Origin of the sequence: Georgenia sunbinii (genome assembly GCF_036421875.1) — a bacterium.
In the GTDB taxonomy this organism is placed as follows: domain Bacteria; phylum Actinomycetota; class Actinomycetes; order Actinomycetales; family Actinomycetaceae; genus Georgenia_B; species Georgenia_B sunbinii.
This window is the reverse complement of record NZ_JAZGOL010000009.1, coordinates 1-85,370: the sequence shown is the minus strand read 5'-3', so window position 1 is coordinate 85,370 and position 85,370 is coordinate 1. Positions and strand designations below refer to the sequence as shown.

Below are 85,370 nucleotides of genomic sequence, written 5' to 3'. Positions count from 1 at the left end.
GGTTGGCGCCGGCCCGTGACACCGTGATGGCGGCGATCGTCGCGGCCCGGGCCAGTACCTCGCGGAGCTGGTCCGGGCTGACCCGCCGGAGCCGGTCGCGCTGAGCCGCGCCGACGAGCCCGGCGCGGGAGAGCCCGTCGATGATGCCGGCCATGAAGGAGTCGCCGGCGCCGACGGTGTCCGCGACGGTCACCCGGGGCGCCGCCACCGTGACCTCGTGGCCGGTCGCGGTCAGCGCCGTCGCGCCGTCGCCGCCACGCGTGACGACGACGACCGCGGGTCCGAGCGCGAGCCAGTCGCGCGCGACGTCGAGGACGCCGGTGTCAGGAGCGAGCCAGGCGATGTCCTCGTCGGAGACCTTGACGACGTCGGCCAGGGCGACGACGCCCTCGATGGTGCGGCGGGCCTCCGGCGCCGGGCCCATGATGGCGGGTCGGGCGTTGGGGTCGTAGCTGACTGTGGCGGTCGCGCGCAGCCGGCGGGCAAGGTCGGCGACCTTCGAGCCCCCTGGCTCGATCGTCGCGCTGATCGACCCGACGTGCACCAGCGCCGGTGCTCGCAGCGGGCTGGTAGCGGGCAGGTCGAAGTGCAGGTCGAAGGTGTAGCTCGCCGCCCCGGTGGCGTCCAGCCGGGCACGCGCGGTCGGCGTCCGCTCGGCCAGCTCGGAGCCGCTGGTGACGTCGACCGCGGCGGACACGAGGTGCTCGCGGATCCGGTGGCCGCGGGCGTCGCTGCCGAACCAGGTGGTCAGCTCCACCGGGTGGCCGAGCCGGGCAAGCCCGACCGCGACGTTCGCCGGGCTGCCGCCGACATGCTCGGCCGGCGGTGCATCCGCCCGCTCGACGATGTCGATGAGCGCCTCTCCGACGACGAGGACCGCTGACGTCGAGCCGGTGGACGACCCGGCGGTCATGCGTCGCCCTCGACCTCGGTACCGCGATCGGTGGCGGGGCCGGCGGTTGCCTCGTGGGCCTTCTCGAGGCGCTCGCGGGCGCCGTCGAGCCAGCTCTGGCAGCGGGCGGCGAGCGCCTCGCCGCGCTCCCACAGCGCCATCGACTCCTCGAGGGTGGCGCTGCCGGTCTCCAGGGTGCGGACGACCTCGACGAGCGCATCGCGGGCCTGCTCGTAGCTGAGCGTGTTGACGTCGGTGGTCATGGCGTCATTCTCGCAGAGCCGTCGCCGGCCGTGATCGCCAGCGTCCCCTCCGCCAACCGTGCCTCGAGGACGGCACCGACCTCGACCTCGCCGGGGGAGCGCACCACGTGCCCCGAGGGGGTGCGGACGACGGCGTAGCCGCGCTCCAGCGTGGCGAGCGGGGACAGCGCCCGCAGCTGGCCGCGCAGCGCCGTCAGTGATGCCTCGCCCCGGGCGAGGAGGCCACCGGCAGCCAGCCGGGCGGCACTGACCGCACGGGCGATCTCCTGCTCCCGGGTGGTGACGATGGTCATCGGGTCGGCGAGCACCGGGCGGGACCGGGTCGCGTCCAGCCCGGCCTGCTCGCTGCGCAGCCGGGCGGTCGTCGCGCTACGGATCCGCTGGCGTGCCGTGACGATGCCGCGGCGCTCCTCGGAGACGTCGGGGACGATCCGCTTAGCGGCGTCGGTAGGGGTGGAGGCCCGGTAGTCCGCGACGAGGTCGAGCAGCGGGGTGTCGGTCTCGTGGCCGATGGCCGAGACGATCGGCGTGCGCGAGGCCGCCACCGCGCGCACGAGGCGTTCGTTGGAGAACGGCAGCAGGTCCTCGACCGAGCCACCACCGCGGGCGACGACGATGACCTCGACGCGTGGGTCGGCGTCGAGCTCGGCGATCGCCTCGGTGACGGCGGCGACGGTGCCGACGCCCTGGACGGCGACCTCGCGGATCTCGAAGCGCACCCCGGGCCAGCGGGTCTGGGCATTGACGACGACGTCGTGCTCTGCCTTCGACGCGCGCCCGCAGACGAGGCCGACGACGCCGGGCAGGAACGGCAGCGGGATCTTGCGGTCGGCGGCGAACAGGCCCTCGGCGGCGAGGACGCCCTTGAGCTGCTCGATCCGGGCGAGCAGCTCGCCGATCCCGACGGCGCGGATCTCCCTGGCGTGCAGCGCGAGCGAGCCGTTCTTGGTCCAGAAGTCGGGCTTGGCGTGGACGACGGCGCGGGCGCCCTCGGTCACCTGCGTCTGCTCGAGGTCCCGGGCGAAGATCTTCACCGGCAGCGACATGTCGACGTCCGCGTCGCGCAGCGTGAGGAAGGCCATGCCGGCACCGGGGCGCCGGTTGAGCTGGACGATCTGGCCCTCGACCCACACCGGGGACATCTTGGCGATGTACTGGGCGATCTTCGTCGACAGCAGCCGCACCGGCCACGGGTGGTCGGGGCTGGTCTGCGCGGCCCGCTCAGGCAGCGAGTCGACCGGCCGAGCGGCGTCGTTCGGCTGCTCTCGTTCGGTGTTCGTCACCGCCACAGCCTCTCACCCGGGTGCGACGGGCAGTGCGGGGGGCCGCAGGCCCTCGCTCCAGGCTGTCAGGAGCTCGCTCCGGCGCCCGCGAGGCGGAGCAGCAGCTGCTCGCTCAGCTCGACGTCATGGGGCAAGCGGCTCAGCTCGGGGCCGCCGACGAGCACATCGCGCTGCCGGAGCGTGGCGGCGAGCACCGCCCAATGATCCGCCGCCATGTCCGCTCGGGTGTGGTCGTCGAACGGCTCGTCCGGCCCGACCACCACGCGAGCGGTTGTCGTGATCTCGTCGACGGACGTGTCGCGCCAGATGTCCGGCTGCCCGTGCATGCTCCAGCCGCGGTCGTCGAGGAGGAGCAGCCGGCGGCCGTCGTCGAGGACGGCCAGGTGCAACGCCGACACCGACATCACACGAGGGTTGCGAGCACCCGGAGCGGCTGCGCCGTCGAGATCAACCACGGTCACGAGCCTGGCCACAGCGGTCATAGCACCGCACGATGTCACAGGGCGACCGGGAAGTCGCGTCCCTCAGCAGGTGCCGCGCAGCAGCACCGCCAGGTAGGGGCCGGCGACGAGCAGCACGGTCCCGGCCACCGCGATCAGGTAGCTGCCGGCCACCGTCACGGCGACGACGTCGGTGGCCGCCGGCGGCGCCACGAGGCGCTGGACGCGTGAAGGCACCCGGTAGGCGCCCGCGTGGAGAGCGGTCGCCGGCGTCGCGCCGCCGGAGCCGCGCAGGGCGAGCAGCGCGCCGGCCAGGGCGCGGGTGCCGTGCGCCCGGTGAGCCGCGTCGTCGGCGGTCATCTCGGCGTAGCCGGCCACCGCACGGGGCGCGGCCGCGACCAGGGGCACCCAGGCCAGGACGCGGCTGGCGGCTCGCAGCAGGCCGAGCAGCAGGTGGTGGCGGCCGCGCAGGTGCGCCCGCTCGTGGGCGAGGACGGCGCCGAGCTGCGCCTCGTCCAACGCCCCCACCGCTCCCTGGGAGATGACGATCCCGGCCTCCCTGCCGGGCAGGCAGTAGGCGGTCGGCACCGGGGATGCCACCAGCCACACCGGGCTGCCGGCCACCAGCCGGATCTCCCCGGTCTCGTGAAGTGCGGCGACCTGCGCCGTCCTCTCCCGCTCGGCGCGGTGGAACGACAGCGCCACCGCCACGGCGACGGCGAGCAGGAGCAGCGCCGGCAGCGCCAGCAGCGCGAGCGGCGGCACCCCGGTCGGCACCGCGGCGATCCCGAACGGGTTGGCTGCTTCCAGGCAGCGCCGACAGATCGCCCCGACGTCGCCGGGCAGGCCCGGGCCGGTGACGACCCAGGCGAGCAGCGGCCCGAGCACCGAGAGCCCGAGCAGCCAGACGATCACGGCGCCGACCCAGGCGGAGATCCCGAGCCTGGGCCGCTGGGCCAGCCACGGTGCCAGCCGGTCCAGCATGCGCGGCCCGGCCAGCGCGCCGCCCAGGAGCAGCACGACCACCGCGCTCGCTGTCGTCATCGCGGCGGTCACGACGGCGGCTCGTCCTCGACCAGGCCGCGCAGCACCGCGACGTCGTCCTCGGAGATCGAGCCCACGAAGTGGAGCAGGGCGTCGCGGCGGTCACCCCCGGTGGCCAGCGCCTGGGACATGAGGGCGGCCGTGTACTCGCTGCGGCTCAGCAGCGGTCGGTAGCCCCACACGCGGCGGACCGAGACCTTGTCGACGAGGCCCTTGCGGACGAGGTTGGTCAGCACGGTCGCGATCGTCGTGTAGGCCAGCGTCTGGTCGGTGCGCTCGAGCACCTCGCGCGTGCACAGCTCGGCGGGACAGTCCCACAGGATGTCCATCACCCGGCGCTCGAGCGGCCCGAGGCTCGGCAGCTGCTCAGGCACGAGCAGCTCCGGCCGGCAGCGGGCAGGCCACCTCGCCGCGCAGCCGCACGACCAGTGCCCACGCGGTGAGCACGAGCGCGCCGACGGCGAGGAAGGGCTGCACGGGCGCGAACCAGGTCAGCGCCCCGGAGTAGCCGAGGGCCAGCAGGGCGAGCTTGTTGCATACCGGGCAGCCGACAGCGAACCAGGTGAGCACGCCGCCGGCCATGCCCATCCGGCTCGTCCGGCGCTCCGACGGGTCCAGCGGTGCGGTGTCCTCGCCGTGGCTGGCCGGGCCCTGCCGCACGTAGGTGGCCGCCAGCAGCCCGACGAGGACCGAGGTGAGGATCCAGACCGGGTAGTTCCACGCGACCACCGGGATGTCGCGGGCGAAGACCGGGTTGGGGATGAGCACGGTCGACAGCCCGATGACCAGTCCGAACCCCAGGGACACGCCTGCGGCGACGAGCCGGCGGCGCCGGCCCCAGGAGCGCAGTGCTGTCACCGGGCTGCGCGGGACGTCGAGGAGCGCAGGAGGTGGTCGGAACATGTGGTTACTATAGGTCATAGTAGACTTCTACGTCGCGTAGTAGCCGGCCTCGTCATCTGCTGGCCCCCAGGCGCGCGCCGCACCCGGCCAGCCACCCGCACCCACCGAACCTGAGGACTCATGACACAGCCCGCGAGCCGCGCCCGATCCCTCCTCGTGCCGGCGATCATCGTCGTCGTCGCGATCGCCCTCCTCGTTGTCTCGCTCGTGCTGTCGAACGACGACGACGGCGACATCGGCAGCGTCCCCGCCGATCAGGGCACGGTCGAGAGCGACGCGCCGGCGCGGGTCGTGACGCCGGAGGCGCAGCCCACGTTGGACCTGGCACGCCGCGACGCCGAGGACCCGCTCGCCGTCGGTCCGGCCGACGCGGAGGTGACGCTTATCGTCTACTCCGACTACCAGTGCCCCTTCTGCGCCAGCTGGGCCACCGACACCGGGCCGGTGATGGAGGAGTACGCCGCCGACGGCGAGCTGCGGATCGAGTTCCGCGACATCGCGATCTTCGGCAAGGAGTCCCGGGACGCGGCCCACGCGGCCTATGCCGCCGGCCTGCAGGGCCACTACCTCGACTACCAGCGGGCGCTGTTCCCGGGCGGCGACAAGCTCCCGCCGCGCGGACTTCGGGAGCCTGCGCTCATCGACATGGCCGAGCAGATCGGCCTGGACACCGAGCGCTTCGCCGCGGACCTCGCCTCTCCGGAGGTCGCGGCCGCCGTGCAGCGCAACGTCGACGAGGCTGCCGAGATCGGCGCCTTCTCGACCCCCGCCTTCCTGCTGGCGGGCCAGCCCATCCTCGGCGCCCAGCCGACCGACGTCTTCGTCCAGGCGCTCGACGCCGCGCTCGGGCAGGCAGCGGGCTGACGGTGGAGATCAGCCTCCTCGCGGCCTTCCTCGGCGGGGTCCTCGCCCTGCTCAGCCCCTGCGGTGCCCTGCTGCTGCCCGCCTTCTTCGCCGCCACCGCCGGCACTCGCGGCCGGCTCTTCGCGCACGGCGGGCTGTTCTTCCTCGGCCTGCTCGTCACGCTCGTGCCCCTCGGGCTCGGTGCCTCCTTCCTCGGCTCGCTGCTCACCACCCAGCGTGACCTCCTCATCACCGTCGCCGGGTGGCTGATCATCGGCTTCGGCGCGCTGCAGGTGGTCGGCCTGGGGTTCGACCTCTCCCGTGCGCTGCCCGGCGCGCGCAAGGTCCAGTCCTCCGCTCCGCGGCAGGGCGCGGTCGTGCGCTCGTTGCTGCTCGGCACCGTCTCCGGGGTGGCAGGCTTCTGCTCCGGGCCGATCCTCGGCGCCGTCCTGACGATGGCGGCCACCGAACCCTCTCCGGTCCTCGCCGGTGTCATGCTCGCCGTCTACGGTGCCGGGATGGTCGTCCCGCTCGTCCTGCTCGCCTCGGTCTGGACCACGCTCGGTCGCAGCGGCCGGTCCCGGCTCCGCGGCCGGGGCGTCACCCTCGGGCCGTTCCAGCTCCACACCACCTCGGTGATCACCGGCCTGCTGCTCATCGCCGTCGGCGTGCTCTTCCTGCTGACCAACGGGCTGGCCACGCTGCCCCAGCTCATCCCCGCCGGTGTTCTCACCGGCATGCAGTCGGCGCTGCTGACCGCCGGCGCGGCCGTCTCCGAACCGCTCCTCATCATCGGCCTCGCCCTCCTCGCGCTGGTGATCTGGTGGGTCTGGCAGCGACGGCGGGATGACGGGGCGCAGTCCCCGGCCACCGATGACGTCGCTGCCGTCATCGAGGACGCCGACCGGCCCGAGGCGCGGCGGTGAGGCCCCGCCTGGTCGCCGCTCTCGCGGTGCTCCTCGCGCTCGCCGCGTGCGGTACCGAGCCGGAGCCCGCCGTGCCGGTGGCGACCGAGCCGGTCCCGGTGGGGCAGATGGCGCCGGCCGCTGACGTCCCAGCTGCCGCCGTGCCGCTCGCCCTCTCCGACCTGCCGGTCCTCGACCCCGGGTGGGAGGAGGCGCCCCAGGAGCTCGACGGGCTCCTCCTCGCGATCGCCCACCCCGAGCAGTCCGGTGGCCCGATCCGGTTCATCGCCGCCCGCGAGGACGGCACCGTGCTGTGGCAGGCCGAGCGTCCGCCGTCGTGCACCGGGTTCACGCTCACCAGCGACGGAGAGCGGACCATCGCCGTCCTCACCGACGTGACCGCGGGGACCGAGACCCTCAGCGAGACCACCGCGAGCGGCTACGACCTCGCCACCGGCGAGCGGCTCTGGGGCCCGGAGCCCGTGCCCGGGCCGCACCAGGGCCCCGGCGCGGTGTTCGCGGCCCCGGCGCCCGGCGCGGCGATGGGCGAGACCGGCCCGCGCGTCGTCCTCGACCCGGCCACCGGGCAGGTGCTCGCCACCGAGGACGACGGCGTTGCTGTCGTCGGGGAGCTCGCCGGTGCGTTGCTGACCACGGCTGGCGGGGAGCTGACGGCGAGCGGGGTGCACGAGTGGTCCGTCGACCTTGCGTCGCTCGGCCTCGAGGACGAGCCTGTCGTGCTGCCAGGTGTCCTGCCCCCGGTCGGTACGGTGCTGCTGGCGGAGCGTGGCAGCAGCACGGGCGTCCTTGTCGACCTGCGGACCGGTGACCGCCTCGCCGCCGACGTCGCTGCCGCCGCCCGCGACCCGCTCTCCGGCACCCTGGTGACGGCTGCTGCGGGAACCGTTACCGGCCTCCCGGAGGGCGACGAGCCGTGGCAGCGTGAGGTGCCCGGCGCGCGCCTGCTCGCGGCCGCGAACGTCCTGGCCTACCTGCAGGTCGGCGACGGCGTGCAGGTGGTCAACGCGGTGACCGGTCAGGACGCCGTCGCCTACGACGACGACGTCGCGCAGCCGGCCGTGCCGCTGCTGGTCACCGCGGGCGGTGGCACCGTGCTCGACGCCGGTGGCCCGGTGCTGGTGCCCGCGCGGCCGTGAGTCGCGGGAGTCGCGCGTAGCGAACGCTCGGTCCGTGCCGGCCGTGCCGGCCGTGCCGGCCGTGCCGCTGCGCGGACGTCAGGCCGTCACGCGTTCAGCGGGCANGGTGCCCGCGCGGCCGTGAGTCGCGGGAGTCGCGCGTAGCGAACGCTCGGTCCGTGCCGGCCGTGCCGGCCGTGCCGGCCGTGCCGCTGCGCGGACGTCAGGCCGTCACGCGTTCAGCGGGCACGGTCCCCGCGCCGTGCACGGCGCGGACGCTCGCCTCGGGGGTGAGGTCCAGCCGGCGCAGCAGCTGGGCGTTCATCGCCACGACGACGGTCGACAGTGACATCAGCAGGGCGCCGACGGCCATCGGCATGACGAAGCCGACCGGTGCCAGCACCCCGGCTGCCAGTGGCACGGCGATGAGGTTGTAGCCGGCCGCCCACCACAGGTTCTGCTTCATCTTGCGGTAGGAGGCGCGCGAGAGCTGGATGACCGAGAGCACCGAACGCGGGTCGTCGGAGGCGAGGACGACGCCGGCGGAGGCGATCGCGACGTCGGTGCCGGCGCCGATGGCGATGCCGACATCGGCTTGGGCCAGCGCGGGGGCGTCGTTGACGCCGTCGCCGACCATGGCCACGACCCGCCCCTCGTCCTGGAGCTGCGCGACCTTCTCGCTCTTGTGCTCCGGACGGACCTGGGCGAAGACCTGGTCGATGCCCAGCTCCTCGGCCACCGCACGGGCCACCGGCTCGGCGTCTCCGGTGATCATGACGACGTGCATGCCTAGCTCGTGCAGGGCGTCGACGGCGTGGCGGGACTCCGGCCGGACCTCGTCGGCCAGGGCGAGCGCGCCGGCGATGTCGCCGTCGACGAGGACGTGCAGGGCCGTGGCACCGCGCGCGGACCACGCCTCGGTGGCCGGCAGCGGCTCCCGGCCGGACTCGGCGAGCAGGGCCGGCCCACCGACGGCCACGGTGCGACCGTCGACGGTCGCACGGACCCCGACCGCCGTAGCGGCCGAGAACTCGGTGGCCGGCGGGACATCGAGGTTCCGGTCAGCTGCGGCGTCGCGAACCGCACGCGCCAGCGGGTGCTCGCTGTCGGACTCGGCGGCGGCGGCCAGGGCGAGCAGTTCGTCCTCGCCCGTGGTCCCGGCGGTGGTGATGTCGGTGAGGGCGGGGCGGCCGGCGGTGAGGGTGCCGGTCTTGTCGAACAGGACGGCGTCGACGGTGCGCATCTGCTCCAGGGCCATGCGGTCCTTGACCAGCACCCCGCCCTTGGCGGCGCGCTCGGTGGCGATGGAGACCACCAGTGGGATCGCGAGGCCCAGGGCGTGGGGGCAGGCGATGACGAGCACGGTGATGACCCGGATCCAGGCCTGCTCGGGCGTGCCCACCACCAGCCAGGCGGCCAGCGTGACCGCGGCGGAGCCGAGCGCGAACCAGAACAGCCAGCCGGCCGCCTTGTCAGCCAGGCGCTGGGCGCGGGTGGCGGAGGACTGTGCCTGGGTGACCAGCCGCTGGATGCCCGCCAGGGCCGTGTCGTCCCCGACGGCGGAGATCCGCACCCGCAGCGCGTTGTCGGTGGCCACAGTGCCGGCGACGACGCGGTCGTCGAGCTCGCGGCGTACCGGCGCGGACTCACCGGTGATCATCGACTCGTCGACGTCGGCCGCCCCGTCGACAACCTCGCCGTCGGCCGGCACCCGGCCGCCGGGGCGCACGATGACGACGTCCCCCACCTGCAGGTCCGCGGGGGCCACCGTGGTGACCTGGTCGCCGTCGACCCGCTCGGCCTCGTCCGGCAGCAGCGCGGCCAGCGAGTCCAGCGCCGAGGACGTCTGGGCCAACGAGCGCATCTCGACCCAGTGCCCCAGCAGCATGATGACGACCAGCAGGGCCAGCTCCCACCAGAACTCCAGCTCGTGGGAGAGCAGCCCGAGCCGGGCGCCCCAGGAGGCGAGGAACGCCACCGTGATGGCCATGCCGATGAGCAGCATCATGCCCGGCTTGCGGGCCTGGAGCTCGCTGACGGCACCGGTGAGGAAGGGGCGCCCGCCCCAGACGTAGATGACCGTGCCGAGGACGGGGGAGACCCAGGTGAGCCAACCGGCGTCCGGCAGCTCGTAGCCCAGGATCCCTGCGAACATCGGGCTCGCCAGCACCGTCGGCACCGCGACGACGAGCATGATCCAGAAGAGGCGGCGGAACTGCCCGACGTGGTCCCCGTGGCCGTCATGTCCGCCGTGACCGCCGTGTCCGTCGTGTCCGTCGTGCTCGGCGTGCGCGTCATGGTCGTGCATGGCATCGGCGTCCGCCCCGCCGTGGCGATCGTGGGCGTCGGTCGGGTGGTCGGCGTGGCCGTCGTCCGGGATGCTCATGGAGCCGTGTCCTTCCGTGATGAGATACCCCCACCGGGTACCACGATGGAACGCTACCGCGGCTGGCGTTGTTCCGCACGTGCAGGCGTAGCGCACCTCGCGCCCTCCGCCCCGCCGCTTCGTTGACACTGGTACCCCCTATGGGTATACCGTGGGGGCAGGTGCCCGCCGTGGGTATCGTCGATCGGAAGGAACAGCCATGGAGCAGCGCGACTACCAGGTGACGGGCATGACCTGCGGGCACTGCGAGACGTCGGTGCGCGAAGAGGTCGGCGAGATTTCCGGCGTCGACACGATCGACGTCAGCTCGGCGACCGGCACGCTCGTGCTGACCGCGAACGCGTCGGTCGAGGACGTCGCCGTGCTGGCCGCCGTGCAGGAGGCCGGTTACCAGGCGGTGCGGGTCTGATGAAGGTTCCGGTTCGGCTCGGCCTGTACGGGGCCGGCCTGGTGCTGGTCTTCGGCGTATCGGCCGCCGTCGCCGGTGCCGTCGTCCCTGAGGAGACGGTGGAGTCCTGGACCCAGCAGGTCCAGGACATCGGCCAGGACGACACCGACCACTGATCGTCATCCGCACCTGACGCACGAGAAGGAAGTGCTGACCATGTCTGTATCCCCGGCCCGGCAGCCCGTGGCGACGCCCATCGAGCTCACGATCGGCGGGATGACCTGCGCCTCGTGCGCGATGCGCGTCGAGAAGAAGCTGAACAAGCTCGACGGCGTCACCGCCACGGTGAACTACGCGACCGAGAAGGCACAGGTCAGCGCCCCCGACGGGATCGATGTGGCAGCGCTGATCGCCGAGGTTGAGAAGACCGGGTACACCGCCGCCGTGCCCCGGACCGAGAAGGCCGCCACCGACGAGGACGACGCGGGCGAGAAGCCGGACGCCGAGCTGATCTCGCTGCGGCAGCGGCTGATCGGCTCGGTGGTGCTGTCGGTGCCGGTCATCGCGATGTCGATGATCCCGGCTCTGCAGTTCACCTACTGGCAGTGGGCCTCGCTGGCGCTGACCGCGCCGGTGATCGTGTGGGCCGCGTGGCCGTTCCACAAGGCGGCGTGGCTGAACCTGCGCCACGGTGCGGCCACGATGGACACCCTGATCTCGGTGGGTACCGGCGCAGCGTTCCTGTGGTCGCTGTACGCGTTGTTCTTCGGCACCGCCGGCGTGCCGGGGATGACCCACGCCTTCGAGCTGACCGTCGCCCCCAGCGACGGGGCCGCAAACATCTACCTCGAGGTCGCCGCCGGGGTGACGATGTTCATCCTGCTGGGCCGTTACTTCGAGAAGCGGTCCAAGCGGCAGGCCGGCGCAGCTCTTCGTGCCCTGCTGGAGATGGGTGCCAAGGACGTGGCCGTCATCCGCGATGGCGTCGAGACTCGCATCCCCACCGCCGAGCTCGCGGTGGGCGATGAGTTCGTCGTCCGCCCGGGGGAAAAGATCGCCACCGACGGTGTCATCGTGGCCGGCACCTCCGCGGTAGACGCCTCGATGCTCACCGGTGAGTCGGTGCCCGTCGAGGTCGCCGAGGGGGACCCGGTCACCGGCGCCACCGTCAACGCCGGCGGCCGTCTCGTGGTGCGAGCCACCCGGGTCGGCGAGGACACCCAGCTGGCACAGATGGCCACGATGGTCGAGGACGCCCAGTCCGGCAAGGCAGAGGTGCAGCGCCTCGCCGACAAGATCTCCGGCATCTTCGTGCCCGTCGCGATCGCCATCGCCGTCGCCGCCCTCGGGGCGTGGATCGGCGCCGGATTCCCCCTCGGCGCAGCCTTCACCGCCGCGGTGGCGGTGCTCATCATCGCCTGCCCGTGCGCGCTCGGGCTGGCGACGCCGACCGCGCTGCTCGTGGGCACCGGTCGCGGCGCCCAGCTGGGCATCCTCATCAAGGGGCCCGAGGTCCTGGAGTCCACCCGCAAGGTCGACACCGTGGTGCTGGACAAGACCGGCACCGTCACCACCGGCAAGATGACGCTCATCGACGTCATCACCGCCGACGGCGTCGACCGCGGCGAGCTGCTGCGGCTGGCCGGCGCGCTGGAGAACGCCTCCGAACACCCCATCGCCCAGGCCATCGCCAAGGGCGCCACGCAGGAGGTCGGCCCGCTGCCCGACCCTGCCGACTTCACCAACGTCGAGGGCAAGGGCGTCCACGGGGTCGTCGACGGCCACGCCGTCGTCGTGGGTCGCGACTCGTTGCTCGCCGACTGGTCCCAGGACCTCACCCCCGAGCTGGCCGCGGCCAAGGCCCGCGCCGAGGCGCAGGGCAAGACCGCCGTCGCGGTCGGCTGGGACGGCCAGGCCCGCGGCGTGCTCGTGGTGGCCGACACCGTCAAGCCCACCAGCGCCGAGGCGATCCGCCGGCTCAAGGCCCTGGGGCTCACCCCGGTGCTGCTCACCGGCGACAACCGCGCCGTGGCCGAGCAGATCGCCGCCGAGGTCGGTATCGACCAGGTCATCGCCGAGGTGCTGCCCAAGGAGAAGGTCGACGTCGTCGCCCGGCTGCAGGCAGAGGGCAAGGTCGTGGCGATGGTCGGCGACGGCGTCAACGACGCCCCGGCCCTCGCTCAGGCCGACCTCGGCCTGGCGATGGGTACCGGGACCGACGTCGCCATCGAGGCCGCCGACATCACGCTCGTGCGCGGCGACCTGCGCAGCGCCGCCGATGCCATCCGGCTCTCACGCCGGACCCTGGGCACCATCAAGACCAACCTGTTCTGGGCCTTCGCCTACAACACCGCCGCGATCCCGCTGGCCGCCTTCGGCCTGCTCAACCCGATGCTCGCCGGTGCGGCGATGGCCTTCTCCAGCGTCTTCGTCGTCGGCAACAGCCTGCGGCTGCGCTCCTTCAAGAGCCAGGCCGACCAGCCGGCACCCGCCACCACCCCTACCCCCACCCCGGCACTCTCGAGGAGCACGTCATGACCAGTACGACCGACGCCGCTGAGCACCACGTGCACGGCTACATCACCGACAAGGACCGCTACCTCGCCCGGCTCAAGCGGATCGAGGGCCAGGCCCGCGGTATCCACCGGATGGTCGACGAGGAGCAGTACTGCATCGACATCCTCACCCAGATCAGCGCGCTGACCAGCGCGCTGCAGAACGTGGGGCTCGGCCTGCTCGACGACCACCTCAAGCACTGCGTCGTCGACGCCGCCAGGGCCGGCGGCCAGGAGGCGGAGGACAAGATCAAGGAAGCCTCCGACGCCATCGCCCGGCTCGTCCGCTCCTGACTCGCGCCCGAGCCCGGGTCGTCAGCAGCACGTCCACCTCGATACCGCAGGAGCTGTCATGGGAAGCGGCCACAGCCACGCCCCGGCGGGGGCCGACCGAGGGCTGCGCAAGCGGCTGCTGATCGCCTTCGGCATCACGGCGGTCATCGTCGTCGCCCAGGCCGTCGGCAGCGTCATCACCGGCAGCCTGGCGTTGCTGACCGACACGGCGCACGCCCTGGCCGACGCCTCCGGCCTCCTCGTGGCAGTCATCGCCGCCACCATGATGCTGCGCCCGCCGAGCAGCGCACGGACGTGGGGGTTCGCCCGGATCGAGGTCGTCGCGGCCCTGGGGCAGGCCGTGCTGCTCCTCGTGGTGGGCACCTATGCCGCCGTCGAGGGGCTGCGCCGGCTCGTCGAGCCGACCGAGGTGCCCGCGACCGAGCTGCTGGTCTTCGGTGTCATCGGGCTGGTCGCCAACCTCGCGGCGCTCGCCCTCCTGTCCTCCAGCCGGACGGCGAACTTCAACATGCGCGCGGCATTCCTGGAGGTGCTCAACGACGCCTTGGGCTCCGTCGGGGTGATCGTCGCGGCCGTCGTCATCGCCACGACCGGCTTCCAGCGCGCCGACACCGTCGCAGGCCTGTTCATCGCGGCCCTCATCCTTCCCCGGGCCTTCCGGCTGCTGCGTGAGACGGTCCGGATCCTCATGGAGTTCACCCCCAAGGACGTCGACCTCGACCAGGTGCGCACGCACCTTCTCGAGCTGGACCACGTCCGCGAGGTCCACGACCTCCACGCCTCCATGATCGGCACCGGCCTGCCGGTGATCTCCGCGCACGTCGTCATCGACGACGAGTGCTTCGAGTCCGGCCACGCGCCGCAGATCCTCGAGCAGATCCGGTCCTGCGTGAAGGAGCACTTCCCGGTCTCCTTCGACCACGCCACCATCCAGCTGGAGACGGCCGCGCTGCGCGACCAGGCGTGCGCCGCCATGCAGCACGGCTAGCGTGGGCAGAGCGTGCGGTGCTGCCCACGCTCTGCCCTCCAGCTGTGGTGACCACCGTCATAGCCGTCCCGCGTCCGGCCACGTAGCCTGGAGCGATGACTGCCAGCACCGCTTCCGGAGCCGCTCGGGACACGACGCCCTCGTCGCTCGCCGGCGCCTCCGCGTTCCCTGACGCCGTCCCCGCGATGACGCCCGGGGCGGACGCCAAGCCGGGCCACAAGATCCTCCTCGCCGCTCCTCGGGGCTACTGCGCCGGAGTGGACCGCGCGGTCGACGCCGTCGAGAAGGCCATCGAGCACTACGGCACCCCGATCTACGTGCGCAAGGAGATCGTCCACAACAAGTTCGTCGTCGAGACCCTCACCAGGCGCGGCGCGATCTTCGTCGAGGAGACCGACGAGGTGCCCGAGGGGGCGCGTGTCGTCTTCTCCGCGCACGGCGTCTCCCCGGCGGTCCACGCGCAGGCCGCGGCCCGTAAACTCGACACCATCGACGCCACGTGCCCGCTGGTGACCAAGGTCCACAAGGAAGCCGTCCGGTTCGCCGACGAGGACCTCGACATCCTCCTCATCGGCCACACCGGCCACGAGGAGGTCGAGGGCACCCAGGGTGAGGCGCCCGACCACATCCAGGTGGTCAACTCGCCCGACGACGTCGACGACGTCGTCGTGCGCGACCCGTCGAAGGTGGTGTGGCTCTCGCAGACCACGCTGTCGGTCGACGAGGTGATGGAGACCGTGCGCCGGCTGCGCGAGCGGTTCCCGCTGCTGCAGGACCCGCCGAGCGACGACATCTGCTACGCCACGTCGAACCGGCAGGTGGCCGTGAAGGAGCTGGCGCCCCGCTCCGACGTCGTCATCGTCGTCGGCTCGCTCAACTCCTCGAACTCGGTGCGGCTCGCGGAGGTGGCGCTCGACGCCGGCGCCGGCGCGTCCTACCGGGTCGACACCGCCGACGAGCTCGACGAGGCCTGGTTCACCGGTGCCAGGACGATCGGCCTGACCTCGGGGGCCTCGGTGCCGGAGATCCTCGTGCGCGACGTCATCAGCTGGCTCGGCGAGCGTGGCTACGGAGAGGTGGAGGAGGTCCGGACCGCCACCGAGGACGTGCTGTTCTCGCTGCCGAAGAACCTGCGGGCCGACCTCAAGGCCGCCGGCACGCTGCCGGTCGCGCCGCGGCGGGGCCGGCGCACCGCGCTCCCGGTCGAGGCGCGCTGACCTCCTCGGCCGGTGCTGCGCGGCGGCGCCCGCCGTGCTGACCTGCGCGACCGAGAACTAGGGTTGGAGCGCCCTCTCGCTGCGGCCACGAAGGAGCTTCGATGCCCACGCCCGACGCCGCTCCGTTCGCGGTTCCCGACCTCACGGTGCCCGACCTCCTTGCCACCGCGGCCGCCCGGGTGGGCGACCACGCGGCCCTCGACTTCCTCGGCGCTACGACGACGTACCGCGAGCTGGCGGCGCAGGTGGACCGGGCTGCGGGGGCGCTCGCCGCCGCCGGTGTCCGCGCCGGGGACCGGGTCGCGCTGGTGCTGCCCAACTGCCCGCAGCACGTCGTCGCGTTCTACGCCGTACTGCGACTGGGCGCCGTCGTCGCCGAGCACAACCCGTTGGCCCCGGAGGTCGAGCTGCAGGCGCAGCTCGCCGCCCACGGCGCCACGGTCGTCGTGTGCTGGGAGAAGTCGCTGGCCGGGGTCTGCCCCGACGGCGACCTGCAGGGCCGCACCGTCATGGCGGTTGACCTCACTGCCGCGCTGCCGCTGCGCTCCCGGGTGCTGCTCCGGCTGCCGCTGCCCGCGGCCCGGGCGCAGCGCGAGGCGATGCGCGGGCCGGTGCCGGCGGGCGTGCTCAGCTGGGAGGCCGAGACCCGCCGTGCGGCACCGCTGCCACCGGGCCGTGCCGGGCCGCGGCCGGCGGACACCGCGGTGCTTCTGCACACCGGCGGCACCACCGGTACGCCGAAGGCGGTCGTGCTCACCCACCGGAACCTCGTCGCGAACGTCGCGCAGAGCGCCAGCTGGATCAGCGACCTGCGCTACGGAGAAGAGGTCTTCTCAGCGGTGCTGCCGTTCTTCCACGCCTTCGGCCTCACGCTCTCGCTGACCACCGCCGTCCACCTGGGCGCCACCCAGGTGGTGCTGCCGAAGTTCGACCCGGACATGGTGCTGGCCGCCACCCGCCGCCGCCCGATCACCTTCTTCGGCGGTGTCCCGCCGATGCTCGCGCGGATCGCCGAGGCGGCCGAGGAGAAGGGGGCCGACCTCGGCTCTGTCCGGTACGCGATCTCCGGCGCGATGTCGCTCGACGCGGACGTCGCCGCCCACTGGGAGCGGCTCACCGGTGGCCTGGTGATCGAGGGCTACGGGATGACCGAGACCTCACCGGTGGCGCTGGGCAACCCGCTCGGGCCAAGCCGCCGGCCCGGCGCGCTCGGGCTGCCGTTCCCGGGCACCGAGGTCCGGGTGGTGGACCCGGACTCGCCGTCGGCCGACGTCGCCGACGGGCAGGTGGGTGAGCTGCTCGTGCGCGGCCCGCAGGTGTTCGCCGGCTACTGGGCGAACCCGGCGGCGACCGCCGAGGTGATGCTCGACGGCGATTGGCTGCGCACCGGGGACCTCGTGCGTCGCGGCGACGACGGCTTCATCACGCTCGCCGACCGGCGCAAGGAGCTCATCGTCTTCAACGGGTTCAACGTCTACCCCTCCCAGGTGGAGGACGCGGTGCGGTCGATGCCGCAGGTCCGGGACGTCGCCGTCGTCGGGCTGCCCGACGGCGTGCGCGGCGAACGCGTCGTCGCGGCACTGGTGCTGGAGCCGGGCGCCGCGGTGGACCTGGCGGCGGTGCGGCAGTGGACCGCCCAGCACCTCTCGCAGTACGCCGTGCCGCGGGACATCGCGGTGCTCGACGAGCTGCCGCGCTCGCAGCTGGGCAAGGTGCTGCGGCGCGCGGTCCGGGAGCAGCTGCTCCCGAGGTCCGCCGCGGGCTGAGCCGGCTCAGCCCAGCGGGGGCGAGGTGGGCCGTGCGCGAGACGGGCCGCGCTGGTCGACGACGGCGACGACGAGCGTGACGAGCACCAGCACCGTTGTCAGGCCGAAGCCGACCGAGATCGCCGCCGTCCAGTCGTTACCGGCGAGCACCGAGAACGCCACCCCGGTGATGATCGCCAGTCCCATCGCGGTGCCGATCCGCTGACCGGTCTGCAGCACGCCGCCCGCGCTGCCGGAGTACTCCAGCGGCACGTCGGCGAGGGTGAGCGTCTGGTTCGGCGTGATGACCATGCCCTGGCCCACCCCGATGAACGCCAGCGTCAGAAGCAGCCACCACATGCTCGCCAGGTCGGCGGCCACGAGCTGGACGACGACGATGCTCAGCACCAGCCCGACGACGGCGCTGCAGATCCCGGCGATGACGATCCGGCGGCCGAGCTGCGTCACCCGGCGTCCCGACCAGTGCGAGCTCACCGCGGAGATGGCCGCGGCGGGCAGCCCCACGAGGCCGGCCTGGAGGGCGCTGCCGCCCTGCCCGTTCTGCACGTACATGGCGATGAGCACCCAGACGCTGGTGACGCCCATGAAGTACAGCGCGGCGATGAGCGTGCCGATGGAGAAGCTGCGGGTGCGGAACAGTGCAAGGTCGACCATCGGGGCACGGCCCCGGCGACGGTAGCGGTGCTCCCACGACACCCACAGCGCCACCAGCCCGACGCCGAGGGGCACCAGCAACCAGCCGGCGGCACCCATGCTCCGCTCGACGAACGGCAGCAGGAGGGCGAGCACGGCCAACCCGAGCAGCACCGCGCCGACCGGGTCGAGGTCACGGGCGCCGGCCGCGGCGTTGCGCGGGTTGCGCAGCGGCCGTGGGAACCAGCGCAGCGCGAGGATGATCGCCACGACGCCGACGGGGACGTTGACGAGGAACGTCCAGCGCCAGCCCTGCGCCTCGCCGGCCAGCTCGATGATCAGTCCGCCGAGCAACGGCCCGATCGCCACCGAGACCCCGACGACGCTGCCCAGCGCCCCGTAGGCACGGCCGCGCTCCGGGCCCCGGAAGTACTGCTGGATCATGCCGACGGCCTGCGGGTTGAGCAGGCCCGAGCCCAGGCCCTGGACGAACCGGGCGATGTTGAGCGTCGTCGGGTCCGGGGCCAGCCCGGCCGCCACCGACGAGAGCGAGAAGAGCGCGATGCCGATGATGAACAGCGGCCCGCGGCCGAGGATGTCACCGGCGCGGCCGGCCGCCACGAGGACCACCCCGAAGGTGAGCGCATAGCCCGACAGCACCCACTGCAGGTCCGACTCGGTGGCGTCCAGGCCGAGCTGGATGGAGGGCAGCACCACGTTGATGATGCTCACGCCGACGAGTGACATGAAGATCGAGACGAGCAGCACGGCAAGGATCCGCCACCGGGCGGGATCCGCCACGTGGCCGTCAGGCGCGGTCGTCGTCACGGCTCATTCGTACGCTCATCGACCGCACCGGCCAAATCGGGCGCCCCGCCGCCCTCACGGGTGCGGGTGGCCCGGCGCTCCCACGAGCGAGGTGGCGGCCTCGTCCGGCGGATCGACGAGCTCGGCCGCGGTGAAGCGTCGCAGCTGGCCGCGCTCGCCGGGGATCTCCCGGACCGCCAGGCCGTCGCCGTCGAGTGCGTCGAAGCTGCGCGCGGTCACCAGGAGGCGTGACTCCACCGAGCCCACCACCTTGTTGTAGTGCTGCACCGCGCTCTCCAAGGTGCGGCCGAGCTGGCCCACGTGGCCGGCGACGGTGCCCAGCCGCTCGTACAGCGTCCGGCCGAGCTCGAGCAGCTCGCGGGCGTCCTCGGTGACCGAGGCCGAGGACCAGATGGTCGCGGTGGTCCGCAGCAGCGCGAGCAGCGAGGACGGCGCGGTGGGTGCCACCCCCTGCCGCAGCGCGTGCTCGAGCAGCGAGGGGTCGTTCTCCAGCGCGGCCGAGAGGAGCCCCTCGGAGGGGACGAACATGACGACGAGGTCAGGGCTGCCGACGATCTGCTCGCCGTACCGGCGGGCGGCCAGCGCGTCGACGTGCCCGCGCAGTGCCTTCGCGTGCGCGGCCAGCAGCCGCTCGCGGCGCTCAGCCGCCGCCGGATCACCGACCTCGGTGATCGCCGTCGCCTCGAGGTAGGAGTCGAACGGCACCTTGGCGTCGATGACGAGGAAGCGCTCGTGCGGCAGCCGGACGACGACGTCGGGCCGGCCCCGCGGGGCGTCGGCCGACGCCCCGGGCAGCGACCCGAGCGACGCCTGCTCGAGGAAGTCGACGTGGCGGAGCATGCCTGCGGCCTCGAGGATGCTTCGCAGCTGGACCTCGCCCCACTGGCCACGGGTGGCGCCGGAGCGCAGCGCACCGGCGAGCGTGGCGGTGGTGGACCGCAGCTCCGCGTCGGTGCGGGCGGCCGCGTGCAGCTGTTCGGTGAGCTGGGTGAACTGCTCGGTCCGCTCCCGCTCGAGCGCGGAGACGTGCTCGCCGACCTGGCTGAGCGTCGACTGCACCGGGGCCAGCGCGCGCAGGACGTCGTGGTCGCGGGAGGCCCGCTCGGTGAGGTCGTGGTTCTGCGCGGCCAGCTGCTCGGCGCGCGCGCCGGCGGCGGCCGCCCGCTCCCGGGCATCGGCCACCGCCTGCTGCCCGCGGGACCGGGCCACGGCGCCGCCGGCGAGGAGACCGAGCGCGAGCGCGAGGATCATGAGCAGGACTGCCACGACGATGTTCATGGCCACACTCTGGCACCGGGGTCCGACATCGCCGCCGGACGCCGTGCCCGTCACTCGGACTGCGGCGGCTCCCCGGGCAGCCCGGTGACGGTGGTGAGCAGGAATACCGAGTCCTCGAGTGCGGTAACGGCGTGGCGCTGGTGGGTGAGGGTGTGCAGCTCGCCGGCGTCGAGCACCGGCGCGTCGACACCGGTGACGCGCACCCGGCCGACGAGCACCTGCAGGCTCGCGGCGTGCGGGGAGTTGTGCTCGGCCAGCTCGGTGCCCGCGCGCAGCGCGAGGATCGACTGGCGCAGCACGCCGTCGTGCACGAGGAGCTCGGCGCTGCGGCCGTGGTCGGAGTCCCGGGCGGCCTGCAGGTGGGACGAGGTGAGCGCGGCGAGATCGGGCATGGGTCCTCCTGGTGTCGACACTGGCCCCTACTGTCCCGCACGACGCGTCCGATGGCACGGGATGGCAACCGCTGCCCGATCGGGCCTTGTCGTCGCGGCGCGTCGCTGCCATGATCCTCGGACTGTCATTCAGGACCGGTCTGTCGGGGCGGGGAGGCCACCGTGGAGATCATCGAGGACCAGCTGGCGACCGTGGACGAGGCGCGTGCCTACCAGGTCGACGACGTGCTCGTGCTGCAGGTGACCGGCAGCCGACCGAGCGCGTGCCACACCGTCACGCTGGAGCGCACGCTCACTGACGTCGAGCCGCCCGGCTTCGTCGCCCGGATGTCCATCGACCCGCGCATGAAGTGTGCGCCGATGGAGCAGGACTTCCACGTGACGCAGGCCTTCCGCATCGGGACGCACCGCGAGGAGGTGACCGTCCACGACGCCGGCGGCGAGCGCACCGTCGAGGTGCGGTTGCTCGACACCGCCGCCCGGGTCTCCGGCGCGGCCGACGGCGGGCCCCGCGCCCAGCTGCCCCAGCACGAGGTCCGGGAGGCGGTCGGCTACTCCCGGGACTGGAACCTGGAGGAGGCGATGCGCGACGCGATCGCGCAGCTGCCCGACCTGGGTATCCCCGACTGGCTCTACCACTACACGGTGGTGGAGGTCGGGGCGGAGGTTGGTGGCATCGCGGGCTTCAACCGGCTCCGGGTGACGGTTCGCGGCTAGCCGGCTCGGCGGTGGGTACCGCGATCGGTGCGCCGTGAGCCCGACGACGTAGACTCTCGCCACGTGGCCCTCACCATCGGAATCGCGGGACTGCCCAACGTTGGCAAGTCGACCCTCTTCAACGCCCTCACGCGCGCCTCGGTGCTCGCCGCGAACTACCCGTTCGCGACCATCGAGCCGAACATCGGCATCGTGCCGCTGCCCGACCCGCGGCTGAATGACCTCGCGGGAGTTTTTGGGTCGGCGAAGATCCTGCCGGCGACGGTGTCCTTCGTCGACATCGCGGGGATCGTCCGCGGCGCGTCCGAGGGGGAGGGGCTGGGCAACCAGTTCCTCGCCAACATCCGTGAGGCGGAGGCGATCTGCCTGGTGACGCGGGCGTTCAGCGATCCCGACGTGGTCCACGTCGACGGCAAGGTCTCGCCCGCCGACGACATCGAGACCATCACCACCGAGCTCATCCTCGCCGACCTGCAGACCCTGGAGAAGGCGCTGCCGCGGCTGGAGAAGGAGGTCCGGCTCAAGAGGAGTGACGGCGAGGTCCTCAAGACCGCGCAGGGCGCGCTCGCGCTGCTCGAGGCGGGCACCCTTGTCTCCTCGGGTGCGGTCGCCGCCGGCCTGGACCCGGAGCACCTGGACACCTTCCAGCTGATGACCGCCAAGCCGTTCATCTACGTCTTCAACACCGACGACGACGGACTCGCCGACGAGGCGATGCAGGCCGAGCTGCGCGAGCTCGTGGCGCCGGCCGAGGCGATCTTCCTCGACGCGAAGTTCGAGTCCGACCTTGTCGAGCTGGAGCCCGACGAGGCTGCCGAGATGCTCGCCGACAGCGGCCAGGACGAGGCCGGTCTCGACCAGCTGGCCCGGGTCGGCTTCGAGACCCTCGGCCTGCAGACCTACCTCACCGCCGGGCCCAAGGAGGCCCGCGCGTGGACCATCCACCAGGGCTGGACCGCGCCGCAGGCCGCAGGGGTCATCCACACCGACTTCCAGCGCGGCTTCATCAAGGCCGAGATCGTGTCCTTCGAGGACCTCATCGAGGCCGGCTCGATGGCCGAGGCCAAGGCCCGCGGCAAGGTCCGCATCGAGGGCAAGGAGTACGTCATGGTCGACGGCGACGTCGTGGACTTCCGGTTTAACGTCTAGCGTTATTGACGCTGGGCGTTATGCGCTGGTCGCGTGATCAGATCGTTCGGGAGCAAGGGCAGCACAGCATCCGCGTAAACGCGCAGTGGCGTATCTGCTTCGTCTGGAGGGATGGAGGTGCGGAAGATGTCGAACTCGTCGACTACCACTGAGACCGACCTGATCGAGCCGATCCATCCGGGAGAGATCCTGATGGAGGACTTCATCGAGGGCTTCGGGATCACGCAGAACAAGCTGGCCGTGTCGATCCGAGTGTCGCCGCGGCGGATCAACGAGATCGTCCACGGCAAGCGGGGCATCACGGCTGACACGGCGATCCGTCTGGCGCGGTACTTCGGAACCTCGGAGGAGTTCTGGATGAACCTGCAGTCCAACTACGAGCTGCGGCTCGAGCGCCGGGCTCTGCGGGACAAGGTCGCCTTGATCACGCCGTTGCAGGTCGCGTGAGTGCTCTCCGGCCTGCCCGGTGTCGGGAAGACCAGCACTGCGGCGTCGGTCGCTGGTCGCGTCGACGCCGTCCACCTGTCGATCCTCGGCTGCGGTCTGCCGGCGGGCTGGCAGGTCGGGGTCGCCGCCTACGAGGCGGCGCGGTGCCGCGAAGGCTGCGAAGGCTGACCTCCTGTTCGTGCATCTCGTCGTGTCGGATCCACCCGAGCCGGGAACGAGTTCACGGTGTTGCCGGCACCATCGACGCTGCGACGATGCCCGAGATCACTCCGGGCGCGGCCAGCTGCGTCGCACAGGTGCTACGCTCGGGAGGTGCGCATCACTGAACCTCAGGTCGAGAGCCTGTCGCAGCGCGAGTTGCGCAACGAGTCCGGCCGCGTGCTCCGCGCGGTGAGCGAGGGTCACTCCTTCGTCCTGACCAACAGCGGGGTGCCCGTGGGTCGGATCGTGCCGCTGGATGCGCCCGCCCCCGGGTTGACGATCGCTCGCCCGGTGCGGCGCGAGGGCGGCTGGGCGGCGCTGGCCATCGAGCGCAAGACCACGGCGCAGAGTCTCGCCGCGACCCTCGACGACCTGCGTGAGGACCGGCTGTGACCTCTCGTCCGGTCGTCTACGTTGACACCTCTGCTCTCGGCGCGCTGCTGATCGACCAGCCCGAAAGTACGGCTCTCGTGGAATGGCTCGACCACACCGCGGCCACGCTCGTCTCCAGCGATCTGCTCGAGACCGAGCTGCGCCGCGTCGCGGTCCGGGAGGGGCTCGATCAAGCCGACGTGACGAGCGTCCTCGACGGCGTCGCGCTCGCGGCCCTGGACCGGGCGGTCTACCGCAGCGCCGGGTTCCTGCCTATGCCGTACCTGCGCACGCTGGACGCGCTGCATCTGGAGGCGGCGATACGACTCGACGCCTCTGCCGTCCTCACCTACGATCGCAGGCTCGGCGAGGCCGCCCGGTCCGCGGGGCTCGACGTGATCGCGCCCCGGCGTGACCTCCCGAAGCCGGCCCGATGAGTACCCCCAGCGGCTCGCCACGCAGGCGAAGGGGCTGCCAGATGGTTCTATGTGTGGCGTCGTCGTGGACGTCCGCTTCAACGTCCTACGCTGTCGACTGATGACCGCAACCCTCGTGACCCAAGGCCTGGCTGGCGGGTACGGCCATCGCACCCTCTTCGACTCGCTCGACCTGACCGTCGCCCCTGGCGATGTCCTCGGGGTCGTCGGCGCCAACGGCGCCGGAAAGTCCACGCTGCTCAAGCTGCTCGCCGCCATCGACGAACCTCAGGCCGGCAGCATCACGCTGTCACCAGCGGACGCCTTCATCGGCTGGCTACCCCAAGAGCACGAACGCGTCGTCGGTGAGACCGTCGCCGAGCACATCGCCCGCCGCACGGGATGCTCCGAGGCGACCAGGCAGATGGATGCTGCGGCAGCCGCGCTCGGCGACCCCTCACTCGTCGAAGGCAGCGGGATCGACCCGGCTGACGCCTACTCCGCGGCGCTGGACCGCTGGTTGGCCAGCGGTGCCGCCGACCTCGATGAGCGTCTCCCGGTCGTGCTCGCCGAGCTGGGCCTCGAGCTCGGCGGCGCACGAGCCGAAGAGGCGCTGATGACATCGCTCTCCGGGGGACAGGCCGCACGTGTCGGGCTGGCTGCGCTGCTCCTCTCGCGGTTCGACATCGTGCTGCTCGACGAGCCGACCAACGACCTCGACCTTGACGGTCTTGAACGACTCGAGTCCATCGTTCAGGGACTGCGTGGCGGAGTGGTGCTCATCAGTCACGACCGCGAGTTTCTCGCCCGCTGCGTGACGAGAGTGCTGGAGCTCGATCTGGCTCAGGGCACCAACCAGGTGTTCGGCGGCGGCTACGACTCGTACCTCGACGAGCGCGCAACGGCCCGTCGCCACCAGCGCGAGAGGTACGACGAGTTCGCTGACAAGAAGGCCGACCTTGTCGCACGGGCCAGGACCCAGCGGGAATGGTCGAGCCAAGGCGTGCGCAACGCGATGAAGAAGGCGCCGGACAACGACAAGATCAGACGCAAGGCGTCGACCGAGTCCAGTGAGAAGCAGGCACAGAAGGTGCGCCAGATGGAGAGCCGGATCGCCCGGCTCGACGAGGTCGAGGAACCTCGCAAGGAATGGCAGCTGGAGCTCACCATCGGGTCCGCGCCGCGCTCCGGCTCAGTCGTCTCGACACTCAGCTCGGCGGTGTTCCGGCAGGGGACGTTCACTCTCGGCCCGGTGTCGTTGCAGGTGAACGCGGGGGAGCGGATCGGTATCACCGGACCGAACGGTGCCGGGAAGTCGACCCTGCTCCGGGCCTTGCTCGGTCAGCAGCTCCCGGACGAGGGCGCGGCGAGCCTCGGAGCGGGCGTGCGGATCGGTGAGATCGACCAGGCGCGCTCCGTGCTGGCCGGGTCCCACCTGCTCGCGGCAGCCGTCGAGGAGGTCGTCCCGGAGCTGGCGTTGGGGGAGGTGCGCACGCTGCTGGCAAAGTTCGGGCTCAAGGCCGATCACGTCAACCGCCCGGTCGACGAGCTCTCGCCGGGTGAGCGCACGCGTGCCGGCCTCGCGTTGCTGCAGGTGCGTGGCGTCAACCTGTTGGTGCTCGACGAGCCGACGAACCACCTCGATCTGCCGGCCATCGAGCAGCTCGAGCAGGCGCTGGAGTCCTACGACGGAACCCTGCTGCTGGTGACCCACGACCGGCGGATGCTCGACACGGTGCGGATCGACCGGCGGTGGCGGGTCGAGGCCGGCCAGGTGGCGGAGCTGTAGGTCTTCGGCGTGGGCGCCTGACGCCTGCGCTTCCCGCGAAGGCGTGACTGGCGGCACAATCGTCGGTGACGCGCCCTACTGCCGAAGGAAGCACATGCCTGTCGCACTGCATCATGCCATCAGCTACATCGAGCTCGGCGTCACGGATCTGGCCACCACCCGCGCCTTCTACGAATCGGCTTTCGGGTGGGAGTTCAACGACTACGGCCCGGCGTACAGCGGTATCAAGTCGCCCGAAGGTGAGGGGGAGCTCGGCGGGCTGAACCCTGGCGCCGCCCCGAGCGGCACCGGCCCGCTCGTGCTGATCTTCTCCGCCGACCTGGACGCGACGGTCACGGCGGTCGAGGACGCGGGCGGTGTCGTGGTGGAGCGGCCGTACGCGTTCCCGGGCGGACGACGGTTCGAGTTCGCCGATCCGAGCGGGAACCGGCTGGGCGTCTACGCCGAGTCCTGATCCGGCAAGGTTCCGGACGACCTCGCCGTGCCATGATCGGCGCGCTTGTCGAGGTGCAGCATCTCCGGGCGTCGTGCCCCGCCCAGCGGCGTACTCGGTTGTCGTGCTGCGGCTTGTGGACGAGTCGGATCCGTCCACAGCTCACATCGCTGGCCCGGCCGGCTCTCATCGCCGTAGCCTCGCCCGGTGCCCGACGCCGCCTTCGACGACCCGCGCCTTGCGGCGACCTACGACCAGTTCGAGGGGGACCGGGACGACCTCGACGCCTACATGGGAATCGTCGAGGAGCTCGGCGCCCGCAGCGTCCTCGACATCGGCTGCGGCACCGGGACATGGTTGTCGAAACAGTAAACCGTGTTGTCCAAAATGGCAATGGCTGAAGGTGAGCCGCGGGCGGGTTCCGCACCCGAGGCCGCCGCTGCACCCGGCTTCGAGCTCGCGCTGCTGCTCGTCGGCGGCTTCCGTTCGCTCGTCGACGAGCTGCATCGGAGGCTCGCGGCCGAGGAGCATCCGGACCTGCGCCCTGCCCACGGCTTCGCGATGCAGGCGGTCGGCGTTGCCGGCGCCACCGCGACGGAGGTCGGGGCGCGCCTGGGGGTGAGCAAGCAGGCGGCTGGCAAGACCATCGACGGCCTCGTGCGGATGGGATATGTCGAGCGACGCGGCGACCCGCACGACGGTCGGCGCAAGCTCGTGGTGCTCACTGAGCGCGGTGAGGACTGCTTGCGCCGATCTGCCCGGATCTTCGACGAGCTCCGTGACGAGTGGGCCGCAGTCCTCGGACGTTCGAGGCTCGAGGCGCTGCACCGTGACCTTCGCAAGATGGCGTCAACGACGTCCTCGATCGATGTCCCAGGCTGGTTGTCCGACTGACCGCCCTGCTCACCTCTGACTCCACGCTGCGGTTCCGCAGCTGTGACGAGGTGACGAAGCCGCTGCACGAGGCCGGCTTCCGGGGCGAGGACGTCCGTGGCGCGCCCGACTAAGGTTCGGTCATGCACAACGGCGGGCAGGGACGGCTCCAGGTGGTCTGCGGACCGATGTTCGCCGGCAAGTCCGAGGAGCTGCAGCGACGGGTGCGGCGGGCCCGGCTCGCCGGCCTCGCCGTCGAGGTCGTCAACCACGCGTGGGACGCGCGGCACGGCACCGGCGAGGTGTCCTCGCACTCCGGGCTGAGCATCCGGTCGCACTCGGTGGCTGACGTGCCCGGCCTGCTCGACGTCGTCGCCGGCCGCCGGCTGGACCTGCTGGCGATCGACGAGGCGCAGTTCTTCGGTGCCGACCTCACCGCCGTGGTCGGGGACCTCGTGCTCGCCGGCACCACCGTCGTCGTCGCCGGGCTCTGCGTGACCTTCGCCGGCCGCCCCTTCGAGCCGCTCCCGTCTCTCATGGCGCTCGCCGAGGACGTCACCAAGCTGACCGCGGTCTGCGCGGTCTGCGGCCGGGACGCCGTGTTCCACCAGCGCGTGCTGGCCGACGACGTCGGGGACGCCCAGGTCCCGACCACCGCGCACGTCGGCGGCGCCGAGTCCTACCAGGCCCGCTGCCGGCGCCACCTCGAGCTGGCGCGCTGACCGTCGGGCCCGCCGGCACGGGGAGCGCCGCGAGCGACCGGGCGTACGGGCTGCAGGGCGGGGTGGCTCAGGCGTTCGTGATCGCCACGACGTCGCTGATCGCGCCGCGGATGTCGTCGAGGTCGAGGACGTCCCAGAGGTGGTGCACGCCGGCGGGCAGGCCGGGAGCGAGCAAGGCGACGGCCACCGCCACTGCGGCCGTCGCCGGGTAGTCGCCGGCCGCGGTCGCCACGAGCTGGGAACCCGCGCGGGTGCCCTGCTCGCCGTCGGCGCGGACCACGAGCCGGATCGTCTCCGGGCGTGCCGGGTCATGGCGGGCGAGGCGGCGCAGCAGCGCGTCGGGCAGGGCCGCGACGATGCCGAGGACCTGCGCGCTCGCCAGGCCACGGACGACGTTCGTCCGGCCGGCGGTCTCCCACCGGGTGGCGTAGCAGGCATCGACCCCCGCGGTGGCGAGCGCCGCGCGCTCCGGGTGCGAGAGGCGCAGCAGCCCGCGTCCCGCGGGCGCACCCTCCTCGCGGTGGCCGGCTGCGATGTACCTGAACATCTCGCGCATCCCCGCGACACCCACCCGCGCGTTGTCGCTCTGGCCGAGCGTCACCTCGACCGTCGTGCCGGGGACGACCCGCCGGACCCCGTGCGCCAAGAGCCCGGAGAGCCCAGGGACCAGGCCGACCCCGACGACGTGGGCACTGCCCGACGGCGTGGCAGCGGTGTTCGCACCGGCCGCCGGAGCGCCGGCGGCCGGCGGCCCGGCATCGCCCATGACCGTGCCGAGGTCGACGGCGACGCTCGGGACACCGACGGCGGCGCACGCGTGCTGGACGACGCCGGTCGGTGCCGGGGCCGCGCACACGACGACGTCGTGCCCGGCCGCGTGGCGGGCGACCGCCCCGGCATCGGTGACGTCGACCTCCCGGCCGACCGGTGTCGCGGTGTGGCCGAGGTTCCGAAGGCGTTCGACGATCAGCGAACCGAGCACGCCGGTGCCGCCGAAGATCAACACGTCCACTCGGCGAGCGTAGTGCCGGCAGAACAATCTGCTGGGCAAGTCGATCCGGTCCCAGTAGCGTCGCCGACGTCATCGACACGTCGCGCGAACCGCCCGGGAGACACGATGAGTAACCCGAAAGACATGCTGCACGGCTACCTGCGCAGCTCGCGGGAGGCGCTGCTGTGGAAGCTCGACGGCCTTGGTGAGCGCGAGCTCCGCTGGCCGCACACCCGACCGGGACGAACCTGCTCGGCCTCGTCAAGCACGTCGCGTCGATCGAGCTCGGGTACTTCGGCGAGGTCTTCGACCGGCCGTCCCCGGTCGCGCTGCCCTGGATGGCAGAGGACACCGAGGACAACTCCGACATGTGGGCGACCGCCGACGAGTCGGTCGACTGGGTGGTGCAGCTCTACCACCGGGCCTGGGAGCACGCGGACGCCACCATCGCCGCGCTCGACCTCGAGTCGCCCGGCGAGGTGCCGTGGTGGCGACCGGGGGAGCAGGTGACCCTCCACCGGATCCTCGTCCACGTCATCGCCGAGACCGCCCGGCACGCCGGCCACGCCGACATCGTCCGCGAGCTCATCGATGGCGAGGCTGGCCTGCGCGACGGCATGACGAACATCCCCGCCCAGGACGCGCGGTGGTGGGCCGGCTACGTCGACCGGCTGCGGCAGGTGGCCGACGACGCCGGCTGAGCCCCGCCGGGACGCCCCTTCCCAGGCCGTGGCGGGGCGGTTCCCCGGTACGGTGAGCGGAGTTCCAGCGGAGCAACGGATCGGGGAGTATCAGTCATGGGCGAAGTCCGGGGCCGCGCCACAGAGCTCACCGACATCGACGAGGACGATCTCGAGGTCCGCGAGCCCACCGGAGCGGCCGGCGGCCTCAAGGCCGTCGGGGTCGCCTTCGAGCGCGGGCTGAAGCAGGGTGGCGTGAGCCGGACGCTGCGGTCGATGTACCGGGTCAACCAGCCCAACGGTGTGGACTGCCCGGGGTGCGCCTGGCCGGAGTCGATCACCGGCGACCGCAAGCGGATCGAGTTCTGCGAGAACGGTGCCAAGGCGCTGGCCGAGGAGAACACCACCCGCGTGGCCACGCCCGGGTGGTGGGCGAAGCACTCGATCTCGGAGCTCGCCGGCAAGAGCGAGTACTGGCTGGGCCAGTCCGGGCGCATCACCCACCCGATGATCATCCGCGAGGGAGACACCCACTACCGCCCCGTCGCCTGGGCGGAGGCGTTCGAGACCATCGCCGAGCACATCCGGGCCACCACGCCGGACCGGTGCACCTTCTACACCTCCGGCCGAACTCCCAACGAGACCGCGTTCATGTACCAGCTGTTCGCGCGCTGCCTCGGAACCAACAACCTGCCGGACTGCTCCAACATGTGCCACGAGTCCTCGGGCACCGCACTGAACCCCACGATCGGCATCGGCAAGGGCACGGTGTCCCTGGAGGACCTCGAGCACTCCGAGCTGGTCTTCGTGGTCGGGCAGAACCCGGGCACCAACCACCCCCGGATGCTCGCCTCGCTGGCCGAGTGCCGGAAGAACGGCGGCACGGTGGTGGCGGTGAACCCGCTGCCCGAGGCCGGGCTGCTCCGGTTCAAGGACCCGCAGACCCCTCGCGGACTGCTGGCCGACGGCGAGCCCATCAGTGACGAGTTCCTGCAGATCAAGGTCGGCGGCGACCAAGCCCTGTTCCAGGCACTGGGGCACCTGCTGCTGCAGCGGGAGGCCGAGGCACCCGGAGAGGTCATCGACCGGGACTTCATCGAGTCCGCCACCGACGGGTTCGCCGAGTACGCCGCCGCCCGCGCGCAGCTCGACTGGGCCGTGACCGAGACCGCCACCGGTCTGCAGCGCGCCGAGATCGAGCACATCGCCGACCTGCTGGCCGCCTCGAAAGCGACGATCTTCTGCTGGGCCCTGGGGATCACGCAGCAGCCGCACTCGGTGGACACCATCAAGGAGATCGTCAACCTGCTGCTGGTCCAGGGCAACTTCGGCAAGCCGGGGGCCGGGGCCTGCCCGGTGCGCGGCCACTCCAACGTCCAGGGTGACCGCACCTTCGGCATCTGGGAGAAGCCCACGGAGGACTTCCTCCAGCGCCTGGACGCCGAGTTCGAGATCACCTCACCCCGGGAGCACGGCTACGACTCGACCGAGACGATGATCGCCATGGCCCGGGGTGAGGTGGACGTCTTTGTCTCCCTCGGCGGCAACCTGGCGATGGCGAACTCGGACACCGCCCGCATGGAGGCAGGACTGCAGCGCACCGGGCTGACGGTGCACATCTCCACCAAGCCGAACCGTTCCCACGTGGTCCACGGCAAGACCTCCATCATCCTGCCCACGCTGGGTCGCACCGACCGGGACGACAAGCACCCGGGCGGGCCGCAGTTCCTGTCCGTGGAGAACTCGATGTCGGTGGTCAGCTCCACGCAGGGTCGCCTGGAGCCCGTCTCCGACCACCTGCTGGCCGAGCCGGTCGTCATCGCGCGGATCGCCGAGGCAGTCTTCGGTGCCGACCACCCGGTCGACTGGAAGGCGATGGCCGACGACTACGACGTCATCCGCGACCACGCCTCACGGGTCATCACCGGGACCGCGGACTACAACCGGCGGGTGCGGGACAAGTACGGCTTCGTGCTGCCAAACCCGCCGCGGGACCGGCGAGAGTTCGCCACAGACCAGGGCAAGGCACAGTTCACCGTCCGCGAGCTGGAGTACCTCACCCCACCGAAGGGCCATCTGGTCCTGCAGACCGTGCGCTCCCACGACCAGTACAACACCACCTTCTACGGGCTGGACGACCGGTACCGGGGCATCTCGGGCGGTCGCCGAGTCATCCTCATCCATCCCGGCGACCTCGCCGACGCCGGGTTCGTCGACCGCGAGCTGGTGGATGTGGTGTCCATGTTCCGCGGTGAGGAGCTGCGGGCCGACAGCTTCCGACTGGTGGCGTACCCGACCGCCCGGGGCTGCGCCGCGGCCTACTTCCCCGAAGCGAACGCGCTGGTGCACCGGAACCTCGTGGCGCGAGAGTCGAACACCCCGGGCTTCAAGGCGATCATGGTGCGCTTCGAGCGGCGGGTTGACGGACTGACGGACCTGGACGAGATGGCCTCGGCCATGGCGGGGCCGCCGGCCGGCGGCTGAGCCCGACGGCGCCGCTACGAGCGCCGCAGCACCGAGGCGAGGTGGTGCGCCATCGGTTCGCCCACCGCGGCCATCGCGAAGCCGGTAGTGAGCTCGTCCCCGGCGAGCGCGAGCCGGCGGACCGTCGCGTCCACCCGCTTTGCGGACCCGGAGTTCGCCACCCGGGAGCGGAGCTCGGCGACGAAGCCGTCCGCCGTCGTCGTCAGCGGCCCCTCGGCGAGCTCGGTCTGGCCGGTGGGCTGCGCCAGCACGAGCTCCATCGTGCCGTCGCCCGGGACACGGAGGTAGCCGGTCTCCACGTGCATCGGGCTGCCGGTGGGTGACCACGTCCGTTGCAGGTAGACGAGGAACGGCTTGCCGACGTCGGTGAACGTCAGCTCCTCGGTGTAGTCGAAGGGGGCGATCGTCGGGTACTCGCCGCGGCCGGCGCCTCGCCAGGTACCGACCAGGTCGGCGACGGGGCGGAGGTTCGGGTGCAGTGCCATGATCTGACGATAGGTCAGCGGCGCTCGTCCGTTCGGTACATGAGACGCTCGGCACGATGTCCACATCGTGAGATTTCACCGGAGTGCTGTCTCAACTCCATAACGATCAGGTTTCCGATCTGTTGCGGCCATCGCTATCCGCTCCCGGGCATGTGTAGGTTGTCCGCACCCGGCGTGCACCGCCGCACGCCGTCGGGTACCACCCGACGGTGTCGATCACGCGGCCCACGTCTCTCGCATCCAGGAGGAACATTGAAGATCAGGCGTACGGCACAGGCTGTCGCGGTCCTCGCGGCCGGATCGCTCGCCCTCGCGGCGTGCACCAGCCCCGCGGACGACGACAACGGCGACACCACCGGTGGTGACGACCAGACCGAGGACACCGGTGGCGGCGACACTCACGAGGGCACCGACAAGGCCGACCTCGGCGACGTGAGCACGGTCCAGGGGGACATCTTCTTCTCGACCGGGCAGGACGAGTTCACCGGCTACAACACGTTCACCTCGGGGACCTACTCGACGTACAACAACGTCATCTCCGACCGCTACCTCTCGAGCTTCTGGTACTTCGGCACGGACGGCACCATCTACCCGAACGAGGAGTTCGGCACCTACGAGGCCATCTCCGGCGTCGAGGACGACGGGCCGCTGGTCATCGAGTACACGATCGCCGACGACGCCGTGTGGTCAGACGGCACCCCGGTCACCAACCTCGACTACATGCTCGACTGGGTCTCGCAGAACCCGGAGGGCTGGCTGCCGCAGGGTGAGGACTCGCTGTTCGACCACGTCTCGCACTCCTTCGCCCAGTACGTGCCGGAGGGCCCGCAGGGCGAGCTCGGCGCCAAGACGTTCACGATCGAGTACGCCGAGAAGAACCCTGACTGGCCGATCATCGTCTCGTCGGCGTTCCCGGCGCACGTCGTGGCGGAGCAGATCGGGATGACGGCCGAGGAGTTCGGCCAGGCGATCCGCGACGAGGACGTCGAGGCGATGGAGCAGGCCGCCGAGTTCTGGAACACCGGCTGGCTCTCGAACCCGGGCGAGGTGCCGGACGAGTCACTCGCGCCGTCCAACGGCCCGTACCGCTTCATGGAGGGTGGCTGGACCGCTGGTCAGTCGATCACCCTCGAGGCCAATCCCAACTACTGGGGCACCCCGCCCGCCACCGAGAAGGTGACCTTCCGCTTCCTGGACGCCTCGACGCACACGCAGTCGCTGGAGAACGGTGACCTCAACGTCATCGAGCCGCAGGCGACCGTGGACACGGTGCCGGACCTCGAGGCACTCGGCGACGCCGTCGAGATCAAGACGGGCTCGGAGCTCACGTGGGAGCACGTGGACTTCAACTTCCTCGAGGGCAACGTCTTCGCCGACGACCAGGGCGGCCTGGCGCTGCGCGAGGCCTTCGCCTACTGCCTGCCCCGCGAGCAGATCGTGGAGAACCTCATCCGCCCGATCGACCCCGAGGCCGTCGTCATGAACGCCCGCGAGGTCTTCCCGTTCCAGGACAACTACGACGAGGTCGTGGACGCCGCTTACGACGGCCGCTTCGACGAGGTGGACCTCGACGAGGCCACCCGTCTGGTCGAGGAGTCCGGCATCACGACCCCGATCGATGTCCGCATCGGCTACTCGGCGCCCAACCCGCGCCGTACCGCGCAGGTCGAGATGATCAAGTCCAGCTGTGACCAGGCCGGCTTCAACGTCATCGACACCGGCACGGCGGACTTCTTCTCCAACGCCATCGTCGCCGGCGACTATGAGGTCGCACTGTTCGCCTGGGCCGGCTCCGGCCAGATCACCTCGGGCGAGAACATCTACGCCACCGACCGCCCGCAGAACTACGGCAAGTTCTCCAACGCCGACGTCGACGCGGCATGGAGCACGCTGGCCAGCTCGCTCGACCCCGAGGTGCAGGCCGAGCAGGTCAAGGTCATCGAGGGGCTGCTGTGGGACAACCTGTACGGCATCCCGATCTTCGCCCACCCGGGCGTCGTCGCCCACACCGCCGGGATGGAGAACGTCCGGCACACCGCGGCGCAGTCCGGCGTCAGCTGGAACGCCGAGCAGTGGCTGCTGCCGGAGTGATCCGACGCCAGCCCAGGTGATCGCCTCGCGGTCGCCACGTCCCCGTTGAGAGCCCGTGGGGCAGGAGCAGCAACCCCGCTCCTGCCCCACCGGCTTGCGTGTACGGTGCAGCGACGTGACACTGCCATGCGGCAAGCTAGCCCCATCCGCCGCTGGGTCGAGCGCACCAGAGTGTTCCCCTGAACCGACCCAGTTCTGAAGGGTAAGTACGTGACCAAGTTCATCCTGCGCAGGCTGGGGATCTCGTTCCTCGTCCTGCTCGGCGGTTCCCTGCTCATGTTCGTCCTGACCATCAACTCGGGCGACCCTCTGCAGGACTTGCGGGAGTCGAACGATCCCAACCGGGACAACCTCATCGCGCAGCGCACCGCCAACATGCAGCTCGACGCCCCGTGGTACGAGCGCTACCTCAGCTGGCTCACCGGGGTGGGCAAGTGCGTGGTCGGCGCCTGCGACCTCGGGGTCAACCGGGCCGGGATCCCGGTGGCCAGCCTGCTGGAGAACGCCGCCGGCGCCACGCTGCGCCTGGTCATCCTCGCCACGCTGCTCGCCATCGTCATCGGCGTCGGCGTCGGGATCCTCACCGCGATCCGTCAGTACTCCGGCTTCGACTACGTCGTCACGTTCCTCGCCTTCATGTTCTACTCGCTGCCGGTCTTCTGGGCAGCGGTGCTGCTCAAGGACTACGGCGCGATCCGCTTCAACGACTGGATCGCCGACCCGGCCATGTCAGTGGGCCAGATAGCCGTCATCGCGATCGTGCTCGCGCTCATCATCGCCGGGGCGCTGGGCGGCGACACCCGGCGACGGCTCATCACCGGCGGGGCGACCTTCGCCTTCGTCTTCGCCGCGATGTTCTACTTCGACGCGGTCAACTGGTACCGCCAGCCCTCCTTCGGCATCGCGATCGTCGCCATCGCCTCGATCGGTGCCGCGTTCCTCGTCGTCGCCCTCACTTCCGGCCTGGGTAACCGCAACGTGCTCTATGCGGCGCTGACCACGGTGGCCGCGGGCATCGTGTCCTACTTCGTGTTCTCCGCCCAGCTCGCCGAGCCCAGCTGGGGCGTGCTGTTCGCGCTCTTCGCAGTGGCGATCGTCGTCGCGGTCGTCAGCGGCGCGCTATGGGGCGGCTACTCCCGGAAGATGGCGATCTGGGTGTCGGTCGCCACCGCGACGCTCATGAGCATCATCATCGTCGCGGACAAGGCGCTGTCGAGCTGGGCGAGCTACCTGGCCGTGGTGCGCAACGGCCGTCCGGTCTCGACCATCGGCGCCGAGACACCGAACTTCGATGGCACCTTCTGGCAGGAGTTCCTCGACAAGGGCACCCAGCTCATCCTGCCGACGATCCTCCTCACCCTCATCTCGGTGGCGAGCTACAGCCGCTACACCCGGTCCTCGATGCTCGAGGTGCTCGAGCAGGACTATGTGCGCACGGCCCGGGCCAAGGGCCTCTCGGAGCGGGTGGTCATCACCAAGCACGCCTTCCGCAACGCGCTCATCCCGATCACCACGATCGTCGCCTTCGACTTCGCCGGCCTCATCGGCGGCGCCGTCCTCACCGAGACGGTCTTCGGCTGGAAAGGCATGGGGGAGCTGTTCCGTACCGGGCTCGTCGAGGTGGACCCGGCGCCCGTGATGGCGTTCTTCCTCGTCACCGGCACCGCCGCCGTCATCATGAACATGCTGGCGGACATCGCCTATGCCTTCCTCGACCCGCGGATCCGGCGGTGATCGCGATGAGAGTGCAGCGAACCACCCGCCACGCCCACACCGCCCGCGCCGGAGGCAGCCATGAGTGATCGCAAGAGGCCCGAGGACCCGAAGAGGCCCGAGGACATCGTCCCCATCCCGGCGGCCCAGGGGATGGACCCGGGCACGTTGCAGAACATCGACAAGCTGTCGATCGAGGAGGACCTCGACGGCAAGACCGACAAGTCCTACTCCCAGGGGCAGCTCGTCCTGCGGCGCTTCCTGCGCCACCGCGGCGCGATGGTGTCCCTCACCGTCCTCGCACTGATCACGGTGCTCGCCTACAGCTCGATCGGCTGGGGCCCGTTCCCCGGCTGGTGGAAGCACAGCTACACGCTGGCGGGCACCGTCATCGACGGCGGCCGTCCCACGCTGAGCATCTGGCCCGTCCAGATCGGTGAGCACCCCTTCGGGCAGGACAACGCGGGCAAGGACTTCTTCGCCCTCGTCATGCGCGGCACCCAGCGCTCGCTCATCATCGCCTTCGTCGTCGGGATCGTCTCCACGGTCCTGGGCACCGCCATCGGTGCTGCCGCCGGCTACTTCCGCGGCTGGGTCGAGGCCGTCCTCATGCGACTGACCGACCTGCTCATCGTCATCCCGCTGCTCGTCCTCGCCGCCGTCCTCGGCCAGATGAGCGGAACCATCTGGACGCTGGCACTCATGCTCGGCATCGTCACCTGGACCGGGCTCGCACGACTCGTCCGCGGCGAGGTCCTCTCGCTGCGCGAGCGAGAGTTCGTCGCCGCCGCCCGCGCGGTGGGCACCTCCCCGTGGCGGATCATCGTCAAGCACATCCTGCCCAACACGCTCGGCACGATCATCGTGTCCGCGACGCTGGCGATCGCCGCGGCGATCCTGCTGGAGACCTCGCTGTCCTTCCTCGGCTTCGGCGTCAAGCCGCCGGACACCTCGCTCGGCGTGCTCATCAGCACCTACCAGAGCTCGTTCAACTCCCGGCCGTGGCTGTTCTGGTGGCCCGGCCTGTTCATCCTCGGCATCGCGCTGTCCGTCAACTTCATCGGTGACGGGCTCCGTGACGCGTTCGACCCCCGGCAGAACAGGAACAAGGACTGATGGCCACCACCGCCGACCAGGCCCGCCCTGACGGGCCGGTCCTCTCCTTCACCGACCTCGACGTCCGCTTCAAGACCGAGTTCGGCTCGGTCCACGCCGTCAAGGGCATCTCGCTGGAGGTCAACCCCGGTGAGGTCGTCGCTCTCGTCGGTGAGTCCGGCTCGGGCAAGTCGGTCACCTCGATGACCGCGCTCGGGCTGCTGCCCAAGAACGCCCGCACCGGCGGGCAGGTGACCGTCGGCCCCAAGCAGGTGGACAAGCTCGACGAGCGCGGCTTGCGCCGGATGCGCGGCAACGACGTCGCTATGGTCTTCCAGGAGCCGATGACGGCGCTCAACCCGGTGCTGACCATCGGCACCCAACTCACCGAGGCCCTCGAGCTGCACGGCATCGCCTTCGGCAGTGCTGCCGACGAGCGCGCCATCGAGCTGCTGCGGATGGTCGGCATCCCCGAGCCGGAGCGCCGCCTCAAGCAGTACCCGCACGAGCTCTCCGGCGGGCAGCGCCAGCGCGTGGTCATCGCCATCGCGATCAGCTGCGACCCCACGGTGATCATCGCCGACGAGCCGACGACGGCGCTGGACGTCACCGTCCAGGCCGAGATCCTCGACCTGCTGCGGTCGTTGAAGGAGAAGCTCAACACCGGCATCCTGCTCATCACCCACAACATGGGCGTCGTCGCCGACATGGCCGACCGTGTCGCGGTGATGTTCAAGGGCGACCTCGTCGAGACCGGCACCGTCGACCAGGTGCTCAACCACCCCAAGCACGACTACACCAAGCGGCTGCTGGACGCCGTGCCGCACCTGGGCCGCGGTCGCTCCCAGTTCGGCTTCTCGGAGACCGGTCCGCCCGTGGCCGAGAACGAGACACCGGCGCTGGCGATGGAGAACCTCGTCATCGAGTACCAGCGGGCCGGCAAGCCGCCGTTCCGCGCGGTCGACGACGTCTCCTTCGACGTCCGCCAGGGCGAGATCGTCGGTCTCGTCGGCGAGTCCGGCTCGGGCAAGTCGACGATCGGCCGCTGCGCGCTCGGGCTCATCCCGGCGGTGGGTGGCACGGTCCGGATGTTCGGCGAGGACTTCGGTGCGCTGCGCCGCAAGGAGGCCAAGGCGCTGCGCAAGCGGATCGGGGTGATCTTCCAGGACCCGGCCGCCTCCCTCAACCCGCGGCTGCCCATCGGTGAGGTCATCTCCGAACCGATGGTCGTGCACAAGGTCGGCAGCAAGAAGTCGCGCCAGGAGAAGGTCTTCGAGCTGCTCGACGCCGTCCACCTACCGCGCAGCGTGTACAACCGCTACCCGCACGAGCTCTCCGGCGGCCAGCGCCAGCGGGTCTCGGTGGCCCGCGCGCTCACCCTCGAGCCCGAGCTGCTCGTCGCCGACGAGCCCACCTCCGCGCTCGACGTGTCGGTGCAGGCCAGCGTGCTGGCGATGTTCACCGAGCTGCAGCAGCGCTACCGCTTCGCCTGCCTGTTCGTCTCGCACGACCTCTCCGTCGTCGACCTCCTCGCCCACCGCGTCGTCGTGCTCCAGAACGGCAGGATCGTCGAGCAGGGCGCCCGGCTGGACGTGCTGCAGCACCCGCGCGAGGAGTACACCCAGCGGCTGCTGGCCGCCGCTCCGGTGCCCGAGCCGGGTGAGCAGCGCCGCCGCCGCGAGGAGCGCCACGCCCTCCTGCAGTCCTTCGGGGAGGAGATCACCGAGCTGCAGCTCGACCCGGACGCCACCACGGGAGCGACGGTGGACGAGGGGACGATCGGCGCCGGCCCGCTCGACGGGTCCACGCGCGAGTAGCTCTCCGATCGACGGGCGGGAAGGAGAACAGCCGCGATGAGGGTGCCTGGTCTCCTGCTGCGCCGAGCCCGCGCGCAGGCGGGGACGCTGCTGACGCTGCTCATCCTCGTCACCTGCGTCGCGGCGGTCCTCGCCGGCAGCATCGGCTACACCCGGGCCGCGAGCGTCGCGACGGTGCACGACACCCTCGAGGACGCCGCACCCACCGCCGCCGGGATCCAGGTGCAGACCCGGATCGCTGAGGACGCCCCGGCTCAGGACGCGGCCCTGCGCGCCGCCGTCGCCCGGCACCTCGGCGGGACCGAGCTCGACGTCGCTCGTGCCCTGCGTACCGAGCCGGCGTCGGCCACGGTCGCCGGCGCTGACGGCGGCGCCGGCGGCGAGGCCGAGCCGGTGCAGGTACGGGTGGTCCTCGGCGAGCTGCCCGCGGACCCGGCCGACATCACGGTCACCGGTGACCTGCCCGGCGCCGGCGAGGTGCTCGTGCCCGAGCAGAGCGCCGCAGACTCCGGCCTCGAGCCGGGGACCGTGCTCACCCTCCGGGACACCACCCTCACGGTCAGCGGCACGTGGCAGGCGCTGGACCCCGAGGCTCGTGCGTGGTTCGCCGACCCGATGGTCGCGGCCGGCGCCGACGGCACCACCTACGGCCCGCTCCTCACCGGGGCCGAGACGATCACCGACGTCGATCCCGCCCCCTTCGTCCGCTGGACGATCTACCCGCGCGCCGCCGACCTCAGCGTGGCCGACCTGCCCGGGCTGCAGGCCGGCATGGCCGAGCTCGACCACGCGCTCGACAACGCCGTCGCCGTGCGCGGCCTGACGATCGAGGGCACGCTCGCCCAGACGCTGGCCGAGCTCGAGCTGGCCACCAGCACCGCGGCGGCCGTCGGCCTCGTGCCGGTCGCGCTGCTCGCGATCATCTCCCTCGTCGCGCTCGTCCAGGTCGTGCGCCTGCTGGGGCTGGCACGTTCGCGGGAGGTGGAGATCCTCGTGGCGCGAGGCGCCCACCCGCGCCAGGTGACGCTGTGGTCGGGCGCCGAGATCGCCGTCGTCTCGGTGCTCGGGGCAGCCCTGGGGACCGCGGTGGCGCTCGTCGTCGTCGGCCGGCTCGACGGCGGGGCAGCGGAGCGCGGGCTCGTCCTCGCCGTCGGGGCCGTCGTCGCGGTCCTGGCGCTCGCCGGTGGCACGGTGGTCGCCGGGCTGCAGGCCCGGGCGGTCGCCCGCCGGCTGGTCGCCGACCGGTCCGGCCGGCTGCAGAGCGCCGCCGCCGTCGGGAGCGTCGCGCTGGCTGCGGCCGCCGCGGTGCTCTCGTCCTGGCAGCTGCTGCGGCACGGCAGCCCCCTCATCACGGCCGATGACGGCACCACCCAGGCCGACGTCCTCGCCGTCGTCTCCCTCGGTGCGGTGCTGGGCGCGCTCGCGATGCTCGCCCTCGTGCTGCTCGGGCCGCTCACGCAGGTGGTGGCCGCGACCCGGGCACGGTCCCGCGGGCTGGCCGGGGTGCTGGCGGCCCGGCAAGTCTCGCGGCGGGTGCGGGCCTACGCCGTCCCGCTCGTGCTCGTCGTGCTCGCGGCGGCGGCGACCACGGTCGCGTCGTCGTTCGCCGGTGCCACCGTCACCCAGCGCGAGCAGGTGTCGGCGCTCGCGGTCGGCACCGATGTCCGGGTGACGGTCCCCACCGGCGCGACCTCGCGTCTCGCCCAGCCGCAGTCCGTGTCCGCGCTGCCCTACGCCGGGCTGGCCGGCGTCGAGGGCGCGGGGGTGGTGCTGCGCGGCAGCGGGACCTTCGGCGAGCTGCCGGTGGCGGTGACCGCGCTGGACACCGCGCGGCTCACGGAGGTCATGCGGGTCCCGGAGCGGAGCGGGCTCGGCCCCGCTTCCGCCGGGCTCGCGCCAGAGGCTGGTGCCGGGATCGTCGTGCCCGCCGGCACCGAGACGCTCGAGCTCACGGTCCGGGCGCTGGTGGCGACCACTCCCGAGGCACTCGCCGCCGAGGAGGAGTCGCGCCAGTCGGAGCGTGAGTACCTCCTCAGCGAAGGATTGACCGAGGCGGAGGCCGAGGAGATCGTCGCGGCCGGCGCCGAGTCCGCCCGGCGGGGGACGACCGAGCTGCGTACGACGCTCTGGGTGCTCGACGGGGACGGCGCCCCGAGCATGCTCACCGCCGACCCGCTCACCGTCCAACCGGAAGGCACCGGCGGCCCCGACGTCGGCCCGGAGCCCGCCGAGCACACCCTGCGGGTCGCGCTGCCGGGACCCGACGAGTACCGAGTGGTCGCGCTCGACGTCGGCCTCCAGCGCTACCAGGTCGACACCGAGCTCTCCTACGAGGTGCGCTCGGTGACGGCCGACGGCGAGGACCTCGCGCTGGGCGACGCCGCCTGGGCGCGGGTTGCCGAGCCCGCGGTCACCGAGCTCGAGCCGGCAGGCAGCATCGGCATCACGGGCACCGTCCGCTACGACTGGCAGCTGCCGGACCCCGCACTCCTGCTGCGGCTGGTCCCCGAGCCGCCACCGGCGCAGGTCCCGGCGGTCCTCAGCGAGCACCTCGCGATAACTGCCGACCTCGGTGCCGGCGACCGCGCCACCGTGCACCTGCGCGGAGCGGGCATCGCCATCACGGTCAGCGACATCGTCCCCGCGGTCCCGGGCGGGCTCGAGGCGGACGCCGTGCTGCTCGACCTCGGCGCGCTCAGCAGGTACCTGCTCGGGGAGCAGGGCAGCGTGCTGCTGCCGGGCGACGTGTGGCTCGCCCTCGAGCCGGACCTCGTCGGCGACGTCGCCGCCGCACGTGAGGTCGCCGACGCCGCTCGGACGGTCGGCGGCCCGCAGGCCGTGACCGACGTCGCCGGGGACGACCTCACCGACTCCGCGGCCTCGGTGCGCGAGACCTTCTGGATCACCGCCGCCGGCGCGGTGCTGCTGGCGCTCACCGGCGTCGCGGCGGTCGCCCTCGCCCTCGCGCGGGAGCGTCGCAACGAGGTCATGGTGCTGCGTGCGCTCGGCCTGCCGCCCGGGCGCCAGGCACGGTCCCGCTCGGCCGAGCTGCTCGGCGTCGGCGCGCTCGGGGCCGTGCTCGGCGTGGCTGCGGGCTGGGCCGCCGCGGCGCTGCTCGTGCCGACCCTCGCGCGGGCCGCCGCCACCGAGTCCACCGCGCTCCCGCTGGGCCGCCACCTCGAGCTCGCGCCCGCACTCCTGCTGCTCGCCGTGCTCGCCGCCGGACTGGTCGTCGTCGCCGTCGTCGTCGCCGCCCGGGTGCGGGCGCAGGCGCTGGACGCCGAGTACCGGGAGGAGGTCCGATGAGGGGACTGCTCCGGCTCACCCGCCGGCAGGCCGCCGCGCACCGCTCGGTGCCGGTCGCGCTCGTGCTGCTCGTGCTGCTCGTCGCCGGCGTCGTCACCGCCTGGCCCCGGCTGCTCGCCGACGTCGACGACCGCCAGACCACCCACGAGATCGCCGGTGCCAGCGCCCTCGATCGCGACGTCGTCGGCGTTCTTCCCAGCATGTGGCCGTCGTTCGAGATCCCCGAGCCGGGCAGCACCCCGTTCGAGCCGGCGGTCGAGGAGAACGTCGGTGGCATCCACGTGGCGCTGGAGGAGCTGCGCGCCGAGCAGCCGCAGCCGCTGCGGAGCATGCTCGGCGACCCCCGGTTCTGGGTGATGACCTCGCGGCTACAGCTCGTCGTGCCCGAGGGTGCCGCGATCGGGAGGCAGGACGTCAGTCTCAAGGTCGAGCCGCAGCTCGAGGACGACGTCACACTCGTCGACGGCGAGTGGCCGGACGCCCCGGTGCTGCTCGACCCGTTCGCCGACCTGACCGACGCCGAACGTGGCGAGCTCATGGCCGACGACTACGCCGAGCTCGAAGCCGCGGCCGTGGCAGCGATGGGACCGTTCGAGGTCGCGCTCTCCGCGCCGGCGGCCGAGGCGCTCGAGTGGGAGGTCGGCACCGAGCGGCAGGCGGCCGGCCACCCGATGCCGCTGCTGCTCACCGGCACCTTCGAGGCGGACGACCTCGACTCCGGCTACTGGGTGCACAACCCGTTCTCGGCCGAGCCGTACATCATCGACGACCTCAACCTCGGTACCTCCGGGCACGCCGCGGCCTACATGAATCCGACGTGGAGCGGCTGGTTCCCTGCGGACTCCGTGCCGATGACCTTCTCCACGCAGGTGTGGTACCCGCTCGACGTCGAGGAGCTGTCCGCCGCGGACGTCACCAGCGCCGCGGCGCAGGTCGTCAACTTCACCGCGCCCCAGCCGCTGGGCAGCAGGGGTGCCGGCTCGCAGGACGGGGCGACCGACGGGCCGGCGCCGATGCCAGGGGGTGGCGGCGAGGTAGAGGTCCGGTTCGCCACCGGGCTGGGCGACGTCCTCGACCGCATCCAGCAGCAGCAGGCGGTGACCTCGACGGTGCTGGCGATCGTCGCCGCCGGGCCGCTCGGCGTCACGCTGGCGGTGTTCTTCCTCGGCGCTACCCTGCTCATCTCCCGGCGCCGCTCCGCGCTCGCGCTGCTGTCCGCCCGCGGTGGCTCCGGTGGGCAGCTGCGCAGCATGCTCGCCCTCGAGGGGCTCGCCATCGGGGTGCCGGCCGCTGCCCTCGGCGCCGCCGGCGCCATCGCGTTGCTGCCCGGCCGCACCTCGCCGTCGGACCTCGTCCTCACCGGTCTCGTCGCCGTGGCGCCGGCCGTCATGCTCGCTGCCGCCACCTCACCTCGCGGGCTGCGCGAGGGTCGCGCCGACCTCGGCACGCAGCGCAGCCGGTGGCGGTGGATCGTGGAGGTCGTCGTCCTCGGGGCCACCGCCGCGGCCCTGGTGCTGCTGCGCCAGCGCGGCGTCGAGCCGGGCGAGGGGCAGACCGACGTCCTTCTCACGGCGGCGCCGCTCCTGCTGGCGGTCTCGACCTGCGTGCTCGTGCTGCGGCTCTACCCGTTGCCGGTGCGGGCGCTCGCAGGTGTGCTCCACCGCCGCCGCGGCGTCACTGCCTTCCTCGGTTCTGCTCGAGCGGTCCGCGAGCCGGCCGGGGGGCTGGTGCCCGCGATCGCGCTCGTCATCGGGGTGTCGGTCGCGGTGTTCTCCGCCGTGCTCTCCTCGACCGTCAGCACGGGGGTGCAGACCACCGCCTGGCAGAGCGTGGGCGCCGACCTGCGGCTCACCGGACCGGTGTTCGACGCCGAGCAGGTCACCGCGGTCGAGGCCATCCCTGGTGTCGAGCACACCACCGCGGTGGCCGACGGCGGCACCGTCAGAGCTGCCGGCGAGCGCCTCGACCTCGTGCTCGTCGACCCGGACGCGCTGCGGGACGTCCAGCGCGAGGGGATCGGGATCGACCAGCTGCCCGATGAGCTGGTCGGAGCGGGTACTGATGGCGACGCGGCCGCGCCGGTCCCGGCGGTGCTCGCCACGGCCGCCGCGGACATGCTCGGCGCCGAGGTCGGCAGCGAGGTGTCGCTGACCGCCGGTGGCAGCGTGACGCTGCGTGTCGTCGCCACCGTGGACGCGCTGGCCGGCACCGGTACGGGCAGCGAGTTCGTCGCCGTCGACCGCGCCGCGTTCGCGGCCGCCGGTGGCCGCGACCCGCTCGCGCGGACGCTGCTCGTCGACGTCGCCGACGGCGAGGACCCGACCGCCGTGCTCGAGCAGATCCGGGACGTCGAGCCGGTCGCCAAGGCGCAGAACCCGGCCGGGGACGCGAGCAACTTCCTCGCCTCCCCGATGGCCGGCGGGATGAACGCCGCGATCACGGTCGCCGTCGTGCTCAGCGTGCTGCTCGTGCTCGTCGCGGTGGTCATGACCCAGCTGCTCGGTGCCCCGGTGCGTTCCCGGCTGCTGGCCGTGCTGCGCACCCTCGGGCTGGACCGACGCCAGGCCCGCGGGGTCGTCGCGTGGGAGCTGGGCCCGCTCGCCGTCGTCGCCGTCATCGCCGGTGGGGTGCTCGGCGTCGTCGTGCCGTGGGTGGTGCTCGGCGCGATGGACCTGCGTGCGCTCACCGGCGGCGAGGAGCAGCCGGCGCTCGTGCTCGACCCGCTGGTCATCGGCGGGGTGCTCGGTGGGGTAGCGGTGGCGACCGCGCTCGCGATCGCGGTGTCCACCATGATGAGCAGCCGGGCCGACACGGCCACCGAGCTGCGGATGGGTGAGGAGAGATGAGGCCGACATGACCACGACAGCACCGGCGGTGACCGGGGACGGGCCCGACATCGTCTGCCAGGACCTCGTGCGGATCTTCTCCACCGAGGGGGTGGAGGTACAGGCGCTGCAGGGACTCACGCTGCGGGTCGACCGCGGTGACGTCGTCGCGATCGTCGGCGCCTCCGGCTCGGGGAAGTCGACGCTGCTCTCGATCCTCTCCGGGCTGGACCGGCCGACCGGGGGCTCGGCGATCGTCGCCGGCACCGACCTCGGCACCATGAGCCGGGCGGCACGGGTGCGGTTCCAGCGCCACACCGTGGGCTTCGTGTGGCAGCAGACCTCACGGAACTTGCTGCCCTACCTCACCGCGGCGCAGAACATCGCGGTGCCGCTCGTCCTCGCCGGGGCCGCAGCGCGGGCCGCGCGGGTGGACGAGCTGCTCGAGGTCCTCGGGATCGAGCACTGCCGCGACCGCCGCCCGGAGCAGCTGAGCGGCGGCGAGCAGCAGCGGACCGCGATCGCGGTGGCGCTGGCGAACTCGCCGCGGGTGCTGCTCGCCGACGAGCCCACCGGCGAGCTCGACGACGCCACCAGTGCCGAGGTACTCGACGCCCTGCGCTCGGCGTCGGAGCGGCTCGGTGTCACCGTGCTCATCGTCACCCACGACCCGACCGTCTCCGAGCACGTGCGGCGCACGGTCCAGATCCGTGACGGCCGGACGTCGACCGAGGTGCTGCGCCGCACCGAGGTCGACCACACCGGGACGGAGGTGCACGTCGCCGAGGAGTTCGCGGTGATGGACCGTGCCGGACGGCTGCAGCTGCCCGAGGAGTTCGTCTCCGCGCTCGAGCTGCGCGACCGGGTACGCCTGGCGCTGGAGACTGACCACGTCGGCGTCTGGCCCGACGGGGCGCGGCGGGCTGGGGACGACGGGCCGGGACTGCCTGCTACGCCGTCGTCGGGCACGGGGCGACCGAGCCGACGAGCACTGCGTGACCGTTCGGAGGAGAACGATGGTTGAGCCACTGCTGAGCGCCGAGGGCGTGAGCCGGGTCTTCTCGACCGGCGCCGGGGACGTGCACGCGCTCACCGACGTGAGCATCGCGGCGCGGCCCGGCGAGCTGGTGGTCGTGCGCGGGCCGTCGGGCTCCGGGAAGACGACTCTGCTCAACCTGCTCGGCGGGCTCGACCGGCCCACGAGCGGCCGCGTGCTGCTCGGCGACGGGCGCGAGCTGTCCGCGCTGCCGGAGAAGGACGTGCTGGAGGTGCGCCGCACCCAGGTCAGCTACGTGTTCCAGTCCTTCGGGCTCATCCCCGTGCTGTCGGCCGCGGAGAACGTCGAGATCCCGTTACGGCTGCTCGAGGTCGCACCGGCCGAGCGGGACGAGCGGGTCGCGGCTGTGCTGGAGCTCGTGGGACTCTCCGGGCACGTGAAGCAGCGGCCCTACGAGCTGTCCGGGGGCCAGCAGCAGCGGGTCGGCATCGCGCGGGCGCTGGTCTCCGACCCGCAGGTCCTTCTCGCCGACGAGCCCACCGGCCAGCTCGACTCCGCGACCGCCGCCTCGATCATGGACCTGCTCCACGACCTCACCCGCAGCCGCGGCCTGGCAGCAGTGGTCTCCACGCACGACCCCGTCCTCATGGCCCGCGCCGACGCCGTCGTCGAGCTCCACGACGGCACCCTGGCACCCGCCTGATCCCGCCGCGCCTCCCGCGCGCCTCCCGCGCCGTCCGCCTCCCGCCGCCCGCCTCCCGCCGCCCGCCTCGTCCGCCTCCCGTCTTCCGCCTTCCTGGTGAACCGGGGGTTCCGATCATCGTCCGGGGGCTGGATCACGCGGATATGAGGGAAACCCCCGGTCAGCCGCGACGCTTGGGTAGCGGACCTAGTAGTGCGGGGACCGGTCGGAGCTGCGCAACCGTCCGCGCCGGCAGCGAGGCGCACAGCTTGCGGAAGAGGGCGTCGGCGTCGCGGACGTCGTGGCGGTCGAGCCGGATGATAGTTGCGTGGCGGACTGTGCGGAGCAGGTCTTCGCGCCGCTTCTCGGCCATCACCGTGTCCACGGCGTGCTGTGCGTTAGCGAGTGGGTCGAGACCGTCGCCAGCGCGATACTTGATATCGCCGTCGTACTCGACGAGGAGGACGACCAGGCCGACGCACTGGCCGTCGCGGATGAGCTGCAGGTGCCAGCACAGGTCGACGAAGAAGACCTTACGGTCGATGTCGAACCGCTGCTGCAGCGTTGGGAGCGGGAGACCGTGAGAGATCGCAACCCAGCGGACGACGGACTCGTAAGGCGCTTCCGCCAGCGGGTGGGCACAGCGAATGATCTCGCGTGCCTGACGGCGACCGTGGTGCGGCCCCATCTCGACCAGCTCGAGAAGCCGGGTGCGAAGGTGCTGCATCGCCGCCAGGTCGACGGTGCGGTTGCGTGGGGATGGTGCGAGCAGCAGCCGCATACCGCTGTCGGCGATCGGCAGTGCCTCGCGCGGGTGCATCGACTTCGCACAGTCGACGATCGTCCGGGCAACGGTGGTGACTCGCCGCCCGTCGACCTCCGTGACGTCGTCGTCGGGGAGTGTCAGGCAGTGGCGGTGGAGCGCGTCGGGCGGGCGGTGGACCCTCGTGGGGTGAGTGACGTGCGTGCGCGTCTCGGGGTCGAGCACCCACAACCCGTGGAGAAGGGCGGCACTGGCGTGGCTGATCACTGCCTTGGGGGACAGCCGCAAGGTCGCAGCGGCGATCCCGGCCAGGGCGAGGTGCTCGGTCTGCTCCCAGGGCTTGGCAGCGGTGAGCGGCTCGACGAACGCGCCGCGGGCGACCGCGACATAGCCGAGCTTGCGTGCTTCGCGCGCGGCGTTGATCCCGAGCTCGCGGCTGAGGACGATCCGAGGAACGGGGCGTGGGGAGATGGTCAGTGCCATGCCCGAGCCTGGCGCGCGGCCGTGTCCGCAGGCGTCGGCTGGTGCGCCCGCGGTGGACGGCTGCACATCCGCCCCGCCCTGTGGAGCCACGAGCTGGATGGTGAGAATGCGCAGGTGGTGGGAGCGCCGTGCGCGGAGGCGGGTTGGCGCCGCCGGGTGCTTCGGGGGTTCGCCTCAATCTCCGATGTGCGGCACCCCGGATGATGATCGGAAACCCCGGTCCACCGGCCGCGGGGCGGGGGCCGCGAGCCGAGCGATGTGGGGCGGGCGCCGCGGGGCGGCGCCGGGGGAGTGGTGTGCGGCATAGGTGGGCGGCGTAGGCAAGGATCCGTGGGTGGCTGTAAGATTGACCGGCGGCACTCGGGCCTCGGGTGCCATCATGCTCGGCGCAACCGGTGTAACACCGCGTTCCGTACCGCAGTGCCGGCCCTCACAGGGGCGCTGCCGACGGCCGCAACATCTGCGCCAGCCGGGCACCCCTTCGCCGAGAAATCGAGTGCTGCGTATGCCTGTCCGCCATGATCTGCGAAATGTCGCCATCGTCGCCCACGTCGACCACGGGAAGACGACGATGGTCGACGCCATGCTGTGGCAGTCCGGCGCCTTCGGCGGACACCAGCACGTGGACGAGCGGGCGATGGACTCCGGTGACCTCGAGCGCGAGAAGGGCATCACCATTCTCGCGAAGAACACCACCGTCCACTACAAGGGCCCCGCGGCCGCAGCCGCCGGCGCCCCGGACGGCGTGACGATCAACGTCATCGACACCCCTGGTCACGCCGACTTCGGTGGCGAGGTGGAGCGCGGGCTGTCGATGGTCGACGGCGTCGTGCTGCTCGTCGACGCCAGCGAGGGTCCGCTGCCGCAGACCCGCTTCGTGCTGCGCAAGGCGCTGGCCGCCAAGCTGCCCGTGATCATCGTCGTCAACAAGGTGGACCGGCCCGACTCGCGGATCACCGAGGTCGTCGCCGAGGCCACCGACCTGCTCCTCGGGCTCGCCGGAGACCTGGCCGACGAGGTCCCCGACCTCGACCTCGACGCCATCCTCGAGGTCCCGGTCGTCTACGCCTCGGCCAAGGCCCGTCGCGCCTCGCTCGCGCAGCCCCTCGACGGCCAGCTGCCCGACAGCGAGGACCTCGAGGCGCTGTTCGCCACCATCCTCGACACCATCCCGGCGCCCACCTACGAGGAGGGCGCCCCGCTCCAGGCGCTCGTGACCAACCTCGATGCCTCCCCGTTCCTCGGCCGCCTCGCGCTGCTGCGGGTCTACAACGGCTCGCTCCACAAGGGCCAGACCGTCGGCTGGGCGCGGCGTGACGGCACCGTCAAGCCGGTCCGCATCTCCGAGCTGCTGCGCACCGAGGCGCTGGACCGCGTGCCCACCGACCGGGCCGACGCCGGCGAGATCGTCGCCGTCGCCGGGATCGAGGAGATCACCATCGGTGAGTCGCTCGTCGACCTCGACGACCCGAGGCCGCTGCCGCTCATCACCGTCGACGACCCGGCGATCTCGATGACCATCGGGATCAACACCTCGCCGCTGGCCGGCAAGGTCAAGGGCGCCAAGGTCACCGCCCGCCAGGTCAAGGACCGCCTCGACCGTGAGCTCATCGGCAACGTCTCGCTGAAGATCCTGCCCACCGAGCGCCCCGACGCCTGGGAGGTCCAGGGCCGTGGCGAGCTCGCGCTGGCGATCCTCGTCGAGCAGATGCGCCGTGAGGGCTTCGAGCTCACCGTCGGCAAGCCGCAGGTCGTCACCCGCGAGGTCGACGGCAAGGTCCACGAGCCGATGGAGCGGATGACCATCGACGTCCCCGAGGAGTTCCTCGGCACCGTCACCCAGCTGATGGCCTCCCGCAAGGGTCGCATGGAGACGATGGCCAACCACGGCACCGGCTGGGTGCGCATGGAGTTCGTCGTGCCCGCCCGCGGCCTCATCGGCTTCCGTACCCGGTTCCTCACCGAGACCCGCGGCACCGGCATCGCGGCGTCGATCGCGGAGGGCTACGAGCAGTGGCTCGGCCCGATCGAGCTGCGGACCTCCGGCTCGATGGTCGCCGACCGCGCCGGTGCGGTGACCCCGTTCGCGATGATCAACCTGCAGGAGCGCGGCTCGTTCTTCGTCGAGCCGACCTCCGCGGTGTACGAGGGCCAGGTCGTCGGTGAGAACTCCCGCGGTGACGACATGGACGTGAACATCACCAAGGAGAAGAAGCAGACGAACATGCGGGCCGCGGCGTCCGACACCTTCGAAAACCTCGTGCCGCCGCGCAAGCTCACGCTCGAGGAGTCGCTGGAGTTCGCCAACAACGACGAGTGCGTCGAGGTGACGCCGGAGTCGGTGCGGATCCGCAAGGTCATCCTCGACCGCGCCGACCGCTCCAAGTCCGTCGCTCGGGAGCGGCGCGCCAGCGTCTGACCTCGCGGGGCCGACGGCGCGCGTGACGTGCCGTCGGTCCGCGAGGCACCGACGGAAGGGACAATGAGGCGATGAGCACCGACCTTGCCGGCCGACACCGGCTGCTCGGGGTCTTCGCCCACCCCGACGACGAGACGATCGCCGCCGGCTCCACCCTCGCGGTCGCGGTCGCGGCCGGCGTCGACGTCTCGGTCGTCAGCTGCACCCGCGGCGAGCGTGGCGAGGTCATCCCGCCCGAGCTGGCCCACCTCGCGGGCGACGGCGGAGCGCTTGCCGCGCGCCGCGAGTCCGAGCTCGCGGCGGCGCTGACCGAGCTGGGCGTCGACCGGCACCTGTTCCTCGACCAGGTCCCCGGCCTGGAGGGCCATCGCCCGGCCAGGTTCGTCGACTCCGGCATGACGTGGGTCGCTCCCGGCATCGCCGGCCCGGTGCCGGACGCCGGCCCCGACGCGTTCAGCCGGGTCGACGTCGAGCTGGCCGCCCGGCTGCTCGCCGTCGTCATCCGCCACTTGCGGCCGACCGTGCTGCTCACCGAGGAGCCCACCGGCGGCTACGGCCATCCCGACCACGTCCACGCCCACCGGGTGGCGATGCGCGCCGTGGAGATCGCCGCCGCGCAGGAGCCCTGGTCCCCGCCGGCCGGCGACGCCGCGGACCCGCTCGACGGGCTGCCGTCCTGGCAGGTCTCCACCGTGCTGTGGGTCGCGCAGGCGGAGCCCGACCTCCGCGAGGCGGTCGATCGGCTCGGCCGTCACCTCGCGGCCCCGGGCCACGGCGACGACGACGGCGTCCCGGCGACGAGCCTGTTCGGCGCCGACGGCCGTCCGCTCGTGGTCACCCACCTGGGTGACGCCGAGCCGGCCGGCACCGAGCTGCCGGGTCTCATCGTGCCCACCGCCGAGATCACCGCGGTGGTCGACGCGACGGCGGTCGTCGACCGGGTGCTGGGCGCGCTGCGGGCACACCGCACCCAGGTCCAGGCGGTCGCCCCGATCGCCGGCCAACCGCTGCTGGCGGGGCGGTTCGCGCTGAGCAACAACGTCCTCATGCCGCTGCTCGACCGTGCCTACATCCGGGTGGCCCCCGGCTTCGACGGCGCCGCCGACCTCGTCGCGGTGCTCACCGCCGCGACCGTCCCGAGCCCGAGCCTCGGCTCCACGCCGGTCGACCCACGCCGGGCAGCCATCGGCACCGGCGCGGCCAGCGCCCGCATGGACCGCCTCATCACCGGTGGCGGGGCTGCGGCCATCGTCATGTGCGCCGTCGTCGGGGTCGTCATGGCGATGCTCGGCACCGCCGTCCACCGGTACGAGCTCGGCGGCTGGCCGGTGGGCATGGCGGTCGGGCTCGTCGGCGTCCTCGCCGGCGCGGTCACCGCGCGTGCGGTCGCCGCCGGCAGCGGGCTGCTGACCACCGTGCTTGCCGTCGTCATGACCACCCAGGCGATGGCGTTCATCCGGCCCGGCGCCGACGTCATCGTCACCGGCCAGCCGATCGGGTACGTGTGGCTGTTCGGCGCACCAGTGATGTGCTTCGTGGCCGCGTTCCTGCCGCGGCGCTGGTTCGCCGGCACCGGGGTGGGGCGATGACCGCGACCGAAGACTTCGTCGAGAGCTACCGCGCGGTGATGCAGCGGCTGGCGGCCGGCGTCACCGTCGTCTCGCTGCGCCAGGGGGCGCTGGACCTCGCGATGACCGCGAACTCCGTCCACTCGGTCTCGCTGCGCCCGCCGATGATCCTGTTCAGCGTCCACCGCGACGCCCGGTTCCGCGAGGCGCTCGACGACGTCGACACCTGGGCGGTGAGCCTCCTCGACGGCGAGGCGCGGGTGGCGGCCGACCGGCTCGCCAGCCCGGGCCGCCCGTCCGCCGGGCAGCTCACCGGGGTGGCGCACTCCCGGGGCGCGCACAGCGACGCCGCGCTGCTCGACGACGCCCAGGGCTGGCTCGAGTGCCGCACGGCGTGGGTGAAGACCGCAGGGGACCACGACGTCGTCGTCGGGGACGTCCTCGACGCACGGCTCGGGTCGACGGCGACCGGGGCACTGGTGCACCACCTCGGGCGGCTGCGGCCGCTCGGCGGATCATGACGGGTGAGCGCCGCCGCGGCGCACCCGAGGAGAGGCAAGGACGATGAGCCCGGACACCACGCGAACCGACGACTCGCCGCTCGCCGGCTTCGAGGCGGAGACCCGTCGGCGAGACCGCCGGAGCCACGGCCGGCGTCGTCGGCGCTGGATCGTCGCGCTCGTGGTCCTCGTCGTGCTCATCGGCGGGTACCTGGCCGCCGCGTGGTACTTCGGTGAGCGGGTGCCGCGAGGCACGACCGTCGCCGGGGTCGACATCGGTGGGCTGCCTGCCGCTGACGCCGTCAGCCGGCTGGAGACCGACCTGGCCGACGCCGTCACCGCGCCGGTGCCGGTGGTGATGGGCGACTCGCAGACGACGCTCGACCCGGTGGCCGCCGGGCTGGCGGTGGACGCCGCCGCGACCGTCGACCGGCTCAGCGGGCTGTCCTTCGACCCCCGCGTGCTGTTCGCCCACCTGTTCGGCGGCAGCGACGTCGACCCGGTCGTGACGGTCGACGAGGACGCATTGCAGGCCGAGCTGACGACCGTCGCGGAGGGGCTCGACGTCGCTCCGGTCGACGGCGCCATCGAGCTGCTCGACGGCGAGGCCCAGGTCACCGAGGCGGTCGACGGCCTGGCGGTGGACGTCGACGCCGCGGCCGACGAGGTGGTCGAGCAGTGGCTGCTCGGCCCGCACCCGGTCGAGCTCACCGGCACCGCGGTCGAGCCGCACGTCACCGCCGAGGCGACGAGCACTGCGCTGAACGAGATCGCCCGGCCGCTGACCCGGTCCTCGGTCAGTGTGAGCATCGATGACCGGCTCATCGAGCTGACCCCGCAGGACCTCACCGCGGTGGCGGCCATCAGCGCCGGCGACGACGGCGTGCTGCGGCTCGAGCTCGACGGCGAGACCCTCGTCGACCTCGTGCTCGACCGGGACCCCGAGGTCACCACCGCCGCCCGTGACGCGCGGATCGTTCTCGAGGACGGCAGCCCGACGGTCGTGCCCGGCGCCACCGGGATGGACATCGACACCGACGTCCTCGTCGAGGCGGTGGCCGCCGCCGCGGTCTCCGACACCGACCGGACCGCCGTCGCCACCCTCACCGAGGTCGAGCCGGAGCTCACCACCGCCGGCGCCGAGGCTCTGGGGGTCGTGGAGGTGATCTCGGAGTTCTCCACCCCGTTCCACAACGACCCGCAGCGCACCGAGAACCTGCGGGTCGGCGCGCAGAAGATCACCAACGTCCTGGTGCAGCCGGGCGAGAGCTTCAGCCTCATCGAGTCGCTCGGCCCGATCACCACCGAGCGCGGGTTCGTCTCCTCCGGCGTCGTCGTCGACGGCCTGGAGACCAGCGGGATGGGCGGCGGGCTGTCGCAGGTCTCCACGACGGTCTTCAACGCCGCCTTCTTCGCCGGGATGGAGTTCGAGCAGTTCCAGACCCACTCCCACCACTACCCCCGGTACCCCGAGGGCCGTGAGGCGACGATGTACACCCCGAGCATCGACCTGCGGTGGAAGAACACCACGCCCTACGGCGCGCTCGTGCAGGCGTGGGTGTCCGGCGGGGAGCTCCACGTCCGGCTGTGGGGGACCGAGCACTTCGACGTGTCGACCACGACCAGCGACCGGTACAACTTCACCCAGCCGACGACCGTCTACAGCTCCGCCGCCGGCTGCGTGCCGCACGGCTCGCCGGAGCGGGGCTTCACCGTCAACGTCAGCCGCACGGTGACCCTCGGCGACGAGGTCGTGGCGGAGAACTCCTGGACGACGAGGTACATCCCCTGGGACCGCGTCGTCTGCGGCTCGGCACCGTAGGTCAGCTCGGCGGCGGGCGGCGCCGGCGCGGCGGCGGGGGCGGCGGCACCTTCTTGCCGACGACGGCGTCGCTCGCCGACACCCGGACCGGGCCCCGGCGGGTGGCGACCAAGGCGCTGTCCTCGTCCGCCTCGAGCAGGTCCCCGAGCGCGTCGGAGTAGCCGCCCTCGGCGAGCCGGTAGCGGATGACGACCCGGGTACCGACCGGCCAGTCCGCCCACAACGCTGCCACGACGCCTCCTTCTCAACCGGCCGTACCGCTGGGTGGCCCTCGGGGCGGCGCGGCGTCGGCTATGAGGGATACTAGACGGGCACCGACAGGCACGGCCGGCCGGCCGTGCAGAGGGAGGGAACCGTGACCTACGTCATCGCGCAGCCGTGCGTCGACGTCAAGGACCGTTCGTGCGTCGACGAGTGTCCAGTCGATTGCATCTATGAGGGCAACCGGATGCTGTACATCCAGCCCGACGAATGCGTCGACTGCGGCGCCTGCGAACCGGTCTGCCCCGTCGAGGCGATCTACTACGAGGACGACACCCCCGAGCAGTGGGCCGACTACTACCGGGCGAACGTGGAGTTCTTCGACGTCATCGGCTCCCCCGGTGGAGCGGCGAAGATGGGCGTCATCGACAAGGACGACCCGATGGTCGCCGCGCTGCCGCCGCAGGCCTGAGCGCGGTGGGGCTGTTCGTCGACGCGCTGCCTCAGTTCCCGTGGGACAGCCTCGACGGCGCGCGGGCGCGCGCGGGGCAGCACCCCGGCGGGATCATCGACCTGTCGATCGGTACGCCGATCGACCCGACCCCGGCGGTGGTCCGGGAGGCGCTCGTCACCGCCGCGGACGCTCCGGGCTACCCCACGACCCATGGCACCGAGGAGCTGCGCCGCGCCGTCGTCGACTGGTTCGCACGACGGCGCGGGGTCACCGACCTCACGCCGGACGCCGTGCTGCCGACGATCGGCTCCAAGGAGCTGGTCGCCGCCCTGCCGGGGCTGCTCGGCCTCGGTGAGGGCGACGTCGTCGTCCATCCCCGGATCGCCTACCCGACCTACGACGTCGGCGCCCGGCTGGTCGGCGCGACCCCGTGGCCGGCGGACGCGACGACGGCGGTCGGCCCTGGGCGGGTGCGGCTGCTGTGGCTGAACTCGCCGTCCAACCCCACCGGGCAGGTCCTCGGGGTGGCGCACCTGGCCAAGGTGGTCGCGTGGGCGCGGCAGCGCGGCGTCGTGGTCGTCAGCGACGAGTGCTACGCCGAGCTCGCGTGGGGCGAGCCGTGGGCGAGCGACGGCGTCCCGAGCCTGCTCGACCCGCGGGTCACCGGCGGCAGCCACGAGGGCCTGCTGGTGCTGTACTCCGCCAGCAAGCAGTCCAACCTCGCCGGCTACCGCGCCGCCTTCGCCGCCGGCGACCCGGCGATCGTCGACCGGCTCCTAGCGACCCGCAAGCACACCGGGATGATGATGCCGACGCCGGTGCAGGCAGCGCTGGGCGCGGCGCTGCGCGACGACGCGCACGTCGCCGCGCAGCGCGAGACCTACCGGCGCCGCCGCGAGCTGCTGCTCGCCGGTGTTCGCGCCGCGGGCCTTGAGATCGGCGCCACGAACGAGGCGGGCCTCTACCTGTGGGCGTCGATGCCGGCAGGATCGACGCTCGACGGCCGCGGCATCGTCGCTGCGCTGGCCGAGCGCGGCATCCTCGTGGCCCCGGGCGAGTTCTACGGCGCCGCGGGCGCGCGCCACGTGCGGATCGCGCTCACCGCCACCGACGAGCAGGTCGCCGCGGCGGCGGAGCGGCTGGCGTCGGCACCGATCGACGGCTGAGCGGGCGGCCGGCGGTCAGCCCGGCAGCGTCGCGCCCAGCGGCCGGTCGGCGGTGAACCCGGGCAGCACGAGGAACGTGGCGCTGGCGGTCGGCGTCGCGAAAGACATGAGGTCGTCGGTCTCGTCGAGCCGGTGCTGGGTCTGCACGAAGGTGCGCAGCTCCCGCTGGAAGCAGATGAACATCAGCCCGGCGTCCGGGTCGCCGCCGACCGAGCCGCCGTTGTCGAAGGCGTACCCGCGGCGCAGCATGAGGTGGCTGTCGGTGAACGATGGGTGGGCCGCCCGGGCGTGCGACCGGGCCGGGGTGAGGAGCTCGCCGGTGGCCGACTTGGCCAGCACGTCCACCTCGTCGTCCGGCCCGCCGCCGGAGAGCGGGGCGCCGTCGGCGCGCCGGCGGCCGATGATCGCCTCCTGCCGGGCGAGCGGCTCGGCACGGAAGCGGGTGGTGGCCAGCCGCAGGCGCCGGACGACGCAGATCGTGCCGCCGGCCAGCGGGCCGTCGGTGAGCCAGACGTGCTCGTCGAGCTCGGCCTCGCCGCGGGGCACGATGACGCCGTCGTGGAAGCCCAGCGGGCTGCGGGTGACGGTGCCGGCCCCCGGCGCCCGGAAGCCTCGCTGGGACCACTGCGGCTGTGCGCCGGGCAGCTGGGCGGCCACCCACCGTGCCGCGAGCTCGGCGCCGTTGGGGTCGCTGCTGTAGGCCGCGACGAGGAGGTCGCCGCCGCGGTGCTTGCCGGCGATCCCGTCGTCACCGGCGAACGAGGGCAGGTCCTCGGCGCCGGGCAGCGACGCGTCGACGAGCTGGACCAGCCGGGGCCCCAGCCCGATGGTGACGCTCAGGTCGCCCGGCCCGTCGAGGAGCCCCGCCCGCGCGGCGCCGTCGGAGGTGACGGCGGTGACGGCCTCGCCGGCAGTGGCGCACAGGTCGCGTAGCGTCGTCGCGCCCCGGGGCGCCGTGCCGGTGAGGGCCGGCAGCGCGAGGACGAGCACGAAGCCGTGGGCCTGGGGCGTGCCCGGCCGGTCGACCCCCGCCTGGTGCCGCCCGTGGGGCGGCACGCCGGTCGGGCGGGCGGTCGCCGCGGCCTCCGGTGCATCCGGCGTGGCGCCGGCGCCGTCCGACGAGGTGAAGGCGCCCGCGCCGGCGAACCCGCCCGCGAGACCGATGCCGGTGCCGAGGCCGAGGGTCGCCATGGCGCGAAGGACGCCCCGCCGGCTGGGTGCCTCGGCCGCCGGCGCCGGCTGGGGCGCGGGCCCGCGGGGCGCGGCCGGCTCGTCCGGCGGTGTCACGGTGCCCCCGCGGGGGCCGCCTCGTCGGTGCCGGCCTCCTCAGTGCCGGCCTCGTCGGTGAACGCCGCCGCGAAGCTCACGCCGTCGGCGTCGGCGAGGTCCACGGTGGTCCACTCGCCGGCGCCGCCGAGGCGCACCTCCATCCGGTGCAGGGTGCCGCTCTCGTCGAGCCAGTAGCGCAGCGGGGAGTCGCTGCCGTCCCCGGCGGCCGTGGAGGTCTCCGGGACGTAGACGACGTCGGCCGTCGGGGCGCTCATCACGTCGAGGGTCAGCCCGTCGAGCGTGTCCGTGCGCAGCCACCGGGCGTCGGTCTGCTGCAGCAGGAGGGGGTTGTCGGGCCGCTCGCTGCCGGCGTGGAGCACGACGGCGAGGAGCGCGTGGAGCCGCGAGGCGTCCGGCTCGAGGGTCGAGCTGGTCCAGCCCTGCGCGCCATCGGCGGTGCCGGGCGGCGGCAGCGGCACCGAGCCGTCGGCAGGGACGCCGTCGTAGGTGCTGATCCCGGCGTGGGTCCACGCGAGGAGGCTGGCCCCGGACGCAGCGCCCTCGATCCGCCCGTACCCGAGCTCGGCGGTGAAGTCGACCCAGCCAGTGACGGTGTACCGGGTGCCGGAGTCGGTCACCTCGGTCTCGATCGCCCGTGCCCCGGCGTCGAAGTTCTGGAACCGCATGGCGGCGAGGCGCTGCGACTCGTCGGTGGTCAGCGGTCGGGCTCCGGCCGAGGTGGCGGGCGCCTCGGCCGTGGCGTCGGTGGCGGTGCAGCCGCCGGCGCCGACGGCCAGCGCGACGGTCAGCACCGCCGCCGGCACCATGCGCCGCAGCTGCCGGATCATGCCGTGCCCGCGCGGTCGGCGAGCAGGGACGGCTGCGGCAGGCCGAACTGGGAGGCGGCGGGCATGTCGACCGTCGCCGGCAGCGGCGGTTGGTCGGTCCCGGTGTCCGCCAGGGTCGGCTGCGCCGGCGGCACCGGCACCTGCAGGAAGCTCATCCCGGCGGGGACCTCGGGCTGCGGGACGCCGTCGCCGGCGCCGCCGCCCGTGGGGCACGCGGCCTCGAGCAGCAGGGCGGGGGACGCCGTCGTCGCGTCGTTGTCCTCGAAGCAGTTGTCCGCTGACGGCGCACGGGCGGCGGCGACGTCGGCCAGGTCCATGCCGTTGCCGGCGAGCACGTTGCCGGTGACGCGGTTGCCGGTGGCAGCGATGTCCTCCGCGTTGCCGAGCTGGATCCCGGTCACCGGGTTGTCCTCGATCCGGTTGTCCCGCACCTCGTTGCCCTGGCCGCCGGTGATGGCCAGCCCCACGCCGAACCCGCCGAGCGCGTGCGCGGGGGAGTCGGCGCTGGCGTTGGCCGACAGCAGGTTGCCGACCGCGACGTTGCCGCGCTGGGGGGTGAAGGCCTCCTGGTAATTGGAGATCAGCGTCATCCCGATCCGGTTCCCGGAGAACCGGTTGCCCGCGATGAGCAGCGGGCCCGAGGCGTTGGCGTTCTCGAAGCCGATGGCGTTGCGCTCTGCCACGTTGGCGGTGACGAGGATGTCGCACTCCTCGCACTGACCGACGTAGAAGCCCGAGTCGGCCGACCCGGACGCGTAGGAGTCGGTGATGACGCCGTGCCGGGCGTTGAAGGCATAGATCCCGTAGAGCCCGTTGTTGTAGGCGGTGACGTGGTCGATCCGGAACCGCTCCACCGGCGGGAACTCGGCCGGGTCGAGCTCGACGTAGCCGGGCCCGCCGTGCGCCAGCGGTCCGTTCTCGTCGTGCATCCCGGTGACGAGGACGCCGTAGAAGAGCGTGGAGTGCACCGTGAGGTTCTCGATCCGCACGCCGTCCGCGTGCGCGAACACGCCGAAGCTGCGCAGGCCCTCGCCGTCGATCACGGTGGCGTTGCGGTCGCTGCCGCGCAGCGTGACGTCCGCCTTGTCGATGGTCACCTCCTCCGGGTAGGTGCCGGCCTCGACCAGCACCGTGCCGCCAGGGCTCACCAGGTCGATGCCCGCGGAGATCGTCGGGGCGTCCTCGGGGACCCGGACGAGGGGCCGCTCGTCGTCGACCTCGGCGGCCGCGGGCTCGTCGGGTGCCGGACCGGTCGCCGCGCAGCCGACGAGGGCGAGGGCGAGCAGGGCAGCGCTCGCGGCGACGCGGCGGCCCTCCCGGAACCGCTGGAGAAGCATGGTGCGAGTCTATGGAGGCCGAGCGGGCCGCAGGCGGCGCGCCACGTGCGGATCCGTTGCGTCATACCATTCGTCACCCGGGTCTCACCCCGGTTTCACCCCGCCTTCACGCCCGGATTGTCTGGCTCCTCGGTTGCGGTAGCGCCGATGCTCGTGGGGGCTCCTTGTATCTGGCAGGGGACATCTGCGCGCTCACGCGTGCACCGAGGAAGGAACTTGACGTTGGGCGATGCACGGGTGGGCGAGAGAACAGCGGCGCCGGGTAGGCGATCACGCAGATCAACGGGGAAGGCGCGACGGGGCGCCGCCACGCTCGGGATTGCCGGGCTGGTGGGCTCGATGCTCACCGGGGCGGTGCTGCCGCTGACGGCGACCGCCGCGGTCGAGGACGAGATCACCGGCACGATCTGGCAGGACTACGACTCCAACGGCGTATTCGACTCCTTTGAGTCCGGGCTGGCCGGCATCGAGGTCATCGCCTACGACGGCGAGGGCAACGTGGCGGGCCCGGCGACCACGGGCGAGGACGGCAACTACGTGCTGCCGGTCACCAGCGACGCCGACCGGTGGCGAGTCGAGGCGAACCTGCCCGACACCCCGCAGTGGTCCCAGTGGCGCGACTCCGTCGTTGGCCGCGCAGGCGAGCCGTCCAACGGGACCACCGTGCAGTTCGCCGACGTCGCCGACGGCGTCGGCGCGTCCGGCGTGGACTTCTCCTTCCAGGTGCCCAGCGCCTACGTCGAGAACAACCCGAACGTCTTCGTCCCGGTCATGCACTACGGCCCCTCCGACGGTATGAACGCCACCGCGGCCGCCGGCACGACCATCCGCTACGACGCGGAGAGTCCGGCCGGGGGCGCCCTGGTGCCGCAGACGGCCCAGGTGCCCTTCTCCCAGGTCGGTGCCACGAACGGGTCCGCGGTGGCCCGGCCGACCGCCCCCGGCGAGCCGGCGACGGTCCTCACCGCCGCCTACATCCGCCGGCACGTCGGCGTCGGGCCCGAGGGTATCGGTGCGATCTACCGGGTGACGCCCGACGGCGACAGCTGGGAGGTGCCGACGGCGTCCGCGGACCTCTACGTCGATGTCACCGACTTCGGCATCGACCTCGGCGGCCCCGATCAGTCGGCGCCGGCCGGGGACCCGCACGGGCTTCGTCCGGACGTCACTGCTGACAACCCGCAGTACGACTGGATGCGCGACGCGCAGGCGTGGGGCCAGGTCGGCCGTTCCGGACTGGGAACCATCGCGCTGTCCGCCGACGAGCAGTACCTCTACGCCGTCAACCTGCACAACCGTTCACTGATCCAGGTCGAGACGGGTGGCTCCGTCGACCTCCTGCCGGCAAACGTCACGGAGATCGAGCTGGACGAGTACTTCCCGGACGACAGCGACCTGCGCCCGTACGGCGTCTCGGCGAACCCGCTGACGAACGAGATGTACCTGACCGTGACGGACACCGCAGAGACGACCCAGGACGTCGCGGACCTCCACGGTTACGTCTACAGCTTCGACCCGGCCAACCCGGGCGACCTGCGCGAGGTGCTGAGCTTCCCGCTCGACTTCACTCGCACCGGGTTCAACCCGACCTGGTTCCCGTGGGCGACGGACATCAGCGATATCCGCCTCCAGGGTGCCGTGATCCGCTCAGCGATGCCGGTGGTCGGCGACGCCAAGTACCTGCACGGCGACCTCGTCATCGGGGTGCGCGACCTTGCCGGTGACCTCTTCGGCGGGCAGGCGTACATCTCGGGAGACCCGGCGGACGGCAACGCGGTGAGCGCCCAGATCCGCTCGGAGGGTGACGTCTACATCGCAGCCCCGGCCGGCGACGGCAGCTTCGTGCTCGAGGACAACGGCGTGCACCGTGGCATCGACGGGGACGGGGCGGCCCAGGGCGACGGCGGGCCCGGTGGCCTGCGCTACTTCGACACCGGCTACACGCAGTTCAACCAGGACAACGAGGCGCTCGGCTCGATCGTCGTGGTGCCCAGCCGGGCCGACGGCGTGCTGACGACCGGCGTGCACGCCGCCAACGGTGCCGGCCAGTCCGGTGTCCGGCGACTGTTCCAGGAGGGGGGACAGGCGCACGACCCTCGGGGCGCAGTGATCATCCACGGGTTCCAGCAGCAGCCGGACGTGACGTCCAAGGGCAACGGGCTCGGCTCCGCCGCCGCCCTCGCCTCAGCTGCCCCGATCGAGATCGGGAACTACGTCTGGTACGACGTCGACAACGACGGCGTGCAGGACCCGGACGAGGCCCCGGTCGAGGGCGCCACCGTCAACCTCTACGAGGTCGCCGAGGACGGCACCCGCACACTGGTGTCGACGACCACGACCAGCGCGCTGGGCGAGTACTACTTCTCCTCCAACGACGAGGCGTACGCCCTGGCGACGAACACGGACTACGTCGTCGGGATCGACGCTGCGGCGGACTACGCCGAGGGCGGGCCACTGTTCGGGTGGTACCCGACCGTCGAGAACACCGGTGACGAGGGTTCGCTCGACGCGGACCGCAACGACTCCGACGGCATCGTCGAGGAGACCGCGGACGGGTCCTTCCCGTACGCGGCCATCACGACCGGCGGGCCCGGCGAGAACGACCACACGATCGACTTCGGGTACTCCCAGGTCGACTACGAGTTCGACAAGAGCACCGTGTCCGGCCCCGTCGAGAACGGTGACGGCACGTGGACGGTGACCTACGACCTCGTCGTGGGCAACCCCTCGGACGTCGGCGGCTCCTACGAGCTGAGCGACGACCTCACCGGCTACGGCGCGGGCATCGAGGTGGTGGCCACCGAGGTGCTCGACGGCCCCACCGGCGCAGCCCTCAACGAGGACTGGGACGGGACCGAGGACCAGGCGGTCATCACCGAGTCCTTCCCGATCGCCGCGGGCTCCACCGAGGAAGCCGGCACCGCGCACGCCTACACCCTTGAGGTGACGGTGGCGCTGTCGGTCGACGAGGTCACCGGTGAGGTGCTGGCCGGCACCGAGGCGCTGACCTGCACGCCCGACCAGGTCCCCGGCGCGGGGACGACCGGCCTGTTCAACGCCGCGACGCTCGTCCCGGCCGGCCATGAGAACATCACCGACACCGAGTGCGGTGACCTGCCGCGCGTCGAGCTGGACAAGACGGTGGCCTCCGAGCCGACCGTCGTCGACCGCGACGAGCTGCCCGGGGTCTGGGAGGTCGTCTACGGCCTCACCGTGACCAACGAGACCGCCGTCGACACGACGTACGACCTCGTCGACAGCCTGCGCTTCGGCACCGGCGTCGACATCGTCTCTGTCGAGGCCGCGTCGGTCGATCCGGCCGGCGTGACGCTCAACGCCGACTTCGACGGCGTCAGCGACACCCTCGTGGTGGCGGACCAGCCGATCGACGGCGACGCCGTGCACACCTACGAGGTCACGGTCCGCTACACGCTCGACCTGCCCAACCCGCCCGCGCAGCCGGACCCGTCCGACTGCTCGCTCGTCGAGGGCTCCACGGAGAGCACCGGCCTGCTCAACGGCGCCACGGTGACCTACAACGGCTACCCGAGCACCGACAGCGACTGCCGTGAGGTCGGTCAACCGACCCACGACAAGGAGCTCGTCTCGGCCGTACCGGTCGGCGACGGCCAGTGGGCGGTCGTCTACGACATCACGGTGGCCAACCTCGGCGCCGGGGCGACCCTGTACGACCTCGACGACACGCTGCGCTACGCCGAGGGCATCACGGTCGTCTCGACCGACGTCGTCGACCTCCCGCCTGGCGTCACGCCGGCGGAGCCGGCGTGGGACGGTGCGGAGGCCACGCGGATCGCGACGAGCGTCCCGCTGGCGGGCACGGGCGACGGGGACTACGCGCCGCACGTGTACCGGCTCGAGGTACTGGCGGACGTGCCGCTGCAGCTCCCCGGTGCCGGCTCGGGCGACGACACCGACCCGACGGTCTGCGCCGACCTGGGTGGCGACCCCACCCTGGCGCGGGCGCTGACCAACACCTCGACGCTGACCGACGAGTCCGGCCTCACCGAGGACGACTTCGCCTGCGCGGAGCCGCCGTCGATCAGCATCGACAAGGGCATCTCCGAGGGGCCGGTCGCAGGCGGCGACGGCACCTGGACGGTGACCTACGACATCGTCGCGACCAACAACGGTGGCGGCGAGGGCGTCTACGACGTCTCCGACGCCATGGACCCCTCTGGCGACCTCGTGGTGGAGGACACCGCGGTGGTCACCACGCCGGACGGCGTCAGCGCGCTGGAGGCCTGGACCGGTCTGGGCGAGGACGGCGCGGTGGAGAACCTCATCGCGGCCGACGTCCCGCTCGCGGGCGGCGAGGTGCACACCTACCAGGTGGAGGTCGTCCTGTCGGTCGACGCCACCGACGGTGTCGTGCCCGTCGTCACCCAGTGCTCGGCACTGGGCGAGGGCGAGACCGGCGGGCTGTCCAACTCGGCGGGCCTCGAGCACAACGACCTGACCGACGAGGCCACGGCCTGCGTGACGGTGGGCTACGTCCAGCTGGGCAAGACCATCAGCGAGGGCCCCACGGCCAACGGTGACGGCACCTTCACGGTGCTCTACGACGTCGTCGCCGAGAACGTCGGCGGCGCGGCCGCGGACTACGAGATCACCGACCGCCTCATGTTCGGCGGCGACGTGCAGCTCGAGTCGGCCGCCGTGGTCACCGCGCCCGAGGGCGTGGAGACGAACGCGGACTGGACTGGACTCGGGGACGCCGGCGCGGACGAGAACGTCATCGCCCAGGGCGTCACGCTCGAGGCGGAGGGCACGCACACCTACCAGGTGCAGGCCGTCGTCTCGCTCGACGAGGCCGAGCTGGACCTGTCCACGCTGCAGTGCCCGCCGCCCGGCTCGGCCGGCACGGGTGGCCTCGCGAACTCCGCGGGCCTCACCCACAACGGGATCGTCGCCGTCGGCGAGGCCTGCGCCTCCCTGCCGGTCATCGAGCTCGACAAGACCGTGAGCGAGGGCCCGGTCGCCAACGGCGACTTCACCTGGACGATCACCTACGACGTCGTCGTGGAGAACGTCGGTGAGGCCACCGGCACGTACGACGTGGCCGACGAGCTGCGCTACGGCCCCGGTGCGGTCATCGAGTCCGCAGCCGTCGTCACGACGCCGACGGACGTCGCCATCCCGGCCGACTGGACCGGGCAGGGCGAGACGGGCTCGGAGGGGAACGTCATCGCTGAGGGCGTCACGCTCGAGGCCGGCGGGCTGCACACCTACCAGGTGGAGGTCGTCGTCTCGCTCGACATGGACGTGGCCGTTCCCGGGGGCCTGCAGTGCCCCGAGCCCGGCTCCGGCGAGGCCGGCGGGCTGACCAACACCGCCGGCGTGGTCCACAACGGCGAGTCCGCGGACGCCGTTGCCTGTGCGGCGCTCGAGGTGCCCGCGTTGGAGCTGACCAAGAGCTCGGACCCGGCGTCCGGCGAGACGGTCCTGCCCGGCGAGGTCATCACCTACACGGTGACCGGGACGAACACCGGTGAGACGGTGCTCGACCCGGCCGTCCTCACCGACGACCTGTCCGGTGTGCTCGCCCACGCGGGCTACAACGACGACGTCACCGCGACCATCGGTGGGGTCGCGACCGGCGAGGTCGCCCTCGAGGGCACCACGCTGACCTGGACCGGTGTCCTGGCCGCCGGCCAGGAGGTCGAGCTCACCTACTCGGTGACCGTGGACGAGGATGCCGCCGGTGCGGTCGTCGACAACATCGTCACCGGCTCGGCGACGCCGCCCAACGGCCCGCCGATCGTGCCGCCGCCGGGTCAGACGGAGCACCCGGTCCCCGGCTTCGACCTGGACAAGGTCTCCGACCCGTCGTCGGGTTCCACGGTGCTGCCCGGCGAGGACATCACCTACACGGTGACCGGCACGAACACCGGCGCCACTGTCCTCGACCCGGTCGTCATCACCGACGACCTGTCCGAGGTCCTCGCCCACGCCGAGTACAACGGTGACGCCGTCGCCGTCGTCGACGGCGAGGAGGCCGGCGAGCTGGCCGTGGTCGGCACCACGCTCACCTGGACCGGCGAGCTGGCCGTGGGCCAGAGCGTGACGATCACCTACTCGGTGGCCGTGGACGAGGACGCCGCCGGCGCGGTGGTCGCCAACACCGTCACCGGTGAGGCGACCCCGCCCGGGCTCCCGCCGCTCGTCCCGCCGCCGGTCGGCACCGAGCACCCGGTTCCCGGGTTCGAGATCACCAAGATCTCCGACCCGGCCTCGGGCACGGTGGTCGACGCCAGTGAGGTCATCACCTACACGGTGACCGGCACGAACACCGGTGCCACGGTGCTGGACCCGGTCGTGCTGACCGACGACATGTCCGAGGTCCTGGCGCACGCCGAGTACAACGTGGACGCGGTCGCCGTGGTCGGCGACGCCGAGTCCGGCGAGCTCGTGCTCGAGGGCACGACGCTCACCTGGACCGGTGTGCTGGCCGTCGGCGAGCAGGTCACGGTGAGTTACTCGGTCACGGTGAACGAGGACGCCGCCGGCGCCCTGGTCACCAACACGGTGACCGGTGAGGGCACCCCGCCGGGGCGCCCGCCGCTGGACCCGCCGCCGGTGACCACCGAGCACCCCGTCCCGGTCCCCGGCTTCGACCTGCGCAAGGCATCGGACCCGGTCTCGGGCACCGAGGTCCACCCCGGTGAGGTCGTCACCTACACGGTGACGGGCACGAACACCGGCGAGACCGCACTGGACCCGGTCGTCATCACCGACGACCTGTCCGAGGTGCTCGCGCACGCCGAGTCCAACGGTGACGCCGTCGCCGTCGTGGGAGAGGAGGAGGCCGGCGAGCTGGTGCTCGAGGGCACCACGCTCACCTGGACCGGTGCGCTGGCCGTCGGCGAGCAGGTGAAGATCACCTACTCGGTGACCGTCAGCCCGGAGGCCTCCGGGCAGCTGCTCACCAACACGGTGACCGGCCAGGCGACCCCGCCCGGGGCGCCGCCGATCGTGCCGCCGCCCACGAGCACCGAGCACCCGGTGCCGGTGCCCGGCTTCGAGCTGGACAAGACCTCCGATCCGATCTCGGGCTCCACGGTCATGCCCGGCGAGACCATCACCTACACGGTGACGGGGACGAACACCGGTGGCACGGTCCTCGACCCGGTCGTCATCACCGACGACCTGTCCGAGGTGCTGAACCACGCCGACTACAACGGTGACGCCGTCGCCGTCGTCGGGCAGGACCTCGCCGGCGAGCTCGTCGTCGAGGGCACCGCGCTCGCCTGGGCCGGTCAGCTGGCCGTGGGCGAACAGGTGACCATCACCTACTCCGTGACGGTCCACGAGGACGCCGCCGGCGCCGTCGTGACCAACACCGTCGCAGGCGCGGCGACCCCGCCGGGGCTCCCGCCGATCGTGCCGCCCGAGGTGAGCACCGAGCACCCCGTGCCCGGGTTCGAGCTCGACAAGGTCTCCGACCCGGAGTCCGGCACAGAGGTTCGCCCCGGTGAGCGCATCACCTACACGGTGACCGGCACGAACACCGGTGCCACCGTCCTCGACCCGGTCGTCATCACCGACGACCTGTCCGAGGTCCTCGCGCACGCCGAGTACAACGGTGACGCCGTCGCCGTCATCGGCGAGGACGAGGCCGGCGAGCTGGCCGTGGTCGGCTCCACGCTGACCTGGGACGGCGAGCTCGCCGTCGGCGAGGAGGTGACGATCACCTACTCGGTGACCGTGGACGAGGACGCCGCCGGCGTCACCGTGCGCAACGTCGTCAGCGGTGAGGCAACCCCGCCCGGGGGGACCACCCTGGTCCCGCCGCCGGTGGGCACCGAGCACCCGGTTCCCGAGCTGGGCGCCGGTGGCACCACGCCGCGGCCGGGTCTGCCGACCACCGGTACCCACGCCCTGGCCGCCGGGCTGAGCGCGCTGCTGCTCCTCGGAGCGGGCGCCACCCTGGTCGGCCGCCGTCGGCAGTGGCAGCGGTAGCCGCGGGCTGACGCCCACATCGTGAGGGCCGGGACACACCGTCCCGGCCCTCACGTCTGCCCAGACCTGCCGTCCACGTTCCCCGCGGACACCGCGGTAGTCCAGAGGACGGCCCGGCGTCCACGTTCCACCGGCCACGGTCGGTGGTGGCGCACTGCCCGTAGGCTGTGCCCTGCCGTACGAACATTTCCCATCATGGGGTGAGATTGGAGTGTCAATGGCGCGAGTTGCCGCTGCCTTCCGCCAGGACGACAGCAGCGACGCCGGAGCTCCGTACGGTGCCGGTCGACTGATGCTCAACGCGCGCCTCATCGACCGGATGGCTGCTCCCGGCCCGAACGCCACGATCACCTTCAGCGGATCCGGCTCGACCGCTGCAGCCTTCGTGCGGGAGTGGGCGCGGCACGTCGGGACGGATGCCGTCTGGCTGGACGCGGCCGCCGTCGAGCTTGCCGAGTCGGTGGCGTGGGACCGGTTGCTCGCCACCGTGGCCGAGGGCGGGCCGGGCACGACGGTGGTGCTGAGACTGCCCGAGCCGGCCGAGCTGCCCGTCGACCTCGCGGTGCTGGACCGGCTCCGGGAGCGCGCCGAGCAGCTGCGCGTCGTCGTCATCGAGCCGGGCCGGGCGCACGGCGGCGTCCTCGAGAGCATGGGGCTGCGACCCGACGCCGTCATCACCGCACGGGAGCTGTGCCTCACACAGCACGAGCTCACCGAGATCACCGGTGCCGCCGGCATGTCGTTGGACGAATCGGACGTCGCGACGCTGCACCGCTGGACCGGCGGCCTGCCCATCGCGGTCGAGAGCCTCCTCCAGACCATCGGTGACCACGGGCCGACGCCGACCTCCTTCGACCGGGCCGCGGAGGTGATCGCCGACCGGATCTCGCGCGGGACCACCGGCGGGGACCTCGCGCTGGCGGAGCGGCAGGCGCTGCTGCTGACCGGTGTCCCTGAGTACTTCACCGCCGGGCTGCTCGAGGACCTGCTGCCCGACTGGCACGAGATGCCACTGGTGCGGCTGCTCGACGGCGCGGGGCTGCTCCGCGTCGTCGACGGCGCTCGCACCGAGACCACGTACGAGCTGCCCTCGCTCGTCCGGGCTGCGCTGGCCCGGCGCCTCCCGCTCGAGGTGGACGAGGCCGAGCGGCAGCGGGCCACCGACATCACCGCCCGGTGGCTGATCGCCAACGGCGACCTCGCCGGTGCGGTGCGGACGGTGACCACTCACGGCACCGAGCAGGCGCTGGTCGACCTGCTCGCCACCCACTGGGCGCGGCTCGCCACGCTGCCGGCCGGCCGGGTCCGGTTCCTCCTCACCCGCCTCGGTGGCGCCGGCCGGCGGGACGCGCGGATCCTCGTCGCCCACGTGCGGGCGATCGTTGACATCACGCACACCGGCCATCCCGGGATCGTCACGGAATCCGAGCGGCTGCAGGCCGCGCTGCTGCTCGACCACGCGGTCACCCTCGGTCACGGCGAGCACGGCGCGGGCCTGGCGACCGCCGTCGGCGTGCTGAGGGCGGTGCTCGCCCGGATCGCCGGACGCCACGAGGAGGCGTTGGACCACCACCGCCAGGCGACGGTCGCCCCCGGTGGCGGAGTCCCGGGCGACGTCGTCGTCGCCGGGCTGGTCCAGCACAGCCTCACCTTGCTCCGCAGCGGCAGCTTTACGGCGGCGGCCACCGAGCTCGACCGGGCGGAGGGGGTCCGGGCGGCCCACCCCGCCGGGGGCGACCCAGGCTTCGCCCGGGCGCTCAGTCTCCTCGTGGCCCAGCTCGGTGCCGGCCAGGTGGGCCACCTGCCGGACCCAGGTACCGGGCGCGACGCGCCGGCCGCCGCGCCGCGTCGGCTGGCGGAGGCGATCGCCGGCCTCTACCGGCTCGATCTCGCGGCCATCCGCACCCTGCTCCGTCACCGCGCGGAGCCGTTCGCCGACCCGCTGCTCGGTGTCCTCGCCGTCCAGCTGGAGTCTGTCGCGCACATTCTCTCCGGCACACCCGAGGTCGGGCTGGAGACGCTCGGGATGGCTGAGCACGGCATCGAACGCAGCCGGCTCACGCACTACGAGCGTCAGCTGCTGAGGCTCGTGCGCGCCGAGCTCGTGCTCGCCGACGGTGACGCCGACCTCGCGCTGGCGCTCGTCGACGAGCTCACGCCTGCCCCGCACCCGCAGCTGCCGATCCCGCTGGTCCGAGCGCAGGCACTGCTCGCGCTCGGTCACCCGGGTGACGCCGTCGGCCTCCTCCACGCCCACTCGGCCGGGGCCGACGGGAGCCGGTACCGGGTCTGGGCCCTGGTGCTCACGGCTGCCGCGCTGCGTGCCACCGGCGACCGTGCGGGGTCCGACCGTGCGCTGCAGCGGAGCCTCGCGCTCGCCGTCCGCACCGACGTCCTGCTGCCGTTCGCGCGCCAGGGGACGGCCTCCTTCGAGGCCCTCCTCAGCCAGGCGGGCCAGCTCGACCTCGAGCAGCGCTCGGCCGACCTGGTCGGCCGGCTGGCGAAGGTGCGCGACTCGTTGCGGCTGCTCGCCCGGCCGGTGCGCCTCACCGACCGGGAACGCACCCTCCTGCGCCAGCTGGCTCACGTCGCCTCGATCCGCCGGCTGGCTGGCCTGCTCTTCGTCTCACCGAACACGGTGAAGTCCCAGCTGCGCAGCATCTACCGCAAGCTCGGCGTCTCCAGCAGGGGAGACGCGCTCGCGATGAGCCGTGCGCTGGGCCTCCTCCCGGCCGAGACGTTGGCGTCCCGGGCAGCAGGTCCGCCGTCTTGGCGATCGCCGGACATGGCTTAGTCTTTGAAGGATTCACGACAACTTCAGGCCGGTCAGGCCCGCTGGGAGACACCCGGCTGGGGCCGCCGGTGACCGGGGACCTCCCCGGCCCACGTATCCCGAGGAGGGGAACCCATGTCCGATGCCACTCTCAGCCCGGCGACGTTCGCGGTCGATGGCAAGCAGCTCGAGTTCGCGAGGGTGCCGGCGCGTGAGGGCAACGACGGGGTGGCGATCTCGTCCCTCCTCAAGGAGACCGGGCTGGTCACGCTCGACGCCGGCTTCATGAACACCGCCTCGACGACGTCGGCGATCACCTACATCGACGGCGACCAGGGCATCCTGCGCTACCGCGGCTACCCGATCGACCAGCTCGCCAAGAGCTCGTCCTTCATCGAGACCGCCTACCTGCTCATCTACGGCGAGCTGCCCGACGCCGAGACGCTGGACGCCGTCACCCGCCGCGTCAAGCGCCACACCATCCTCCATGAGGACTTCAAGGCGTTCTTCACCGCCTTCCCGCGCAACGGGCACCCGATGGCGGTGCTGCAGGCCGGGATCGCGGCGCTGGCGACGTACTACCAGCACACCCTGGACCCCAAGGACCCCTACCAGCGCGAGCTGTCCACGGTCCTGCTGATGGCCAAGGTGCCGACGATGATCGCCTACATCGCCAAGCGCGCGAACGGCCTGCCGCTGCTCTACCCGGACGCCTCGAAGGGCTACGTCGAGGACTTCCTGCGGATGACCTTCGCGCTGCCCTACCAGCACGACGACATGGACCCGGCGATGGTGCGGGCGATGGAGATGCTGCTCATCCTCCACGCCGACCACGAGCAGAACTGCTCGACCTCGACGGTGCGGATGGTCGGCTCCTCGAACGCCAACATCTACGCCTCGATCGCCGCCGGCGTCGGCGCGCTCTCCGGCCCGCTGCACGGCGGCGCCAACGAGGCCGTGCTCACCATGCTCGACGACATCAAGGCCCAGGGCGGCGGCGTCAAGGACTTCATGACGAAGGTGAAGAACAAGGAGGACGGCGTCCGCCTCATGGGCTTCGGGCACCGGGTCTACAAGAACTACGACCCCCGCGCCGCGATCGTCAAGGACGCCGCCCACGAGGTGCTCGGCAACCTCGGCAAGTCCGACGAGCTGCTCGAGATCGCCATGGGCCTGGAGGAGATCGCGCTCAACGACGAGTACTTCATCGAGCGCAAGCTCTACCCGAACGTCGACTTCTACACCGGCCTCATCTACAAGGCGATGGGCTTCCCCACGCAGATGTTCACCCCGCTGTTCGCGATGGGCCGGCTGCCCGGCTGGATCGCGCAGTACCGCGAGATGATCGCCGACCCGACGACGAAGATCGGTCGCCCGCGCCAGGTGTACGTCGGCGAGACCGAGCGCGACTACGTCGACATCTCCGGGCGCTGACCGGCCCTCAGGAGATCTGCACGACGCCGGTCGGCGGGGCGCCTGCCCCGTCGACCGGCGCCCAGCGCGCGTCGTTGCCGTCGGCGCGCTGCCACACCTGACCGTCGACCGCCACCCGCTCCGCGCCGGTGACGCCGGCGGTGGCGACCGCCCAGTGCGCGACCGCCCAACCGAGCCGCTCGCCGTCGCCGTCGAGCTCGGTGGTGTCCACGACGACGACGCCGTCGGCCGCGGCCGTGGTCAGCCCCCAGTCCTGGGCGAGCCGCTCGGGGACCGCGGTCGCCGGGTCCGGTGCGTCGTCGTCGGGCCGTAGCCGGCAGGTGAGGGTGGCGGGGGAGTGGCCGGTGAGCGCGGACGCGAAGGCGCGGCCCTCCGGCTCGTGGTCGGCGTAGGCCAGCGGGAAGCCGGACCGTTGCACCCGCTGCGCGGCGTCGGTCACCGGGATCTGCCGGTAGTCCTCGACGGTGACGAGCACGTCGAGGAACGCGTTGGTCGCGAAGACCGGGTCCATCACCTCGGCTTCGCTGCCCCACCCTTGCGAGGGGCGCTGCTGGAACAGGCCGAGGGAGTCACGGTCGCCGTAGTCGATGTTGCGGAGCTTGGACTCCTGGACGGCGGTTGCCAGCGCGATGGTCGCGGCGCGGGCCGGCAGCTCCCGGCGGACGGTGAGCGCGGTGATGAGAGCCGCGTTGTCGGCCTGGTCGGCGTCGAGCGTGGCACCCTCGCCACCCGGGAGGGTGACGGTGCAGGTGTCGGAGATCCGTGCCGGCACCGCGACGTGGAGCACCGCGGCGACCCCGGCGCCGGCCACCGCCAGCCCCGCGACGGTCAGCAGCGTGCCGCGCAGCAGCCCGCTACGCATGCGGGAGGTGGACGGGGACAGGGCGGGTGCTCACCAGCTGAGTTTACGAGGCTGCGACGCCCCTGGGCGACGACGCTCGGCGAGCTGTGCCACGCTGGAGCCGTGACCACCGAGCCGGCGCCGCCCGACCCACGGCCGGTGCAGCGTCCCGGTGACGGCTGGGTCGAGTGCCGGTGCGGCGCGCGCCACTGGGGCCGCTACGGCGCCGCCGGGCTGCTGCTGTCGACCGGACCGCAGCCCTCGCGCCCGACCCGGGTCGTGCTGCAGCACCGCGCCCGCTGGAGCCACTTCGGCGGGACTTGGGGGCTGCCGGGCGGCGCCGTCGACCCCGGCGAGACCGCGGTCGCCGGCGCGCTGCGGGAGGCGGCGGAGGAGGCCGGTATCCCCGCGACGGCGGTCACTGTCCGGGCCACCTACGTGCTCGACCACGGCGACTGGGCGTACACCACCGTGCTCGCTTCCGCGGCGGAGCCGGTCGAGCCGGTGGTCAGCGACCCGGAGAGCCTCGAGGTGGCGTGGGTCGAGCTCGACGAGGTCCGCCACCGGCCGCTGCTGCCGGCCTTCGAGGACGCACTGCCCACGCTGCGGGAGATGGTCGGGCGCCGGCTGGTGCTCGTCGTCGATGCCGCGAACACCGTCGGTTCCCGGCCGGACGGCTGGTGGCGCGACCGTGCCGGCGCCACCGCGCGGCTGCGCGACGAGCTGGCGGAGCTCGCCGTCGCCGGGCTGCCGGCGGCCGACGTCGGGCTGCCGGGCGGTACGTGGTTCCCCGAGATCGTGCTCGTCACCGAGGGGCAGGCCCGCGACGTCGCGCCGGTGCCCGGCGTGCAGGTGGTGCCGGCGCCCGGCCCGGGTGACGACGAGGTCCTCGCCCAGGCGTGGCGTGCCACCGGTGGCGGGAGCGACGACGTCGTCGTCATCACCGCCGACCGGGAGCTGCGCCGCCGGGTCGAGGCCGTCGGTGCCCAGACCGCCGGTCCGCGCCTGGTCCTCTACCCCATAGGTCGCTCATCCGGGGCATAGATCGACCACTGGGCGGTGTCATAACCACCCAGAAGAGCGACTCAACCCTCGGGCTGCTCGTCGATGGTGCAGAGCACGGTGCCGGAGGTGACGTTCTGGCCGACGTCGGCCTTGAGGCTGCTGATCCGGCCGCTGCGGTGCGCGACGAGCGGCTGCTCCATCTTCATCGCCTCGAGGACGACGACGAGGTCACCGGCCGCCACCATCGCGCCGTCGGCCACCGCCACCTTGACGATCGTCCCCTGCATCGGGGAGGTGAGCGCACCGTTGCCGGTCGTGGCGCCGCGCGCGTTGGAACGCCGGATCGGACGGCGGACCGCGCCCCGTCCGCCCCGGCCGGCGCCGATCCCGAGCCCGGCGGGCAGCACGACCTCCAGCCGCTTGCCACCGACCTCGACGACGACGCGCTCGATGGACTCTTCCGGCTCCGCCCCGGCGGGCGCCGCAGCGCCGTCGGGCGTCGCGGCCGTCGGCAGCCCACGCAGCTGGTCGGCGAAGTCGTTCTCGATCCAGGTGGTGTGCACCCGGAAGTCGGAGGCCGTCTCGGCGACGAAGTCCGGTGACTCGAGCACCGCCCGGTCGAACGGGAGCACGGTGGCCATCCCGGTGATCTCGATCTCGCGCAGCGCCCGGCGTGCCCGGGCGATGGTCTGGCGCCGGTCGGCACCGGTGACGATGAGCTTGGCGAGCATCGAGTCGAACGCACCGGAGATGGTGTCGCCGGCGACGACGCCGGTGTCGACGCGGATGCCCGGCCCCGTCGGCCAGCTGAGCGTGGCGATGGTGCCCGGGGCGGGCAGGAAGCCGGCGGCCGGGTTCTCGCCGTTGATGCGGAACTCGAGGCTGTGCCCGCGGGTGGTGACCTCGGAGTAGCCCAGCGGCTCACCAGCGGCGATCCGCAGCTGCTCGACGACGAGGTCGATGCCGCTGATCTCCTCGGTCACCGGGTGCTCCACCTGCAGCCGGGTGTTGACCTCGAGGAACGAGATGGTGCCGTCGAGGCCGATGAGGAACTCCACCGTCCCGGCACCGACGTAGCCGGCCTCGCGCATGACGGCGATCGACGCGCGCCGCAGCTCGGCGTCCTGCTCCGGGCTGAGGAACGGCGCAGGGGCTTCCTCGATGAGCTTCTGGTGGCGGCGCTGCAGCGAGCAGTCGCGGGTGGAGACGACGACGACGGTGCCGTGCTCGTCCGCCAGGCACTGGGTCTCCACGTGACGGGGCCGGTCGAGGAACTTCTCCACGAAGCACTCGCCGCGGCCGAAAGCTGCCTTGGCCTCACGCACCGCGGAGTCGAACAGCTCGGGGATCTCCTCGCGGGTGCGGACGACCTTGAGTCCGCGCCCGCCGCCGCCGTGGGCGGCCTTGATGGCCACCGGGAGGCCGTGGGTGTCGACGAAGGCGAGGATCTCCTCCGCGCTCGTCACCGGGTCGGGGGTGCCGGCCACCAGCGGCGCGCCGGCGGCGCCGGCGATGTGGCGGGCGCTGACCTTGTCGCCGAGCGCGCGGATGGCCTCCGGTGACGGGCCGATCCACACCAGTCCGGCGTCGATCACGCGCTGGGCGAAGTCGGCGTTCTCCGAGAGGAAGCCGTAGCCGGGGTGGATGGCGTCGGCGCCGGACCGGCGAGCGACGTCGAGGATCTTGCCCTCGTCGAGGTAGGTCTCGGCGGCGCGGGCACCGCTGAGGCCGAACGCCTCGTCGCACATCCGCACGTGGAGCGCGTCACGGTCGGGGTCAGCGTAGACCCCCACGGTGGCGATACCGGTGTCGATGCAGGCGCGTGCCACGCGCACCGCGATCTCGCCACGGTTGGCGATGAGCACCTTCGTCAGGGGGCGTCGGGAGGCCGACGCTCCAGAGGTGCTCGTCATGGATGCTCCGTTCGGGTCGGACATGGGTGCTGCGGGCACGCACGAGCGTGCCCGTGACCCGGGACCGATCCACGGTAGCCGTCGCGGCGCCCTGCACCTACTAGCCGGTGCTCGCGTCGGCGAAGTCTGTCCGTCGACCGCAACTTGCGACCGCTCCGGTTGTGACGTTGCTACAACGACCTCCGGCATAACTCCGGATTGCTCCGCGCTCGATTGTCGGATTGGCCACATCTGCGTCCGGCGGGAGGATGATGGCAGGACCGGACGAGGGGGAGGGCGATGAGCGACCTGCAGTGCGCCGCGACCGTCGTCGTGCTCGGCCCGACGACGGCGTCGCCCGCGCTGCTCGCCCAGCTGCACGAGCGCCGGGTCGCGCTCGTCTACGCCGGGGGCGGCCCGGGCACGACGGTGGGGGCCACGCGCCTGGCACGCGACCTCAGGGTGGCAGTACGCCGGGTGACCGCGAGCGCTCCCGGGCCCGATGACGGGGCCGGGGCTGCCGACGTCCCGGAGCGAGACGCGATGCCCGAGGCAGTATCCGTGTTCCGAACCGCGCTCGCGTCGGTCCCGGCGACTGGCGCGGCGTCCGTACCCGCGTTCGACGCCGTGCTCGACGATCTCGCCGACGAGCACCGTGGGGAGTGCGTCGTGCTCGTCATCGACGACGGCGCGTTGGCCGCGCTGGCACGACGCAGTGGCCGAGACGGCGCCACGGGCATGATCATCGACCTCGACGACGACGGTCGCCAGGTGGGCGAGCTGCCCGCGTGCTGAGCGCTCCGGCCCTGTCCCGTCATGTCCTGGCCGATGTCAGTGTGCCGCCGTACGCTTGAGGCATGGCACCGGACATCGCTGAGGTCGAGCGGGCCCTGCTCGCGCTAGCTCCAGAGGAGCGCGCAGCGGTCATTCGCGCTGGGCTATTGAGCCTCGACGGCAGTACTGCCGAGGGGTCGCAGGACGACGTCGACGCCGCGTGGCGCGATGAGATCGGCAGTCGGCTCGATGACGTTCTGCAGGGCAGGGTCCAACTGGGGTCGTTCGAGGCAACGCGCGCCAGCTTCGCCGCCAGGTACCCGGCGCCCATTCAGTGACGCACACGCATCCCGAGCATCCCGATGCGAGTGCCGAACTGTTCGCTGCGGCCGAGCGATACGAGCAGACCGAGCTGAGGCTCGGCCATGCGTTCTTCGAGCGCGTGGCCGAGGCGATCGAGGCGATCGAGCTGTATCCGGAGGGCTGGCCGCCGTTCCATGCGCGACAACTGACGCACCCAAACCGGCCGGATCACCACACCGAATCCGGCCCTTTTCGCCGGGGCGACGACCCGCTGAGGGAGGAGTGGTCTCAGCGCGGTGCCCACAGGTCGGTGATCGAGACCCCGACATCACTGAGCAGGGCGCGCAGCAGCGGCAGACTGAGGCCGACCACGCCGTGGTGGTCGCCCTCGATCCGTTCGACGAACGGCCCGCCGAGACCGTCGATGGTGAAGGCGCCGGCGACCACGAGTGGTTCACCGGTGGCGACGTAGGCGTCGATCTCGGCGTCGGACACGTCGGCGAAGTGAACGATGGTCTCGGAGCTCGCCCCCGCCTCCCGGGCGGTCGCGTCGTCGTTCGTGCGGGTGAGCGTGCTCACGCGGGGTGCCCGCAGGTCGACGAGCCAGTGGCCGGTGTGCAGCACCCCGCTGCGGGTGCGCATCGTGCGCCACCGAGCCGTCGCCTCGGCGGCGTCCGCCGGCTTGCCGTGGATCTCGCCGTCGAGCTCGAGCATGGAGTCGCAGCCGAGCACGAGGTCGGCGTCCGGTGCCAGCCGAGCGGCGACGTCGCGGGCCTTCGCCCGGGCGAGCAGCAGCACCTGCTCGGCCGCAGGCGGCGCGCCGTCGGTGGCGGCCCGTTCCAGCAGGGCCGGTTCGTCCACCTGGGAGACGGAGACGATCGGAGCGATCCCGGCGGAGCGCAGCGTGGCGAGTCGGGCGGGGGAGGCTGAGGCGAGGACGAGGCGGATGCTCACGTCAGGACGATACGGGCAGGGGCAACGTCCCGCTTAACTGCGGACCTCGTCCGGGAGGCCGTGGGCGAGTAGTCCCGTAGGGGATCGTGCTGTCGCGGACAATCCAGCTGTCGCGGACAATCCAGCTGTCGGCGGGGTGGGGGTGGGGGTGGGGCAGCGGGTCAGCGCTCCGCGTGCACGAGGGCGGAACGGAGCACCCCGAGCCCGACCGAGCCGACGTCGAGCGCGCGCCGGTGGAAGGCCCGCAGGTCGAACTCGTCGCCGCGGGACGTCGCCTGGGTGCGGGCCTCGTCGCGGATCTCCTCCCACAGCCGCTGGCCGACCTTGTACGACGGCGCCTGGCCGGGCCAGCCGAGGTAGCGGTCGAGCTCGAAGGCAAGGAAGCCCTCGGCCATGTTCGCGTTGGCCTTGAGGAAGTCCCAGGCGTTGGCAGCGTCCCAGGTCCGACCGCCCCACTGCCTTGGGGCGACCTTGCCGAGGTGGACGCCGATGTCGAGGACCACCCGGGCCGCCCGCAGCCGCTGGCCGTCGAGCATGCCGAGGTAGTCACCCGGGTCGTCGAGGAAGCCGAGGTCGGCCATCAGCCGCTCGGCGTACAGCGCCCAGCCCTCGCCGTGCCCGCTGACCCAGCAGGCCAGCCGGCGCCAGGTGTTGAGGGTCTGCGACCGGTAGGCGGTCTGGCCGATCTGCAGGTGGTGCCCGGGAACGCCCTCGTGGTAGACGGTGGTGAGCTCGCGCCAGGTGCTGAACTCGGTGACGCCCTCGGGCACCGACCACCACATGCGTCCGGGCCGGGAGAAGTCGGCGCTGGGGCCGGTGTAGTAGATGCCGCCGGTGCTGGTCGGCGCGATGCGGCAGTCGAGCCGGCGGACCGGCTCGGGGATGTCGAACTCGGTGCCGGCGAGCGCGACGACCGCGGCGTCCGAGACGGACTGCATCCACTCCTGGAGCGCGCCGGTGCCGTGGATGCGGCGCGCGGGGTCGGCGTCGAGCCGCGCCATCGCCTCGGTGGGTGTGGTGCCCGGCCCGTAGAGGTGAGCGGCGACGGCGTCCTGCTCGGCGGTGATCCGGGCGAGCTCGGCCAGGCCCCACTCATAGGTCTCGTCGAGGTCGACCGCCGCGCCGAGGAAGTGCCTCGACCACAGCTCGTAGCGATCGCGGCCGACCGCATCCACCGTGCCGGCCCGAGGTGCGAGCTCGGTGCGGAGCATCGTTGCGAGCTCGCCGTACGCCCGACGTGCCGCGGCGGCGCCGTCCGCCAGCCGCTCCCTCACGGCGGCGTCGAGCGTGCCGCTGGTGGGCTGCGCGCCCGCGACGAGCTCGTCGAAGAACGACGTGCCGGCCGCCGCGAGCCCGTCCGCCTGGTCGATGCACGCCTCGACCTGACGGATGGCGGCCACGTGGCCCTCCGCGGCGGCGTGGCGCAGGGACTCCTGGTAGCCGGTGAGCGCGGCGGGGACCGCTGCCAGCCGAGCGGCGATCGTCTGCCAGTCCGCCACGGAGGCCGTGGCCATGTGGTCGAAGACCTCCCGCACCCGCTGGACGGGCGAGCTGATCGCGGCACGGGTGACGCCGTCGAAATCGTCGACGGCGTCGGCCGCCGCGATCTCCGCGATGGTGGCCGTCGCGGCCTCGACGCGTGCCAGCGCGCCGGCGGGGGAGAGGTCCGGCAGCTCGTGGTCGTGCCCCGGGACGCCGAGCAGGGTGGCCTCGATCGGGTCGAGCGCGACGAGTCGCTGCACGTACCTCTCGGCGATGGCATCAACGGGCGTGGCAGCGCGTTCAGGGATCGGCACGACGGCAGCCTAAACCGTGACGCCTGGGGGCCGTGCCGCCACGTCGGGCAGCCGTGAAGTCCGTCACAACTGACGCTCTGCGGGGTGAAGCCGAGGGTGAAAGACCGCTAGAAGTACTTTCGGAGGAGGAGGCCCGATGAAAGTAGGAGCCGGGTGACGTGATCGCGTCACCCGCCGATTTCTGCCTCCTGGGAGTTTCTTCAGTGTCACAACCTACTGTTGCCCGGCGGTCGCGCACCCGCGCCCGACGAGCCGTACCGCGCCGCATCATGGCGCTCCTCACCGCTGCCCTCGTGCTGCTCAGCGGCAGCATCGGGATGCTACCGGCGCAGGCCGACCCCACGGCCGCGCTCACGCTCGCCAAGTCGATCGACAAGGATGTCCTCGCCCCCGGCGAGACCGCGGTCTACGAGCTCGTCCCCGGCTGTGACAGCCCGACGACGCTGTGCGAGGGGGCCGTCCTCACCGACACTATCCCCGAGCCGCTCGTCATCGAGGACATCAACGTCGTCGGCGGCGGGTACGAGGTGCAGCAGGACGGCAACACCGTCACGGTCCGCTTCAGCGACGTCCACGAGAACGGCTCGGTCGGCCTCGAGGACGGCAGCACGGCGCAGGTCTACATCACGGTGCGACTCCCGCAGAGCACGCCGCCGGAGCTTAACGGCGCCGTCCTGACGAACACCGCCGAGGTCACGGCTGACAACGCCGCACCGAAGCAGGCCGACGTCGACGTCACCCTCGACGTACCGGTGACCATCGCGGCCGCGATGCAGAAGGCGTGGGGCACCGACTCCGTCCCCACCGGGTCTACCCAGGACATCGCGCTCAACCTGACCGGGATCGCCAACGCCTCGAACATCGGCGCGAGCTCGCTCACGCTCGTCGAGCCGAGCAGCGACCCCAACCCGTTCGAGATCGTCGAGGTCACCGGCCTGCAGGGCATCACCCTGCCGCAGGGCGCCGACCAGGGACAGGTCATCGTCATCACCGCCGACGGCGAGCTGGCGGGTGAGGTGTCGGCGACCCCGACGCTGCCCGCCGGGATCGTCCCTGCCGACATCACCGGCCTGCGGGTCGTCTTCTCCGACTCCACCGACAGCGGCGCCATCGTCGCCGGCGGCACCGGAGGCTCGGTCGTGCTGCAGACGCAGCTGCGCAACGGCGCCGACGCGGAGCTCGTCGACAACGAGGTCTCCGTCGTCGCCGCCACGCCGCAGGGCACGTCGGAGCCGGCCACTGCCGAGGACTCCTTCGCCATCGCCCCGGCGGACTACGCCGTCCAGGCGGCCAAGCACATCAACCCGAGCACCATCGTCGAGGGCGCCGACGCGGCCGTGACGATCGGCGCCACCAACGCCTCCAACCAGCCGCTCGACACCATGAGCCTGACGGAGCCCGCCGGTGACTCGGCGTTCTTCGAGCAGGGCGTCGACCTCGGCGCGTTCACCACGACCCCGTGGCCCACCGGAGCGACCGGCGGCACGCTCGTCGTCGACGGCACCAGCTACGACCTCACGGACGACGGCGGGAACGTTGCCTGGCCGGCCGACCTCCCGACGAGCATCGACGGCTTCGTCGTCGCGTTCACCGGCAGCTTCGCCCCGGGCGCGACCATCAGCGCGAGCTTCGACGTCACCGGCACCACGGCCGGCACCTACACCAACACCGTCGCGGCCAACGGATCGAGCGGTGACGACGACGCCGAGGAGGCACAGGCGCGCGCCGACCTCACCGTCGAGGCGCCGAACGTGGAGTTCGGCGCCCGCAAGTACTTCGTCGAGAGCGGCCAGCACGGCACCGTCGTCGAAGGCGTCCCGGGCGAGACCATCACCGCGGTCCTCCAGGGCTGGGTCAGCGCGCGCAACGTGCCGGTCTACCAGATCGTCCAGGAGGACGTCTTCAGTGACGAGCTCATCGGGGCCCTGTCTGCGACCGCGCTGCGGATCGAGAACGACCAGGGCGCCCAGACGGTGCTCGTCGAGCGACTCGTCGCCGGTGCCTGGGAGACCGTCGTCGCGGACGACGACGGCACCTACCTGCTCGGTGCCGGCACCGAGGGCGCGCGCGTGACGTACACCGCCGACCCCGAGGGCCACGGCTTCGCCACCGGCCAGCGGGTGCAGGCGGGGATCGACTTCGTCGTCGCCCAGCAGCTCGAGGACGGCGCGGAGATCGAGAACGTCGTCGTCGTCGGCCCGGGGGAGGGCCAGATCGGCGAGGGCACGCCCGGCGGCGGTGAGTTCACGGTGGACAAGGAGCTGAAGCTCGGCGTCGCCAAGTCCTGGGCTCCGGTGAAGGTCGTCATCACGCCGGACGACCTGAACCCGGCGAGCTCGATCAAGCTCAATGCCCAGAACCCGTCGGCCTACGCCGTGGACCACCTCGGCATCAGCGAGCCCGGTGAGGGCAGCGACGCGTTCGAGTACGTCGACATCACCGGTCTGTCGGTGACGCTGCACGGCAACGCGTCCGGCGCCACCCCGCGTCCCGAGGACGCCGTCCTCACGCTCCTCCTCGCCGACGGCTCGACCGCCGAAATCCTCGGCGCCGACGCGCTCAACCCGTCCTACGACAGCTGGGCCGACGTCGTCGGCTTCGACTTCGCGCTCGTCAGCCCCGACGCGGACGGCGACACCATCCCGCGCGGCGCGAGCTTCGAGGTCATGGTCGCCACTGAGCTGCGCAGCGAGACCCGCACGGCCGGCACTCCGACCGAGGCCGCGCTCGCCGCGCTCGAACCCGCCTACGTCATCCCCAACACCGTCGACGCCGAGGTCCGCCGCGGCGACGACGTCCGGACGGGGTCGGCCGAGGCGCCGCTCGAGGTCGAGACGGTCGAGTCGGTGGACATCACCGCCGACGTGACCAAGACCTTCACGCCGTCCTCCGGCAGCCTCCTCAAGCCGGGCGGCGCGCCGAACGATGTGGCAGTCCAGTTCGCGCTCGCCACCGGTGAGGACAAGGCGGACCGGATCACGTTCGAGGACGTCGACCCGACGTTCTGGAACGCCTTCGACTTCCAGTCCTGGTCGAGCATCGACGTGACGCACTGGGCCGCCGAGGGCCAGGTCGAGCTCGAGCTCGCCTACCTCGTCGGTGCCGAGCTCACCTCCGGCGACGACGGGGTGAACGTCTCCGGCGGCACATGGGTCGAGGACGGCCCGTACTCGGTCACCGGCACCGGTCTTCCCAGCGGCCTCGGCCTGCCCGAGGAGGTCGCCTCCGGCGACGTCCAGGGCGTGCGCATGACGATCGCGACGACCGACCACTCGGTCCTGCCGGGGATATGGAACGCCACGACCTCGCGCGACGACTACTCCGTCGGCCTTGTCGTCCGCCCCCGCGCGGAGCTGCGGACCGGCGAGCCGAACGCTGCCGGCGACGTCCCCAACCCGGGTGAGGACGCTGCGGCGACCGTCGTCAACGACCTCACCGGCACCGCCAGCCGCCTCGGTGGCCCCGCGGTGCTCGACGAGGACGACGCGACCTTCACCTTCGTGCCCGGAGTGACGAGCGCGGACGTCTCCAAGACCGACAACGGTGGACAGAACACGTCGACCACCGCAGGCGGCACGATCAACTACACGCTGCAGGTCACCAACACCGGTGCCGAGCCGATCGTCGACCCGGTCATCACCGACCTCCTGCCCGCCGACGAGAACGGCCCCCAGCTGCTCTTCTCGGCGGACGGCACCGTCGGGTACGCGGTCTCCCCCGAGAGCGGGTCGATCACGGTCGACCCCACGGAGATCACGCTGGCCGTCGACCACGAGTCGACCGACCCGTCGATCGCGGTCACCTTCCCCGAGGGCTCGGCGCTCCTGCCGGGCGAGACCTACACGGTCACGCTGCCCGTCGTCGTGCGTCCCGGCCATGAGCCGGAGACGGGGATCGTCAACACCCTCGTGGTGACCTCCGGGAACCCCGAGTTCCGGGAGACCGACACGGCGGTGGTCAACGTGCTCACCGGCCAGGCGTACCAGAGCCGCAAGCTCGTCCGCGAGGTCGTGCCCGAGGGCGCCGAGCCCACCGGGAACGTCCTCGCGCAGGGCGCACCTGACAGCGCGGTGTGCACCGACTTCGGCGACGGCTTCTACCGTTATCCCTGCGTGGTCCAGACCGCGCCGGGCGGCAGCGCCGAGTGGCAGATCACGGTGACCAACACCGGAAACGTCGTCACGCAGCAGCTCGAGATCCTCGACATCCTGCCCTGGGTGGGCGACAAGCACGTCGTGCCCAGCCTCAGCGCCTTCCCCCGTGGCACGGAGTGGGCACCGACCCTCGAGAGCATCGCCGCGCCGGTCGCGCCCGAGGGCACCACGGTGACCGCCCAGTACCTCGTGGGCAACCCGGCCGACTGTGTTCCCAGCGGGCCGAACAGCAACCCGTGGCAGGGCTGTGACGCCGAGGGCCTGTGGTCCGACGAGCTGCCGGTCGACATCGCCGACATCGGCGCGATCAAGTGGCTGTTCGAGTTCGAGAACGGCCTCCGGCCGACGGAGGGCGTGTCCATCTCCTTCGTCACCACGTCCGGCTACGAGTGGCCGGAGGGTGTCGAGCGCGGACCTGAGGCGTGGAACTCCTTCGCCTACCAGGCGACCGCTCAGCTCAACAACCGCACGGACTACCGCGTGCAGGAGCCCAACAAGACCGGCATCACCTTCGCGAACGTCCAGAAGGTCTCCGTCGGTGACTACGTGTGGGTCGACACCGACCGTGACGGGATCCAGGACGAGGGTGAGCCGGGCATCCCTGGCGTCACCCTGGTGCTGACTGGTCCTGACGGTGAGCCGGTGACCGACGTGTTCGGCGATGTCGTGGCCCCGACCGTGACCGACGAGGACGGGCTCTACACCTTCGAGGACCTGCCGGTTCTCGAGGACGGCGAGTCCTACACGGTCGCTATCGATCGCGAGGCCTCGGCTGAGCCGCTGGCGCCGTACATCCCGACGCTCGAGGGCGAAGGCGACGACGAGTCGCTCGATTCCTCGACGTGGGTGGCCGAGTCGGTCTTGCCCCTGGGCGCCGACGGTGACCGCGACCCGACGCTGGACTTCGGGTTCGTGCTGCCCAAGGTCTCGGTGGGTGACTACGTGTGGGTCGACTCCGACCGTGACGGGATTCAGGACGAGGGCGAGCCCGGTATCCCCGGTGTGACCTTGGTGCTGACCGGTCCGGACGGTGAGCCGGTGACGGATGTGTTCGGCAACCTCGTCGAGGCGACCGTGACCGACGAGGACGGGCTCTACACCTTCGAGAACCTCCCGGTCCTCGAGGACGGCGAGTCCTACACGGTCTCGATTGACCGTGAGCTGTCGGCTGAGCCGCTGGCGCCCTACATCCCGACGCTCGAGGGCGAGGGCGACGACGAGTCGCTGGACTCTTCGACGTGGGTGGCCGAGTCGGTTCTGCCGCTGGGCGCCGACGGTGACCGCGACCCGACGCTGGACTTCGGGTTCGTGCTGCCGAAGGTCTCCGTTGGTGACTATGTCTGGGTCGACACTGACCGTGACGGGATTCAGGACGAGGGCGAGCCGGGTATCCCGGCCGTGACCCTGGTGCTGACTGGTCCGGACGGCGAGCCGGTGATTGACGTGTTCGGCGATGTCGTGGCCCCGGTCGTGACCGACGAGAACGGCGAGTACACCTTCGAGAACCTTCCGGTCCTCGAGGACGGCGAGTCCTACACGGTCTCGATCGACCGTGAGCTGTCGGCTGAGCCGCTGGCCCCGTACATCCCGANTCGTGACCGACGAGAACGGCGAGTACACCTTCGAGAACCTTCCGGTCCTCGAGGACGGCGAGTCCTACACGGTCTCGATCGACCGTGAGCTGTCGGCTGAGCCGCTGGCCCCGTACATCCCGACGCTCGATGGCGAAGGCGACGACGAGTCGCTCGACTCTTCGACGTGGTCGGCTGAGTCGGTCTTGCCGCTGGGCACCGACGGTGACCGTGACCCGACGTTGGACTTCGGGTTCGTGCTGCCGAAGGTCTCGGTTGGTGACTACGTGTGGGTCGACTCCGACCGTGACGGGATCCAGGACGAGGGCGAGCCGGGCATCCCG

Annotated in this window: 65 protein-coding genes and 5 pseudogenes; 47 read left to right on the top strand and 23 right to left on the bottom strand. The window is 72.2% G+C overall.

Annotated elements, in window-relative coordinates; translation table 11 throughout:
* From V2J52_RS16195 to V2J52_RS16165, 7 genes are all read right to left on the bottom strand, one after another.
* On the bottom strand, positions 1-913 hold a 913-nt coding region (locus V2J52_RS16195; protein WP_331228772.1), incomplete at its 3' end, for a carbohydrate kinase family protein.
* Complete coding sequence (locus V2J52_RS16190; protein WP_331228771.1) at positions 910-1,155, bottom strand: exodeoxyribonuclease VII small subunit; 246 nt, start codon at positions 1,153-1,155, stop codon at positions 910-912. The genes V2J52_RS16195 and V2J52_RS16190, both read right to left, overlap by 4 nt.
* Positions 1,152-2,438, bottom strand: a complete 1,287-nt coding sequence (gene xseA, locus V2J52_RS16185; protein ID WP_331228770.1) for an exodeoxyribonuclease VII large subunit — start codon at positions 2,436-2,438, stop codon at positions 1,152-1,154. The genes V2J52_RS16190 and xseA overlap by 4 nt, the downstream gene beginning before the upstream one ends.
* Positions 2,439-2,503: 65 nt before the next feature.
* Positions 2,504-2,893, bottom strand: coding sequence for a hypothetical protein (locus V2J52_RS16180; RefSeq protein WP_331228769.1), 390 nt, complete (start codon positions 2,891-2,893; stop codon positions 2,504-2,506).
* Between the two features lie 69 nt (positions 2,894-2,962).
* Positions 2,963-3,934: a M56 family metallopeptidase gene (locus tag V2J52_RS16175; RefSeq protein ID WP_331228768.1), complete on the bottom strand. Its 972-nt coding sequence runs from the start codon at positions 3,932-3,934 to the stop codon at positions 2,963-2,965.
* A complete protein-coding gene (locus V2J52_RS16170) occupies positions 3,931-4,296 on the bottom strand; it encodes a BlaI/MecI/CopY family transcriptional regulator (RefSeq protein WP_331228767.1) in 366 nt (121 codons plus the stop codon). The genes V2J52_RS16175 and V2J52_RS16170 overlap by 4 nt, the downstream gene beginning before the upstream one ends.
* Positions 4,289-4,825: a hypothetical protein gene (locus tag V2J52_RS16165; protein WP_331228766.1), complete on the bottom strand. Its 537-nt coding sequence runs from the start codon at positions 4,823-4,825 to the stop codon at positions 4,289-4,291. The genes V2J52_RS16170 and V2J52_RS16165 overlap by 8 nt, the downstream gene beginning before the upstream one ends.
* Positions 4,826-4,945: 120 nt before the next feature.
* Here V2J52_RS16165 and V2J52_RS16160 point away from each other — a divergent pair, with 120 nt between their 5' ends.
* The 3 genes from V2J52_RS16160 to V2J52_RS16150 are packed head-to-tail and all read left to right on the top strand — an operon-like array spanning position 4,946 to position 7,730.
* Positions 4,946-5,689, top strand: coding sequence for a DsbA family protein (locus tag V2J52_RS16160; protein WP_331228765.1), 744 nt, complete (start codon positions 4,946-4,948; stop codon positions 5,687-5,689).
* 2 nt (positions 5,690-5,691) lie between these two features.
* A complete protein-coding gene (locus V2J52_RS16155) occupies positions 5,692-6,594 on the top strand; it encodes a cytochrome c biogenesis CcdA family protein (RefSeq protein WP_331228764.1) in 903 nt (300 codons plus the stop codon).
* Entirely contained in the window at positions 6,591-7,730 is a 1,140-nt protein-coding gene (locus V2J52_RS16150; RefSeq protein WP_331228763.1) for a hypothetical protein, read from the top strand. The genes V2J52_RS16155 and V2J52_RS16150 overlap by 4 nt, the downstream gene beginning before the upstream one ends.
* Before the next feature lie 202 nt (positions 7,731-7,932).
* Here the strand turns inward: V2J52_RS16150 and V2J52_RS16145 are convergent, their stop codons facing one another.
* Positions 7,933-10,095 (bottom strand): heavy metal translocating P-type ATPase, encoded by a 2,163-nt coding sequence (locus V2J52_RS16145; protein ID WP_434056441.1) that lies wholly within the window; start codon positions 10,093-10,095, stop codon positions 7,933-7,935.
* A gap of 199 nt (positions 10,096-10,294) precedes the next feature.
* Between V2J52_RS16145 and V2J52_RS16140 the strand changes: the two genes are divergently transcribed.
* The 7 genes from V2J52_RS16140 to V2J52_RS16110 all read left to right on the top strand — a co-directional run bounded on the left by V2J52_RS16140 (position 10,295) and on the right by V2J52_RS16110 (position 17,303).
* Positions 10,295-10,504 (top strand): heavy-metal-associated domain-containing protein, encoded by a 210-nt coding sequence (locus V2J52_RS16140; protein WP_331228762.1) that lies wholly within the window; start codon positions 10,295-10,297, stop codon positions 10,502-10,504.
* Entirely contained in the window at positions 10,504-10,659 is a 156-nt protein-coding gene (locus V2J52_RS16135; protein ID WP_331228761.1) for a hypothetical protein, read from the top strand. The genes V2J52_RS16140 and V2J52_RS16135 overlap by 1 nt, the downstream gene beginning before the upstream one ends.
* A gap of 40 nt (positions 10,660-10,699) precedes the next feature.
* Positions 10,700-13,021, top strand: coding sequence for a heavy metal translocating P-type ATPase (locus V2J52_RS16130; RefSeq protein ID WP_331228760.1), 2,322 nt, complete (start codon positions 10,700-10,702; stop codon positions 13,019-13,021).
* The gene (locus V2J52_RS16125) at positions 13,018-13,332 is read left to right on the top strand and encodes a metal-sensitive transcriptional regulator (RefSeq protein ID WP_331228759.1); all 315 of its coding nucleotides are present in this window, start codon (positions 13,018-13,020) and stop codon (positions 13,330-13,332) included. Before V2J52_RS16130 ends, V2J52_RS16125 begins: the two co-directional genes overlap by 4 nt.
* A 58-nt stretch (positions 13,333-13,390) precedes the next feature.
* Entirely contained in the window at positions 13,391-14,320 is a 930-nt protein-coding gene (locus tag V2J52_RS16120) for a cation diffusion facilitator family transporter (RefSeq protein ID WP_331228758.1), read from the top strand.
* A gap of 185 nt (positions 14,321-14,505) precedes the next feature.
* A complete protein-coding gene (locus V2J52_RS16115; RefSeq protein WP_331228774.1) occupies positions 14,506-15,537 on the top strand; it encodes a 4-hydroxy-3-methylbut-2-enyl diphosphate reductase in 1,032 nt (343 codons plus the stop codon).
* A 101-nt stretch (positions 15,538-15,638) separates the two neighbouring features.
* On the top strand, positions 15,639-17,303 hold the full coding sequence (locus V2J52_RS16110) for an AMP-binding protein (RefSeq protein ID WP_331228757.1): 1,665 nt from the start codon (positions 15,639-15,641) through the stop codon (positions 17,301-17,303).
* 6 nt (positions 17,304-17,309) lie between these two features.
* Here V2J52_RS16110 and V2J52_RS16105 read toward each other — a convergent pair whose 3' ends face one another.
* From V2J52_RS16105 to V2J52_RS16095, 3 genes are read right to left on the bottom strand one after another with little or no spacing between them, the layout of a single operon-like run.
* On the bottom strand, positions 17,310-18,764 hold the full coding sequence (locus V2J52_RS16105) for an MFS transporter (RefSeq protein ID WP_331228756.1): 1,455 nt from the start codon (positions 18,762-18,764) through the stop codon (positions 17,310-17,312).
* A gap of 54 nt (positions 18,765-18,818) precedes the next feature.
* Complete coding sequence (locus V2J52_RS16100) at positions 18,819-20,042, bottom strand: DNA recombination protein RmuC (RefSeq protein WP_331228755.1); 1,224 nt, start codon at positions 20,040-20,042, stop codon at positions 18,819-18,821.
* Positions 20,043-20,092: 50 nt separating this feature from the next.
* A complete protein-coding gene (locus tag V2J52_RS16095; protein ID WP_331228754.1) occupies positions 20,093-20,434 on the bottom strand; it encodes a cupin domain-containing protein in 342 nt (113 codons plus the stop codon).
* 162 nt (positions 20,435-20,596) lie between these two features.
* Here V2J52_RS16095 and V2J52_RS16090 point away from each other — a divergent pair, with 162 nt between their 5' ends.
* The 13 genes and pseudogenes from V2J52_RS16090 to V2J52_RS16040 all read left to right on the top strand — a co-directional run bounded on the left by V2J52_RS16090 (position 20,597) and on the right by V2J52_RS16040 (position 27,553).
* Positions 20,597-21,151, top strand: coding sequence for a hypothetical protein (locus V2J52_RS16090; RefSeq protein WP_331228753.1), 555 nt, complete (start codon positions 20,597-20,599; stop codon positions 21,149-21,151).
* 63 nt (positions 21,152-21,214) lie between these two features.
* Positions 21,215-22,300, top strand: coding sequence for a redox-regulated ATPase YchF (gene ychF / locus V2J52_RS16085; RefSeq protein ID WP_331228752.1), 1,086 nt, complete (start codon positions 21,215-21,217; stop codon positions 22,298-22,300).
* Positions 22,301-22,353: 53 nt separating this feature from the next.
* Positions 22,354-22,452, top strand: a pseudogene (locus V2J52_RS17160) (type II toxin-antitoxin system RelE/ParE family toxin); the annotation flags it as partial.
* Positions 22,427-22,747 carry a HigA family addiction module antitoxin gene (locus tag V2J52_RS16080; RefSeq protein WP_331228751.1) on the top strand — a complete coding sequence of 107 codons (321 nt, stop codon included), beginning with the start codon at positions 22,427-22,429 and terminating at the stop codon, positions 22,745-22,747. The pseudogene V2J52_RS17160 and the gene V2J52_RS16080, both read left to right, overlap by 26 nt.
* Entirely contained in the window at positions 22,748-22,915 is a 168-nt protein-coding gene (locus tag V2J52_RS16075) for an AAA family ATPase (RefSeq protein WP_331228750.1), read from the top strand. It begins immediately after the preceding gene.
* Between the two features lie 144 nt (positions 22,916-23,059).
* On the top strand, positions 23,060-23,341 hold the full coding sequence (locus tag V2J52_RS16070; RefSeq protein WP_331228749.1) for a type II toxin-antitoxin system Phd/YefM family antitoxin: 282 nt from the start codon (positions 23,060-23,062) through the stop codon (positions 23,339-23,341).
* Entirely contained in the window at positions 23,338-23,757 is a 420-nt protein-coding gene (locus V2J52_RS16065) for a type II toxin-antitoxin system VapC family toxin (RefSeq protein WP_331228748.1), read from the top strand. The genes V2J52_RS16070 and V2J52_RS16065 overlap by 4 nt, the downstream gene beginning before the upstream one ends.
* A gap of 100 nt (positions 23,758-23,857) precedes the next feature.
* Complete coding sequence (locus V2J52_RS16060) at positions 23,858-25,525, top strand: ABC-F family ATP-binding cassette domain-containing protein (protein WP_331228747.1); 1,668 nt, start codon at positions 23,858-23,860, stop codon at positions 25,523-25,525.
* Positions 25,526-25,619: 94 nt separating this feature from the next.
* Positions 25,620-25,979, top strand: a complete 360-nt coding sequence (locus V2J52_RS16055; RefSeq protein WP_331228746.1) for a VOC family protein — start codon at positions 25,620-25,622, stop codon at positions 25,977-25,979.
* A gap of 186 nt (positions 25,980-26,165) precedes the next feature.
* Positions 26,166-26,312: pseudogene (locus tag V2J52_RS16050) on the top strand (SAM-dependent methyltransferase); the annotation flags it as partial.
* Between the two features lie 39 nt (positions 26,313-26,351).
* Positions 26,352-26,852, top strand: coding sequence for a MarR family winged helix-turn-helix transcriptional regulator (locus V2J52_RS16045; RefSeq protein WP_331228744.1), 501 nt, complete (start codon positions 26,352-26,354; stop codon positions 26,850-26,852).
* A gap of 2 nt (positions 26,853-26,854) precedes the next feature.
* Positions 26,855-26,965 (top strand): annotated as a pseudogene (locus V2J52_RS17155) (SAM-dependent methyltransferase); the annotation flags it as partial.
* A 9-nt stretch (positions 26,966-26,974) separates the two neighbouring features.
* Positions 26,975-27,553 (top strand): thymidine kinase, encoded by a 579-nt coding sequence (locus V2J52_RS16040; protein ID WP_331228743.1) that lies wholly within the window; start codon positions 26,975-26,977, stop codon positions 27,551-27,553.
* Between the two features lie 67 nt (positions 27,554-27,620).
* Here V2J52_RS16040 and V2J52_RS16035 read toward each other — a convergent pair whose 3' ends face one another.
* On the bottom strand, positions 27,621-28,565 hold the full coding sequence (locus V2J52_RS16035; protein WP_331228742.1) for a saccharopine dehydrogenase family protein: 945 nt from the start codon (positions 28,563-28,565) through the stop codon (positions 27,621-27,623).
* A 105-nt stretch (positions 28,566-28,670) separates the two neighbouring features.
* Between V2J52_RS16035 and V2J52_RS16030 the strand changes: the two are divergent.
* Positions 28,671-29,245 (top strand): annotated as a pseudogene (locus V2J52_RS16030) (DinB family protein).
* A gap of 96 nt (positions 29,246-29,341) precedes the next feature.
* Positions 29,342-31,708 carry an FdhF/YdeP family oxidoreductase gene (locus V2J52_RS16025; protein WP_331228741.1) on the top strand — a complete coding sequence of 789 codons (2,367 nt, stop codon included), beginning with the start codon at positions 29,342-29,344 and terminating at the stop codon, positions 31,706-31,708.
* 14 nt (positions 31,709-31,722) lie between these two features.
* Here the strand turns inward: V2J52_RS16025 and V2J52_RS16020 are convergent, their stop codons facing one another.
* The gene (locus V2J52_RS16020) at positions 31,723-32,193 is read right to left on the bottom strand and encodes a heme-binding beta-barrel domain-containing protein (RefSeq protein WP_331228740.1); all 471 of its coding nucleotides are present in this window, start codon (positions 32,191-32,193) and stop codon (positions 31,723-31,725) included.
* A 252-nt stretch (positions 32,194-32,445) separates the two neighbouring features.
* On the opposite strand from V2J52_RS16020, the gene V2J52_RS16015 reads away from it, so the two are divergent.
* The 8 genes from V2J52_RS16015 to V2J52_RS15980 all read left to right on the top strand — a co-directional run bounded on the left by V2J52_RS16015 (position 32,446) and on the right by V2J52_RS15980 (position 46,740).
* A complete protein-coding gene (locus V2J52_RS16015; RefSeq protein ID WP_331228739.1) occupies positions 32,446-34,284 on the top strand; it encodes an ABC transporter substrate-binding protein in 1,839 nt (612 codons plus the stop codon).
* A 210-nt stretch (positions 34,285-34,494) separates the two neighbouring features.
* The gene (locus V2J52_RS16010; RefSeq protein WP_331228738.1) at positions 34,495-36,018 is read left to right on the top strand and encodes an ABC transporter permease; all 1,524 of its coding nucleotides are present in this window, start codon (positions 34,495-34,497) and stop codon (positions 36,016-36,018) included.
* Positions 36,019-36,078: 60 nt separating this feature from the next.
* Positions 36,079-37,113: an ABC transporter permease gene (locus tag V2J52_RS16005; RefSeq protein WP_331228737.1), complete on the top strand. Its 1,035-nt coding sequence runs from the start codon at positions 36,079-36,081 to the stop codon at positions 37,111-37,113.
* A complete protein-coding gene (locus V2J52_RS16000) occupies positions 37,113-38,909 on the top strand; it encodes an ABC transporter ATP-binding protein (protein ID WP_331228736.1) in 1,797 nt (598 codons plus the stop codon). The genes V2J52_RS16005 and V2J52_RS16000 overlap by 1 nt, the downstream gene beginning before the upstream one ends.
* Positions 38,910-38,945: 36 nt before the next feature.
* Entirely contained in the window at positions 38,946-42,215 is a 3,270-nt protein-coding gene (locus V2J52_RS15995) for an FtsX-like permease family protein (RefSeq protein ID WP_331228735.1), read from the top strand.
* Positions 42,212-45,061 carry an FtsX-like permease family protein gene (locus V2J52_RS15990; protein ID WP_331228734.1) on the top strand — a complete coding sequence of 950 codons (2,850 nt, stop codon included), beginning with the start codon at positions 42,212-42,214 and terminating at the stop codon, positions 45,059-45,061. The genes V2J52_RS15995 and V2J52_RS15990 overlap by 4 nt, the downstream gene beginning before the upstream one ends.
* Positions 45,062-45,068: 7 nt before the next feature.
* Positions 45,069-46,064 (top strand): ABC transporter ATP-binding protein, encoded by a 996-nt coding sequence (locus tag V2J52_RS15985; protein WP_331228733.1) that lies wholly within the window; start codon positions 45,069-45,071, stop codon positions 46,062-46,064.
* Positions 46,057-46,740, top strand: coding sequence for an ABC transporter ATP-binding protein (locus V2J52_RS15980; protein WP_331228732.1), 684 nt, complete (start codon positions 46,057-46,059; stop codon positions 46,738-46,740). The genes V2J52_RS15985 and V2J52_RS15980 overlap by 8 nt, the downstream gene beginning before the upstream one ends.
* A gap of 160 nt (positions 46,741-46,900) precedes the next feature.
* Here V2J52_RS15980 and V2J52_RS15975 read toward each other — a convergent pair whose 3' ends face one another.
* On the bottom strand, positions 46,901-47,965 hold the full coding sequence (locus V2J52_RS15975) for a type IV toxin-antitoxin system AbiEi family antitoxin (RefSeq protein WP_331228731.1): 1,065 nt from the start codon (positions 47,963-47,965) through the stop codon (positions 46,901-46,903).
* A 505-nt stretch (positions 47,966-48,470) separates the two neighbouring features.
* Here V2J52_RS15975 and typA point away from each other — a divergent pair.
* The 4 genes from typA to V2J52_RS15955 all read left to right on the top strand — a co-directional run bounded on the left by typA (position 48,471) and on the right by V2J52_RS15955 (position 54,274).
* A complete protein-coding gene (gene typA, locus V2J52_RS15970) occupies positions 48,471-50,384 on the top strand; it encodes a translational GTPase TypA (protein WP_331228730.1) in 1,914 nt (637 codons plus the stop codon).
* A 71-nt stretch (positions 50,385-50,455) separates the two neighbouring features.
* Entirely contained in the window at positions 50,456-51,973 is a 1,518-nt protein-coding gene (locus V2J52_RS15965; protein ID WP_331228729.1) for a PIG-L family deacetylase, read from the top strand.
* Positions 51,970-52,473 carry a flavin reductase family protein gene (locus tag V2J52_RS15960; protein WP_331228728.1) on the top strand — a complete coding sequence of 168 codons (504 nt, stop codon included), beginning with the start codon at positions 51,970-51,972 and terminating at the stop codon, positions 52,471-52,473. Before V2J52_RS15965 ends, V2J52_RS15960 begins: the two co-directional genes overlap by 4 nt.
* A gap of 43 nt (positions 52,474-52,516) precedes the next feature.
* Positions 52,517-54,274: a VanW family protein gene (locus V2J52_RS15955; RefSeq protein WP_331228727.1), complete on the top strand. Its 1,758-nt coding sequence runs from the start codon at positions 52,517-52,519 to the stop codon at positions 54,272-54,274.
* A 1-nt stretch (position 54,275) separates the two neighbouring features.
* On the opposite strand, the gene V2J52_RS15950 is transcribed toward V2J52_RS15955, so the two are convergent.
* The gene (locus V2J52_RS15950) at positions 54,276-54,506 is read right to left on the bottom strand and encodes a putative acetyltransferase (RefSeq protein ID WP_331228726.1); all 231 of its coding nucleotides are present in this window, start codon (positions 54,504-54,506) and stop codon (positions 54,276-54,278) included.
* Positions 54,507-54,629: 123 nt separating this feature from the next.
* Here V2J52_RS15950 and fdxA point away from each other — a divergent pair, with 123 nt between their 5' ends.
* Together fdxA and dapC are read left to right on the top strand one after the other, a co-directional pair.
* Complete coding sequence (fdxA, locus tag V2J52_RS15945; RefSeq protein WP_331228725.1) at positions 54,630-54,947, top strand: ferredoxin; 318 nt, start codon at positions 54,630-54,632, stop codon at positions 54,945-54,947.
* A gap of 5 nt (positions 54,948-54,952) precedes the next feature.
* Entirely contained in the window at positions 54,953-56,095 is a 1,143-nt protein-coding gene (dapC, locus tag V2J52_RS15940) for a succinyldiaminopimelate transaminase (protein WP_331228724.1), read from the top strand.
* A 15-nt stretch (positions 56,096-56,110) separates the two neighbouring features.
* Here the strand turns inward: dapC and V2J52_RS15935 are convergent, their stop codons facing one another.
* From V2J52_RS15935 to V2J52_RS15925, 3 genes are read right to left on the bottom strand one after another with little or no spacing between them, the layout of a single operon-like run.
* A complete protein-coding gene (locus V2J52_RS15935; protein ID WP_331228723.1) occupies positions 56,111-57,382 on the bottom strand; it encodes a Dyp-type peroxidase in 1,272 nt (423 codons plus the stop codon).
* Entirely contained in the window at positions 57,379-58,212 is an 834-nt protein-coding gene (locus tag V2J52_RS15930) for a hypothetical protein (RefSeq protein WP_331228722.1), read from the bottom strand. Before V2J52_RS15930 ends, V2J52_RS15935 begins: the two co-directional genes overlap by 4 nt.
* Positions 58,209-59,549, bottom strand: coding sequence for a right-handed parallel beta-helix repeat-containing protein (locus tag V2J52_RS15925; protein WP_331228721.1), 1,341 nt, complete (start codon positions 59,547-59,549; stop codon positions 58,209-58,211). The genes V2J52_RS15930 and V2J52_RS15925 overlap by 4 nt, the downstream gene beginning before the upstream one ends.
* A gap of 339 nt (positions 59,550-59,888) precedes the next feature.
* On the opposite strand from V2J52_RS15925, the gene V2J52_RS15920 reads away from it, so the two are divergent.
* The 3 genes from V2J52_RS15920 (at position 59,889) to V2J52_RS15910 (ending at position 71,736) form a co-directional block, all read left to right on the top strand.
* The gene (locus V2J52_RS15920) at positions 59,889-67,529 is read left to right on the top strand and encodes a DUF7927 domain-containing protein (protein ID WP_331228720.1); all 7,641 of its coding nucleotides are present in this window, start codon (positions 59,889-59,891) and stop codon (positions 67,527-67,529) included.
* Positions 67,530-67,746: 217 nt separating this feature from the next.
* The gene (locus V2J52_RS15915; protein ID WP_331228719.1) at positions 67,747-70,323 is read left to right on the top strand and encodes a LuxR C-terminal-related transcriptional regulator; all 2,577 of its coding nucleotides are present in this window, start codon (positions 67,747-67,749) and stop codon (positions 70,321-70,323) included.
* Between the two features lie 114 nt (positions 70,324-70,437).
* Positions 70,438-71,736: a citrate synthase gene (locus V2J52_RS15910; RefSeq protein ID WP_331228718.1), complete on the top strand. Its 1,299-nt coding sequence runs from the start codon at positions 70,438-70,440 to the stop codon at positions 71,734-71,736.
* Between the two features lie 7 nt (positions 71,737-71,743).
* On the opposite strand, the gene V2J52_RS15905 is transcribed toward V2J52_RS15910, so the two are convergent.
* Positions 71,744-72,598: a hypothetical protein gene (locus V2J52_RS15905; RefSeq protein WP_331228717.1), complete on the bottom strand. Its 855-nt coding sequence runs from the start codon at positions 72,596-72,598 to the stop codon at positions 71,744-71,746.
* A 102-nt stretch (positions 72,599-72,700) separates the two neighbouring features.
* Here V2J52_RS15905 and V2J52_RS15900 point away from each other — a divergent pair, with 102 nt between their 5' ends.
* Positions 72,701-73,621 carry an NUDIX hydrolase gene (locus V2J52_RS15900; protein WP_331228716.1) on the top strand — a complete coding sequence of 307 codons (921 nt, stop codon included), beginning with the start codon at positions 72,701-72,703 and terminating at the stop codon, positions 73,619-73,621.
* A 41-nt stretch (positions 73,622-73,662) separates the two neighbouring features.
* Here the strand turns inward: V2J52_RS15900 and V2J52_RS15895 are convergent, their stop codons facing one another.
* Positions 73,663-75,495 carry an acetyl/propionyl/methylcrotonyl-CoA carboxylase subunit alpha gene (locus V2J52_RS15895; RefSeq protein ID WP_331228715.1) on the bottom strand — a complete coding sequence of 611 codons (1,833 nt, stop codon included), beginning with the start codon at positions 75,493-75,495 and terminating at the stop codon, positions 73,663-73,665.
* A 279-nt stretch (positions 75,496-75,774) separates the two neighbouring features.
* On the opposite strand from V2J52_RS15895, the gene V2J52_RS15890 reads away from it, so the two are divergent.
* Together V2J52_RS15890 and V2J52_RS15885 are read left to right on the top strand one after the other, a co-directional pair.
* A complete protein-coding gene (locus V2J52_RS15890; RefSeq protein WP_331228714.1) occupies positions 75,775-76,269 on the top strand; it encodes a hypothetical protein in 495 nt (164 codons plus the stop codon).
* A 62-nt stretch (positions 76,270-76,331) separates the two neighbouring features.
* Positions 76,332-76,586, top strand: coding sequence for an addiction module protein (locus tag V2J52_RS15885; RefSeq protein ID WP_331228713.1), 255 nt, complete (start codon positions 76,332-76,334; stop codon positions 76,584-76,586).
* On the opposite strand, the gene V2J52_RS15880 is transcribed toward V2J52_RS15885, so the two are convergent.
* The 3 genes from V2J52_RS15880 to V2J52_RS15870 all read right to left on the bottom strand — a co-directional run bounded on the left by V2J52_RS15880 (position 76,580) and on the right by V2J52_RS15870 (position 79,301).
* Positions 76,580-76,855, bottom strand: coding sequence for a hypothetical protein (locus V2J52_RS15880; RefSeq protein ID WP_331228712.1), 276 nt, complete (start codon positions 76,853-76,855; stop codon positions 76,580-76,582). The two genes, V2J52_RS15885 and V2J52_RS15880, sit on opposite strands and share 7 nt — an antisense overlap.
* Entirely contained in the window at positions 76,840-77,505 is a 666-nt protein-coding gene (locus tag V2J52_RS15875) for a Maf family protein (protein ID WP_331228711.1), read from the bottom strand. Before V2J52_RS15875 ends, V2J52_RS15880 begins: the two co-directional genes overlap by 16 nt.
* Positions 77,506-77,666: 161 nt before the next feature.
* Positions 77,667-79,301 (bottom strand): DUF885 domain-containing protein, encoded by a 1,635-nt coding sequence (locus V2J52_RS15870; protein ID WP_331228710.1) that lies wholly within the window; start codon positions 79,299-79,301, stop codon positions 77,667-77,669.
* Positions 79,302-79,570: 269 nt separating this feature from the next.
* Between V2J52_RS15870 and V2J52_RS15865 the strand changes: the two genes are divergently transcribed.
* Complete coding sequence (locus V2J52_RS15865) at positions 79,571-85,135, top strand: SdrD B-like domain-containing protein (protein WP_331228709.1); 5,565 nt, start codon at positions 79,571-79,573, stop codon at positions 85,133-85,135.
* Positions 85,136-85,259: 124 nt separating this feature from the next.
* Positions 85,260-85,370: pseudogene (locus tag V2J52_RS17150) on the top strand (SdrD B-like domain-containing protein); the annotation flags it as partial.

Coding starts and splice junctions, on each gene's coding strand:
- V2J52_RS16045 (WP_331228744.1), top strand. CDS start 26,352: ATGGCTGAAGGTGAGCCGCGGGCGGGTTCCGCACCCGAGGCCGCCGCT.
- V2J52_RS16055 (WP_331228746.1), top strand. CDS start 25,620: ATGCCTGTCGCACTGCATCATGCCATCAGCTACATCGAGCTCGGCGTC.
- V2J52_RS16165 (WP_331228766.1), bottom strand. CDS start 4,825: ATGTTCCGACCACCTCCTGCGCTCCTCGACGTCCCGCGCAGCCCGGTG.
- V2J52_RS16125 (WP_331228759.1), top strand. CDS start 13,018: ATGACCAGTACGACCGACGCCGCTGAGCACCACGTGCACGGCTACATC.
- V2J52_RS15910 (WP_331228718.1), top strand. CDS start 70,438: ATGTCCGATGCCACTCTCAGCCCGGCGACGTTCGCGGTCGATGGCAAG.
- V2J52_RS15930 (WP_331228722.1), bottom strand. CDS start 58,212: ATGATCCGGCAGCTGCGGCGCATGGTGCCGGCGGCGGTGCTGACCGTC.
- V2J52_RS15975 (WP_331228731.1), bottom strand. CDS start 47,965: ATGGCACTGACCATCTCCCCACGCCCCGTTCCTCGGATCGTCCTCAGC.
- V2J52_RS16110 (WP_331228757.1), top strand. CDS start 15,639: ATGCCCACGCCCGACGCCGCTCCGTTCGCGGTTCCCGACCTCACGGTG.
- V2J52_RS15960 (WP_331228728.1), top strand. CDS start 51,970: ATGACCGCGACCGAAGACTTCGTCGAGAGCTACCGCGCGGTGATGCAG.
- V2J52_RS16140 (WP_331228762.1), top strand. CDS start 10,295: ATGGAGCAGCGCGACTACCAGGTGACGGGCATGACCTGCGGGCACTGC.
- V2J52_RS16100 (WP_331228755.1), bottom strand. CDS start 20,042: ATGAACATCGTCGTGGCAGTCCTGCTCATGATCCTCGCGCTCGCGCTC.
- V2J52_RS15955 (WP_331228727.1), top strand. CDS start 52,517: ATGAGCCCGGACACCACGCGAACCGACGACTCGCCGCTCGCCGGCTTC.
- V2J52_RS16080 (WP_331228751.1), top strand. CDS start 22,427: ATGTCGAACTCGTCGACTACCACTGAGACCGACCTGATCGAGCCGATC.
- V2J52_RS16115 (WP_331228774.1), top strand. CDS start 14,506: ATGACGCCCGGGGCGGACGCCAAGCCGGGCCACAAGATCCTCCTCGCC.
- V2J52_RS16190 (WP_331228771.1), bottom strand. CDS start 1,155: ATGACCACCGACGTCAACACGCTCAGCTACGAGCAGGCCCGCGATGCG.
- V2J52_RS16095 (WP_331228754.1), bottom strand. CDS start 20,434: ATGCCCGATCTCGCCGCGCTCACCTCGTCCCACCTGCAGGCCGCCCGG.
- V2J52_RS15985 (WP_331228733.1), top strand. CDS start 45,069: ATGACCACGACAGCACCGGCGGTGACCGGGGACGGGCCCGACATCGTC.
- V2J52_RS16145 (WP_434056441.1), bottom strand. CDS start 10,095: ATGAGCATCCCGGACGACGGCCACGCCGACCACCCGACCGACGCCCAC.
- V2J52_RS16020 (WP_331228740.1), bottom strand. CDS start 32,193: ATGGCACTGCACCCGAACCTCCGCCCCGTCGCCGACCTGGTCGGTACC.
- V2J52_RS15885 (WP_331228713.1), top strand. CDS start 76,332: ATGGCACCGGACATCGCTGAGGTCGAGCGGGCCCTGCTCGCGCTAGCT.
- V2J52_RS15905 (WP_331228717.1), bottom strand. CDS start 72,598: ATGCGTAGCGGGCTGCTGCGCGGCACGCTGCTGACCGTCGCGGGGCTG.
- V2J52_RS15995 (WP_331228735.1), top strand. CDS start 38,946: ATGAGGGTGCCTGGTCTCCTGCTGCGCCGAGCCCGCGCGCAGGCGGGG.
- V2J52_RS15965 (WP_331228729.1), top strand. CDS start 50,456: ATGAGCACCGACCTTGCCGGCCGACACCGGCTGCTCGGGGTCTTCGCC.
- V2J52_RS15895 (WP_331228715.1), bottom strand. CDS start 75,495: ATGACGAGCACCTCTGGAGCGTCGGCCTCCCGACGCCCCCTGACGAAG.
- V2J52_RS16040 (WP_331228743.1), top strand. CDS start 26,975: ATGCACAACGGCGGGCAGGGACGGCTCCAGGTGGTCTGCGGACCGATG.
- V2J52_RS16160 (WP_331228765.1), top strand. CDS start 4,946: ATGACACAGCCCGCGAGCCGCGCCCGATCCCTCCTCGTGCCGGCGATC.
- V2J52_RS16120 (WP_331228758.1), top strand. CDS start 13,391: ATGGGAAGCGGCCACAGCCACGCCCCGGCGGGGGCCGACCGAGGGCTG.
- V2J52_RS16135 (WP_331228761.1), top strand. CDS start 10,504: ATGAAGGTTCCGGTTCGGCTCGGCCTGTACGGGGCCGGCCTGGTGCTG.
- V2J52_RS16025 (WP_331228741.1), top strand. CDS start 29,342: ATGGGCGAAGTCCGGGGCCGCGCCACAGAGCTCACCGACATCGACGAG.
- V2J52_RS16130 (WP_331228760.1), top strand. CDS start 10,700: ATGTCTGTATCCCCGGCCCGGCAGCCCGTGGCGACGCCCATCGAGCTC.
- V2J52_RS16060 (WP_331228747.1), top strand. CDS start 23,858: ATGACCGCAACCCTCGTGACCCAAGGCCTGGCTGGCGGGTACGGCCAT.
- V2J52_RS15890 (WP_331228714.1), top strand. CDS start 75,775: ATGAGCGACCTGCAGTGCGCCGCGACCGTCGTCGTGCTCGGCCCGACG.
- V2J52_RS15980 (WP_331228732.1), top strand. CDS start 46,057: ATGGTTGAGCCACTGCTGAGCGCCGAGGGCGTGAGCCGGGTCTTCTCG.
- V2J52_RS15920 (WP_331228720.1), top strand. CDS start 59,889: ATGCTCACCGGGGCGGTGCTGCCGCTGACGGCGACCGCCGCGGTCGAG.
- V2J52_RS15990 (WP_331228734.1), top strand. CDS start 42,212: ATGAGGGGACTGCTCCGGCTCACCCGCCGGCAGGCCGCCGCGCACCGC.
- typA (WP_331228730.1), top strand. CDS start 48,471: ATGCCTGTCCGCCATGATCTGCGAAATGTCGCCATCGTCGCCCACGTC.
- V2J52_RS16000 (WP_331228736.1), top strand. CDS start 37,113: ATGGCCACCACCGCCGACCAGGCCCGCCCTGACGGGCCGGTCCTCTCC.
- V2J52_RS15915 (WP_331228719.1), top strand. CDS start 67,747: ATGGCGCGAGTTGCCGCTGCCTTCCGCCAGGACGACAGCAGCGACGCC.
- V2J52_RS15925 (WP_331228721.1), bottom strand. CDS start 59,549: ATGCTTCTCCAGCGGTTCCGGGAGGGCCGCCGCGTCGCCGCGAGCGCT.
- V2J52_RS16005 (WP_331228737.1), top strand. CDS start 36,079: ATGAGTGATCGCAAGAGGCCCGAGGACCCGAAGAGGCCCGAGGACATC.